This is a genomic window from Marinifilum fragile JCM 15579, from assembly GCF_001310955.1.
GTDB lineage: Bacteria > Bacteroidota > Bacteroidia > Bacteroidales > Marinifilaceae > Marinifilum > Marinifilum fragile.
On the sequence record NZ_BAZX01000004.1, the window covers coordinates 1 to 115,343 of the forward strand.

General features: G+C 36.1%; 97 protein-coding genes, 2 tRNA genes and 1 pseudogene (1 of these 100 running past the window's edge). 46 read left to right on the forward strand and 54 right to left on the reverse strand.

The features are described 5' to 3' along the window. Together JCM15579_RS20385 and JCM15579_RS04640 are read left to right on the forward strand one after the other, a co-directional pair. Positions 1 to 839 (forward strand): hypothetical protein (locus JCM15579_RS20385; RefSeq protein WP_218186055.1); only part of this gene is annotated, 839 nt, incomplete at its 5' end. Next, positions 731 to 2,293: a lamin tail domain-containing protein gene (locus JCM15579_RS04640; RefSeq protein ID WP_083464533.1), complete on the forward strand. Its 1,563-nt coding sequence runs from the start codon at positions 731 to 733 to the stop codon at positions 2,291 to 2,293. The genes JCM15579_RS20385 and JCM15579_RS04640, both read left to right, overlap by 109 nt. Before the next feature lie 202 nt (positions 2,294 to 2,495). On the opposite strand, the gene lpxK is transcribed toward JCM15579_RS04640, so the two are convergent. Then, the gene (lpxK, locus tag JCM15579_RS04645) at positions 2,496 to 3,623 is read right to left on the reverse strand and encodes a tetraacyldisaccharide 4'-kinase (protein WP_054716436.1); all 1,128 of its coding nucleotides are present in this window, start codon (positions 3,621 to 3,623) and stop codon (positions 2,496 to 2,498) included. Positions 3,624 to 3,845: 222 nt separating this feature from the next. Further along, the gene (gene sppA, locus JCM15579_RS04650) at positions 3,846 to 5,642 is read right to left on the reverse strand and encodes a signal peptide peptidase SppA (RefSeq protein ID WP_054716439.1); all 1,797 of its coding nucleotides are present in this window, start codon (positions 5,640 to 5,642) and stop codon (positions 3,846 to 3,848) included. A gap of 171 nt (positions 5,643 to 5,813) precedes the next feature. Here sppA and folK point away from each other — a divergent pair, with 171 nt between their 5' ends. Then, positions 5,814 to 6,302, forward strand: coding sequence for a 2-amino-4-hydroxy-6-hydroxymethyldihydropteridine diphosphokinase (folK, locus tag JCM15579_RS04655; RefSeq protein WP_054716441.1), 489 nt, complete (start codon positions 5,814 to 5,816; stop codon positions 6,300 to 6,302). Positions 6,303 to 6,515: 213 nt separating this feature from the next. Here the strand turns inward: folK and upp are convergent, their stop codons facing one another. The 6 genes from upp to JCM15579_RS04685 form a co-directional block, all read right to left on the reverse strand. Then, the gene (upp, locus tag JCM15579_RS04660) at positions 6,516 to 7,172 is read right to left on the reverse strand and encodes a uracil phosphoribosyltransferase (protein WP_054716445.1); all 657 of its coding nucleotides are present in this window, start codon (positions 7,170 to 7,172) and stop codon (positions 6,516 to 6,518) included. A 95-nt stretch (positions 7,173 to 7,267) separates the two neighbouring features. Then, the gene (radC, locus tag JCM15579_RS04665) at positions 7,268 to 7,963 is read right to left on the reverse strand and encodes a RadC family protein (protein WP_054716447.1); all 696 of its coding nucleotides are present in this window, start codon (positions 7,961 to 7,963) and stop codon (positions 7,268 to 7,270) included. Positions 7,964 to 8,082: 119 nt separating this feature from the next. Continuing rightward, positions 8,083 to 8,334: a 30S ribosomal protein S20 gene (gene rpsT, locus JCM15579_RS04670; RefSeq protein ID WP_054716451.1), complete on the reverse strand. Its 252-nt coding sequence runs from the start codon at positions 8,332 to 8,334 to the stop codon at positions 8,083 to 8,085. A 27-nt stretch (positions 8,335 to 8,361) separates the two neighbouring features. Further along, a tRNA-Glu gene (locus tag JCM15579_RS04675) sits at positions 8,362 to 8,435 on the reverse strand. Positions 8,436 to 8,494: 59 nt separating this feature from the next. Beyond that, a tRNA-Glu gene (locus JCM15579_RS04680) sits at positions 8,495 to 8,566 on the reverse strand. A 230-nt stretch (positions 8,567 to 8,796) separates the two neighbouring features. Next, complete coding sequence (locus JCM15579_RS04685; RefSeq protein WP_054716453.1) at positions 8,797 to 9,738, reverse strand: hydrogen peroxide-inducible genes activator; 942 nt, start codon at positions 9,736 to 9,738, stop codon at positions 8,797 to 8,799. A 484-nt stretch (positions 9,739 to 10,222) separates the two neighbouring features. Between JCM15579_RS04685 and JCM15579_RS04690 the strand changes: the two genes are divergently transcribed. Beyond that, complete coding sequence (locus tag JCM15579_RS04690) at positions 10,223 to 11,542, forward strand: acetyl-CoA hydrolase/transferase family protein (RefSeq protein ID WP_054716457.1); 1,320 nt, start codon at positions 10,223 to 10,225, stop codon at positions 11,540 to 11,542. Positions 11,543 to 11,592: 50 nt separating this feature from the next. On the opposite strand, the gene JCM15579_RS04695 is transcribed toward JCM15579_RS04690, so the two are convergent. Both JCM15579_RS04695 and JCM15579_RS04700 read right to left on the reverse strand, forming a co-directional pair. Further along, on the reverse strand, positions 11,593 to 13,899 hold the full coding sequence (locus JCM15579_RS04695; RefSeq protein ID WP_054716460.1) for a tetratricopeptide repeat-containing sensor histidine kinase: 2,307 nt from the start codon (positions 13,897 to 13,899) through the stop codon (positions 11,593 to 11,595). 80 nt (positions 13,900 to 13,979) lie between these two features. After that, complete coding sequence (locus JCM15579_RS04700; RefSeq protein ID WP_054716462.1) at positions 13,980 to 15,344, reverse strand: UDP-N-acetylmuramate--L-alanine ligase; 1,365 nt, start codon at positions 15,342 to 15,344, stop codon at positions 13,980 to 13,982. A gap of 114 nt (positions 15,345 to 15,458) precedes the next feature. On the opposite strand from JCM15579_RS04700, the gene JCM15579_RS04705 reads away from it, so the two are divergent. Continuing rightward, complete coding sequence (locus JCM15579_RS04705; protein WP_054716465.1) at positions 15,459 to 16,028, forward strand: MBL fold metallo-hydrolase; 570 nt, start codon at positions 15,459 to 15,461, stop codon at positions 16,026 to 16,028. Continuing rightward, positions 16,028 to 16,300 carry an MBL fold metallo-hydrolase gene (locus tag JCM15579_RS04710; RefSeq protein ID WP_054716468.1) on the forward strand — a complete coding sequence of 91 codons (273 nt, stop codon included), beginning with the start codon at positions 16,028 to 16,030 and terminating at the stop codon, positions 16,298 to 16,300. Before JCM15579_RS04705 ends, JCM15579_RS04710 begins: the two co-directional genes overlap by 1 nt. A gap of 27 nt (positions 16,301 to 16,327) precedes the next feature. Here JCM15579_RS04710 and JCM15579_RS04715 read toward each other — a convergent pair whose 3' ends face one another. From JCM15579_RS04715 to JCM15579_RS04750, 9 genes and pseudogenes are all read right to left on the reverse strand, one after another. Continuing rightward, complete coding sequence (locus JCM15579_RS04715) at positions 16,328 to 16,669, reverse strand: hypothetical protein (protein ID WP_054716470.1); 342 nt, start codon at positions 16,667 to 16,669, stop codon at positions 16,328 to 16,330. Between the two features lie 33 nt (positions 16,670 to 16,702). Next, complete coding sequence (locus JCM15579_RS22230) at positions 16,703 to 16,996, reverse strand: DUF2752 domain-containing protein (protein WP_054716473.1); 294 nt, start codon at positions 16,994 to 16,996, stop codon at positions 16,703 to 16,705. Positions 16,997 to 17,117: 121 nt separating this feature from the next. Then, complete coding sequence (locus JCM15579_RS04725; protein ID WP_054716476.1) at positions 17,118 to 17,594, reverse strand: hypothetical protein; 477 nt, start codon at positions 17,592 to 17,594, stop codon at positions 17,118 to 17,120. A gap of 38 nt (positions 17,595 to 17,632) precedes the next feature. Further along, positions 17,633 to 18,142, reverse strand: coding sequence for a thioredoxin family protein (locus JCM15579_RS04730; RefSeq protein WP_054716480.1), 510 nt, complete (start codon positions 18,140 to 18,142; stop codon positions 17,633 to 17,635). A 71-nt stretch (positions 18,143 to 18,213) separates the two neighbouring features. Further along, a complete protein-coding gene (locus JCM15579_RS22235; RefSeq protein ID WP_373280235.1) occupies positions 18,214 to 18,600 on the reverse strand; it encodes a cobalamin-dependent protein in 387 nt (128 codons plus the stop codon). A 186-nt stretch (positions 18,601 to 18,786) separates the two neighbouring features. After that, positions 18,787 to 20,369, reverse strand: a pseudogene (scpA, locus tag JCM15579_RS21325) (methylmalonyl-CoA mutase); the annotation flags it as partial. A 62-nt stretch (positions 20,370 to 20,431) separates the two neighbouring features. Next, positions 20,432 to 22,294 carry a methylmalonyl-CoA mutase family protein gene (locus JCM15579_RS04740; RefSeq protein ID WP_054716483.1) on the reverse strand — a complete coding sequence of 621 codons (1,863 nt, stop codon included), beginning with the start codon at positions 22,292 to 22,294 and terminating at the stop codon, positions 20,432 to 20,434. 179 nt (positions 22,295 to 22,473) lie between these two features. Continuing rightward, the gene (locus tag JCM15579_RS04745) at positions 22,474 to 23,547 is read right to left on the reverse strand and encodes an endonuclease/exonuclease/phosphatase family protein (RefSeq protein ID WP_054716486.1); all 1,074 of its coding nucleotides are present in this window, start codon (positions 23,545 to 23,547) and stop codon (positions 22,474 to 22,476) included. Between the two features lie 104 nt (positions 23,548 to 23,651). Continuing rightward, on the reverse strand, positions 23,652 to 23,993 hold the full coding sequence (locus JCM15579_RS04750; protein WP_054716490.1) for an arsenate reductase family protein: 342 nt from the start codon (positions 23,991 to 23,993) through the stop codon (positions 23,652 to 23,654). A gap of 162 nt (positions 23,994 to 24,155) precedes the next feature. Here JCM15579_RS04750 and JCM15579_RS04755 point away from each other — a divergent pair, with 162 nt between their 5' ends. Continuing rightward, the gene (locus JCM15579_RS04755; RefSeq protein WP_054716492.1) at positions 24,156 to 24,368 is read left to right on the forward strand and encodes a hypothetical protein; all 213 of its coding nucleotides are present in this window, start codon (positions 24,156 to 24,158) and stop codon (positions 24,366 to 24,368) included. 7 nt (positions 24,369 to 24,375) lie between these two features. Here JCM15579_RS04755 and JCM15579_RS04760 read toward each other — a convergent pair whose 3' ends face one another. Then, on the reverse strand, positions 24,376 to 25,041 hold the full coding sequence (locus JCM15579_RS04760) for a Crp/Fnr family transcriptional regulator (protein WP_054716495.1): 666 nt from the start codon (positions 25,039 to 25,041) through the stop codon (positions 24,376 to 24,378). Positions 25,042 to 25,139: 98 nt separating this feature from the next. Between JCM15579_RS04760 and JCM15579_RS04765 the strand changes: the two genes are divergently transcribed. Next, entirely contained in the window at positions 25,140 to 25,613 is a 474-nt protein-coding gene (locus JCM15579_RS04765) for an OsmC family protein (RefSeq protein ID WP_083464535.1), read from the forward strand. Between the two features lie 52 nt (positions 25,614 to 25,665). Here JCM15579_RS04765 and prfB read toward each other — a convergent pair. After that, positions 25,666 to 26,764, reverse strand: a protein-coding gene (gene prfB, locus JCM15579_RS04770) for a peptide chain release factor 2 (RefSeq protein WP_157471338.1) whose coding sequence is annotated in 2 segments (ribosomal slippage) — positions 25,666 to 26,700 and positions 26,702 to 26,764 — 1,098 coding nt in all. Because the reading frame shifts where the segments join, the coding sequence is not laid out codon by codon here. Between the two features lie 246 nt (positions 26,765 to 27,010). Between prfB and yidD the strand changes: the two genes are divergently transcribed. The 11 genes from yidD to JCM15579_RS04825 all read left to right on the forward strand — a co-directional run bounded on the left by yidD (position 27,011) and on the right by JCM15579_RS04825 (position 39,930). Then, positions 27,011 to 27,367: a membrane protein insertion efficiency factor YidD gene (gene yidD, locus JCM15579_RS20605; RefSeq protein WP_218186056.1), complete on the forward strand. Its 357-nt coding sequence runs from the start codon at positions 27,011 to 27,013 to the stop codon at positions 27,365 to 27,367. A gap of 70 nt (positions 27,368 to 27,437) precedes the next feature. Then, the gene (locus JCM15579_RS04780) at positions 27,438 to 27,629 is read left to right on the forward strand and encodes a hypothetical protein (protein ID WP_054716500.1); all 192 of its coding nucleotides are present in this window, start codon (positions 27,438 to 27,440) and stop codon (positions 27,627 to 27,629) included. A gap of 100 nt (positions 27,630 to 27,729) precedes the next feature. Beyond that, positions 27,730 to 28,461, forward strand: coding sequence for a protein DA1 (locus JCM15579_RS04785; RefSeq protein WP_054716503.1), 732 nt, complete (start codon positions 27,730 to 27,732; stop codon positions 28,459 to 28,461). A 13-nt stretch (positions 28,462 to 28,474) separates the two neighbouring features. Beyond that, positions 28,475 to 29,140 (forward strand): nucleotide exchange factor GrpE, encoded by a 666-nt coding sequence (locus tag JCM15579_RS04790; RefSeq protein ID WP_054716506.1) that lies wholly within the window; start codon positions 28,475 to 28,477, stop codon positions 29,138 to 29,140. Between the two features lie 2 nt (positions 29,141 to 29,142). Then, a complete protein-coding gene (locus JCM15579_RS04795; RefSeq protein WP_054716509.1) occupies positions 29,143 to 30,771 on the forward strand; it encodes an Hsp70 family protein in 1,629 nt (542 codons plus the stop codon). A gap of 81 nt (positions 30,772 to 30,852) precedes the next feature. Beyond that, a complete protein-coding gene (locus JCM15579_RS04800) occupies positions 30,853 to 33,417 on the forward strand; it encodes a zinc ribbon domain-containing protein (protein ID WP_054716512.1) in 2,565 nt (854 codons plus the stop codon). 1 nt (position 33,418) lies between these two features. Next, complete coding sequence (locus tag JCM15579_RS04805) at positions 33,419 to 34,597, forward strand: TRAFAC clade GTPase domain-containing protein (RefSeq protein ID WP_054716515.1); 1,179 nt, start codon at positions 33,419 to 33,421, stop codon at positions 34,595 to 34,597. Positions 34,598 to 34,599: 2 nt separating this feature from the next. Further along, the gene (locus tag JCM15579_RS04810; RefSeq protein WP_054716519.1) at positions 34,600 to 37,047 is read left to right on the forward strand and encodes a GAP1-N2 domain-containing protein; all 2,448 of its coding nucleotides are present in this window, start codon (positions 34,600 to 34,602) and stop codon (positions 37,045 to 37,047) included. 12 nt (positions 37,048 to 37,059) lie between these two features. After that, complete coding sequence (locus JCM15579_RS04815) at positions 37,060 to 37,266, forward strand: hypothetical protein (protein ID WP_054716522.1); 207 nt, start codon at positions 37,060 to 37,062, stop codon at positions 37,264 to 37,266. Further along, positions 37,259 to 39,064, forward strand: coding sequence for a TRAFAC clade GTPase domain-containing protein (locus JCM15579_RS04820; protein ID WP_054716525.1), 1,806 nt, complete (start codon positions 37,259 to 37,261; stop codon positions 39,062 to 39,064). Before JCM15579_RS04815 ends, JCM15579_RS04820 begins: the two co-directional genes overlap by 8 nt. 11 nt (positions 39,065 to 39,075) lie before the next feature. Next, positions 39,076 to 39,930 carry a formylglycine-generating enzyme family protein gene (locus tag JCM15579_RS04825; RefSeq protein WP_054716528.1) on the forward strand — a complete coding sequence of 285 codons (855 nt, stop codon included), beginning with the start codon at positions 39,076 to 39,078 and terminating at the stop codon, positions 39,928 to 39,930. Between the two features lie 59 nt (positions 39,931 to 39,989). Here JCM15579_RS04825 and JCM15579_RS04830 read toward each other — a convergent pair whose 3' ends face one another. After that, the gene (locus tag JCM15579_RS04830; protein ID WP_083464538.1) at positions 39,990 to 40,826 is read right to left on the reverse strand and encodes a glycerophosphodiester phosphodiesterase; all 837 of its coding nucleotides are present in this window, start codon (positions 40,824 to 40,826) and stop codon (positions 39,990 to 39,992) included. Positions 40,827 to 40,837: 11 nt separating this feature from the next. After that, a complete protein-coding gene (locus JCM15579_RS04835; RefSeq protein WP_172677362.1) occupies positions 40,838 to 44,014 on the reverse strand; it encodes an NACHT domain-containing protein in 3,177 nt (1,058 codons plus the stop codon). 1,154 nt (positions 44,015 to 45,168) lie between these two features. Between JCM15579_RS04835 and JCM15579_RS04845 the strand changes: the two genes are divergently transcribed. Both JCM15579_RS04845 and JCM15579_RS04850 read left to right on the forward strand, forming a co-directional pair. Continuing rightward, positions 45,169 to 45,471 carry a hypothetical protein gene (locus JCM15579_RS04845; RefSeq protein WP_054716537.1) on the forward strand — a complete coding sequence of 101 codons (303 nt, stop codon included), beginning with the start codon at positions 45,169 to 45,171 and terminating at the stop codon, positions 45,469 to 45,471. 195 nt (positions 45,472 to 45,666) lie between these two features. Next, positions 45,667 to 47,487 carry an ATP-binding protein gene (locus JCM15579_RS04850; protein ID WP_054716540.1) on the forward strand — a complete coding sequence of 607 codons (1,821 nt, stop codon included), beginning with the start codon at positions 45,667 to 45,669 and terminating at the stop codon, positions 47,485 to 47,487. Here the strand turns inward: JCM15579_RS04850 and JCM15579_RS04855 are convergent. Further along, a complete protein-coding gene (locus tag JCM15579_RS04855; protein WP_054716544.1) occupies positions 47,484 to 48,143 on the reverse strand; it encodes a response regulator transcription factor in 660 nt (219 codons plus the stop codon). The genes JCM15579_RS04850 and JCM15579_RS04855 overlap by 4 nt on opposite strands. A 251-nt stretch (positions 48,144 to 48,394) precedes the next feature. Between JCM15579_RS04855 and JCM15579_RS04860 the strand changes: the two genes are divergently transcribed. Then, positions 48,395 to 49,135: a LytR/AlgR family response regulator transcription factor gene (locus JCM15579_RS04860; protein ID WP_054716546.1), complete on the forward strand. Its 741-nt coding sequence runs from the start codon at positions 48,395 to 48,397 to the stop codon at positions 49,133 to 49,135. 252 nt (positions 49,136 to 49,387) lie between these two features. Here JCM15579_RS04860 and JCM15579_RS04865 read toward each other — a convergent pair whose 3' ends face one another. The 4 genes from JCM15579_RS04865 to prmC all read right to left on the reverse strand — a co-directional run bounded on the left by JCM15579_RS04865 (position 49,388) and on the right by prmC (position 52,937). Beyond that, on the reverse strand, positions 49,388 to 49,984 hold the full coding sequence (locus tag JCM15579_RS04865; RefSeq protein ID WP_054716548.1) for an LPP20 family lipoprotein: 597 nt from the start codon (positions 49,982 to 49,984) through the stop codon (positions 49,388 to 49,390). Between the two features lie 55 nt (positions 49,985 to 50,039). Beyond that, complete coding sequence (locus JCM15579_RS04870; RefSeq protein ID WP_054716551.1) at positions 50,040 to 51,449, reverse strand: LPP20 family lipoprotein; 1,410 nt, start codon at positions 51,447 to 51,449, stop codon at positions 50,040 to 50,042. 86 nt (positions 51,450 to 51,535) lie between these two features. Next, positions 51,536 to 52,024, reverse strand: a complete 489-nt coding sequence (locus JCM15579_RS04875) for a regulatory protein RecX (protein ID WP_083464542.1) — start codon at positions 52,022 to 52,024, stop codon at positions 51,536 to 51,538. A 55-nt stretch (positions 52,025 to 52,079) separates the two neighbouring features. Beyond that, positions 52,080 to 52,937 carry a peptide chain release factor N(5)-glutamine methyltransferase gene (gene prmC, locus JCM15579_RS04880; protein WP_054716554.1) on the reverse strand — a complete coding sequence of 286 codons (858 nt, stop codon included), beginning with the start codon at positions 52,935 to 52,937 and terminating at the stop codon, positions 52,080 to 52,082. Positions 52,938 to 53,113: 176 nt separating this feature from the next. Here prmC and cls point away from each other — a divergent pair, with 176 nt between their 5' ends. Beyond that, on the forward strand, positions 53,114 to 54,586 hold the full coding sequence (cls, locus tag JCM15579_RS04885; RefSeq protein ID WP_054716557.1) for a cardiolipin synthase: 1,473 nt from the start codon (positions 53,114 to 53,116) through the stop codon (positions 54,584 to 54,586). Here cls and JCM15579_RS04890 read toward each other — a convergent pair. The 4 genes from JCM15579_RS04890 to JCM15579_RS04905 all read right to left on the reverse strand — a co-directional run bounded on the left by JCM15579_RS04890 (position 54,570) and on the right by JCM15579_RS04905 (position 57,944). Further along, on the reverse strand, positions 54,570 to 55,301 hold the full coding sequence (locus JCM15579_RS04890) for a carboxypeptidase-like regulatory domain-containing protein (RefSeq protein ID WP_172677363.1): 732 nt from the start codon (positions 55,299 to 55,301) through the stop codon (positions 54,570 to 54,572). The two genes, cls and JCM15579_RS04890, sit on opposite strands and share 17 nt — an antisense overlap. Before the next feature lie 97 nt (positions 55,302 to 55,398). Next, positions 55,399 to 56,250 carry a carboxypeptidase-like regulatory domain-containing protein gene (locus JCM15579_RS04895; protein WP_054716562.1) on the reverse strand — a complete coding sequence of 284 codons (852 nt, stop codon included), beginning with the start codon at positions 56,248 to 56,250 and terminating at the stop codon, positions 55,399 to 55,401. 19 nt (positions 56,251 to 56,269) lie between these two features. Further along, on the reverse strand, positions 56,270 to 57,091 hold the full coding sequence (locus JCM15579_RS04900) for a carboxypeptidase-like regulatory domain-containing protein (protein ID WP_054716566.1): 822 nt from the start codon (positions 57,089 to 57,091) through the stop codon (positions 56,270 to 56,272). 106 nt (positions 57,092 to 57,197) lie between these two features. Then, on the reverse strand, positions 57,198 to 57,944 hold the full coding sequence (locus JCM15579_RS04905) for a uracil-DNA glycosylase (RefSeq protein ID WP_054716569.1): 747 nt from the start codon (positions 57,942 to 57,944) through the stop codon (positions 57,198 to 57,200). Positions 57,945 to 58,164: 220 nt separating this feature from the next. Between JCM15579_RS04905 and JCM15579_RS04910 the strand changes: the two genes are divergently transcribed. Next, on the forward strand, positions 58,165 to 58,983 hold the full coding sequence (locus JCM15579_RS04910; RefSeq protein WP_054716572.1) for a 2,3,4,5-tetrahydropyridine-2,6-dicarboxylate N-succinyltransferase: 819 nt from the start codon (positions 58,165 to 58,167) through the stop codon (positions 58,981 to 58,983). Between the two features lie 60 nt (positions 58,984 to 59,043). Then, positions 59,044 to 59,607: an L-threonylcarbamoyladenylate synthase gene (locus JCM15579_RS04915; protein WP_054716574.1), complete on the forward strand. Its 564-nt coding sequence runs from the start codon at positions 59,044 to 59,046 to the stop codon at positions 59,605 to 59,607. A 268-nt stretch (positions 59,608 to 59,875) separates the two neighbouring features. Here JCM15579_RS04915 and JCM15579_RS04920 read toward each other — a convergent pair whose 3' ends face one another. Beyond that, entirely contained in the window at positions 59,876 to 60,598 is a 723-nt protein-coding gene (locus JCM15579_RS04920; RefSeq protein WP_054716577.1) for a head GIN domain-containing protein, read from the reverse strand. Positions 60,599 to 60,766: 168 nt separating this feature from the next. Between JCM15579_RS04920 and JCM15579_RS04925 the strand changes: the two genes are divergently transcribed. Then, the gene (locus JCM15579_RS04925; RefSeq protein WP_054716579.1) at positions 60,767 to 61,186 is read left to right on the forward strand and encodes an acyl-CoA thioesterase; all 420 of its coding nucleotides are present in this window, start codon (positions 60,767 to 60,769) and stop codon (positions 61,184 to 61,186) included. A 62-nt stretch (positions 61,187 to 61,248) separates the two neighbouring features. On the opposite strand, the gene rimM is transcribed toward JCM15579_RS04925, so the two are convergent. After that, a complete protein-coding gene (gene rimM, locus JCM15579_RS04930) occupies positions 61,249 to 61,788 on the reverse strand; it encodes a ribosome maturation factor RimM (protein WP_172677364.1) in 540 nt (179 codons plus the stop codon). A gap of 10 nt (positions 61,789 to 61,798) precedes the next feature. After that, positions 61,799 to 62,341, reverse strand: coding sequence for a 30S ribosomal protein S16 (locus JCM15579_RS04935; RefSeq protein WP_054716584.1), 543 nt, complete (start codon positions 62,339 to 62,341; stop codon positions 61,799 to 61,801). 282 nt (positions 62,342 to 62,623) lie between these two features. Between JCM15579_RS04935 and JCM15579_RS21335 the strand changes: the two genes are divergently transcribed. The 5 genes from JCM15579_RS21335 to JCM15579_RS04955 all read left to right on the forward strand — a co-directional run bounded on the left by JCM15579_RS21335 (position 62,624) and on the right by JCM15579_RS04955 (position 69,180). Beyond that, positions 62,624 to 65,626, forward strand: coding sequence for a DNA polymerase III subunit alpha (locus tag JCM15579_RS21335; protein WP_245625830.1), 3,003 nt, complete (start codon positions 62,624 to 62,626; stop codon positions 65,624 to 65,626). Beyond that, positions 65,623 to 67,002: a helix-hairpin-helix domain-containing protein gene (locus tag JCM15579_RS21340; RefSeq protein WP_245625831.1), complete on the forward strand. Its 1,380-nt coding sequence runs from the start codon at positions 65,623 to 65,625 to the stop codon at positions 67,000 to 67,002. The genes JCM15579_RS21335 and JCM15579_RS21340 overlap by 4 nt, the downstream gene beginning before the upstream one ends. A gap of 49 nt (positions 67,003 to 67,051) precedes the next feature. Further along, positions 67,052 to 67,369, forward strand: coding sequence for a thioredoxin (gene trxA, locus JCM15579_RS04945; protein WP_054716587.1), 318 nt, complete (start codon positions 67,052 to 67,054; stop codon positions 67,367 to 67,369). Positions 67,370 to 67,435: 66 nt separating this feature from the next. Beyond that, positions 67,436 to 68,359 (forward strand): DUF58 domain-containing protein, encoded by a 924-nt coding sequence (locus tag JCM15579_RS04950; RefSeq protein WP_054716590.1) that lies wholly within the window; start codon positions 67,436 to 67,438, stop codon positions 68,357 to 68,359. Between the two features lie 101 nt (positions 68,360 to 68,460). Continuing rightward, the gene (locus tag JCM15579_RS04955) at positions 68,461 to 69,180 is read left to right on the forward strand and encodes a toxin-antitoxin system YwqK family antitoxin (RefSeq protein WP_054716593.1); all 720 of its coding nucleotides are present in this window, start codon (positions 68,461 to 68,463) and stop codon (positions 69,178 to 69,180) included. A gap of 1 nt (position 69,181) precedes the next feature. Here the strand turns inward: JCM15579_RS04955 and JCM15579_RS04960 are convergent, their stop codons facing one another. From JCM15579_RS04960 to JCM15579_RS04985, 6 genes are all read right to left on the reverse strand, one after another. Continuing rightward, positions 69,182 to 70,255, reverse strand: coding sequence for an endonuclease/exonuclease/phosphatase family protein (locus JCM15579_RS04960; protein WP_054716596.1), 1,074 nt, complete (start codon positions 70,253 to 70,255; stop codon positions 69,182 to 69,184). An 8-nt stretch (positions 70,256 to 70,263) separates the two neighbouring features. After that, positions 70,264 to 71,196 (reverse strand): rhomboid family intramembrane serine protease, encoded by a 933-nt coding sequence (locus JCM15579_RS04965; RefSeq protein ID WP_245625832.1) that lies wholly within the window; start codon positions 71,194 to 71,196, stop codon positions 70,264 to 70,266. Positions 71,197 to 71,251: 55 nt separating this feature from the next. Beyond that, positions 71,252 to 72,073: a rhomboid family intramembrane serine protease gene (locus JCM15579_RS04970; RefSeq protein ID WP_054716599.1), complete on the reverse strand. Its 822-nt coding sequence runs from the start codon at positions 72,071 to 72,073 to the stop codon at positions 71,252 to 71,254. A 125-nt stretch (positions 72,074 to 72,198) separates the two neighbouring features. After that, positions 72,199 to 74,178 (reverse strand): DNA mismatch repair endonuclease MutL, encoded by a 1,980-nt coding sequence (gene mutL / locus JCM15579_RS04975; protein ID WP_054716602.1) that lies wholly within the window; start codon positions 74,176 to 74,178, stop codon positions 72,199 to 72,201. A gap of 21 nt (positions 74,179 to 74,199) precedes the next feature. Continuing rightward, entirely contained in the window at positions 74,200 to 74,550 is a 351-nt protein-coding gene (locus JCM15579_RS04980; RefSeq protein WP_054716604.1) for a hypothetical protein, read from the reverse strand. A gap of 184 nt (positions 74,551 to 74,734) precedes the next feature. After that, complete coding sequence (locus JCM15579_RS04985; protein ID WP_054716607.1) at positions 74,735 to 75,538, reverse strand: ion transporter; 804 nt, start codon at positions 75,536 to 75,538, stop codon at positions 74,735 to 74,737. Positions 75,539 to 75,680: 142 nt separating this feature from the next. Here JCM15579_RS04985 and lpcA point away from each other — a divergent pair, with 142 nt between their 5' ends. The 5 genes from lpcA to JCM15579_RS05010 all read left to right on the forward strand — a co-directional run bounded on the left by lpcA (position 75,681) and on the right by JCM15579_RS05010 (position 80,331). After that, positions 75,681 to 76,256 carry a D-sedoheptulose 7-phosphate isomerase gene (lpcA, locus tag JCM15579_RS04990; RefSeq protein WP_054716610.1) on the forward strand — a complete coding sequence of 192 codons (576 nt, stop codon included), beginning with the start codon at positions 75,681 to 75,683 and terminating at the stop codon, positions 76,254 to 76,256. 249 nt (positions 76,257 to 76,505) lie between these two features. Then, entirely contained in the window at positions 76,506 to 78,044 is a 1,539-nt protein-coding gene (locus JCM15579_RS04995) for a YifB family Mg chelatase-like AAA ATPase (RefSeq protein WP_054716611.1), read from the forward strand. Between the two features lie 349 nt (positions 78,045 to 78,393). Beyond that, entirely contained in the window at positions 78,394 to 79,065 is a 672-nt protein-coding gene (locus tag JCM15579_RS05000) for an inorganic pyrophosphatase (protein ID WP_054716614.1), read from the forward strand. A gap of 325 nt (positions 79,066 to 79,390) precedes the next feature. Then, complete coding sequence (locus JCM15579_RS05005) at positions 79,391 to 79,912, forward strand: GNAT family N-acetyltransferase (RefSeq protein ID WP_054716617.1); 522 nt, start codon at positions 79,391 to 79,393, stop codon at positions 79,910 to 79,912. Between the two features lie 44 nt (positions 79,913 to 79,956). Continuing rightward, positions 79,957 to 80,331 carry a four helix bundle protein gene (locus JCM15579_RS05010; protein WP_054716620.1) on the forward strand — a complete coding sequence of 125 codons (375 nt, stop codon included), beginning with the start codon at positions 79,957 to 79,959 and terminating at the stop codon, positions 80,329 to 80,331. 34 nt (positions 80,332 to 80,365) lie between these two features. On the opposite strand, the gene JCM15579_RS05015 is transcribed toward JCM15579_RS05010, so the two are convergent. The 9 genes from JCM15579_RS05015 to JCM15579_RS05055 all read right to left on the reverse strand — a co-directional run bounded on the left by JCM15579_RS05015 (position 80,366) and on the right by JCM15579_RS05055 (position 97,243). Beyond that, on the reverse strand, positions 80,366 to 80,749 hold the full coding sequence (locus JCM15579_RS05015; protein WP_054716624.1) for an ABC transporter permease: 384 nt from the start codon (positions 80,747 to 80,749) through the stop codon (positions 80,366 to 80,368). Continuing rightward, a complete protein-coding gene (locus JCM15579_RS05020; protein WP_054716627.1) occupies positions 80,695 to 82,773 on the reverse strand; it encodes an ABC transporter permease in 2,079 nt (692 codons plus the stop codon). Before JCM15579_RS05020 ends, JCM15579_RS05015 begins: the two co-directional genes overlap by 55 nt. Before the next feature lie 42 nt (positions 82,774 to 82,815). Continuing rightward, the gene (locus JCM15579_RS05025; protein ID WP_054716630.1) at positions 82,816 to 85,194 is read right to left on the reverse strand and encodes an ABC transporter permease; all 2,379 of its coding nucleotides are present in this window, start codon (positions 85,192 to 85,194) and stop codon (positions 82,816 to 82,818) included. 21 nt (positions 85,195 to 85,215) lie between these two features. Further along, entirely contained in the window at positions 85,216 to 86,691 is a 1,476-nt protein-coding gene (locus tag JCM15579_RS05030; protein WP_054716634.1) for a DUF4933 domain-containing protein, read from the reverse strand. 82 nt (positions 86,692 to 86,773) lie between these two features. Beyond that, a complete protein-coding gene (locus tag JCM15579_RS05035) occupies positions 86,774 to 89,140 on the reverse strand; it encodes an ABC transporter permease (protein WP_054716637.1) in 2,367 nt (788 codons plus the stop codon). Positions 89,141 to 89,257: 117 nt separating this feature from the next. Next, on the reverse strand, positions 89,258 to 91,645 hold the full coding sequence (locus tag JCM15579_RS05040) for an ABC transporter permease (RefSeq protein WP_054716640.1): 2,388 nt from the start codon (positions 91,643 to 91,645) through the stop codon (positions 89,258 to 89,260). 17 nt (positions 91,646 to 91,662) lie between these two features. Continuing rightward, positions 91,663 to 94,011: an ABC transporter permease gene (locus JCM15579_RS05045; RefSeq protein ID WP_083464547.1), complete on the reverse strand. Its 2,349-nt coding sequence runs from the start codon at positions 94,009 to 94,011 to the stop codon at positions 91,663 to 91,665. An 83-nt stretch (positions 94,012 to 94,094) separates the two neighbouring features. After that, positions 94,095 to 96,461, reverse strand: coding sequence for an ABC transporter permease (locus JCM15579_RS05050; RefSeq protein WP_054716646.1), 2,367 nt, complete (start codon positions 96,459 to 96,461; stop codon positions 94,095 to 94,097). An 89-nt stretch (positions 96,462 to 96,550) separates the two neighbouring features. Then, positions 96,551 to 97,243 carry an ABC transporter ATP-binding protein gene (locus tag JCM15579_RS05055; RefSeq protein WP_054716649.1) on the reverse strand — a complete coding sequence of 231 codons (693 nt, stop codon included), beginning with the start codon at positions 97,241 to 97,243 and terminating at the stop codon, positions 96,551 to 96,553. Positions 97,244 to 97,510: 267 nt separating this feature from the next. On the opposite strand from JCM15579_RS05055, the gene JCM15579_RS05060 reads away from it, so the two are divergent. The 5 genes from JCM15579_RS05060 (at position 97,511) to JCM15579_RS05080 (ending at position 102,739) form a co-directional block, all read left to right on the forward strand. Then, on the forward strand, positions 97,511 to 98,872 hold the full coding sequence (locus JCM15579_RS05060) for a sigma-54-dependent transcriptional regulator (protein WP_054716652.1): 1,362 nt from the start codon (positions 97,511 to 97,513) through the stop codon (positions 98,870 to 98,872). Next, complete coding sequence (locus JCM15579_RS05065) at positions 98,862 to 100,205, forward strand: sensor histidine kinase (RefSeq protein WP_054716655.1); 1,344 nt, start codon at positions 98,862 to 98,864, stop codon at positions 100,203 to 100,205. Before JCM15579_RS05060 ends, JCM15579_RS05065 begins: the two co-directional genes overlap by 11 nt. Positions 100,206 to 100,450: 245 nt before the next feature. Beyond that, a complete protein-coding gene (gene tnpA, locus JCM15579_RS05070; protein ID WP_054716657.1) occupies positions 100,451 to 100,903 on the forward strand; it encodes an IS200/IS605 family transposase in 453 nt (150 codons plus the stop codon). Between the two features lie 483 nt (positions 100,904 to 101,386). Next, positions 101,387 to 101,746 (forward strand): nuclear transport factor 2 family protein, encoded by a 360-nt coding sequence (locus JCM15579_RS05075; RefSeq protein ID WP_054716660.1) that lies wholly within the window; start codon positions 101,387 to 101,389, stop codon positions 101,744 to 101,746. 78 nt (positions 101,747 to 101,824) lie between these two features. Further along, positions 101,825 to 102,739: a DUF6263 family protein gene (locus JCM15579_RS05080; protein ID WP_054716664.1), complete on the forward strand. Its 915-nt coding sequence runs from the start codon at positions 101,825 to 101,827 to the stop codon at positions 102,737 to 102,739. A 137-nt stretch (positions 102,740 to 102,876) separates the two neighbouring features. Here the strand turns inward: JCM15579_RS05080 and JCM15579_RS05085 are convergent, their stop codons facing one another. Both JCM15579_RS05085 and JCM15579_RS05095 read right to left on the reverse strand, forming a co-directional pair. Further along, positions 102,877 to 103,842, reverse strand: coding sequence for a zinc metalloprotease (locus JCM15579_RS05085; protein ID WP_054716667.1), 966 nt, complete (start codon positions 103,840 to 103,842; stop codon positions 102,877 to 102,879). A gap of 940 nt (positions 103,843 to 104,782) precedes the next feature. Then, positions 104,783 to 105,508, reverse strand: a complete 726-nt coding sequence (locus JCM15579_RS05095) for a hypothetical protein (protein ID WP_172677365.1) — start codon at positions 105,506 to 105,508, stop codon at positions 104,783 to 104,785. A gap of 963 nt (positions 105,509 to 106,471) precedes the next feature. On the opposite strand from JCM15579_RS05095, the gene JCM15579_RS05105 reads away from it, so the two are divergent. Genes JCM15579_RS05105 through JCM15579_RS05120 form a run of 4 tightly spaced genes read left to right on the forward strand, consistent with a single transcriptional unit; the run spans position 106,472 to position 110,845 of the window. Then, complete coding sequence (locus JCM15579_RS05105; RefSeq protein ID WP_054716681.1) at positions 106,472 to 107,242, forward strand: HNH endonuclease; 771 nt, start codon at positions 106,472 to 106,474, stop codon at positions 107,240 to 107,242. Positions 107,243 to 107,247: 5 nt separating this feature from the next. Then, entirely contained in the window at positions 107,248 to 108,441 is a 1,194-nt protein-coding gene (locus JCM15579_RS05110; RefSeq protein ID WP_054716684.1) for an SIR2 family protein, read from the forward strand. Beyond that, the gene (locus JCM15579_RS05115; RefSeq protein ID WP_054716687.1) at positions 108,431 to 110,227 is read left to right on the forward strand and encodes an ATP-binding protein; all 1,797 of its coding nucleotides are present in this window, start codon (positions 108,431 to 108,433) and stop codon (positions 110,225 to 110,227) included. The genes JCM15579_RS05110 and JCM15579_RS05115 overlap by 11 nt, the downstream gene beginning before the upstream one ends. A gap of 12 nt (positions 110,228 to 110,239) precedes the next feature. Further along, positions 110,240 to 110,845, forward strand: coding sequence for a DUF4062 domain-containing protein (locus tag JCM15579_RS05120; RefSeq protein ID WP_054716689.1), 606 nt, complete (start codon positions 110,240 to 110,242; stop codon positions 110,843 to 110,845). A gap of 165 nt (positions 110,846 to 111,010) precedes the next feature. Here the strand turns inward: JCM15579_RS05120 and JCM15579_RS05125 are convergent, their stop codons facing one another. Together JCM15579_RS05125 and JCM15579_RS05130 are read right to left on the reverse strand one after the other, a co-directional pair. Further along, a complete protein-coding gene (locus JCM15579_RS05125) occupies positions 111,011 to 113,026 on the reverse strand; it encodes an outer membrane protein assembly factor BamD (RefSeq protein ID WP_157471340.1) in 2,016 nt (671 codons plus the stop codon). Positions 113,027 to 113,036: 10 nt separating this feature from the next. Next, positions 113,037 to 114,428, reverse strand: coding sequence for an OmpA family protein (locus JCM15579_RS05130; protein WP_054716695.1), 1,392 nt, complete (start codon positions 114,426 to 114,428; stop codon positions 113,037 to 113,039). A gap of 413 nt (positions 114,429 to 114,841) precedes the next feature. Here JCM15579_RS05130 and JCM15579_RS05135 point away from each other — a divergent pair, with 413 nt between their 5' ends. Beyond that, positions 114,842 to 115,343 carry the 5' portion of a hypothetical protein gene (locus JCM15579_RS05135; protein WP_157471341.1) on the forward strand. Its footprint extends 56 nt past the window's final position, so the window shows 502 of its 558 coding nt (coding positions 1-502); it begins with the start codon at positions 114,842 to 114,844; its stop codon lies off the right edge, out of view.

A 115,343-nucleotide genomic window follows, 5' to 3' on the forward strand; every position in this document is an offset into this window, starting at 1 on the left:
AATTTGGCAGTAAGGAATTGTTATTTTCTTCAGATACAATTTATGCAAATTCTTATTTGATTCTTTGTTCCAATACAGCGATTGAAGCATTTTCTGAATATGGAAATACTTTAGGCTTATCAAATTTCTCAGGCTTATCCAATTCAGGAAACAGTTTAAAACTGTTGTCTGCTAATGGAGAAATAATCGAGGAGATTGTCTATTCTGATACTTGGTATCAATCAGAAGAGAAAAGTAATGGTGGTTGGAGTTTAGAGCGAATTGATCCGGCGAATACTTGCAGCAGTCAAAGCAATTGGTCAGCTTCAGTAAATGAAAAAGGGGGAACTCCTGGTCAAGTCAATTCTATTCGTGCAGATTATGTAGATGAAGAATCACCTAAGGTAGTTTCTTTCAAATTGGAATCGGAAAATCAGTTGGCTTTGGAATTTGGTGAAGTAATTGATGAAGCAACCTTGCTGAATCCTGAGAATTACAATATTCAATCCAATGCTCTAAAAGAGGTTACTCCCATTTCTACTCAAGGAGTGGAGTTGCAGTTTGAAAATTCTTTTACAGATGCAGAGCAAATGCAGTTGTATATATCAGGTATAGCTGACGAATGTGATAATGTGCTTGATACCATATTGGATTTTGTCTATCACGAAATACATGAACATGATGTTGTTATCAATGAAATCATGCAGATGAAAGCCCAACACAAGGATTACCAGAGTATGAGTATATCGAATTGTACAATACCAAAGGTTATAAAATTTCAGTTGGAGGATGGAAGTTGCAAATTGGAAGTAAAGAATTGTTATTTTCTTCAGATACAATTTATGCAAATTCTTATTTGATTCTTTGTTCTAACACAGCGATTGAAGCATTTTCTGAATATGGAAATGCTATTGGTTTATCAAACTTTACTGGTTTAACTAATTCAGGAAACAGTTTAAAACTGTTGTCAGCTAATGGAGAAACAATCGATGAGATTGCCTATTCTGATAATTGGTATCAATCGGATGAAAAAAGTAATGGAGGATGGAGTTTAGAGCGAATTGACCCAATGAATTTTACTTGGCAAGAACCCAATTGGAAGGCATCAAATGCTACAAATGGAGGAACCCCAGGAAAACTAAATTCTGTATTTGCAGAGAATAAAGATCAGGTTCTTCCCCAGATTGAGGACATAGAAGTTGTGAATACAAATACAGTGCGAGTAATTTATTCAGAGCCTATGCAAGTATCATCAGTGCTTCAAAAATCAAATTATAAATTGGTACGAGGGGATAATCTTATACAAGAGATACGTAAACTTGAAGAAGCTGAAACGATCATTGAAATTGTATTTAAGGAACATTTGCTCGAGAATGCAAAATTTAAATTAGAGATTTCTCAAAATGTAACAGATTTGGCAGGTAATCCACTCAAAAATAATCTAGTGGAATTTTGGATACCTACTCAAGTTCATCAGGGAGATATTGTAATCAATGAGATCTTATTTGATCCATTATCAGGAGGTTCAGACTATGTAGAGTTGTACAATCAGACTCGAAATGTTTATGATTTATCTCAACTGTATATCGGTAAAAAAGATGAGAATTATTTGCTAACAGATAGTGTAAAGTTAGCTAAGAAACAGATTCTCTTGCATCCTGAATCGTATTGTTTATTTACGGCTGATTCATGCAATATTGCAGAAAATTATTACACATCAAATACTTCTGTTTTCCATCAAGTGGATTTACCAAATTATCCTGATAAAAGTGGAAGGGTTGTTTTGTACACAAAAGGTGAGCTTATTGATGATCTGGAGTACCGTGATGATATGCATTTTGAACTATTGGCAAGTAAAGAAGGTGTTGCATTAGAGCGTGTAAACCCTGAGGAAGAAACCAATTTGAATTCTAATTGGCAGTCGGCAGCACAAAACATAGGTTTTGGGACTCCTGGAATGAAAAACTCTGTTTATAGGGATATTGAGGAATCTGTAGAGGAAGTTAGTTTGTCTTCAAAAATATTTTCTCCTGATAATGATGGAATTGATGATCGCTTATACATCAATTTTAATTTAAAAGATGATGGATTCGTAGCTAATATTAGAATATACAATTCCCTAGGAAAGGAAATCAGGAAACTGGCCAGTAATTTGTATTTGGGAACTGACGATAGCGTGTATTGGGATGGGTTGAATTCGAAAAGAGAAAGGTTACCTATAGGAATATACCTTGTTTATATTGAAATGTTTAATCCTGATGGGCGAATGAAAACCTATAAAAAGACTTGTGTAATTGGTGGGAAATTGAAGTGAAATATCTTAATTATATTAATTAATAAAAAAAGAAACTCAACACTTGATTATTTATGTTTGATTTTGTAACTTGATGAAGCATAGAGCATTTATAACGAATGAATTTATTTTGGCTCACGTCAAAGTGCTTTTGCAATAGCTGTTAATTAATGTAGTGGTTAATAAATGGTAGAGTAAAGGGGAACGCATTAATTCCCCTTTTTTATATTGAATCAGTTTCGATATTGTGCAGATTGCTTGATCGCTTATTTTTCTTAACGTAGTTTAAAATCTGATTGTCAAATTTCGACTTGTCTTCATTTAAAAACTTAATGCATAAAGGAACAAAGAACAGGTGTTTTTTTATGCTTTCTTGCTTGATTTCCATATCAAAAATACGAGTAGCATCCTTTTCTGTGGTAATAATGATTTTATTATCGCCAGGTAGCTCATTAAACTTCTTCTCGATAGTTTGAATATCCTTCTGATTAAACGCATGATGATCTGGAAAATGCAATTCTTCAATTGTATTCGAGAAACCATCTAAATATTCTCTCAAAGGTTTTGGGTTTGCAATGCCTGTTATCAAAAGGATTGAAAAGCTTTCCTTGTTCCAATCTTCATCCCCAATTTTTACTGCATCTTTGCTAAATACCGGTTGAAGATTACCATAATCTAAGCATGTGAAATATAATGTTTGGTAAGGTAATATTTTCAGCTCTTTCACAATGATTCTTCTCTCAATTGGAGTCATGTTGGCAGGAGTCTTACTCACAATAATGATATTTGCTCTGGATCTTTCTTCTGCACTTTCTCTCAAACGCCCATATGGCATTATAAAATCTCGAGTAATTGGTCTGTTGTAATCAATTAAAAGAATGGATAAGCCTGGTTTTATATACCTGTGCTGGTAGGCATCATCCAGTAGAATCGCACTTAAATCATTGCCATGTTCACTTTTAAGCAGATTTTTAACCCCATTTACCCTTTTGCTGTCAACCGAAACTAGTATGTCAGGAAATTTGCGTTTGATTTGCATAGGCTCGTCACCAATCAAGTTTGCAGTGGAGTTTTCATTAGAAAGGATAAAGCCTTTACTTTTTCTTTTGTAACCACGACTTAGGGTAGCAAGCTTGTAATCATCTTTTAGAAGAGTGATAAGGTATTCGATATGAGGGGTTTTTCCAGTTCCTCCAACGGTGATGTTACCAACCGAAATGATTGGGATTTTGAATTCGGTACTGGTAAGAATATTTATATCGAAAAGCATATTGCGCATGGCCACAATCAATCCGTAAAGTAAACTAAAAGGGAGTAGTAAAACTTTTAAAAAACGGGTTAGTGCTTTCATCGATTATAGTTTTAATCAGGTGTATAGAATAGATATCGTTCGAGATAGACTTGTAATCGTAACAATTAATTCCATATTAAATTTACAGAAATATTTGTTAGTATTTAAAACGAATTAAATATGACAATAATTTTTAATTTAGTTGATAAAAATATGGTGATTCCTGAAATAAAAAAAATCCTCAAATTTTGAGGATTTTTTATGTGAATGAGTTTGTGAAATTTAGTTCAATTCTATTTCGTATGGCAATCGAGCCTGAATACCACCTAAATCCATAATACTTTGAGCCTGATTGTAGTATCTGTAGGTATCACCTAATTCAAATTTTAAGAATCTGGTTTTGGCTTCGCCAGTAATATCATTTATTAATTCTTGAATTGGATCTTTTTGCTTCGGAAGAGAAACAATTCTATAATCATCTTTTAAGCCTGCTTTTTCTTTTGCAATCTCAATAGCGGTTTCTAAACCTCCTAAAACATCAACTAAACCATTTTCTTTGGCATCCACAGCACTCCAAACTCTTCCTTGTGCCACTTCATGAATCTCTTCTTTCGATCGGTTTCTTCCATTTGCAACTCTAGTTAGGAATGTGTCATATCCTTCGTTAATGATATCCTGAAGGATTTCTTTTTCAGTGTTTGTGAACTTTCTTGAGGAAACAGGAACCACCATTAATGGATAACCTCCACCAAAGGCAGAATGTTTGTTGGTTCCGTAAGAATCAGTTGTGAAGCCAATTTTATTTTTAATCAATTCTTCACCAGAGAAGAACAAGCCGTAAATACCAATTGATCCGGTAATGGTATTTTTATCAGCTACAATAGTATCTGCAGGGCAGGCAATATAGTAACCTCCTGATGCAGCCACATTACCCATTGAAGCAATAACTGTTTTTTCTTGCGAAGCCAACTCAACTTCTCTCCAAATAATATCAGAAACCAAAGCACTACCTCCCGGCGAATTTACGCGCAATACGATGGCTTTAACGGTTGAATCTCTTCTAGCTTTGCGAATGGTGTTAGCCAATTCAGGACCTATTGCTGTTTCGCTTTGCTCATTTCCAATGGCACCTGTAGCATAAACTACGGCAATTTTATTTTTTGAGAATTTGGCATCAGCATCTGGAGATTTTGCGTAATCAGACACACTAACCATACGAAGTTTTTTGTCTTCTTTAATATCAGTAAGCTTTCTAAGGATAGCATTCATTTCATCCTGGTAAATCACTCCATCAATTAAATTGTATTTTTTAGCATCAGCTGCCTTTTTAATGGCAAATGCATCAATTAGTTCATTTAATTTGTCAACCGAAATGCCTCTTTCTTCTGAAATTCCTATTAAAATTTGATTCCAAATATCACCAACATAAGCCATGGTTTGTTCGCGGCTTTCGTCACTCATATCATCTCTGAAAAACTGTTCTGTAGCCGATTTGTATTTGCCAACTCTTATGACCTGAGCTTCTACACCGATGTTTTTTAAGAATTTTTTGTAAAAGGTTCTTTCACCACCCATACCAAGAAGCATTATCATGGCTTCAGGATTTAAATAAATGCTATCCGAGACAGAGGTTAGGTAGTAGGCTTTTTGTGAATAACCAAAATTGTTGTAGCTCACAATAAATTTACCGCTTTCTTTAAACTCTTTAAGCTTATTTCTGATTTCTTCGATAGAGGCAATACCACCAAAGTTTGCAGAAACATCGCTAACATTTAAATAAATACCTTTTATTTTTTCATCGGTTTTAGCCTTCTCAATACTTTCTAAAATGGTGGTTAAACCAATGCTTGAGCTACCAGTTCCTGGTAAACCCAATTCATCAAAAGGATTATCCGCGCCTCGATCAGCAAGGGATTTATTTAGTTTAATTTCCAGAACACTTTTGTTTTTAACGGTTACTGCTTTATCAGCACTTGAAGCGATACCAGCAATAATCATGATGCCCAAAAACAAAAGAAGAAATCCACCTACAATAACACCTAATATGGAGGCAAATGTAAATTTAAAGAAGCTTTTCATATTGATTTTCTTTTAATTGATTATCTAATTGAAAGATGCAGATTTATGTAAATCGGCATTGTAACAAATATATCTAATTAAACTGACAGAAGTTTGAAATGCGGATTATTTTCGATGTATATTTTGTTTCGAAAGATTTCTTTGTTTCTTTTACCGATCAAATTATAACAGATGGCAAAGGTATATTTCTTAATAGGAGGAAATTTAGGTGATAGAGAGTTAATTCTTAAAAGCACAGTTGAAGCTTTGGGGAATGATGTTGGAAAAGTTCTGAATGTTTCAGCCATATATGAAACAGAACCATGGGGATTCGAACATGAGCAAAGTTTTCTGAACCAAGTGGTGATAGTCGAAAGCAACTTGTTGCCTGAGGCAGTTCTTAATCAAACTCAGGAAATTGAGAAAAAGCTTGGTCGCATTCGAAAGAAAAATCGCTACAGCGAGAGAACTATTGATGTTGATATTTTGTTCTACGATGATTTAATTATCGATACCGAAAGGTTAGAAGTGCCACATCCTAGAATGGGAGAGAGAATGTTTGCTTTGGCTCCTTTATCAGAAATTGCACCTGATTTTATTCATCCGGTAACAGGTAAGAGCATCTTGGATATGAAAAATTCTTGTCCCGATACATCGGAGGTTACGCGATTTAAGATATAAGGATATTGTGGTATGCATGTAAGGTTGCTTTGCTGTCAGTTTGCCAAACTGTAGCAAGAATTTTTAAGCGGATTAGTATTTAATCAGAAATTATTTGTCGTCTAAGTCATCGGCAAATCAATCCTTGGATAGAATAAGCACTAACATTTAAGAGTTTCGCAAAAAAAAGGACTGTCATTAAAACAGTCCTTGAGATATTATCAAAAATATTGATTATCCTAATTTAGCACCAAAAGCCAAATCACCAGCATCGCCACAACCAGGAACGATATACGACTTGGTATTTAGTTCAGCATCAACAACACCATTCCAAATGGTAGTGTTTTCTGAAGGTAAATTGTTCTTAATAAGATTAACACCTTCTTGGCTTGCAATTACAGATACAATGTGTACGTGTTTTGGAGTACCTTTTGTTAGCATTGCTTTGTATGCCAACTCCATTGATGATCCTGTTGCCAACATTGGATCGGCAAGAATAACCACCTTGCCATCGATAGAAGGAGATGAAATGTACTCGAAATTAATTTTGAATTTTCCATCTTCGGTATGCTTGCGATATGCAGAAATAAAAGCATTTTCTGATCTATCAAAATAGTTTAATAAACCATTGTGCAAAGGAAGACCTGCTCTTAATATCGAAGCTACAACAACTTCATCCTTTGGAAGAGAAGCAATTGCAGTACCAAGTGGAGTTTCCACTGATTGATCTGCAAAATCTAAAGTTTTACTGATTTCGTATGCGAATATCTCACCAACTCTTTCAAGGTTTCTTCTAAAGCGAAGAGGATCGTTTTGAATGTTAACGTCTCGGATTTCAGCTATAAATCGGTTAAAAAGGGAGTTGTTTTCTCCTAAAGTGTGGATCACCATGTTTTATTATTTAAAAATTAGCTGAGCGCAAATATAGCCATATTTCAATAATATTAAGGAAGGAAATGAAGGAAAAATTCGTAATCTAATTCATTCTAAATTAGTGCGTCATCGGCAAAACTATAATAATCGTTTTCGCCAATTATTATATGATCTAATATTTCTATATTCATCAGTTTAGCAGCATCTTTCGATTTTTTTGTAATGTCTTTGTCTGCTGCTGATGGAGCCAAATTTCCTGATGGATGATTGTGACAAAGAATAAGATTAACCGCCTCAAGTTGTAGAGCCTCTTTTAACACCAACCTGATGTCGAAAACAGTGCCTGTAATTCCTCCTGAAGAAACGTTTTTGATTTCGATAACTTTGTTGGCTCTATTCATGAATAAAACCCAAAATTCTTCATGTCCTAAATTCTCTACAAAAGGGAATAGAATTTCGAAAGCATCGCGACTGCAAGTAACTTTTTCTTTCTGTTTACTCTGAAAAGCTTTTTGTCTGCGACCAATTTCCAATGCTGAAATAATACCAATGGCTTTTGCTTCTCCAATTCCTTTAATTTTCATCAAATCATGAATTGATTTTTTAGCAAGGACGTTGAGGTCATTATTGCAATGGGAGAGTATCGTTTTGGAAAGTTCGACAGCGGACTGATTGCGATTGCCACTGCCAATAATAATTGCTAAAAGTTCTGCGGTAGATAAACTTTTAACTCCCTTGTACATTAATTTTTCTCTGGGGCGATCTTCAAGAGCCCAGTCTTTAATGCTTAGTTTATTATATTCATCCATAGTTTGTTGTGTAAATATTTAACTAAAGTTATAAATTTACATAAACAAAACCAATATGGAATATGTGCATACACAAAAAGGGTTCTCATTGAGAACCTTTATAACAGAGTTATAGTGTCTTACAGCTTGTTAACGTGTGAAGCTAATTTAGATTTCAAGTTAGCAGCTTTGTTCTTATGAATTACATTAATCTTAGCAAGTTTATCCAACATTGCAGTTACTTTAGGAAGTAATTCATTAGCAGCTTCCTTATCTGAAGTAGCACGTAACTTTCTTACAGCATTTCTGGCAGTCTTCGCATAATACTTATTGTGTACTCTTTTCTTTTCAGACTGTCTGATTCTTTTAATTGCAGATTGATGATTTGCCATCTCTTAAAGTTATCTAAATTATTATCTTGGTAGTCCGTACGGAATCGAACCCGTGTTACCAGAATGAAAATCTGGCGTCCTAACCCCTAGACGAACGGACCATTGGTTTATTAATGCGCAGCAAAGATAAATTAAAATCGAATTACTGCAAAATTTTTAGTAGTCCGTACGGGAATCGAACCCGTGTTACCAGAATGAAAATCTGGCGTCCTAACCCCTAGACGAACGGACCATCTAATTTTTCAGAGCTGCAAAGGTAATTTATTTTTTTAAAACTGCAAACACTTTGCGAAAAAACTCTTTTTTATTGCTTCAGAAATGTTGAAGAGTTAGCCTCTTATTTTTTTCTTTTGCGCTGCAAAGAAAGAGATAATTCTTTATTCCTGCAAAACTTTTTTTGAAAAAACTTACACTTTTTTTCGGTAAAGAAACTAACTGCTTCGTTATAAGCTTAAAATAAATTTAGCGCCATTCAACAATTGTTCCTCTATCACTACTTAAAAAGTTATTTGGGATTATATTTTTGATTTGATCAGCCAATAAATCCAACAATTTATTTTTTGTGTAATGACGAGAATATACCAAACTAACCTCCCTTAAAGGATGAATGTTTGTGAATTTTTTTACCTGTGCCATCTTTTCTTCAGGCAAATATTGAGTTGCTAATTCAGGTATCAGGGTAAAACCTCCTTCACGATCCACAATTTTCATTAAAGTTTCAAGAGAATTACTTTCAAATTCGAATGGCAATTCCTGATGTTGCAAATCGTGCATCTCACAAAGATTGATTACCTGGTTTCTGAAACAGTGTCCATCACTAAGCATCCAAATTTCTGGAGTAGCAATATCTTTTACCTCAACAATAGGTTGTTTTAGTAGTGGATGATCCTTGTGTGCGTAAATCATCATTTCTTCATAGAAAAGATGTCTTTCTCGAATTTTATCATCCTTTGCAGGCGTAACAAAAATACCCACATCAATTTTATCTTTTTTAAGGCTTTTTACAATTTCTTCAGAAACCATTTCTTCCACCTCAACTTTAATAGCAGGATATTTTCTGATATAATCACCAATAAACATTGGAAGAAGAAAAGGAGCTAATGTTGGGATAATCCCAATTTTCAAATTTCCCTCTATGGTGTTCTTATGATCTTTAATGATCTCATCAACTTTTTTAGTTTCGCTAAGAATGATTCTTGCTTGTTCAATAATATCAAGGCCAACGTCGGTTGGAATAATTGGTTGTTTGCTTCTGTCAAATATGGTAACATCCAAATACTCCTCCAGTTTTTTGATCTGCATACTTAAGGTTGGCTGAGTAATAAAACATTTTTCGGCAGCTGTTGCAAAGTGACGATAAGTATCAACAGCCACGATATATTCGAGTTGAGTGATCGTGATCATTAGTTTGTTGCTTTTTAAATTCTTTCAAATATAAACATTATCTATAACACTATAAACAATATTGATTTGCTTGATGTGTAATTGCTTCGTATATTTGATATAGAAAACAAGGAAAACTATTTTTCACAAGTACTTACAACAAAAATAGTATACCTTATTAATAGGGTTAGTAAAAATAATAGTTTGATAGTTTTTGTTATTTAAGTTTTATTAGATGTTTGGGTTTTGCAGCCGGGAGTTTGGGTCTCCCGGCTTCTTTATTTTATATAGCTCTGTTTTTAACTGCCTGCGATTGACAGATTGTATAAGTGATTTTTTAAAATCAATTTTCTTTCAATCTAAAACACAAAGTCTTAATTATGAATTGATAGTGAAGATATGTTTTGTAGCACTCATGCTAAATAGCAGAAATTGCACTTAAAAAATATACTACTTTAGTCGGCGAATTAGAAATTTATAAACATCAATATAAAACCGATTAGAGATGCATAAAGAGATTAAAATAGTTTCTTTTGAAGAAGCAGCAAAGGTAATTAAATCTGGAGATAGAGTGCACTTGCACTCAGTAGCGTTGACACCTCATAAATTCATTAACGCAATGTGTGATCGCGGTCGTAATGGTGAAATTTACGATGTAACCATTCAGCATATTCACACAGAAGGACCAGCTCCTTATGCTGATCCTGAATTTGAAGGAATTTTTAATCTTGAATCATTGTTTGTGGGAGCTAATGTAAGAAAGCAAACTCAAGCTGGTTATGCAGATTATATTCCTGTATTTTTAGGAGAAACTCAGCAATTGATTCGTGAGGGTATTTTAAATGTAAATGTTGCAGTTGTACAGGTAAGTACTCCTGATAAGCATGGTTTTGTATCTTTAGGTACTTCTGTTGAGGCTAGTAAAGCAGCTGTTGAAGAAGCTGATACTGTTGTTGCAATTATCAACCCTAATGTACCTCGTGCTTTTGGGGATGCAATGATGCCGTTATCAAACTTTGATATTTTCTGTGAAGACAACTCTCCACTTATCGAGCACCACAATGCTCCTTTATCAGAAATGGATATTGCAATTGGTAAAAATGTTGCAGAATTGATTCCTGATGGAGCTTGTTTGCAAATGGGTATTGGTGGTATTCCAAATGCTGTTTTGGCACAGTTAGGAAATCACAAGGACCTTGGTGTTCACACTGAGATGTTTGCTGATGGTCTTCTTCCATTGGTAGAAAGCGGTGTTGTTAACGGTAGAAACAAGAAGTTAGATCCAGGTAAGATTGTTGCAGGTTTCTTAATGGGAACAAAAGAACTTTACGATTTCGTTGATGATAACCCGGGAGTTTTGATGATGGATGTTGCTTATACCAATGGTGTTGGTATTATCAAGCAAAACCCAAAAGTATGTGCGATCAACTCAGCACTATCTATTGATATTACTGGTCAGGTTTGTGCGGACTCAATCGGAACAAAACACTATTCAGGTGTAGGTGGTCAGATTGACTTTACTCGTGGTGCAGCTGCTTCAGAAGGTGGTGTGCCTATTATTGCAATGCCTTCTGTTACTGGTAAAGGTATCTCTAAAATTACACCAACCTTATTAACAGGATCAGGTGTTGTAACTACTCGTAACAACATGAGATGGTTTGTAACTGAGCATGGAGCTGTGAACTTGTTTGGTAAGTCACTTCAACAAAGAGCTAAAGCAATCATCTCTGTTGCTCATCCAAACTTTAGAGAAGAACTTGATAAGGCTGCATTCGAAAGATTCGGAAGTCACTATCACTTTGTAAATAAAATTACTGCTAAATAATTAGAAGCAGAAAGTAATATAAAAAGGCATCCATTTGGGTGCCTTTTGTTTTATGCCTTTGTTTTGGGTATTGACTCCATAATTTTTTCAGACTTAGGAATTGTGATATAAAAACTACTTCCTTTTCCTTCCTCACTTTCGGCCCAGATTTTACCTCCATTTTTTTCTACGTACTCTTTACAGAGCAATAGGCCAATACCAGCTCCTTTTTCTTGAGCAGTGCCAAGCGCAAGGTAATTATTATCTAGTCTGAATATTTTATTAAGGTTCGATTTGCTCATTCCAACTCCTTCGTCGGATATTTCCAGCTCCACACGATATTTTTTTTCTCGTGCTGAGAGAGTGATTTTTCCTTCAGAATAGGAAAATTTAATGGCATTTGAAATTAGATTTTTAAAAACTTCTGACATGGCAGCAGAGTCGGCATAAACCATTGAGGTGTTGTCCATATTAAAAATGAATTTCAAATTCTTCTCAATAATTGGACCCGATAGTTTTTGAAGAACTCCATTAATTGATTCTCGAATGTTGAAATATTTTGGAGAAAATGTAGCTTTACCAGCCTGCGATGCAGACCACAGTAAAATATTTTCTACCAAATCATTGGTGTGATCAGATAAATCACGAATTCCAATGGCTAAGGACTTTTGGTATTCGATATCATTCTCATTAAAGCTTTCGATGAGTTTTGTACTGATATTTTTCAGATCAATAAATGGATCACGCAAATCAGTCGATATAATATTAAAAATCTTATCCTTGGTTAGATTCAAATCACGCAAAATAATATCCGATTCTTTCAAACGTGAATTAATTTCTTCTAACTCTTGGTTTTTCTCGGTAAGGGTAGCAGTAGTTTCTTTTCTTAATTTGATATTTTTATTGGTAATATAGCCAATAATTCCTGCAAAAATAATCAGGACAATAAAAAGGTAAATCAAAATGGCTTGCATTCTGTTATATTCCTTCAGACCCTTAATTTCTTCTTTGTTTTTAGAGATTTCGTATTTCGCCTCAAATTCACTGATTCTATCCTTGTCGTATTGATCTACAATGCTGTCATACTGGGTGTTTGAATAATTGCGATAATACTCTAGTGCTTTTTTGTAGTTGCCTTTATTCGAATAATACTCGAAAAGATTTTCAGAAGTTGTCTTTTGTAAGTTTCTGTCCTTAGAATAATTGGCATTTTCGTAGGCAGATTCTAAATACTGCAAAGCATCATCGCTCTTGTAGTAATCCATTAAAATTTCGCCTATGCTGTTCGATGAATATGCAATTCCTTTAGCATTTCCTAATTTCTCATGTAGGTTGAGCGCAATTTTATGGTATTCCTGACTTTTATCGAAATTGTTATAGCTGCTGTATAAATTTCCAATTAATGAATATACATTAGCTTGTTCTTTCAGATCACCTATTTCATTGTAAATTTTAAGCGATTCATTATAGTGTTTTAACGAAAAATCAAGTTCATTTAAATCTTTGTAAACTGTTCCTATGTTTTTTAATGTGGCTGCAGTATAACGCTTATTGCCAAGGTCTCTTCTGATTTTTAGAGCGCGGTTGTAAAAGTTAAGCGATTCATTAAAATTGTTCAGTCTCCAGTAAATGCCACCAATGTCATTCAAAGTATAGGCAATAAGAGATTTGTCGCCAAGTTCCTCACGAAGGGTTAGAGCCTTTTTGTAATAATCCAATGCCTTGTTGTACTTGTTTAAGTTTTTATAGACATTACCAAGATTATTCAGTGATGAGGAAATATCCGATTTATCGCCAAGTTTGGATCTGATTTCCAAAGATTTTAAATAATACTCCAATGCGTTGGCATAGTCTTTATCGAGCCAATACACACTACCAATATTGTTTAAGGTATACGCAACTTCCTTTTCTGATCCTTCCTTCTGCCGAATTTTTAGTGATTGATTAAAATATTCAAGAGCTTCCTTGTGTTTGTTTAAAATTTTATGAATCTCACCAATATTATTGTATGAAGCTGATACGGCCAACTCATCGGATATGCTCTTGCGAATTTCCAATGCCTGCAAATGACAATCTAAAGCCCTTCTGAAATTATTAACTTTTCGATACAGATTTCCTAGATCATATAAAGCCGTTGCGTGATTTGCAGGAACATCTGAGGATAAAACAACAACTTCTTTTAGATAATCAATGCTTTTATCAATATTTACATCCAAATAGAGCTTTGATAACTCTCTCAACAATGCAATTCGTAGCTCACCTTCCGCTTTTGGCAATAATTCTTCAGCTTTCTGGATTTGATTTTGAGCATGTAAATTCACAAAAACAAATGAAAGTAAAACTGAAAATAGAATGATTAACCTGTGTAAAGCAGACATGGTATTAAAGCTATTTAATCTGATTTATACTAAAAGTAGTATTATTTTACTGACAGGCAAAACAATATAGATGTATTGATTCAGCTTTTGTTGACAATTTTTTCCGCAAGTGTAGATAAGTTAACTCCTGAAAAATTTCCAGAGCTCATTAAAAGAACATTTGTGTTCTTGAAATCTTGTTCTAATAAATCACTAATAACCAAATCTGAATCGGTGTAAACAGTTACATTATTACCTCCAAAAGATTCCGCTACCTGGTCCTTTGAAATAGGCTCAAGCTTTTTGTGGTCAACAGTTTTGGGATTGAAATACACAATTGCTTTATCAGCCAAACTCATGGTGTTTTTATAGTGTGGTAAAAATTCTTTTTTCAAACTACTAAACGTGTGTAATTCCATACAAGCAATCAATTTACGATTGGTAAATTGTTTTTTTACAGCCTCGGTAGTAGCCTTTAATTTTGATGGAGAGTGCGCAAAATCTTGAAAAACTGTGCATGAATTATTTTCGGCAAGTTTTTGTAATCGCTTGGCAGCTCCCGAAAAGTTTTGAATTGAATTGTAAAACTGTTCGTTACTTAGTCCAGCTTTTTTACAAATGAGATAGGCTCCCATAAGGTTTTGAAGGTTGTGTTCTCCAAAAATTTCCAAAGGAACATCCCCGTTTTTCGTTTGAAGAATACTGCGGTTATCAACCACTTTAAATGGATGTGAATTGTAAGGAATGTATTCGATACTTTCTCTTTTCTTTTCGACAATTTTAGCAATGTGCTCATCACCATCAAAGTAGATTAAAGAACCATTTTCTTGAATCATTTGTGTGAAAATTTCGAATTGCTCTACATAATTTTCGAAAGTTGGAAATACATTAATGTGATCCCAGGCGATTCCTGTTAGTAGTGCAATGTCAGGATGATACAAATGAAATTTTGGTCTGCGATCGATAGGAGAGGAAAGGTATTCATCACCTTCAAAAATAGCAATTTTAGCATCTTTGCTTAATTTAACCATGGTTTCAAATCCTTCAATTTGGGCACCTACCATGTAATCAAAGTCGATATTGTTATCTTTTAATACATGCATTACCATTGAGGTGGTGGTGGTTTTTCCATGGCTTCCACCAATTACAATTCTGGTTTTATCTTTGGTTTGTTCGTAAATGTATTCAGGATAAGAATAAATTTTTAAACCAAGTTCTTGAGCTTTTAATAATTCTGGATTGTTAATTCTTGCATGCATACCTAGAATTATCGCATCAATATCAGTAGTAAGTTTTTCAGGAAACCAACCCCATTCTTTTGGCAGAATTCCATATTTCTCCAATCTTGATTTTGAGGGGTCAAAAATTTCATCATCTGAACCTGTGATTTCAAATCCTTTCTTATGTAGTGCGATTGCTAAATTGTGCATGGCGCTTCCGCCAATTGCTATAAAGTGAACTTTCATTGATAATCTTTTATAAAATTGTATTTTTGAACCGCAATAAGTACGAGTACTTTAACTGTGGTTTAAGCTTTTCTTTTGCGAAAATTAAAGATACTAGAATAAAACAATATTATCATGGAAATATACAATATAGAAACAGGAAATTTTATGTGCGATGGAGGAGCAATGTTTAGTGTTGTTCCTAAAGTAATGTGGAGTAGAAAATATCCTTCGAACGAAGATAATTATTGTAATTGTGCCATGAGAAGCATGCTTGTTGTTGATGGTGAAAGAAAGATATTGATTGATAACGGGACAGGAGATAAGCAAAGTGAAGAGTTCTTCAAGCATCAACATCTAAATGGAGATGCCAATATGCTGGATTCTTTAAAAAGTGAAGGATTTTTACCGGATGATATTACAGATGTTGTATTTACCCATTTGCATTTCGATCATTGTGGTGGAGCCGTAAAATGGAATACAGATAAAAGCGATTATGAATTGGTTTTTAAAAATGCTCAGCATTGGGTTAGCAAGCAGCATTGGGAGAATTATTTGAACCCTAATATTCGTGAGAGCGATGCATTTTTTGATGAAAATATAATGCCAATAAAAGAAGCAGGTAAGTTGAATTTGGTAGAACAGGAGGGTGAGTTGTTTCCAAATTTTAAAGTGAAAATTTTTGAAGGACACACACCGGATTAATGATTCCAGTTATCAATTTTAATGGTCAGGAAGTTGTTTTTGCTGGAGACTTTATTCCTACAGCAGCGAATGTTCCTGTAAAGTGGCTGGCGAGTTATGATCTAAATCCAACAGCATCATTAGCTGAAAAACAAGAGTTTCTTGCTGAAGCAGTTGAGAATAATGCAATATTATTTTTGCAACATGATATTACTACGGAGTGTTGTAGTTTAATAAAAACAGAGAGAGGTGTTAAGGTTGATAAATGTTTCTCTCTTGCAGATATAAAATAAATTTATGCTATAAAATTAAAGCTTGCATCATGATGCAAGCTTTAATTCTGTATTGTAGTCTTTATAAAGACTTAATGCACTTTCAATATTATTAATTCTTTGAAATACTGTTTTCTTTGATCCGAAATCAGTATAATTAGAATCTAGATAATTAATATAGTACTCAACCAATCTAAGTTGAGTAGAGAGACTTGAGCTCGCAAATTTCTTTTTTAGATCAATGTGCTTTATTCCATTTTGATCTAACAATTGCTCTACAGTTGCACCAGCCTTAACTATTCTTTTTGATAGGTTATTTTCGTTCTGAACATGTAAGACCATAACACCTGTTAGTAGAGTCAAGCATAAACTAACTAGTAAAAATGACATATCGCAAAAAGTTTAATAAATATTAATCTATATTCAATTTACGATAAAATTTTTAAATAGTTCAAGAGTAAAGAAAATTAAAGGTCTGAAAACCAACAAAAAGAATAATATGGACAAAATGATATCAGCTAAAATATAGATGTTAATCCATGAAAATGATTTTTTCATCAATAGAAATGTTAATAATCTAAAAATCAACTGAAAAGTAAAAAATAAAAAGATTTGGATACTGTATGGGTTAAGATCTCTTGCTGATTTAACATCACCTTGAGTAAGAGCCGAAAAGCTACGAGATAGGCCGGATGAAGGACTATCTTTACCTGTCACCTGGGAAAAAACAGATGGGATTGGATGATTTATTTTGGGATGTGAGTAAATGGCGGAATAAATAAATATTCCGGCTATTATTGATGCAAAAATGAGGTTAATTATTTGATAGCTACTTAGGCTATTCTTGTTTTTTATTGGTTTCAATTTCTACCTTAATTTTCATTTCAAGGCTATCCACCTCATTGGTGATTGAGTCGATATTAATTTCCTCAAGCTGTTGTTCCAATTCATCTAAAGCTTCTTGTAAGTCTGGATTATTAACAGATTCCTCAATTACTTCTTCAATCACCTCTTCAACAAATCCTTCAATTTCATCCTCGTTCATACTGGCAACTCCAACAATAAAGAACAGCCAAATTGATGCTACCAAAACACCCAGAACAGAAATAACTAGAGCTCCAATATTTATACCTCTTGCACCATTATCTCTATTGGCCTGACTCAATCCTATTATACTTAGAATTATGGCAATAATCCCTGGTACAAAGGCTATAAAACCGATGCAAGGAATGAATCCAATAAAAAGAGTTAAAATGCCCAGAACCAAAGCAATGATTCCCAATGTTTGTCCAGAGTTAGAGCGTACTTGTTCCATTTTAGATTGATGATAGTTATTAATATATTGCTAATATACTAATTTTTAGAAAGGATTTTTAAAAGGTCTTTTTCAAGACTTTGATTGGGTGTTTCAATGATTCTACCAATTTCTTCATTGTTTCGATAGACTATTGCCGTTGGCACTCTGCTAACTTTATTTGCCTTTGCATTATAGTCAGGCGATTCTTTCTTTGTATCTAAGGCATTCATGTTTAGATTTTCAAATGGGAATCTAATTTCATCAAGAATTTTTATAAATCGAGGTACTTCGCGATGTGAATCATGACACCATGATCCCAGAATCAAATCTATTCTTACATTTTTGAATGATAGTTTTCTAAGCTTTTTAATGATTCCGTTTTTAGCTTTGTATTTCTTGTATTCCGGTCCATACCAATCCCTACAGATATCTAACTCAAAAGCTTCCAGTGTAACTTTACCATACAAAACATGTTTCTTTAGGCGAGTATCTTCTATGGTTTTATTTTGAGCAGATAAAGTCAAATTGAATAGAATAAAAAGGAAAAACAAGAGCGATTTATTCATGATGCTGATATTTGGATAAAAAAAAGACAGGAAGTAAAACTCCCTGTCTATAAATATAGTGATAATCTTAATTAGTCTTTGTATTGCTCGATCAAGATTTCCAACATTTGGATCGCACATTTAGAAACTTTTGTTCCAGGACCAAATACACCTGCAACACCTGCTTCATAAAGGAAATCGTAGTCCTGAGCTGGGATTACACCACCTGCAGTAACCATGATATCTTCACGTCCTAATTTCTTCAATTCCTCGATAATTGCAGGAACCAAAGTTTTGTGACCAGCAGCCAATGAAGATACACCAACCATGTGTACATCATTTTCTACAGCTTGCTTAGCAGATTCTTCTGGAGTCTGGAATAATGGTCCCATATCCACATCGAATCCCATATCAGCGAAACCAGTAGCAACTACTTTACCACCACGGTCGTGACCATCCTGACCCATTTTTGCAATCATGATACGTGGACGACGTCCAGTTTGCTCTGCAAATTTATCTGCCAATTCTTTCGCTTTTGCGAAGTCAGCATCTTCTTTCGATTCTGATGAATATACTCCTGACACGGTTCTAATTACAGCTTTATATCTACCACAAATTTTCTCACATGCATCTGAAATCTCACCTAATGAAGCACGAACTTGTGCAGCTTTAACAGCAAGATCCAATAAGTTACCTTCACCACCGTTAGCACAAGCAGTAATGGCTTCAAGAGCAGCCTGTACCTCTTCTTCATTACGGTTTGCACGAAGTTTAGCCAAACGCTCAATCTGAGCAGTACGTACAGCAGTGTTGTCAACTTCAAGAATATCCAATGGATCTTCTTTTTCCAAACGATACTTGTTAGTACCAACGATAGTTTGAGTACCAGCATCAATTTTAGCTTGAGTACGAGCAGCAGCTTCCTCGATACGAAGTTTTGGAATACCAGACTCGATAGCTTTAGCCATACCACCTAGTTTCTCAACCTCTTCGATGTGAGCCCAAGCTTTGTCTACCAACTCCTGAGTTAATGATTCTACGTAGTAAGAACCTGCCCATGGATCAACTGCTTTACAGATAGTTGATTCATCCTGGATATAGATCTGAGTATTACGTGCAATACGTGCAGAGAAGTCAGTTGGTAACGCAATCGCTTCATCAATGCATTGGTGTGAAGAGACTGAGTGTGACCCAATGCAGCAGCCATAGCTTCGATACAAGTACGACCAACATTGTTGAATGGATCCTGCTCAGTTAATGACCAACCTGAAGTCTGTGAGTGAGTACGCAAAGCCATAGACTTAGGGTTCTTAGGATTGAATTGTTTTACAATCTTCGCCCAAAGTAAACGACCAGCTCTCATCTTAGCAATCTCCATGAATTGGTTCATACCAATAGCCCAGAAGAATGACAAACGAGGAGCAAATGCGTCAACGTCCATACCAGCAGCAACACCTTTTTTCAAATATTCTAAACCATCAGCAAGAGTGTAAGCCAACTCGATATCTGCAGTTGCACCTGCTTCTTGCATGTGGTAACCAGAGATAGAAATTGAGTTAAATTTAGGCATCTTCTGTGAAGTATATTCAAAGATATCTGCAATAATTTTCATTGAGAACTCTGGTGGGTAGATGTAAGTGTTACGCACCATGAATTCTTTCAAGATATCATTCTGAATAGTACCTGAAAGTTCTTCTAATTTAGCTCCTTGCTCCAAACCTGCTACAATGTAGAAAGCCAAAACAGGAAGTACAGCACCGTTCATTGTCATCGATACAGACATCTTGTTCAATGGAATCTGATCGAAAAGGATTTCCATATCCAAGATAGAGTCGATAGCAACACCAGCCTTACCTACATCACCAATTACACGTGGGTGATCTGAATCGTATCCACGGTGAGTAGCCAAGTCGAATGCTACAGAAAGACCTTTCTGACCAGCAGCAAGGTTACGACGATAGAATGCATTTGATTCTTCAGCAGTAGAGAAACCTGCGTACTGACGAACTGTCCATGGACGCAAAGGATACATAGCTGAATATGGTCCGCGAAGGAAAGGAGGTAAACCAGAAACATAATTTAGGTGTTCCATGCCTTCTAAATCTTCCTTGTTAAAAGCTGTTTTAACAGGAATTTGCTCAGGTGTCATCCAAGATTTTTCAATGCCATTTTCTTTTTCCCATTCCTGAGAATTCTTGGCAGCTCTTTGAGATGACTTGATATCTATATTTTTAAAATTTGGTTTCATTTGTTCTGTTTTTTTCCTGTAAAGACGCAGTATGCTACGTCTTTACCGTGCAACTACTTTAATTAAATTCCAAGCTCAGCTTGATATGCTTTCAAGGTTTCAAGTACATTCGACTTCACGTTGATGAAGTTTTCAACACCTTTTGCTTTTAATTCTTCAGCACAAGCAGGAGCACCAGCTACAACAACAATAGCTTTTCCTTTTAATGCTTCAAACACTTCAGGAGCAATAGTTTCGTACTCTTCGTCAGATGAACAAACAACAACGATTTTTGCGTTCTTTTCAGTTACGAATTTTACTCCTTCTTCAACATTAGTGAATCCGTTGTGATCTTCAACGTCGAATCCTGCACAAGCAAAGAAGTTACAAGCGAACTGAGCACGAGCTTTACGCATGTTCAGGTTACCAATTGGGAACATCATTACTTTAGGACGACCATTTTCTTTTGCGTAAACATCAGTTTTGTAACGCATAGCTTCGAATGCCTGAGCACCACGGTATGGTTTCAATGTTTCGCATTCAGCATTTTCGTCAGCTTTGTTTTCTGGTGCGAAAAGTTCTGCTGACAATTCTTTTTCTGCAACTTCACCGAAGTTAGGGAACTGGTTAGTTCCTAGGAAGTTTTCTTTACGAGTTGCAACAGCCATATCTCTTTTCTGAGCAGTAGCTTTGATTGTTTCCTGAATGAAACCAGCTTTGAAAGCTGCCAGGTAACCACCTTTTTCTTGAACTTCAAGGAATAGTTTCCAAGCTTCTTCGCTGATAGATTCAGTAAGAGATTCAATATAGTATGATCCTGCAGCAGGGTCAGCAATTTTTCCGAAGTGTGATTCTTCTTTCAACAATAACTGCTGGTTACGTGCAATACGCTCTGAGAATTCAGTTGTATTTTCGTAAACAGAGTTGAAAGGCTTAACTGTGTATGAATCCAAACCACCAAGAACAGAAGACATAGCCTCAGTTTGAGTACGAAGCATATTTACGTATGGATCGTAAATTGTCTTGTTCCAATCAGAAGTTTCTCCGTGGATGAACATTTTACACATTTCTTCAGAAGCACCAAATTCTTTCAAGATGTAAGCCCAAAGCATACGACCTGCTCTTAGCTTAGCAATCTCCATGAAATATTTAGAGCTAGTTGCGAAGTTGAAACGGATTTTTGGAGCAATTTCTTCAATTGACAAACCAGCTTCCATTAACTTGCTTATATATTCAGCACCGGCAGCTAAACTGAAACCTAATTCTTCAACGATAGATGATCCCGAGTTGTTGAATAATCTACCGCCAACAGCAACAACTTTAAAGTTTGGAAGTTCTTTTGCAGCTTCAACCGCTTCTTTCAAGTAGTTGTATGAGTTTTCTTCTGAAGTACAGAATTTACCACAAGTACTGTAACCACCTAAAATGTCGATAGCAACACCACCTTGAACTTTGTCAAGAGCAATTCCTTTTTCAGTTGCAATTGCCTGTAAGTTTTTAATTAATTCTACAGAACCGTGAGTTTTTTCGAAGTTTACTTCAACACAATCCATGTAAACACCTTCTAACAAAGTAGCTAATTCATCTTTGCTAAGGCTTTTCCAATTTAAAACGAAACCTAATGAGTCGATACCTTTATTAAGAACGTCAAGAGCTTTTGCGTTTGCAGCCTTCACATCTTCAACGATGATATCCTGACGGATAAACCAATTGTTGTTGTCTTTCTTGTTTCCGCGCACATATGGAAAATCACCAGGATAAGTGTTCATGTACATCTTATCTTCCATGTTTTCCAGTCTGTAGAAAGGCTGAACATTGAATCCTTCATTTGTTCTCCAAATTAACTTTTTATCGAAGTCAGCGCCTTTAAGGTCTTTAGTGATTTTGTCGATCCACTCTTGTGTAGATTGTGGAGCAAACTCACTAAATAGTTTATTATCTGCCATAACTGTAACTGTTTAAAAATTAGGGTCTAAAAATAAGCCCTTTTTATCACTTTGAAAAAGTTTAAAAAATGTTTTGCATCATACTTTTACAACAGGAAATTAATTAGGAATTACCAATTACGAATTACGATTTTATCTTTAAGTACATGTTTTCAGTGTTGATAAACAGATGTATAGGTTTAGTTTTTCTCGTAATTTGTAATTCTCAATTCGTAATTGACTATCACTGGTGCATGATCAGAGATTTGCATCCACTCTTGTAAAGTTTTTCCGCTTTTATCGATGAACTTACCGTTTGTAAACAGATAGTCCAATTTTCGATTCCAGAATCCATTCTTGTCAGTGGTATGCGTAAAATGATCTTTGTTATTATTTTGATATTCATCCAAAGGGATGGCTGCCTGGTAGTTTTCATAGAAAGGCATCATCCATTCCGTTTCGGCTGAATAATTGTCTGCTTCAAATTCTTCATCGGTACAAACCGAATCATCAAACTTGCTGGTTTGTTTTGTATAAGGCGGAAGAGAATTAAAATCACCTCCTAGTATTAATTGATCTCCCTTTAATGAGATTGCATCAGCGTAAGCTTTAATAATATCCAATTGTTTTTTCTTGGTATCGTCCTTTGCATAGGCCGATGCATGCGTGTTCAGTATATGAAGTTTTTTTCCTTCATGTTCCAATTGAACATCCAGAATGTTTCTTTTTAAATAAAAATATCGAACAATGAAATTCTGCGATTGAATTAAAGGCAGGGCAATTCTCTTCGCATCCGTAAATTTCCATTTCGATAAAATTGCATTGCCGGAATCCATCTTGCCAATACCATCACTCGGAATTTTAGAAGCTTTCCATTGTGATGCATAAGCTGCATAATTTAAATCAGTATTATCAAGCAGATATTGAACTTGATCAACAAAGGCACTTCTTTTGGCATTAATATCAGCTTCTTGTATTAATAATATATCCGGGTTGATCTCTCGGATTTTTTGAGACAAAGCATTTAGATGATTTAAAACCTCGGATTTTTCCATAATGACGCGATCGCCATGACAATCGAAAAAGAAATCGATACGACCTCCACCAAATTTAATGTTCCAGGTCATTACTTTAAGCGTATCCGGAAAGAAAAAATCTTTGATTTCGGTACTTTGATACAGAGAAACTTCAGGTCCGATCTTTGTGTTAAAAGGATCGCAGGCTGCTGAAATTACCGAAAGCATGATCAGGTAATATTTTCTAAACATCTTCATTTTCCTCAATTGATTTAATAACTGAAAACAGGCAATAAAGCTACTGTTGAATTTTGTTGCACAACTCAATTAGGTAATTAAGAAAGATTTAAATTTATAAGAGATTATAAAATCTCGTCAGTGTTTTCGACAGGATCAGCAAATACAGCTTTACAATCCTTTACGATTATCGGGCGTTGGATTAGCTTAGGGTATTCAATCAATATTTTGATCCACTCTTCACGATTAAAGTTTTTCCCTTTAAAATCGCTTTTATATATTTTTTCCTGAGTTCGAATGATTTCTTGGGGCTCTTTGTTCATTCTCATCAGCAAATCAGCAAGTTCTGCTTCGGTAAATTCTTCTTTTAAATACAATCTGATTTCAGGGTCTAAACCTTTCTCCTGAAGGTATTTTAATCCAGCACGGCTTTTGGCACATCTTGGATTGTGATAGATCTTTAACATTGTGTTGTTGTGTATCTTTGGTTTTGTGAATACAAATATACGGCTTTCGAGAATATTAGTGGATATACTTAATGATAAAATTCGGAAGTGTTAATTGTCATGTAATTGACGAAACTTTTGGAAAATCTTTATTAGGTTTGAGCTAATAATAATTTAAAAAAAATGAAGAACTTTTTGAATAAAAGAAAATTTGAAATTATTGGCGGATTGATTGGTTTGCTTGGAGGCTATCTGTACTGGAGATACGTTGGTTGTGTATCGGGAACTTGCCCGATAAAGGCCAATTGGTACACCATGCTTCCTTATGGCGGATTATTTGGTATCCTGCTGGGTGGAATTGTAAAGCCAAAAGAGAAAAGTAAATCGGAGCAATAAAGAGCTGTCAACCATATTTGGCAATTTCTTCCAAACGCGAGGCGTCAATAATTGTAATGGATTTACCATTACTATCGATTAAACCTTCTTTCCTAAAATCGGCAAGGTTTTTCAAAACACTCTCTTTGGAGAAGCCTATGATTCTGGCCATCTCTTGCCTAGTTAAAGGAATCTCAAATGAATTGCTATCAAAGTTTTTCTGAAATTCACTGATAAGAAAAGCAAGTGCGCCTGCAGAATTTTTCTCTTTTAATTTCATCTGCCAGTTGAGAAAACCTTCATTAACCCATGATATATATTGAATAAATGCCATTGAAAGCGTACTGTTTGCTTTCAAAAGTTTGGTAAAAGTTTCTTTGTCTAATAGTTCTATGGAACAGTTGGTTAATGCACGTGCTGAAAACCGATATTGAGCAGTGGAAAAAACACAATTGATTCCAATAAATTCACCATCAAAAAGTAAGTTTAAAATTTGGCGATGCGGAGCTTCATTCAATGACAATTCTACAATGCCTGATTTTAAGAAATAGATGTTATTAACAGGAGTTCCCTTCTTAATAATCAGTTCTCCGGCTTCGAAATTAAGACTGTTGCTTTTTGAATACAGTTCTTCATTTTCATCACTTGATAGAATGGAAAGGCATCTTTTTCCCGAATCGTGAATTTGCTCCATGTTAATTTGTTTACGCAGGTGTAAAATTACACCCTCTGATATATTTAAGTACACAGGGCTGAAGTCACCATCCTGTATCTTCCTAATTACTTTTGTAAATGTACAATTTAAATCAGAAAAGTATGGAGCAGATGGAAATTCAGAAAATTGATTTTCTTATTGAATCAAAGACAAAATCTAATTCAAGATCAGAAATTAGCGTAAGAAATTTTAAAGTGATGGTTGATGAACCTTCACCTTTAGGAGGCACCGATCTGGCTCCTAATCCGGTGGAATATATTCTTTGTGGATTAAGTGGGTGTATTCATATATTGGCCTTTAAAGTTGCCAATGAAATGGATATTGAACTTAAAGATTTGGATATTGAGATAAAAGGAGAATTAAATCCAGAGAAGTTATTTGGTATGCCAACCAAGGATAGGGCTGGCTATCAAAATATAGAAATTGTGCTGAAACCCGTATTTGAAGCTACTGAAGAGCAAAAAGAAAAATGGTTGGAAATAATGCAAGAGAGAAGTCCGGTGTTGGATAATCTTTTGAATCCTACACCAGTTTCGATTACACTAGTATAGGCTTTTGATTATCAAATAAAAAGGACGTAATAGAATTACGTCCTTTCTGTATTTAGTTTTTTTCTTCTCCCGCAAATTCCATCAGGAATGCTTTAATGAATCCATCTAAATCACCATCCATTACAGCTTGAACGTTTGATGATTCATGTCCGGTTCTTACATCTTTAACCAATTTGTAGGGTTGCATTACGTAAGAACGAATTTGGGATCCCCATTCAATTTTCATCTTAGCACCTTCAATCTTATCGATTTCTTCCTGTCGTTTCCTCAATTCCAATTCGTACAACTGAGATTTTAACAAACGAAGTGCATTCTCACGGTTTCCAAGTTGAGATCTACTTTCGGTATTTTCAATGATAATTCCAGTAGGAGCATGTCGCAGTCGAACACCGGTTTCAACTTTGTTAACATTCTGTCCTCCAGCACCACCAGATCGGAAAGTATCCCAGGAAATATCCGCAGGGTTAATTTCAATCTCTATACTGTCATCAATTGCCGGATATACATATACCGAAGCAAAAGAAGTCATGCGTTTGTTGGCTGCATTAAAAGGAGATAATCGAACCAAACGGTGTACACCATTTTCTGATTTCAGGTATCCGTATGCAAAATCACCCTCGAATTCTAAAGTTGCCGATTTAATTCCTGCCTCGTCACCTTCCTGGTATTCCAGTTGTTTGACTTTGTACCCATGCGATTCTCCATAACGAAGATACATTCTGTGTAGCATGTTTGCCCAGTCGCAACTTTCGGTTCCACCTGCTCCGGCATTAATTTTAAGAATTGCACCCAGTTTATCTTCTTCCTTTCGAAGCATATTTTTCAATTCCAGAGCTTCGATAAGATTTTGCGTTGATGAAAATTGCTCATCTACCTCTTCTGGTGAAGCTTCTCCTTCTTTGGCAAAATCAAAAAGAACGGCCAAATCATCATATGATTCTTTTACTTCATCGTAGGACTCTACCCATGATTTAAGGCTACGAACCTTTTTCATTTGAACCTCTGCTTCCTTTGGATTATCCCAAAATCCAGGAGCCTGAGTCCTCATTTCTTCCTCTTGTATCTGAATTAGTTTGGCATCAATGTCAAAGATACCTCCTCAACGCTTCCGTGCGTTCCGCTAAACTCTTTAGCTGGTCTGTTGTGATCATGTATGGTACATTAATTATTAAGCTGTAAAGATAGTGAACCGAGAGCAATTAACAATGAGCTGATTTTTGCCGTGGTACAGTTGGAATTTAAATAAGATAGAATGATTATTCGCCTTGGATTCTTTAGGTCAATTGTTTAATAATTAAACAAATCGATTCGGGAAATAGCCATGTTTAAGCACTGATTAATCCTCACGTTTTTCTTTAATTTATAATTATTGTTCTGATAAAATTAAAAGCAAATAGATGAGAGAAACAAACAAGTTTGAAAATGGTGGGGATAAATTCGAATTGATATCAGACCAGTTAAATTCTGCAATTATTCAACGTCATTTTACAAAGCACACCCAAAGAGATATTGAAATTCACTCTTTACCTATTCCAGTTAAACCGCTTTGGTTGAATCTTGTTGTCAGGATGTTAAGGATGTATCAGAAATATTTATCTCCAAAGTTGGGAAACAAATGTGTTTTTGATCCAAGTTGTTCAAGATATTCAGAAATGGCTTTTCGCAAATATGGTTTCAGAAAAGGGATTTTGTTAACCGTTAACAGATTAAAACGCTGCCGACCCGAAAATGGCGGAGTTGATGAGTTGGTATAGCTTTCGGCGTATAGAAAGGTATGCAAAACCCAAATAAATACAATTATTAAAAACCTTAAAAGTTAAAAAAATGGAGTACAAAATTGAAGACATTGGAGCACGATTCTCTGGTAAAGCTATTAATGCACTGGAACAAAGATTTACAGCACATGCAAAAGATGGTTATAAATTTCATTCAGTGATACATATCGAGAAAAGTGGGTGTTTGGGAACAAATTACGGAGCATCCATTACCTATCTGGCTGTATATGTGAAAGAATAATGCAAAGGGATGTCGTTCTTTCCAGGTTCGGCATCCATTAAAGGGTTTAATAACAACTTAATTGAGGGTAGTGTTTTACTGATTACTTAAATGTATACCAATGAATTGTAGTCTTTGCAATAATGTTATAAATGGGAAATACTATGCAGATTATTGGAACAATAAAGTATGTGCTTACCATATTGAAGAGGGACATGCCACGCATTGTAGTTCTTGTGGGGCAATAACCGCTAAAGAATACCAACTGGAGGATGGACGGGTTTTGTGTAAAATCTGCAATCGAAATTCGGTAACTCACCTTTCACAAATCAGAGGTTTAATTCGTAGAGTGAAGAAATCTTTGGTTGATGTTGGCTTTGATAATTTTCAAATAGATGATATTAATATTTCATTATTAACAGCAGAGGAGCTGGCTATAAAAAGAAACACAAACAGACCTGATACTAATAATAAGGGACTAACATTATCAAATGTTTCAAATTCGATAGGTGGACTGTTATTGAGAAATAAACAAAAATGTACACATAATATTTTTATTCTTCACCGTTTGACAAAAGTTGAATTTGCCGGAGTGTTAGCTCATGAATTTCTTCATGCCTGGCAAATAAAAAATTCTATCAGTCTTGAAGCACCAAAATGTGAAGGACTTTGCAATATGGGCTCCTTTTTATTGTTCTCAACACTTTCCAGCTCACTGAGTTCATATTACATAAAAAATTTGTTTGATAATCCTGATCCTGTTTATGGTGGTGGATTTAGATACGTACATGCTCTTTATGAGGAAGTTGGATGGGAAGGTGTAATTAACAAAGCATTAAAGAATAACTTATAAATAGATAAATGTTATGGATGAAATGAATGAAAGCATACATGAAGAGTTGAAGGAGGAATCGTTACCTGTTGATATTGAAGAAAGTAATCAGGATGAAATTGTTCAGTTAGAGCAAGAGAATGTAAAATCTGAAGAGATTCAGATTGAGGACACTTCAGATGCACAGGAAGAAGGAAAAGATGAAGTTCTTGAAAAAATTGAATCTATCGAATTACAGCAAGTTAAATTATTGGATGAGTTTAAACTGCGCTTGTCGATGGATCAGCACAAGAATGAGATTATAGACAGGTTACATTCTGAATTGCAACAGCATAAAGAAGGGTTTGTTGAAAAAATACAAAAGCCAATATTTATGGCATTGATAAGTTTTATTGATGATTTAAGAAAAACTACAGAAAGATTACAAGCACAAAATATTGATAAAGAAGCAGTATTAAGGGAGTATAAAAAAACGGGAGATTTTATGGAGGATCTGCTATTCAATTTTGGAATAGAAGCATATGTCTCGGAAGTTGGGTCGGATTTTAATCCAAAAGAACAAAAATGTGTTTTAAAAACGCCAATAAATATTCAGGATAAGCATAGAACAATTGTAAACACTATTTCGCCAGGGTATAAATGGGATGAAAAAGTTATAAAGCTTGAAAGTATTGAATTAAACATTTTTAAAGAAGAATAGATATGGAAGAGATAAAGAAAATTTTTGGAATTGATTTGGGAACAACTTATTCGTGTATTTCATATGTTGATGAAAACGGCAAGGCGGTTCCGATTACTAATATTGAGGGTGATAGAATTACTCCGTCAGTAGTTTACTATGAGGAAGAGGATTCGATTATTGTTGGAAAAGAAGCTAAAAATATGTTAGCTGCGGAACCTGACAAAGTTGCTGTTTTTATTAAAAGAGAAATGGGCAAAGATGATTTCTTGTTTAATGGAGACAATCCACAAAAAATATCAGCACACATTTTAAGAAAAATTGTTCAAGATGCAAGTGAAGCCCTATATACAGAAATTAATGATGTAGTGATAACTTGTCCGGCATATTTTGGGGACAGAGAAAAGAAAGCAACTAAAGCAGCAGGTGAAATTGCAGGATTGAATGTTATTTCGGTTTTAAATGAACCTACTGCTGCAGCAATTTCTTATGGAGTAAATGTTGATGATGACCAGATTATTTTAGTGTATGATTTAGGAGGTGGAACTTTTGATATTACAATGATTGAAGTTAAGGAAAAAGAAATCAAAGTAATTGCATCAGGAGGTAATCACCAATTGGGAGGAATGGATTGGGATAACGCCCTAATGGAATATTGCGCAGGTGAATTTGAAAACTTAACAGGAGTAAGTGATATTCTGCAAAATAATGAGACCAAAGGAGATCTTCAGGTAAAAGTGGAAGAGGCAAAGAAGAGTCTTACAGGCAGAAAAAAGGCAAAGATCAGAGTTATACATGAAGGGATAGCAGAGGTAATTGAAGTAACTCAGGAACAATTTGAGGAAATTACCGAATCCTTACTAAACCAGACCATTTCGTTAACACATGAAATGATGAATGAAGCCAAAGAAAAAGGAGCGAAGTATAGTTCATTTGATAAAATCCTACTGGTTGGAGGTTCATCAAAAATGCCACAAATTAAAAGAAAAGTGGATGCCGAATTTGGAATTGAATCCAGATTATTCGAACCGGATGAAGCAGTTGCAAAAGGAGCAGCTCTATACGCAAACAATCAGGCTTTAAAAGCAGCAGTAATTAAAGAGTTAATAGAATTAGGTGTTAATAACGAAGATATTGCCACCGATTCCCGGGAAAGACAAGAGGCTATTACAAACGTAGCTGTAAAATCTGGTATTTCTGTTGAAGAAATAACCAATAGTGTGGAAACAAAAATTATAAATACCACAAGTAAAAGCTATGGTACCCAATATGGTGAAGAGCCTAATTTAATGGTAAAACAGTTGATTTTAAAAAATACAGACCTTCCTGTATCTGCAAAAGAAACCTTTGTTACATCAGTCGATGCCCAAACAGGGGTAGCCAATGATATTTATGAAAGTGATTTCTCTGATGTAGATATACCTGAAAAAAATGCGATAAAGCTGGATGGACAGAATTTGATTTTTGACAAACCTTATCCACAGGGAACTCCTATTGAAGTTGAATTTCTTTTAAATGAAGATGGAATGTTAGATGTAAAAGCCTATGGTGGAGGCAGTACTTTAAATTTCCAACTTAAAGTGATGGGAGTTATGTCTCGTGAGGAGATTGAAGCTGCTAAAATAGATGTTTTGTCTAAAACGGTTAGTTAATGATCTAAATAATAGCCTCTGAAATATATAGCTAATGTATTTCGGAGGCTTATTCTATGGAATTGTAAACAGATAGAAGTGATGAAGGAGAAAAATATCATACAAATATTAGATAACAAAGATCGAAGGGCTGTATTAAAATTATTTGACAAGATTAAGGATACGGCTAATTATGAACGTTTTGAAATTTATAGTGAACAAGAAGTTTCTAATTTTTTTGAATTACTTTCTGTCGATAAAACCGCAGATAACAGAGCTGTAGAACAGGTTATTGAGAAAAAAATGGATTGGGCCCGGAAAATGGCAAATCATGCTACTGATTTTGCGGGCAATTTACAAAAACTACTTTCCCTTGGACAAAAAATATTAGTCCACCACAGAGAAGAATACATTACTTTAATAGATTTTCAAACTTATATTGCTTCAGTTGATTATCTGGAACAACAGTTGGAAATACTTATTGATAAACAATCTGTAAATGAGAAAAAATTTAATCGTATAATTCTTCAGGTAACGAGTAACAAAAATTATCCATTCCCTGATAAATGGAACCTGTTTAGGACTCAAAAGGACATTGTTTTAGGATTGGCTTTAGGGTATTTAGATCAGAAGAATATCACGATTGTTCAAGATAATTTAACCTGTCATAATTGTGAAGCTGTAAATCCAGGAACAAGTAATATCTGTAGCAAATGCGGAGCATACATAAACTGTCCGGGCTGTAATGCGCCAATTAAAAAGGGAGCAAAAAATTGTAATGGCTGTGGAGTAGAAATATCAGAAATTGGAAGTTATGTGTCTCAATTAGAGGATATTGAAAAGAGTGTTGCGAAAAATAAAATTCAGCAGGCTGAAGAAGTTTTGTTGAAACTTGCCGGGATATGGGGCAAAAATGAACGTGTTAACACAGCCCAAAAAAAGATTAAGGAACTTAAAAGTCACTTATCGGAACAAGAGAAAGTCATAGAACAATTGATTCTGAAGAATCGTTTTTTGGAGGCACAAAACTTACTTTCCAAAATAAATGTAAAAGCTTCGCCTGCATTAGAGCAAAAGGAACGATTGATTCAGCAGAAACTGTTAAGCGCCAAGACCTTTGTTGATGCAGCAAACAGTCAGACGGCCACAGAAAAGAAAATAGAAGCATACTGTTCTGCCCTGCAGGTGGTAAGTGATTACCGGGATGCTTTGAATGGCTTAAAAGCAAACCCTCCTAAAGCGCCAGCCAGTTTGCAAGTTGTGGTAAAGGGAAGAACGGTATTGCTAAACTGGAGTAAATTTGCTTCGAGCAATGTAAGCTATATCCTGATAAGAAAGGTAAATGGAAGGCCTTCGGGACCAACAGACGGGGAAATTATTGCAGAGACAAAATCCAATCAGTTTGATGATGCCAATACAGTTGCAGGAGTAAGCTATTATTATGCTGTATACAGCAAATGTGTTGATATTTTCTCGGAAAGTGCAGCCCAGTCGGCTCCGGTTCTAACACTTGAAGAAATTGCTCAACATCAGATATCTTTTGATGTAAAGAAAACAAATATTCACTTTACATGTAAATTTCCGACAAATGCCAAAGGTGTTGAGCTTTACAGAGATAATCGACTTCTTACAGCACTTACCAGCGAAAACTACAATGATTCCAACTTAACAACAGATAAACAATACTCTTATAGGTTTGTAGCTGTTTTTGAGGATTGTTTGGGTAAAAAATACAGGACTAACGGCTTATCTATCAGCCTGAAACCAACAGCTCCGCCAAAGGCAATTTCGAATTTTGAATGTAAGCTCGAAAATAAAAATGTTAGTCTGAGCTGGCGTCGTCCCGAGAAAGGTGAGGTATACATCCTTCAATCAAACAAAGCGGTAGGTTTGGATTCTGGCATGACAGTGTCAATCGAAAAATTGAAAAATCTGGGACATCCAATTACATTGCTTTCCCAATCTTCGGCCAGAGAAAGCTTAACAAATTCGGGAACAGTCTATTTTTCCATTTGGACCATTTTTGGTCAGTCGGCAATATTCGGGAAAGAAATTGAAGTGTCGAATATCGATCCGGTTGACAATGCAAAAGCAATACTTTCGATGGGGAAATTGTTTGTGGAATGGGATTGGCCACAGGGCATCGAAACTAGCTTGCTTAGCTATTCAAACAAATCTTTCGACCATCCCAAAGCTGCCCAAATTCGAATTACCAAAGAAAACTACGATAGAGAGGGTGCCTATGTAATCAGAAATGTCAGGGATGGAGACTATTACTTTTCCATTCGGACTTGTTACACCCGAAACACGAGGGAATTACTTTCGGAAAGCAAGCGGGTATTTTTCAGTAATTCCAAACCTATCGATCTTGAATACTTTGTGAAGTACAGAAAATTATTTGGAAAAAAACTCGAATTAAAAATTCTGAGCAAGGAAAATAAGGTCTTGCCAGGTTTGGTTTTGGTTGCAAAGGAGGGTGGTGTTCCAATAAAAAAAGAAGATGGAATAGAAATATTGGAATTAACAGGTGTGCGCACCAATTCAAGCCATAAAATAAGTTTGGATGAAATTACCATCGATCGTTATGTGCGACTTTTTGTGAAGGAAAGTGCTGTGTCGAATCTTCGAATTTTAACTCCTCCCAAGGAAAAACTTAAGTTGTTTTAGCATGAGAAATAAAAAATTTATATGTCCATATTGCTTCACCGAATCGAAGTTGAAAGAAATAGAGTTTAGGTGTCAAAATCCATCATGTATTACCGAACCTGATGAAAAATACTCTGAATTTAGAGGGATTAGACCTGCTCTTAGGATGAGGCATATCATAAAAACCAATTCAACAAAGAAAAAGCTAAAGTGTGATCAATGTAATGAGGATTCTACCGATAGAATTTGTCCACATTGTCATACTTCACTGCCCTATACAATTGGTGAATTCGAGGATTTTACATTTGCAGTAATAGGAGCAAAGGCTTCGGGGAAAAGCCATTATATCGCAGTTTTAATTAATGAACTGAAAAAGAATATAGGAAGGTTGTTTAAAACTGATTTGCAAGCAGTAGATGATGAAACTGTAACAAAGTATAAAACCAGTTTTTACAATTATATTTTCGAGAAGCAGGAAACCATACCCGAAACCAAATCGGCACGATCAAACAGAGATGTGAAAACGCCTATGGTTTATAATTTGAAGATCAGGGGAAATTCATTATTCAAAAAAGACAAAATTAAGGATGTTGTTACCATTTCATTTTTCGATACCGCAGGTGAAGATCTGGATAGTAAAAACAATATGTCGACGACGAATAAATACATTTATCACTCCAAAGGAATAATTTTATTGATTGATCCTTTGCAGGTTGGCGAGATTAGAAATGAGGTAAAATCGAAAGAAATAAAGTTACCCGAACAATTTACAGAACCTGCCGAAATTATAACAAGGGTGGCAGGTATTATTAGGGAAAATAACAGCATACCAATGAATAAGAAAATTGATATTCCCATAGCTGTTGCCTTCACAAAAATTGATGTTTTGCCTGAAGTAATTGATACTTCCAGCTATAATCTTTTTACCCCTTCGGGACATAAAGGCTTTTTCGATAAAAAAGATGCTGATTCAATACACACTGACATTGAACTATTGCTGAACGGATGGAATGGTATTGAGCTTTTAAATAATCTGCAATCGGATTTTAACCATTATGGATTTTTTGGGCTGACTGCATTGGGTTCCAATCCGGGAAACCCGGGTACTGAAATTGGAAAAATCCCAAAGTTAAGACCACACCGTGTTGCCGATCCATTTTTATGGTTGCTAAAGGAACACAGACTCATTAAAACGAAATAGATATGGAAATTTTACAAGCATATTATACTTCATGTAAGTACGGACAATCAGGCTCTGGATTTCAGTTTTATTCCTATTCGGAAGGTTTAAGTAGTGATGAATTAGACGAAATAGCAAGTTTTGTAGACTATGTGGCGCCTACGAATCTCCCTACGAATCCTTCCCCTGAAGAAATAGAGCGTGACTTTCCTGTTGCTTTTTCCTATTTCAGGCTCGCTTCAGGTCGTGTAGGAGTAGTTCAGTCTGTTGCGCTAAATCACGATTATACAGGGAGACCAGGTAATTTTTTTGCACATGTTTTGATTCTTAAGGATGGTGAGTTTCCATTTTTGCCAATAAAGCTTTACAAGTCGGAAAGTTTAAGGAGAAACTTAAGTCAGCAGGAATGGGCTATCGAAGAAATTCCTCCTAAGTTACCTGTTTTAAATGTGAGTGATTTAGAACTGAACGATCAAATTACAAACAGTCACAATATCAGCCAGTTTTTGCAAGTTGGAAATAGAGCTAAACAGTTATCAAAAATGATTGATGCTTATTTACAACAGCAGAGGTACAGTAAAAAAATGGTTATTGTCGATTCGAATACACCTGAGTGGATTGCAGCCATAACAGCCTCTTTCCCTAGGCACATAAGCAAAAAGCAAAGCTTTTCTACTTACAATATTAACCCTACTCCTCTTAATGTTCAGATTACAAGTACCAGCTACGATGGCAGCTATTTTGATTTTAGAGACCATCAGGTGTTCGAGCATCAATACTATATATTTAATATCAATGAGGATCTGATTAGTCCTGTAGAGAGTGAATCTTCATTCGCAAAAGTTACCGCTGAAAATCTAAAGAATTCACCACAGCTGGTGAGCGAATTTTCAGATTTCATTTCCAAATTCGAAATATCCGATTTTGCCAGGGAAATTGAGATCATTTCAGCTCTGTATTTCTTCTCGGTACGATTTTTAATGAATAATTGGAGCTTAGTGGTCTCTTATGTAGGATCACATGCAAATCGGGAATACAAAGCTTCATTCATTAAAAATAATCTCGAACTGATCGGGAAAGTTATTATGAATTCCAAACCCGATGAGGTAAATGAAATTTTGCAGGTATTGGATGCAAATATCCCTCCCGGATCAGCAGATGTAAATGTGTATTTCGATCTTTATCGATATGTATATCTTTCTAGTATCGAAAGTTCCAAAGACTTGTCTGAAATACTGCAATTGAACGAAAAACTACTACAATTTTTAAGCAAGCTGAATGGCTTGAATTTGAGAAACCTGTTTTTAAGCAAGGAACACATCGAAAACCTGTTTGCTTTTGGCAGTCCGGCTCGTACCTTAAATTGGGTGATTGCCCTCGGCATGTCGTTCCAATACTGCAAAACCAATAAGGTGCACATTAATGAATTGTTCACTCATGAACCGCTAATTGATTGTTTGGGGTTTTTGTCGGGCAACAACTCAAATATCAATACCGAATGGATAGACTTGTTACTATTGGCGGTGAAGGATGAGCTCGCTACATTAATTGATTATTTGTATGCCAATAAGTGTGAGAACCTGGCTCTTAAATTCTCAAAAGTTTACATCAGCAAATCATCGAAAGATGATGTTAATGCTTTTATGAAACATTTGAGTGTGAAGTATGAAAATCAGAAATTGTACCATAACTCCCTGGAATCGTATTTTGCATTTTTAAAAGCGAATCATTTGTCGTCTCAGGCAATTCTTCAGGAAATTCAGAAATTCACTAAAGATCCAAAAGTTCACGAAGCAGCAATGAGCTACTTTAAAATGCTCGATTCTGAACCAAATGCAGATTTGCTGATTCAGATTTACAGTTATCCTTTCGAAATCGACCCAAAATATAAGTTGGAGACTCTTAAACTATTCGATAAGAATTTGCTTACAAAGCCGGTAACGATCGAACAGTGCAGTTTCGTGAAAAAATTGGCTGATAGAAACGGCTATGCCAGCATAAATGTTCTTGCAATGGGAATAGATGTTCAACAGAAAGTTGTTGGTATTGAGTATGTTTCCGGGTTGTGGACAGAGTACTCTAAAACTCTGGATAAGGAAAAAGCCAAAAACTTTCTGAATTGGATTTTTACCGACCTGCTTGCTTTGATTTCATCGAAGGAGGATGCCGGAGATTTTCTGGAAATTTTTAAAAATCAGATGGACTTGTTTAATGTCAGACTGAAAGAGGAGAAATATTCCAGACAGCTTTGTATTCTGCTCGAATATGTTCTTGGTAACGAACATCTTTTAATGTTTACCAACGAAGAAAGTATTGTGGCTTGTTTGAAAGCTTTCAGTAAATCAGAATTTAAGCGTTTCGAATTGGAAATGAGCAATATAAAAGATTCTTCGCTTGCTGTTCAGGATATTTTTAAGAAAGCAAACAGGCACGGATTTATAGGAAAACTAAAGGATTTATTCATCAATTAAAATTAAATAAGTATGAGCGATTCGGATGGAGGATGTATTGGGATTTTGGTATATCTGGCAATTATTGGATTTATAATATACCTAATTGTTATTATTGCTTATTATGTGGCAGTTATTTCAGCATCAATAGGCGGAGTGTATGGTGGTGTAGTTGCAATTACAAACTATGTTAAGGCACTTAGAATGAATGTTAAAAGAGAAAGGGCGTATCATGTTTAAAAGAAGTAAGCAGCCGGCAATAAAAAGTTATTTCTTTGGAAAAGGCTATAGAGATTTAGCCAATACAATAGCCGATGCCTGGAGGTTAAATTTAGAAAAAGCTCAAGATTATTTTGCAGAAGGAGGCTACTCCTTCGAGTTTGGTTTGGGTGCTTTTAAGAGTATTTACTATTGGGCTGCAGGTATTTGTGTTGTGGTATTCGGTACATCCTTATTTTTAGTTCTGAGTGTGATTCATATTACCATATTGTTTCTGTTTTTCTTATTGGTATACCTGATGTTTTCGCTGGTATGGGCAATAGATGCTTTTTATCGCTTTAAAGAGAAGATATTTGCGGCCTGTCCGAATCAGGGATGTTATCAGAAACACAAACTGCCGGTTTATCATTGTCCAAATTGTAATGTAGGACACGATAGATTGTGGCCCAATTCATATGGTATTTTTAAGAGAACATGCGAATGTGGACATAAAATTCCTACTTCCTTTATCAACGGAAGGAATAAATTGTATGCTACATGTCCATCGTGTAAGAACCCTATTCCAACGAAAGAGGGAAGACCAATTATTATTCCGATTGTTGGAGCAAGAAATGCAGGTAAAACCACTTATATGCATTCATTGGTGAATCAGATTGAATTGTATGCCAAAATGAAAAATTACAAGTTTAGCATCGAGAAATCATCTGAAGTAATTCATAAAAATGAGATCAGTAAATTAAACAGAGGTGAAAAACTGCAGCCAACACAAAAAGGAACTTTGGTGGCCTTTAATTTTAACCTGATAAAAGGAAAAAGAAAGTATTCTTTTTATATCTACGATGCTGCCGGCGAGACCTATCAGAAATCAACCGATGTGGAAAGGCACATGTTTTACAACTATTTTAATGCACTGATTTTCATTATAGATCCTTTCTCGTTTACCATTATGAGAGAGAATTATGCCGAAATGATTCGAAAGAGCAATCAGATTAATGCCAACGAAATTGTTGATATTGACGATACCTATGATATTTTGGTTACAAGTTTGGAAAAAAGCTTTGGTGTAGGCGTTAAAGATAAAGTTGCAAAGGAAACAGCTTTTGTAATTTCGAAGGCCGATTTGGTTGAAGATGAATTAAAACTTGGCAGTGAGCCAATAAATACCAATGTGAAAGAATTCATTAATTCCAATAGCGAAACCGATCTGATTGGTAACATTGCAAGTAAGTTTTCGAAGGTTCGTTATTTTAGTGTTATCTCCAAAGGGAAAGATTCAGAGAGAGTTGAAAGTCCATTTATGTGGATTTTTAAACGGGAATTGATGAAACGCAGAATGAGACGGCTTGTTTTCAATTCTATTCTGTTGTTATTTCTTGGAGCATGTGGATTTGGAGTTTACAGTGCGAGAAATCACATCGCCGTAGCAGCATATTATGTCGTTGATGGATTTAAGTCGATTAATTTCAGTATACCTAAGAGCAAAAAAACACCTCAGGTTCAGCCGGTAAAAGTGAAACAGTACATTAGTATCGCAACACTTAATGTTCGCGAAAGAGCAAATTCATCAGCAAGAGTACTTGGAAAGTTCTATAAAAATGATGTAGTTAGTGTATATCTGTTTATTGGAAACTGGGCAAAAGTCGACTACAAAGGGAAAAAAGCATTTGTGTTCGCAAAATACATTAAACCATACGACTCATCAGCTCAGGTGAATAAAAAGCAGGTTGTTGGCAAGAAGACCGACAATTTGAAAAATCGTGTTACAACAAAAACAGCTGCTCCTCCTGTAAAGAAAAAGATTCTTGACAAGCCAAATTAGATGTATCCTTAATGAATAATAATCAGACGGTTTGGATTGATGGGAAAAAGCAAGTGTCAAACGAAATTCTGAAATTATCTGAAGGTAGACATGTGATAACAACATGGCAGCAAGGACATAAAACCCAGAATAAAACTATTCGTTTAAAAGCGGGAGAGGTTAGAAAGTGGAATTCACCAAGTCTTCCTGTTCTGAATTCTTTTAACGAACAGGTAAATGGATTGGAAATTAAGATGAAAGCTGTTGAAGGTGGAATTTTTACAATGGGCGATGGCAAAAGAACAAACCGACCAAGACATTTGGTTGCTATCGATGGATTTTATGTGTCCGAACAATACATTACCTACAAGTGGTTTCTGGAGTTTCTGAATGATGCCAAAGTATCTTATTTCGATGTGATTTCGACAAGTGGCAATAAGCAATACATACGATTCGACGATTCGATTGCACCCATTAAATATGCCTACGGAAAATATTCTCTGAAAAATGAATCACTTGCCGATAAACCTGTACAGAATGTTAGCTGGTATGGCGCAACGGCTTTTTGTAAGTGGCTAGGCGAAAAGTCGGGTAAGAAATACCGATTGATTACCGAGGCCGAATGGGAGTTTGCAGCAGGTGGAAACGATATTGCTCAAAGATATATTAAAGGTGAAGGATTTAAATTGCAAAGAGAATGGTGTCTGGATACCTATCTGAGTAATTTTTATCAGGAATCTCAGTACAATGAATTGGCGCTAAATCCTTGTAATACAAAAAATAAGAAGGATAAGGTAATTCGGGGAAGAAGAGGTTCCGATTTCAGAAGTCGTAGTTACAATTTAAGTAATAACAGGGCAGCAACATTCAGGGTAGTGTGGAATTAGGTGTGTGTAGCTTTACTATTAATATCAATGCACATTCTGCCAGACAGTATGTGCATTTTTCAATTCTTATTTGTAATAATACCATCCACACCAATGTATTCCATTCGGTTGACAACAGAAGGAGAATCGCAGGTCCATGCATTTACCTTTTTGTTGAGTTGATGCAATTTTTGAACAATGCCTTCCGACAGAAAAAAGCAGTTGATGTTGTAGGATGTAATGTAATCCTTAGGCTTGAACAGGTGCGGTATTGTACCGAAAGCAATGTTCAGCGATGGAATGACAAATACTTCCAGCTTATGAAGTTCAAGACTTGGTGCCAGTTGATGAACCTTCTCCAAAACATCCTCGTGAAAGCTTTGAACAATGCACCAGTTTTCTGCTTTGTATTGCTGAATGCAGTCCACAACTTTTTTTTCGATTCCCGGGTAGTAGGAGCTTTTATTTTTGATTTCGATGATCAATTTTGCTTGCCCATTTACACAATTCAAAACCTCTTGTAGCAATGGCACTGTTTCACCTTTAAATTCTGAAGAATACCATGCGCCTGCATCCAAACTTTGAATGTATTGCCAATCCAGGTTTTTAATTCTTCCCTTGCCATCGGTAGTTCGGTTTACCTTATTGTCATGCATTACACATATCTTGCCATCTTTACTGAGGTGAACATCGATTTCTATCATATTTGCACGATCGTTTAGCGCTTGTTTCACCGCAGCCAGTGTGTTTTCTGGCGCATTGGCAGAGGCTCCACGATGTGCGATGACCGATAGGGTGGAATGAGTCATAGTCTTCGAAAAAGTAGTGATTTTAATGTAATGAAATCCTCCATACAAAATGGGGATGCATAACATTAGCAGTAGTATTTTCTTGTATTTTCTTTTTTTAGTTGTCATGATTTCTGTTTTTAAAATTCGATGCCAAAAAGTTTATCAAACACATGGGTCGATAGTTTCTTGAACCATCCTTTGTAATTTTCCACCTCGGTTCCATATTGCATAATTTGCTTGAACGAGGCGCTAATTTTCGGATCGTTTTGCAAAGACCAAATGATAAAATTACCAAACTTATGGGTTAATAAATCGCCAATGTTCTCATAGGATTGATTGTAGTTGATCAACTCTTCGCGAAACTTGTCAATTTCCGGGAAGGAAGAATTTCTCAAGTTGTTGTAAATGAAGAAATCTACTTCCTTGTGATGGTAGCTTTTAATGGTACCCAGGGTTTTACACAAAAAGGTTCTGATATCGTCCTGGTAATTGGCACGATCCACTTGTATGGCATCCAAATCTCTTATTGTGGATTCGTGCTGTATCTTATTCATCGTATATTCGAACAATTGAAGCGCACTTTTGTGGTAACCAAAATCGGTAACCAAAACCGCAATATTTTCGATACAGCAGTACAGCAATTCCTTGTCCATTTTCTGCATGGCTTCGTCAATCAGCTGGTAGAAAATCGGCATCGGATACTCATCTTCCTCTCGTTTATTCCCATCGCCATATTGCACGCAATAGGCTGCACCATACCAATTGAGTGTATATTGCTTGTAAGGCTTGTTGTTGTTGGCTTCGTAATTGTTGTGAGCGAAATACACGCCTTTACATCTTGCAGTCCAATTGTAGGTAAGTGTTGAAAACAATCGCATGGCTTCCTGATCGGGATTTTCGATTGCAATAAGATATCGGAACAATACGTATAAGGTAGACATCTGCATGTAATCCACACACGGATGTGCAACATCGGCCTCGTTTACCTGCTGCACGATATACTCTATGCGTTTCCAATCCTGGAAGGCTTGCATGATCAGGACTCTTTCCAGCATAAAGAAGCTGTAAGCATCACCCGAATACATGGCTTCCATTACCAAAGGGTGAAGATCGGTAAAATCATCCTTGTCGTTGGTCAAGTAATCCAGCAGTTGGTTGTAGCCTTGGTGCGACCATTCTCCATTCTTGCTTCCAACAGGTATTTTATCCCAGAAATGCTGGTATTCAATCCCATTGTTCACATATTCCGACTGAACGGTTGCCAGTTTTCGCAAGGTAAACTTCTTCAAAACCGGGAATACAATACTAAATTCAGTTAGGATTTTGATCCATTGATTGATAATCTTAAAAGTGAATTCGTAATCTTTGCTAAGATCTACATTCTTTTTGCTCGAAAGATCTTCCACAATTAAAAGAGTACTGATTCGAATGGCAGGTTCGAACACATGTTTCTTCAATGAATCGTTCCAGAAATTAAAAATGACATTTGATTTGGTCATTTTACCTGCAAGATGATCCAGAATTTCGAATCCAAGGTTTTTATCCAGCTTGGTTATGTAATAAACATACAAACTCACAATATCTCTTACCCTTGAAACCGGGTTGGCCATGGCATGCAGCAAAGATGAAACCGGATGTTTGTCTTTGGGATACAATTGATTTTGGTAGATATCCGATTTAAAGATTTCATAAATGGCGTAAATCGCAATCTTTTTCACCTGTATGGTGGGCGATAAATCGTTCAATATCTGGTTTCGCTCTTGCAAGCGTTGTTCATATTTTGTGGATTGGCTGTTGGTTTTTTTTTTGCTGTAGTCTTCCAACAATTTTTCCAACTTGTCAAGGCGTTTTCCTTTTTCGTTTGAATCTTCGCTATTGTGCGATAACATTTGTTCCAGCAAGCTCCATAGTTGATGGTAATCTTCCTGCAAAATCACCGAAAGGGCATCTATAACCAATTGTTGTACCTCGTAATTGTTATCGTAAGCCAGGCTTAATATGGTTTTAGGATCGTTGTTTTTGTCCAAATAATCCTGAAGCAGTGCAGAGCGCAAGGCATTGCGAACTACCGCGTAATTTTTACCTGTATGCAGGGCTGTTTTATACGATTCGGGAGGAATGGGCAATGCTGGATGAACCAATTTTATATTTTCTTGTTCCTTAAAAATGCGGGCAAACAAATATTCCTGATAACGTTCGTAAACAAATCGAATTTCATTGATACTATTTTTCTCCTCAATTTTCAGAATTCCCTTTTCAATCAAGGCTTCAAAAGGAAGACTGAACTCAAAATCATCATTGTAAAAAATGCTTTTGCTTAACTTGTGCAAAGGGTAATCTTCATCGTCATATGCCGAAATCAATTGTTCAACATGAATGGAATCACCATCTGATTTCCAAAGGTATTTGGCAATTTTATTGAGCAGTACGTATTCGCGTTTGTTTTTACCGGTTGGCGTAATTCCTTTCTCCTTTAACAGATTTTCAAATAGATGATTGGAATGAAACAAACGAATGTCCTTTGGCAATGCTTGCTTTTGAAAAACCAGTGACGACATTTTTAGGATCAGCGGATCGGTTAAACGATTCCTGATCAAATTGAAATCGGAATGAAAGAGTTCCTCGCTGCTGGTTTTGAGTTGATATTTTTGCTGATACTTTTGGTAAGTACACTTTAATTCCGATTCGCTCAAGTGCTGAATGGTGGTGTGCTCCTCTTTTCTTTGATTGGAATAGTACAAATCATGTTTAATGCTCGATGCTTCCAGTTCAATCAGTTCTTTCCAGGTATAGGAACGACAACTGATTACAATTTTTAGGTCGGGTAAATTGTGTTTGATGAAATACTTGTCGATTACGGTCAACAACTCAATGGGACCTTTCTGATTTTTCAGCGAAGCTTTATCGAAATAATCTACACACTCGTTAATCGCATCGAAAAAGAGGTGAATTTTCTTTTCTTGTTGCTGAGCCAGAATTTGCAAATTGGTCAAGAGTGTTTCCAGTTTGAGTTCGCCAAATGCAGTTTGAAAATACTCTTCCACACCAATGTTTGAGAAAATTTTACTGTTGATACAGATTACACATTCGTCCTTCTTTAGCAATTCTGAAGCCCAGTGGCAAATTTGATTGGTTTTTCCACTTCCGGCATTGCCCAATAGAACAAATGCATTTGATGCTGAATCAATAAACTGATCAAATGAATTGCTAACCAGACTGCGATCGGTAAAAACTTCGGCATCATACTTTTCTTTCGACATTTCTGCCAAAAAACCGTAGGCTGATTTTTCGATTCCTCCAGGTAGTCGTCCCACCTTTTTCTGCTTTGCAAAAGTGATATGCCCTCCTTTTTTCTCTCTTCGATAATGGCGTATTCCTTTTGCAAATCCAACATCAAAAGCCCTACTGCAAAATTGATGGTGTAATCGCGAAACTCGGTGGTACAGTTTCCGGTTATTAAACTTTTGACTTGCTTAAAATCATCTGCATCCAAATCAAAACTTTTCAGGATTTCCTTGTCCGATAAAATTTTAATTTCCTTTAAAAACTGATCCGTAATCATCCGGCATCCTTTCAACGTGTTTATGGCATCGAGCAGTATTTTTTCTTGTATAAACTCGTGAAGCTCCTTTTGTAAGCGCAGTAATTCATTTTGTTTTCCTTTTTCTTTCCAAGCATTTGTATTTTCATCGATAATGCTTTTTAGCTCTTGGCTTTGAGCGATCAGAAACTGATGCTTTTGCTCATTAGTATTCAGGCTTGTATAATCACTTAATATGCTCAGGCAATCTTTGGCACAGAATGTTGTTTGTGTGTTTTCACTTGCAATTACTTCGTCCATCTGTCTTTGCCAATTGATCATGGAACCGTTCAAAATGGCTTGGATATATTGTAAGAGTGTTTGGTTTACATGATTCTTTATTTTGGAAGCCGTTTTTAACTTCTCCTTGTATTTGTGGTTCAGAAATTCTTTACGGATTAGGGTTCTGATTTCGCATCCGTTTGCTTTTACTTCTGCCTCGGCAAAGTATCGAATGGTAGGGGTTTCTGTTACAAGCATATCGTTTGGTTTTCAGTAGATAGAAAAAACAATTGACACCTTAGACTTCGAATTTTAAGCTAAAATCAAAGCGGTACGATGTAATTGATTTCACCATCATTTTTTTTTGGAAATGGAAGTTTCCAATCATTTCCAAAATTAAGATTTGGGTTCTGCCTAGTTTTGTTCATAGAAATTTCAACCGAATGTTTATTTCGTTCGAACTTGGTTAGCTACCAAAGATAATAAACATTCTTAAAGAGTGAACATAAGCAATTCGAAAATTGCTATGAAAGGACGATTTCTCGTTTTGCAAGCTGTTCACTCATCCTTTCAAACCCTTTTTAACAGGACACCATAGGGTGTTCAAATTAAACGCTCACCATATCGTAATGGGCGAGCCATGTCAAAAATTTAAAACAAAACACAATGAAAACAAATACATTTTTTTATATGCTTTTAATCGCTCTATTCGCTTTAACTTTTGTTAGCTGTGATAAAAATGATGAATTGACTAATATTGATGAAATGTCAAAATTGGATAATGATTCGATTTCAGAAATAGATGTTTATAGATCTGAGATTGATGATGAAACCATTCCTGATTCTACAGGATTAAAGATTTTTAATAAAAAATATGATTTCGACTCAATAGGAAATGAAGTAATCAAGATACAATACCGATCTGAGACTGATGACGAGGTAATTCCAGATACAACTGGACTTTCATAAGAAGAAGCTAATTTAGCTTATGAAAGCTATTTTAAATATTTTTTGTAAATATTGTTAGCAATAACAATTTCTTATTAATTAAGAGTGAATATCTAAAATATGTTTATTTTTAAGAAGTCGTTCCAAATTTGGAACGACTTCTTTCTTAATCAACAAAAAATACTAGGTGTATGCCTAAGAATTAATCATATACACATGTTGCGATATATTCTATATTCAGTTATTTTTTTTATTTTTTCCATTGATGTCGCATTTTCAAAAGAAGAAGCTCAAACATCTCCTAGGCAGAAAGTTGTTGAACTGATTAAGAAAGGATTAAGTGAGTGGTCTAAGCGTGATTTTGAAAGTGCGGAAAAATTTTTAGTGAATGCACAAGTACAAGCTTTAGAAATAAGAGATACACAGTTATATATCACAAGTACTAATAATCTGGGTATTTTATTTAATACTAAGGAAGAATATTTTAAATCCAGAGAATGTTATCAAGTAGTTCTTGATTTTGTTTCCGAAGAAAATGTGTCCAAATCTCGTTTTTTGGCACTTTTAAACATGGGGATTAGTTTCAGAAAAAGTGGAGACTATGAACATGCAATATTGTACTTAATCAAAACTTTAGAGTATGCCAAGAATTTTCCCTCAGGCAAAGAATTAGCCTCTTGTTATAATGAGATTGGTACGGTAAAATTACAACAGAAGTTATTTGATGAAGCTTTAGAATTCTTTCAGAAATCTTTACAGATTAGAGAGAGGATAGGACATAAAAAAGGGGTTGCTGGATCTCTGAATAATATTGGAGATACTTATAAAAAAATGGGGCAAATAAGAAAAGCCTTGGACTTTTATCAACGGTCACTTTTAATTAAAGAGAATCTAGGGAATAAAAAACTGATTGCTACTACATGTAATAACATTGGACTGTTGTATATAAAGCTTGAAGATTATGAATTGGCTAAAAATAATCTAAGGCGATCGATGAGCTTAAAAGAGGAAATGAAAGATAAATTAGGAATCGTTAATACTTGCATCTCTTTTGGTCAGCTTTTTAGGATTCAGAAAAATTACACAGAATCGGAAAAATATTTGCTGCGTGGGAATCGTATAGTCGAAGAAGTGGGTAGTTTGCATCTCAAAAAAGAAATTTATAAAGAATTAAAAGAACTATATCTGACCAAAAAGGAATTTGGTAAAATGACGACTTATTATGATCGTTATGTTGAAGTGAAAGACAGTATTTTCAATGTGGAGAGCATGAAGAGTATTAACGAATTGGAAACCCGTTACCAAACCCGCGAAAAGGAGCAGCAGATAGAAGTTTTGAACATAGAGAAGGAAGCCAAGGCAAATGAAAGTTTTTACATGAAAATTGTACTTGGGGTGTTTCTGTTTTCTCTTTTACCTATTGGTTTCTTTGCAAAACAACGCCAAAAAACAAAAATTTTAAAGGAGAAAGTGGCAGCCTCGAATAATGAGTCTACCCGATTGGGAATGGAACTGCACGACTCAATAGCAGGAGATTTAAGCCATTTGTGCAGAAGTATGGAAAAGGTAAATGGCGACGATACTTTTGTAAAGCAACTTCGAAAAATAAGCGATCAGGTGCGTGGGGTTTCTCATCAGTTGAATATGAATGCCATTGCCAACCAAAATTTCCGTGATGCCTTGTCCGACTCCTTGTATTTAAACCATTTTCCTCAGAATATTGATTTGCAGATTCATTTGCCTGTAGGATTTGAATTGGAAGACTTCGAGAAAAAAATCAACCTGATACGAATTGTGCAGGAATTGGTAAACAACAGCTTAAAACATGCACAGGCTTCGAGTATTGTAATTAAATTCAGAAAGGAGAGCAAAAGCATCCAATTCGAATATGCCGATGATGGGATAGGAGCAGATTTAAATAAAATCCGTAAAGGAAATGGCTGGTTTAACGTACAGGAGCGGGCAGAACTTCTATCGGGTAAAATTGATATACAAACTTCGCCGGGCAATGGACTTTATTTTAAATTGGTGGTTTAATTCTTGATTACTCTATCATGAAAATGTTTTAAACCATCCTTGCTGCGTACATTCAGTTTACGATAAATATTACTCAGATGTTTCTTTAAGGTGTTGAGCTGAATCCCCAGTTTGTGTGCCAAATGATCGTTGTTGCTTGTGCTATCTTCCGAAATTAACTTAAGCGCTTTCTTTTCTGTTTTGGTTAGCGATTTCAGCATTTCGTAATCGGTATTGTAATATTTATTATCCTGCTCTTCTATGGCTTTTTTGTGTTTTAGGAATGATGAGGATTCAAAGAAAACATCAGGATGTAGATTCATTACCGCATCAATTGCTGATACAATTTCATCTTCGCCGACATCCTTGTTCAAATAGGAATTGAAACCAGCGCTACGAATATCTTTTAAAATCTGATTAAGATTGTGACTGGTATAGGCAATGCATTTTAATTCTTTTCTGATTTTTTTTAGCTCTTTTATAAATGCAATCCCATCTTCTTTGTTGTTGTACTCCAAATCAACCAACATTAAATGGATTTCACGATTTTGAATATAGGCTTTGGCTTTTGATGGATAAGTAAAGCTTTCGATATTTGCATCGGGATACATTTCGGTTAAAAGTTCGGCACTTGCTTTTTTTAGTAAATGATGATCTTCGATAACGACAATATTCATATCAGAAGGTAATGGCTTAGTGATTATAATTCTTGAAAGTATAAATTATTTACTACGCATTACTCTTTTATATTGATCTTTTTATGAAAAGATCAAATCTGTATTTCAATCATTGAAAGCTATGGTTGGATACACAAAAATTGACCTTAGATAATTTCATTAGGCCAAAATCTACTACTTCGGGTTATTTTTTTTGCATGAGCAATTGCGGAATTTTGTTTCAATAGAAAATCAAACTAAAAATCCCGACCATGAATGTTTATTTAATCGTAGATCATTGCAAAAAGGAAATTGCAGATTTAAAATCGAAACTAAGTAAAATTGAACTGGAGTGCAAGGTTTATCATTCTACTACAGTTGAAGATGCTTTATTGCTTTACGTATTGCACAAGCCACAATTGGTGTTTTTAGAGATAAATCTGAAAAACGAAAATGGCTTTGAGTTAATTCATGGATTGTTGGAATTGGGAGAGCGCCCAAACTTTGCCATTACAACTAAAAACGAAAATTTTGCCATCAAAGCAATCCGATCTTCGGCAGTTGATTATTTGCTAAAGCCAATTGCCATTGAAGATTTGCAATTCTGCTTGAATCGTGTTCAGACCATGGAATACGAAGAAATGGAAAAACAGCGAATGACCGAATTGTTTCTGAAATTGAAAATTCAGAAAAGGGTTACCATTAAAAATCGTGTGGGTTTTGAGGTAATAAAACCAGAGGAAATTCTGTTTTGTAAGGCCGATAGAAATTACACGGATATCAAGTTGGTTGATGGTACAAGCTTAACTACTTCCACAACCTTAGGAAGTGTAGTGCAACAACTCACCAGTAAGGTATTTTTCAGAATTGGTCGTTCGGCAGTAATTAACCTGGACTACTTAAAGTCTGTGAATAGAAAAGATAAACAATGTTTACTGTCCTGTAATAATGAAGTTTATAAACTTCCTATGTCTCCCAATCGGGTTCAGGAATTATCAAGAGTGTTGAATTGACTAATTCATACCGATAGGTATTTAATACCATATATAAAAAACAGAGAGCTATTTTAAGCTCTCGAATAGTTTAAGTATAATGTCGAGATATAATTTGTTAGGCATTAGAAGTGAAGCGTACTAATGGCTTATACAAATTAATAATCGGTATAAAATAGAATCACAGGTGAATATCACCATCCTACTACTACAAAAAAAAAACAGCGCATGAATGATTCTATGCGCTGTTTTAAATTTATACCTTGAAAGGTTTTAGAAACCTCTTTGCTGAGCTTGTAATTTTTGCATTTCTTCTTCGAAAGTTTTCTTGAACTTTTCGTAATCGTAATCAACTTTCAATTTGTCGTCTTGTGATAATTTTTGGTTGATTGCCTCTTCCAAATCTTTAGCACTCATTTCAAGAGCGATATAAGTTTTGTATTTGTTTTGAGCAGTTCTGGTTTGCTTTTCGCAGATCACCTTAATGTTGTTCAATTGTTGGTTGATCACTTCGCGAGTTAAGCCTTCAAAACGTTCTTCAACTTGTTCAACATTGTTCAATTCTGTTGAGTTTACGTAGTTGTCGATTGTTCCTTGAACAGTAGATTGAATTAAAGTTGCCAATTCGGCGCGAGCATTGGTTCCAGCTTTTTTCTTCGCAACCATTTGATCTAAACTCTCGCCAATTGCAGAAGCTCTAAAGTGGTTTTTGTCGCTTTGGTAATCAGGACCGGTACAATAAACTTCGATAAGCTCTTCGCCCTGAGATTTGGTAGAAACTGCTTTTTCAGCAGATCCACATGAACTTAATCCGGCAGCTAATAAAACTCCTAAACCAAGGAATAATGATTGTAATTTTCTTGTTTTCATCTTTTCTTGTTTTGAGGTAATTAATTACTAATTACCAATTATTCATTACTAATTTTTATAAGTCCAGTTGATTTAATTTTGGAATAATAGTGTTGTGAATTTCTTCAACAGCTTGTTCATACGCTTCCTTCACTGCATAATCATAGCTGATCGGTTTCATTCCTTTCACTTCATATATCGCATCATTGAATATCTCCATGCCACTGTTGACATCAGTAAGTGAGAAGAAACAATCAAGATATACGATATATACTTTGTAGTTTCTACCTTCCTTTATTTCTCCTTTGGTTACATTGGTATTGATATCGAGAAAGACTTTGGCCTTTTCTTTATCATTGGTAAAAGAGAAGAAATTCTCCGATAGCTCTTTCTTTACGTTATTTTTTAAAATCTCACGATTTGAATCCTTACCAAAAATCTTTTCGCTAAAATTCAAATAAGCCTTTAAGCGCTCAACATTGATAATGATTTTGCTTTTTGGCGCCGATTCTGGCGTAAAGAACAATTTGTTTAGCTGATAATTTTCCGATTCTTCGTTCAGAATAGTGCTTAGATCCAATCCAACTTCTATTTCCTGTAATTTCATTTTCGAAGTTACTTTTGAAAGTTTCGAAGCTGCATAACCAAACTCGTCGGTGCTAACTTTGTTGTTTAGAACACCTTCTCCTTTCGAGAAATCAATAGCCAAAGGAAGGTTAGGAATTAAACTGTTTCCACTTTCTCCCAACCATTCAGCCTTCACCAAAATCGGTTCTTTTTGCGATGTTGAAATTTCAATTTTGATTGCTTTTCTATCGGGAGTTAATAGAGTTCTTTTAAAAATGTTCTGAATGGAGTTATAGATATCGGTACCCAGGTTAATTCTTCCTTTAAAAGTCATTACCGACAAGTCTTCATCTAAATGCTTTTTGATGGCATCAAGAGCTTTGGCATAGTAATTTAAAGCCTGGAAGATATCGAGATTTTCTTCGCTAATTTTCCCTTGTTCAAAGAAGTTTTGAGCCAATTTTTTGGCTTTGTTCAATTTTAATCGCTTTTGTAATTCGTATTGCGATTTCGATAAACGATAGTAAACCCAATATTCGTTTCCTTTTTTGTTATCCCATGATCCAACAATTTCATAGCCTTCCAACTCTTCCATTAAGGAAGTTTGAATTTCCGATTGAAAATTCTCGCGAAAAGCGGTTTCATCTTCGAATTGTTGAAGAACCGAGTTTGCTGAAATGTTCACTGATATTTCGGAACACAAATCATGTAAAGCCTGATTTTTGGCTAGTTGGATGTAATTGGTTTTTGAATCATCTTTTTTCACAACCGAAATTCCTACATAATAATCAGGAGTAATAGGCCTCTCTTTAACCCACTTTGGAGCTCTTCTTTTTGCCATACCTTGTTGTGCCGAACAACCAATAAGCAAGAATATTATCAATGTAAAACTGAGAGTCGTGCGTAAAGTTTTTATCATTTGTATAGGTTTAGTGTATGATTCGATAGCAAAATTAAAGATAAACATTCCTTAACAATAAGCTTGCCAAAGCTAAATTTAAAGTTTTATTTTATTTCTGACAGGAGGTCATCAATAAGATTTAAAGACAATTGCGACTCAAATCCCCGGCTTTGAGCAAAGCGATACAATTTTGTCTTCAACTGATACGGATCATCATTTTTTAAGCTTCGCAGTTTGGATTGTAAAAGCCCCTGGAGGTTTTCTTTATATTCTGGATCATTAATTTGTTCCAGGGCTTCGTTTATGATTCTTTCCGGAATTTGTTTGTGCTTTAAATGGTAGGATATCTTTATTCTTCCCCATTTGTTGAAGCGATACTTATCGCGCACATAAAAGTTCGTAAATCTACTTTCATCAATAAACTTGTCTTCGATTAATGATGTTATTATTTCATCCTGATCATCCGCAGAAATGTTCCAATCTTGTAGTTTTTTTCGAATATCGCTGCAGCATTTCTCTTGTTTGCTGCAAATGAATTGTACTTTAGAAAGAGCAGCGGCTGGGCTAATTTGGGTGGGCTTTTTTTTATACATTGATTTTTGAATGATTTGTAGAGAAGTAGCATTGCTACTTCTCTACATTATAAAATTATTTTATCGCCGACATCATTCGGTCTTTACCATTAATGTCTTTTCTAACTTGTACGTTGGAAAAACCTTTTTGCTCCATCAATTCTGACATTTCTTTTCCCAAACTTTCGTTGATTTCAAAGTACAGTTTTCCTCCCTCTTTCAGATATTCCTGAGCCAATTCTGCAATTCTTTGGTAAAAAATTAAAGGATCATGATCGCTCACAAAAAGCGCTGTATGCGGTTCAAAATCCAATACATTTTTCTCCATTTTTTCTTTTTCAGTATTGGTTACATACGGCGGATTACTTACGATGATATCCAATTGCTCCCATTCATAAGCTTCCCAATTTAAAATGTCCCTTTCTTCAAATCTAACTTGAACTGAATTTAGTTTTGCATTTTCTTTGGCAGTTTTAATTGCGCCAGACGATATGTCAACACTTGTTACATCTGCATTTAAAAGATGCTTGGCCAGGCAAATGGGAATACATCCACTGCCGGTTCCAATATCCAATACATGCAAGTTTGCATCTTTATTTTCATTTATGATGGCATGAACCAACTCTTCCGTTTCTGGTCTTGGAATTAATGTGTGCTGATTTACTTTGAATTTCAGCTCATAAAAATCAGCTTCGCCTAAAACATATTGAATTGGTTTGTTCTCTTTTAAATCTGCAATGTATTCTTTGATCTTCTCGAATTGTTCGTCCTGAATAGCCTCGGTTTTATTCAGTTGTATTTGAGTGCGTGAATAATTCAGAAGTTCTTCAAGCAGTATGTATGCAATGCTTTCACTTTCTCGCGAACTATAAATGCTTTCAAGTTCTTTTTTTATGTAATTTATTGTAGATTGTATGTTGTTTAATTGGCTCATCGGTTCTGAATGATTTTACTTTGAATTGCTGAGTTATACAGATTATATATCGGCATTTCAATTTAATATTTCATTGTTTCGCTTGATGCTCACAATGAAATTTAAATGGTTTTATATTTAGGCATTGTAAAGCGAATTTAGAAACAAAGATACAAATCTTCTATTTTCATAGATTTATGTTACTATCAATTAATTGGTCGGATTTTTGGATACAGTTGTTTGGTGCACTGAGTATTCTTTATGCTCTAACCATTATTGCTACCATTATAATTGTTCTTCTTGAAAATAGAAGTCCTTTAAAAACCATATCCTGGATTTTGGTTTTGATTTTCCTTCCGATTTTTGGTTTTGTAGTTTACCTGGTTTTTGGACAAAGTTTTCGCAAGCGAAAAATGTTCAGCATGAAAGGATTGGGCGATTTAAAATGGCTTCAGGTAATGAGCCAGGATCAGAAACTTCGTTTGAATAAAAGCCGTTTCTTGAAGGATGAGCGCATCCATGAGAAGAAAAATATCATGACCTTGCTGCTGAATAATTCCAAAGCTTTGTTGAGTGGTTACAACAAGGTGAATGTCTTGAATGATGGCAAGGAAACTTTTACAGAGATTTTTAAGTCCTTGCGTAAGGCAAAAGATCACATTCATTTGGAATATTACATTATTGAAGATGGTGAGTTGGCTTCGGAATTGCTGGAGATATTGGTAGAAAAAGCAAGAGATGGAGTAGAGGTGCGAGTGATTTACGATGATGTTGGCAGTTGGAAATTAAGCAAACACTATGTTGAAACTTTAAAGGAAGCGGGAGTTAAAGTTCAGGCATTTTTACCCGTTCGTTTTCCAATATTAACCAGTAGGGTAAACTACCGCAATCACCGAAAAATTATTGTGATTGATGGAACTACTGCTTTTGTTGGAGGTTTGAATTTTGCGGATCGTTATCTGCATGGCATTCCTGAAATTGGCATTTGGCGAGATACTCACCTCAAGGTAAAAGGTGAAGGGGCTTCAAGTTTACAAATTGTGTTTTTAATCGATTGGTATTTTGTGCGTCAGGAAGTGTTGATTAACGAAAAGTACCTGCCCAATAAAAAGGCCAAGGAGAAGTGTTTGCTACAAATTACAGCTTCAGGTGCCGATTCCGATTGGGCGAGTATTATGCAGGCTTATTTTTCGGCAATTACTTCGGCAAAACGAAATGTTTACATTTCATCACCTTATTTTATGCCCAACAGTAGCATTTTGATGGCTTTAAAAACATCAGCCATGAGTGGTGTTGATGTTCGGGTTTTGATTCCAAATAAATCAGATTCTTTCATGACTTATTGGGGAACTTTATCCTACATCGAAGAATTGCTTGAAGCTGGAGTGAGAATTTATTTTTACAAAACAGGTTTCAATCATAGCAAAATCATGACCGTTGATGGAATTCTGTCAACGGTGGGAACTGCAAACATGGACGTGAGAAGTTTTGAACAGAATTTTGAAGTAAATGCTTTGGTTTACGATGAAAAAGTAACTTTGAAATTGCGAGAACGATTTTTAGAAGATTTGCAGCAAAGCGAAGAGGTCGTACTTGAGAAATGGATTCAGCGATCGAAAATGCAAAAAATGAAGGAATCCATTACTCGTTTGTTTACTCCTTTGCTTTAGTGTACTCTTTATACAGATCCAGAATTTGTTTCATGACATCGTAATCGCTCGAATTTTCGGTTACGTGAATTTTCTTTCCACAAAACTCCATAAATGCCACCAGTTCATCACCTTCTAATCCAGTTGCATTCGATACAATTTCAGCATTATATTTTGCGCTAATCTTTTTGTTTTTGCTTTCCGATTTAATGATTTTGCTGATTTTTTTCTTTGTTTTTTCTTTTTTACTCAACTTGTTGTGCAGAAAATCCGTTGGCCTGAAAATGGCATCAACCACTCCCATTTTTTTATCTACTTTAGGTCGATATTGAGCAGGAACAGGATCAGGTTTTTTGGTATTGTATGGAGCCAATTGTTTTCCAATGTCCTTATTAATTGGATTTTTCTCTTTCACTTTGGCTTTTACAAACTCATCTTTAAACTCGTCCCAGGTTCCCAAAGCATAAATATCAACTTCTTTAAGCATATAGGATATATCTTGCAATTTTATTCGAAAGAATGGTGGAAAATCAGGGTTTAAAATAACGGGAACAGGCCATTCCTTCATTTCATAACCTAAAGCACTAATCACTAATGTATCTTGGTCTTGAATCTGCAAATGAAAAACTCCCGTACTGTCACATATGACTCCTTTTCTCGATCGTTTAATGGTTACTGTGGCATTAGAAATTGCTTCATTGGTTTTCGAAGAATATATTAAACCTGATATACTCACAATTGAATCTTGTAGAAAAGATTGAGCATTGCCGTGAAAAGCATGTGCAGAGAGAAAAAGGATGATTATGAATTTTAAAAAGATCTTCATGTTGAGATTATGGTCGCAGGTGATTTGGTATTTTGTTTGTCTTTTTAAGTTCTAATAAGCTAGAATTTGCCTTTTCAGGATCTAGTTTATATTCTTTGTAAAGTTCTAAAATTTTTGTTTGTATATCCAATTCACTGTCTTGGTAAGTAAAATCCGAATTCTTGCATATGAAAGCATAAAGTTGTTCCAATGTTTTTCCGGATTCGCCAGTTAAATTAGAAACAATTTCCCTGTTAAACTTTTCTTCAAGCATTTGCTGGTGTAGGTAGTTTATCTCATTCGAGAATACAGGTTGAGGTTTCTTTTTCTTTTTAAATAATTTACTGCCAAGACCAATTAAACCAGCAACTACATTGGGTGGAGTTCTTGCCTGTTCCTTTAGCTTAATCTCAAACATTTGTGCTTCGCTGAGCTTAAAGCCTTCTCCTTTCTTTTTTTTGGGTGGAAGTTTTTTCTTCACGAATTCTTCCTTAAAATCATCATAAGTTCCGAGTGCATATACATTTACTTCTTTTAAGGGAACTGCCTGATCTTTTAAATAAATTTTGAAAAAAGGTGGAAAATTAGGATCTGTTATGGCGGGAACAGGCCATTGTATCATTTCAAAACCCATAGAACTAATTACCAAAGTATCTTTCGGCAGAATTTGCAAATGAAAAACTCCAGAACTGTCGCTAATAACACCTCTTCTTGTTCGCTTTATGGTAATAATTGCATCCTCAATGGGTTCTTTGCTTTTATCTGTCAGAATCAAGCCAGAGATACTAATTGTGGAATCTTGAGCGTATTCTTGCGCTAAAGTATTTAGTGATATTAGAGTAAAGCAAATAAAAATAAGAGATTTAGGGATTGGTTTCATCATTAGTGGGTTGGGGTACTCAAGGTCTTAGATGGTTCTCGATTGTACCAAGAGTATCTGTAAAGCTTAGGTTGTTTTGAAAATCAGTATCTTCCTGAAGAAATTTCTTATGCAATTCTTTTATTCTTCTTACAATGTACATATCGCTACTTTGATAAGAAAAGCTGGTTCTGGAGTTGATGTATTTCATCAGAATATCCAGACGATTGCCATTTTCTTTTGTGATTTCGGCTACTAAATTGCGGTTGAATTTTTCAGACAAAAGAGTAGTGTGAATTTCTTCCAGCTTGGTAGGAATTTTCATGCCTTTGAATTTCTTTTTCCTGTTACCGAAACCCAAACTGATACCAGCACCTTGTCTCCTCATGGCTCTTCCGGCGTATTCGTCCATGGTGAAATCTCCAAAATTTATGGCCAAAGAAGCATCAGGATCTGCTGGTACTTTTGCTTTTACAAATTGCTCTTTGAAGTCATTCCAGCTGCCAAAAGAGTGCACCTGCACTTCTTGTAACATGTAGCTTTCTTGGTCCATAATAATTTCCTGGAATAGCTCTTTTTCAACACCAGGAGTTTGAACATCTACCAATTGAGCTTTAAATCCCATTGCAGTAACTTTCAATTTCTGATCGGGATTTACTCGTATTCTAAAAAAGCCTAAGCTATCACAAATAACTCCCCAATAGGTGTCGTCCAAATTTACGTGAGCGAATGAAATTCCTTCCTTTGTTTCAGAGTTAATTACCTTACCTGAAACAACAAAGGTTTGGTCTTTATGGTCCTGCGAAAACGAATTGCTAATGGTTAAAAGCAGTAAAAATATGGTGCTAATTGTAGTTTTCAAGATTTTTAGATTAAATAATGAATGATAAATATAGCTCACTCATTTATCTTAAAACCCGATTGTTACATTTTTTAACACACTTTAACCGAATTTAAGCGCTTCGACTTTAGTTAACCCCTAACCAATTTACTTTGTTTTTTGTTTCGTTAAATGGATTTACTTTGCCAAATAAAATGTCATTATCTCTTTGATAACACATCATTGGGTGCGAGGTCTCTATTTTATTCTCAATTTGAATGTCAGCAACAATTTTTTGAGCATTGTTTCCCCAAAGGAACCAAACTGCATCTTTGTTCTGGTCGGCAATATGACCCAATAATTTTTGAGTGAATTTTGACCAAATTTTGGTGTGAGAATTTGGATTGCCAATTTCACAGGTAAATGCTGTATTTAATAGAAGTACATTTTCTTTTTCCCACCAGTAACGGAACAATTGGTTTGGAGGCAGTACCTTAAAATCACCTTCCATTGGCAAACGATCTCCCTCATTTAATTTTTTTAAGATTTCAGAATACTTCAACTCCTCGGCAGTATAAGCCTTGTAAATGCTTCTAAGAATATTTTTTAAGGATACATTCCTAAATTTATCGAACCACGAATTCAATCCATTTACTTCAAACGATCGACCCGTTGCAACACCTTCTTGCGGATAAGGATCTTGTCCTAAAATTACCACAGGAATAGCATGTAAATCCATCTCCAAAAACCTTAAAACCAATTCTTTTTTTGGCGTAGCACTTTCTATTTGAATGGATGATTCGATGCTTTTAATCAAATCAATAATTTCATTGGTAAGAAAAGAATTCCACGATTCGTGAATGTTTAAACTGGATAGGAAGATTGAATTTTGCATGTTCTGATAATTTGTTTGCCCAAAAGTAAAAAATGGATTGGTAAATTACGAATAAGAAATTGCGAATTACGAAAGAAGAATTACCAATATCAGCTTCAAAATACCTTATTAACTCATTCACTCATTTGTACTTTCATTTTTTTGCATTTTCACTTTTTCACTATTCTACTTTTAATTAGTTTTGTGAGCATTAACCAAAATTTTAGAAGTAAATAAGAATATGTACGAAAATCTTAAAGAAAGCATTGAGTCTGCCTGGGAGGATAGATCTTTATTGAGCTCGCCTGAAGTGCAGAAAAATATAGAAGAAGTAATTGAACTTCTTGATAAAGGAAAATTACGTACTGCAGAACCAATTGAAGGTGGTTGGCAGGTAAACGAGTGGGTTAAAAAGGCAGTAATTCTTTATTTCCCAATTCGTAAAATGGAAACCATAGAGGTGGGTCCATTCGAATTCCACGATAAAATGGCATTGAAAACCAACTATGCTGATTTGGGAGTTCGTGTTGTACCTCATGCGGTTTCTCGTTACGGGGCTTTCCTTGCAAAAGATGTGGTAATGATGCCATCATATGTAAACATTGGCGCATACGTTGATGAGGGAACCATGGTTGATACTTGGGCAACTGTTGGATCTTGTGCTCAAATTGGAAAACATGTTCATTTGAGTGGAGGTGTTGGTATTGGAGGTGTATTGGAACCAATTCAAGCTTCCCCGGTAATTGTGGAGGACAATTGTTTTATCGGATCTCGTTGTATCGTAGTAGAAGGTGTACATCTTGAAAAAGAAGTTGTTCTTGGCGCTAACGTGGTACTTACAAAATCGACTAAAATTATTGATGTAACCGGAGAAGAACCAGTAGAATATACAGGTTTTGTGCCAGCTAGATCAGTTGTGATTCCAGGTACCAGAACCAAAAAATTCCCTGCAGGAGAATATCAAGTCCCTTGTGCACTTATTATTGGTAAGCGTAAACCATCAACCGACTTGAAAACATCTTTGAATGATGCACTGCGTGAATATAACGTTGCAGTATAAAAAATTGCTGACCATATGTAAAGACGTAGCATTGCTACGTCTCTACCATATACGAATAATATGAATAACGACATTAACAAAGCACTAGAGGTTTTAAAATCAGGAGGAGTAATTCTTTATCCTACCGATACCATTTGGGGAATTGGCTGTGATGCTACAAATGCAGATGCAGTAAAAAGGGTTTATGAAATTAAACAACGTGAAGATTGTAAGGCAATGTTGGTGTTAATGGAAAATCCTAACAGACTGAATTCTTACGTTGATGAGGTGCCTGAAATTGCCTGGGAATTGATTGAGGCGAACGACAAACCAATGACCTTGATTTATCCAGGAGCAAAGAATTTGGCGCCAAACTTAATTAACTCTGACGGAACCATTGGTATTCGTATTACAAATGAGGAGTTTACTCAAAATCTGATTCAAAGATTTAAGAAACCAATTGTATCAACTTCGGCCAATATTAGTGGAGATCCATCACCTGCGAATTTTTCTGAAATCAATGAAGAATTGAAAGAATTGGTTGATTATGTGGTGGAGTACCGACAAGATGATTTTGAAAAAGCGAGTGCTTCAAGCATTATCAAAATTGGAGTAGGAGGGGAGATTCAAATCCTAAGGAAATAGGAAATATAATATAAAACTCTCAGATCTTACAGTTTCTGAGAGGTTTTATATTATATCTTTTTACAAAATAACATTGTCTTTAGCAAGGGGAACAATACCTCTTAGCTGGAGAACGCTTCCTTTATGCAAGAGCACCATGCCGCAACGGATAATCACCTTGCCTTTGTAGAAGAGAACGCTGCCGCTACGCATGAGAACGTTGCCTTTATTGGTGAGAATGCTGTCTTTGCCTATCGGAACGCTTCCATTATACGTGGGAACACAACAATTATTCCCTAACAGATTTAATAGAACCCGATCCTGCTGATTTACTATCAACATATTCAGGATTGCCTCGGTAATAAATATCTCCACTACCAGCTACGCGAGCATTTATTTTTTCCGATGCGTAAACCTTACAATCTCCAGAACCCGAAATTCTTACGTCAACTGATTTAGCTTCAAAATATTCAGCTTCAACATCACCCGATCCGCTAATATGAATTTCCAATTCGTCTTGACATTCTCCTTTTAAACGGATATCACCTGAACCTGAAATGTGACACTCTACATTATCAGCCTTCAACTTATCGATAATAATGTTTCCACTTCCGCTGATTGCGTAGTTAACGCTACCTGATTGAATAGGAGTTTTAGCAATAATATTTCCTGATCCTGAAATTCTAAGGTCTTCTACATTTGGAGTTGAAATATAAACTTCAACTTTTTTGAAAGAACGATTGTTCCAATTCCAGCCTTTGTTCTTTTTACGCTTTATCTTTAAAGTTGATCCTTCAACTTCAGTAATAATTTCATCCAAATCATCGGCGTAACCATTAATTTTCACAGATGTTTTTTCGTTTTGACTCACATAAACTTTGGCAGCAATAGAAAGACTGATTGATTCAAAGGAAGCCACTTTTCGATCTTCGGTTTTTTGAGCAAAAGCAATTGTACTGCTTAATACCAAGGCGAAAATTGCAATAAGGGAAGTAATACGTTTTGATTTCATATGTTATGGTTTTAGGTAAATAATCATTTCGTACTTTATAAAGGACGAACAAGTCCATGAAAAGTTGCACCCATGTATAATTTTTGTAGGGACGTGGCATTGTTGCCTCTCTCCTCATTTTATAGATATTCATTCAATATTTCTTAAATTCGCCAAAAAATTTTTACAATGGAATTTAAGCACATCAAGAAAATACAAATTCGTTTTGGGGATATCGATTTAATGGGACATGTTAATAATGGAGTACAGTTGAGTTATTTGGATTTGGCCAGAATGGATTATTTTCAGCAAATTTATGGACAGGTGATCGATTGGAATGATTCAGCTCTTATTGTTGCACATCTCGAAATTGATTACTTATCATCAATTACTTTGCACGATAAAATTGAAGTGCATACCAGAATTCACAAACTTGGCAATAAAAGTGTTCGACTTTATCAGAATATTGTTGATTCTGTAACTGGCGAAATCAAAACTAAAACTTCACAGGTTATGGTTGGGTACAGCCAAAAATTGGGAGAAAGTATTTCTGTACCGGAAACTTTAAAAATCAGAATTCGCGAGTACGAAAACGAAATAGTAGGATAACAGTAGACAATGATCAGTCAACAGTTATCAGTACTAAGGCACTCGAAATATTTTAATCTGTATTAATCAAGGTAAAGGTCAAGCAAACCATCAGGCGTTTCCATGCAAATGGTTTTGTTTTCTTCATCAAGGTCGATAAAGTTTTCGTCGGCAAAAGGAATCATCACTTCCTCACCATTAATCTCTATTACCATTACAATATTGCCCGCAAAATCCTGAATGTCTACAATCTCACCAAGTTCACCTCTTTCTTCATCCTCATAGGTGAAACCAATTAAAACATTAGGATCCAATTCGTCTTGTTCGACAATATAGTCTGGTACATCTTTCATTGGAACATAGATATCGCAAGCAATAAACCTTTTGGCTTTTTCTTCGGTTGACATATCCTCCAATAAAATTCTTACGCTCGAATGATTTCTCGAGCTAATTCCATTATTTGAAATAAAAAAAGGAACCAATCCCCCATCGATATCGACGAGGATTGACTCCAATTTATTTCTTTCAAGAAGATCACCGTTTGTTTTGGCAACCAATTCACCTTTAACTCCATGAGTTTTAGTAAAGGTTCCAGCTAAATAACAATCTTCTTTTCTAAGCATGCAATTCAAATTAAGCTTCAGTTTCTTCAGCTCCTTCTTCATTTGCAGCTTCAGCATCGTCACCAGCTTCTTCAGCTTTAGCAGCAGCTTCAGCTTCAGCAGCTTTCTTAGCGATAGCTTCTGCTCTGTCAGCGCTAATTTTAGCTTCTGCTTCCAAACGTGCAGCTTTAGCTTCCTCAGCAGCTTTAGAAAGACCATCTTTCTTAGCGTTGATTTTAGCGTCTTTTTCTTGCTTCCAAGCTTGGAATTTTTCTTCAGCAGTTGCTTCATCAAAAGCACCTTTCTTAACACCTTCTAACAAGTGTTTTTTCATCATTACACCTTCGTAAGATAAAATTGCTCTTGCAGTGTCGGTAGGCTGAGCACCATTACCAAGCCAAGTTAAGGCTTTGTCAAAATTTAGGTCAATTGTAGCAGGATTGGTGTTTGGATTGTATGATCCAATACGCTCAATGTACTTACCATCACGTGGTGCTCTGCTATCTGCTACCACGATGTGGTAGAATGCACGTCTTTTACGACCGTGTCTTGCTAGTCTAATTTTTACTGGCATAACTCTTTTTAAATAAGATTAATAATTTGCCTACATTATAGTTGTGGTATACATACCACGATTTATAAGCGCGACAAAGATACAACTTATTTTCTGAATAGAAATAACTTCTCTTTAAATAATTTAATGGCTGAAAATCATGCTGGTAGAACGATCATTTATTTAGTCTAGATTGTTGACTTACATTTACTAATTTTACTTTACTGAATCACTTTATTATTCCTTATCTTCGCATTTCGGCTCCATCTGTGAGCTTAAAAAAATAAAATTCCTGATACTGAGATGTTTTTAATATTTGATACCGAAACCACAGGCTTACCAAAAAAATGGAAAGCACCCTTAGATGATTTTGACAACTGGCCAAGAATGGTTCAGCTTGCCTGGCAATGTCATGATATGGAAGGGAATTTCCTTTTTGCCAAAAATCATGTAATTACTCCTGATGGATATACTATTCCTGATGATGTGGTTGCAGTACATGGTATCTCTACAGAACTCGCTCACGAAAAAGGAATTCCTCTTCAAGATGCCCTTCTTGATTTTATGGAGGATGTCAGAAATTCTACATTTATCATTGGGCACAATGTTTCTTTTGATATCAACATTGTGGGTTGCGAGCTGCTTCGCTGCGAAATGGAAGAGCAGGATCTTGTGAAAGCTCCAATGATTGACACCATGACCGGTAGTAAGGAGTTTTGTGATTTAAAAAGACGAGGACAACTTAAAAATCCTACGCTTACCGAACTGCATACCAAATTATTTGGAGTTCCATTTGCTGAAGCACACAATGCGGCAGCCGACGTTGAGGCAACTTCCCGTTGTTTTCTTGAACTGTTAAGAGTTGATGGATTAAGTCAGGAAATTCATAGAATGTCTCCTGGGCAGATTCAGGCCTTTAAAATCAATAATCCGAATACCATTGAATTGGTTGGAATAGAGTATGAATCTTTCAAGGTAAATACTGCTTTCGATGAAATATCAATTGAGAAGGAAGATCGCAAGAGAAGAGAAGCAGCAAAAAATATTACAACGCAACAACCTTTCGTTCATTTGCATGTTCACTCGCAATATTCCATACTCGATGGAGCCGCAAAAACAGCAGCAATTGCAGCCAAAGCAAAAGAAGATGGAATGCCTGCTGTTGCTTTAACCGATCATGGTAGCATGTTTGGAATTAAGGAATTTCATGTAGCATGTAGCAAAGCTGGAGTAAAACCAATCATTGGAGTGGAGGCTTATGTTGCTAAACGTGGGCATTTGATGAAGGAAAATAAAATCGATGCATCTGGGAATCACCTTATTTTGCTGGCCAAAAACTATAAAGGTTACCAAAGTCTACTAAAGTTAACCTCTATTGCACATACCGACGGAATGTACTACAAACCGCGTATCGATAAAGATTTGCTTGAGGAGTATAGCGAGGGCTTGATTGTAAGCAGTGCTTGTCTTGGAGGAGAAGTTTCCCAGCATATCATGGCAGGGAGTATCGATAAGGCAAAAGAAGCAATACTTTGGTACAAAGATGTATTTGGAGAAGATTATTACCTGGAAATCCAACGCCACCCAAATGACGATCCTCGATTGAAAGGAGATGTCTGGGAAAATCAGGTAAGAGTAAATAAAGTAATTCGTGAGTTAGCAGCAGAATTGGGCGTTAAAGTCATTGCAACCAATGATTCTCATTTTGTGAATGCAGAAGACGCAGCAGCTCATGATGTTTTGGTTTGTTTGAGTACAGGGCGTGATTACGATGATCCAACACGTATGCGTTATACCAAACAGGAGTGGTTCAAAACCACCGAAGAGATGAATGAGCTCTTTGCCGATGTACCCGAAGCACTTGCCAATACCTTGGAAATAGCAGAAAAAGTAGAAGCTTATGAATTGAATGCAAATCCAATTATGCCTCCTTTTAATATTCCCGAGGAGTTTGGGACTTTTGAGGAATATAAGGAAAAATACGATGAGGCTGCTTTAATCGAGGAGTTTGAAGAAGAGCGATACGAGAAATTAGGAGGCTACGATAAAGTGCTACAGATAAAACTTGAAGCTGATTATTTGCAATATCTTGCATTCGAAGGAGCTAAAAAACGCTATGGAGAAGAGTTGGAAGAGAGTATTGTTGAGCGATTGGAGTTTGAGCTGAACACCATTAAAACCATGGGTTTCCCTGGATATTTCTTGATTACACAGGATTTCATCAACTGGGCAAAAGACAATGGCGTAATTGTAGGTCCAGGTCGTGGTTCGGCTGCAGGTTCTGCTGTTGCGTATTGTATCTCCATTACCGATGTGGATCCAATTAAATATGACTTGCTGTTTGAGCGTTTTCTGAATCCTGATCGTATCTCCATGCCCGATGTAGATATCGACTTTGATGACGATGGACGTCAGCAAGTATTAGACTATGTTACCGATAAATACGGACATGATAAAGTAGCGCACATTTGTACTTTTGGGACAATGGCTACCAAGAGTTCCATTAAGGATGTGGCGCGTGTTCTTCGTTTGGATTTGGCTGAAGCCAATCGCCTTGCCAAATTAGTTCCTGAAGCACCAAAAATGAGTTTTAAGAAGGCTTATGAGGAAGAGCCTGCGCTTTTGGAAGAAAAAGATTCGCCAAATCCATTGATTGCAAGAACCATTAAGTTTGCAGAGGCATTGGAAGGTTCGGTAAGACAGACTGGTGTGCATGCCTGTGGGGTTTTAATTGGAAAAAATCCGCTTGACGAGCATTTGCCGGTAATGCCAACCAAAGGCGAGGAACTGTTAACCACCCAATACGATGGACGTTTTGTGGAGGATATCGGTTTGCTTAAAATGGACTTCTTGGGTTTGAAAACCCTATCCATTATTAAGGAGGTTCTTTCCAATGTAAAACTTTCCAAAGGAATTGATGTTGATATCAACAATGTTGATCTCGAAAACGAAAAGACCTTTCAGTTATTCAGCCGCGGAGAAACAACTGCCATATTCCAGTTTGAATCCCCTGGAATGAAGAAGCATTTGCGAGCGCTTAAGCCAAACCGTTTTGAAGATTTGGTTGCCATGAATGCCTTGTATCGTCCGGGACCAATGGAATACATCCCTTCTTTTATCCGAAGAAAAAATGGAGAAGAGGAGATTGAATATGATCATCCAATCATGGAGGATTACCTGAAAGATACCTATGGGATTACAGTCTACCAGGAGCAGGTGATGCTCCAGTCGAGAGCATTGGGGCAATTTACTCGTGGCATGTCCGATTCCTTGCGTAAAGCGATGGGGAAAAAGATCATTGCATGATGGATAAACTGAAGGTTGAGTTCATCAATGGATGTCATGATAATCCAAAATTCATGGAAGGTGTTGGTGGAGATAATACCAAAGCCGACAAGCTAATTGAAAAAATCTGGTCGGACTGGGAAGCATTTGCCAAGTATGCGTTTAACAAATCTCACTCGGTTTGTTATGCTTATATTGCTTATCAAACAGGTTTCCTTAAAGCTCATTATCCAGCTGAATTTATGGCAGCTGTTCTGAGTCGTAACTTATCCGATATCACGAAAGTGACCATTTTTATGGATGAGTGTAAGCGTATGGGATTGCCGGTTCTTGGACCAGATGTGAATGAATCTTATTCAACATTTACCGTAAATAAGAATGGTGAGATTCGTTTTGGTATGGCTGGTATTAAGGGAGTTGGAGAGCAGGCTGTACATGATATTATTGAAGAACGTAAGAATGGACCGTTCAAGGACATTTTCGATTTTGTAGAGCGTGTAAATTTAAGATCAGTAAATAAACGAACACTTGAAAATCTTGCCATGTCGGGAGGATTTGACAGTTTTGGATTAAAACGAAGTCAATATTTCCAAATAGATGAAACTGATGTTACCTTTATGGAACATTTGGTGAAGTATGGTAATAAACTTCAGGCCGAAAAGATAAATAATCAGCAAACTCTGTTTGGCGGAGTAGAGGATTATGTAGTTACTCCTCCCAAAGCACCGGAATGTGCAGAGTGGGGAAAACTTGAACGTTTAAATAAAGAGAAAGAATTAATTGGGATTTATTTGTCTGCGCATCCTTTGGATGATTTCAAGACAACCATTAATAACTTCTGTAATGCTAGCTTATCGGAGTTGTCATCTGAATTCGAAAGCTTTGCCAACAAGGATGTTAATATTGCGGGAATGATTACGGCAATTAGAAGGGGAACAACCAAAAATGGAAACCCTTTTGCCATTGTTGGAATAGAAGATTTTTCAGATTCTTATGAGTTGGCATTCTTTGGTAAAGATTTCATTGAGTTTGGTAATTATTTTGTTGAAGGTCTTTCCATTTATATTAGTGGAAGGGTTCAAACACGATCTTGGCCTAAAGATTCTACAGAGTTAGAATTTAAGGTGAAAAATATTATGATGCTTTCTGAGGTTCTGGAAAAGAAAGCTAAGGAGTTTACATTAGAAATCCCTATATCGGCATTGACTGATGAGTTGGTTACAGAGATTGTGAACTGCATTGATGAGAACAAGGGAAATATGAAACTTAACTTTGAGATTTTTGATAAAGGAAAGAAAGCATTAAAGATGTTTTCGAGGAGTTACAGAGTTGAGTTAACCAATGAATTAATAGAATATTTTGAAAATAATTCGGAAATTAAATTCAAAATTAACTAAATTGCACTAGTTTTAAATAAAATACATAAACGCTAAAAAATAGATTACCATGACAATTGAAGTAAACGATTCTAATTTTGAAGAAGTTGTTTTGAAATCAGATAAGCCAGTATTGGTGGACTTTTGGGCAGAATGGTGTGGTCCATGTAGAATGGTTGGTCCAATTGTAGACGAATTGGCAACTGATTACGATGGAAAAATCGTAGTAACCAAATTGGATGTTGACAGCAGCCCTGCAACTTCAGCTAAATTTGGAATCCGTAATATTCCTACTGTTCTTTTCTTTAAAGGAGGAGAAGTTGTTGATAAGCAAGTTGGAGCAGTTCCAAAATCAAGCTTGGCAGAAAAAATTGATGCTCTATTGTAATAGGAGTATAAAAATATGTAGGGCATAGAGGTTGATCTATGCCCTTTTTTTATTTGAAAAATTAAAATGGTAAAGCAATTATCCGACCTGATACAGTTCGAACAATTCGATAATTTGGAATTACTTGCACATCAAATTGTGGAGGGATTTCTTATTGGTTTGCATCGTAGTCCGTACCATGGCTTTTCGGTTGAATTTGCCGAGCATCGTTTGTACAACAAAGGAGAATCTACCAAGCATATCGATTGGAAGCTGTATGCCCGTAGTGACAAAATGTTTGTTAAACAATTCGAAGAGGAAACCAATCTCAGGGCCTATATTGTTATGGACACATCCTCATCCATGTTGTTTCCTTACAAAACCAAGCATCAAACCAAATTGGGGTATTCGGTTTTATGTGCTGCAGCCTTAATTCACTTGTTGCGTAAGCAACGCGATGCTGTGGGGCTTTGTACATTTTCGGATAAGATAGATCTTTTAACTCCATCTAAGCTATCTCTTACTCATGCTCAATTATTGTATTCTCACTTGCACAAGATTTACAATACCGAAGAGATAGGCAAGGAAAGAGAAACCAAAATTGCCGATACTTTGCATCGTTTGGCAGAAAGTTTACACAAGCGCTCGCTGGTGATTGTTTTTTCTGATTTTACGGGAGCAGAATCACCAAAAGAAATCATGGAGTCTTTGCAACATTTGCGATTCAACAAGCATGAGGTAATCCTATTTGCAGTTCGGGATCATGAATTGGAATTGAATTTCAACTTTGAGAATCGTCCAAGTCAATTTGTTGATTTGGAAACCGGTGAAAGCTTAAAACTAAACCCAACTGATATTAAAGAAATGTATCAAAAAGAGCAGCAAAAGTTTTTTACCGAATTGGAATTGCTGTGTAGTCAGTTTTCTATTGATTTAATTGAGGCCGACATTCGAAAGGAGTTTAGCAATGTACTGCAATCGTATCTTTTGAAGAGAAAGAAGTTTATGTAGCTTATTTATTACCGAATAATTTTTAAGTTTTCAATGTTTAATATATTTTTATTGGGAATAACTCATATCATTTTTGGATAGCACTAATTAAGAGTCTCCTGATGAAATATAAATTTGTATTCCTTTTTGCTTTAGTTCTGTTTGCCTGCAAGCAAAAAACTGATCGTAGTTCGACTAAAGATCAGAATTTTGTGGAAAATGGTGTGGTGAAGAAGTACGATGAGCAAAATAGATTGTCAGCCGAGATTACCTACCAAAATGGAGTGCGTAATGGAGTTACCAGGTATTACTATTCTTCTGGTGTGTTAAGCGATGAAATTATGTATGTTGATGATGAAAAGAGTGGTGTTGCAAAAAAATATCACAAAAATGGAAACATCTACAGCTTAACACCATACATCAACGATAAAAAAGATGGGATTCAGAAAAAGTATTATGCCAATGGTAAAATTTGGGCGGAAACACCTTATATGAGAGGTCAGCCAGGAATTGGACTAAAGGAGTATAAGCGTGATGGTAGTTTGCGTGAGAAATATCCAGAAATTGAAGTTCAAATACTAGTGAAATCAGATCGCATTATACTAAAGTTATTTCTAAGTAATTATTCGAAAAATGTGGTGTTCTACATTACAGAATTAATGAAGAACCAATACATTCCACCTGCGGCCAAGCCAATTTACGCAAAAGGAGGATTGGCTCGCTATGAATTCATGTTGGATTCGCAATCAAGTTTGGATACAACTCTGAATATTGTTGCTAAATATCAAACCAAAGATTATAATATTCACGTTTCTACACGCGAATTGGTTCTTAAGAACTAGCTTATTTTTCTACAAAATTAAGCTCTGTAATTATTGGAAAGTGATCGGAATACTTTTTTTTGATTCGCTCGTAATTGTGACATACCGTTTTATTATCATGTAGGACAAAATCAATTCTAAAAGAAGGAAAATCTCCAGAATAGGTTGTTCCAATTCCTAATCCTTTTTCCCGAAAACAGTCAATTAATCCATCTTTGATTTTGTGGTAGGTATAAGATTGGGCTGTATCATTAAAATCTCCACAAACAATTGTTGGATGATGAGATTTAGCTACATGTCCTCTGATGATTTCAGCTTGTTTGGCTCTGCGAATAAATGCATGTCGCAATCGGAATGAAATGTCTTTAATTTCGTTTAATTCCTCTTCGTCAGCCTTAAATTCTTTCTTGTTGATGAAAGCATAATTTCTTCCTCCCAATCGGTTCGATTCCAGATGAAGATTATATACTCTTACTATTTTACCATTCTTTTTGATATCAGCATAAATGGCATTGCACCAATTGCCTTTTTCGAATTTAATTTCTCCTTTTTGCACAATTGGATACTTGGAAAATATGGCAACTCCATTGGTCTTTTTGCTCAAAAACAAATATTTACAAGCTGTGGCTTTTTTCAGGTTATAAAGGCTTAGTAATCCATTTCGTGTATTGTAATATTCCTGAAAGCAATAGACATCTGCTTTATTTTGCTTTAAAAGTTCCACCATTTTGTTTGGTGTTTTCTTGTCTTTACTCCACTCATATTTATCGAAAGCTCTTACATTATATGTCATCAGTTTAATGGATGGCGACTCGCTTTTGTTCTTATTCGGTCTGTTGATTTGAACAAAATCTTGTAAGTGGCCATATCCTATTAATATTACAATTAATGGAATTAAGAAGCTCCATCGTCTTCTTAGCATCCAGTACACCGAAAAAATCACATTTGCCAAAAGCAAATAAGGATATGCTAAACCCCAAAATGCTGGCAACCAAAATTCTTCGGGACTTATATGTGGAGCAATGTAAGAAATGAGTAATGAGCCTGAAAAAATCAGACTAAAGGCAACCAGAGCTTTATGGAGGAAATTTTTCAATGTAGACTTTACTTTTGATTGCTTGATTTAAATAGAATTTCCTTCTCCTCTTTACTTAAGCTGTCGTATCCCGATTTGGCAATCTTGTCCAAGATTTGATTCAATTCTTCCTGATTTACTTTCTTCGATTTGTTGTATTCTTCATCAGACATGTTGCGAGTGTTTTTATAACTTACCTTCATTTTCTTTTTGCGCTTGAATAAACCAAAAAATGAATTCATTATGGAGTTAAATCCACTTGAAATATCTTTTCCTTTTCGCAATTGCGATATAAAAAGCCAACCGTAAAAAGCTCCTCCAAAATGGGCAATATGCCCGCCTATATTCACACTTTCCGATAGGTAAAGCAAATCCATGACTATAAAGAACAGTGCGATGAATTTTATTTTTACAGGTCCAATAAATATCAAGTGAATAATATGATTTGGCGCATAAACAACAACAGCAAACACAACTGCCATAACCGATGCTGATGCACCTAAAGCATAGGCAATAAACTTAGCATCATGCAGTGCTGGGAAAATATTGTAGGAGAAAAGATAAATGGCTGCTCCTGTTAATCCACCAATTAAATAAACGCTTAATAACTTTTTCTGATCGAGATAGGTTAAGAAAATCTTGCCAAACCAGAAAAACCATAGCATATTCATTAGGATATGCATGAATTCGGTATGCAGAAACATATAGGTGAATACCGACCATGGTTGTCTGATTAATGTTTCAGGATAAGCAGGAACCATCAATTGACGAACAATGATATCATCAATATTAGAGCCTGTTAGCATACTAACGATCTGCAAAAGTTTTATAGCAAGAAATAATCCCAGGTTAACGTAAATTAACTTGGTAAGATTGCTTCCTTGTTTGAAGGAACTTTTAATTCCCTCCCAAATGTTTTGATTGGAATAGCTCTGATATGGATTGTTAAAGTTCATGTTCATAATCAAGCTTTATTATCGATATAAACTTCCTACCTAAATTTTTATTGTATGTAATTTAATAAAAGCGATTCGAATTCTTTTGCCAATACTTTATTAGAATAAAGCCGAATATCATACCTCCCAAATGGGCAAAGTGAGCGACATTATCACCTGCTTGATTTTGAACGCCGAGGAACAATTCTAAAACTCCGTAACCAATTACAAAATATTTGGCTTTAATTGGAATTGGTGGAAAAATTAACATTAATTCAGTATTTGGAAAGAGCATACCAAAGGCCAAAAGAATTCCAAAAACCGCACCTGAAGCTCCAACTGTAGGAGTATTTATGCTGCCTTCCAACATTCTATTTGCAAGAGCAATGGCTTGATTTGTGGTATTTGCATCGTTTGGATATTCTGCCCATTGATTGATGAAATCATAAACCCAAGGTTTAACAGGACCAACATGTTCGCGAACAAATTGAGAAAGCAAATCAGGAGTTGGCGTATTAATAAAAGCATCCAAGGCATTTTTCATCGACATGTAATCGAACCAATTTACCAAAGTATGGATTAATGCCGCACCAATCCCTGTAACCATATAATACAATAAAAATCTTTTTGATCCCCACACACTTTCCAAAACACGGCCGAACATGAAAAGAGCGAACATGTTAAAAAATAAGTGACCAATTCCACCATGCATAAACATGTGAGTAATGAATTGGTGGGGTCTGAAGAATTCAGACTTGAAGAAATGCAATGCCAATAGGCGATCAATATCAAAACCAAATTTGCTTCCAATAACCATAGTTCCCAGAAGCATGATAACATTTATAATCAAAAGATTTTTAACCACCGGAGGTAAATTCAACAGTGGAGGTCTGTATTGTGTCATTTGATATGCTTTTAAAATTCATTTGAAGTCTAACAATAGTCAGACCAATTTAAAATTACAGGCTTCGGCCCATAATTGCAAGACAGTTTGTCAGGCTAAAAGCCTTGTTTGTAGAATTTATTCTATTATTTAAAGCGATTTTCCAATTCTTGAGTTTCCAAAACCGAAATTACTGGCTTTCCATCAGGTGTATAGTTGGGAAGATTGCAAGCAAAAAGCTGATCAATAATCGAACTCATTTCCTCGTTGGTAAGTGATTTCCCATAGTTTACTGCCGATGCTTTTGCTAATGATTTTGCCAAATTCTCTCTTACTTTTAGTTTTACATCGAGTTGATTGGTTTTATAGTTTGCCAACAGATTTTCCAATAATTCTTTTGGATCACAATTCTGAATATCAGCAGGAGTTCCATTGATCACGAAAGTTTTCTTTCCAAATTCTCTAATGTCAAACCCCAAAGCTTTTACATCTTCTAAAATCACTTGTAAAAGAGTGTAATCAGAGGCATTTAACTCAATGGTTTGTGGAAACAAAGTTTGTTGTGCAATTCCCTGTTGATTCTCCAAAGAACTCATGAACTTTTCAAATAAAATTCTCTCATGTGCCTTTCTCTGATCGATGATCATTAAGCCGGATCGGATAGGTGTAAGGATATATTTGTTTTTCAGCTGGAAAAAGTTCTTAGACTTTTGAGGTTGATCTACAGCTTGAAGCTTAGGTTGTTGAGGCATTGGTTTTTCTGGAGCCTGGAAATAGTCAGGAATATTTTCCCTGTCGATTACCGGCTGCTTTTCAACAACTTCTTTTTTAGGAGTTTGATCTTCGTACAATTTTTCCCAATCGCCTGGAACTTGCTTTTTAGGAGCTCTGCTTGCAGAAGTATCGGGACTTTTGGCTTTAAATTCCTGGAAAAAAGGATTTGACTCGATTGAACTTGCCGATTGTTCGAAAGGATTATAGCTCTTTTCAGAATCAAAAGGATTGTAGTTCGATTCAGCTTCAAATGGATTAAACTCAGGATTAACCTTAATCATTGGTGCTTCCACCTCAGTATTGTCGTCAGCAACAGGAATCTCTAAACTTGTGTCTTCATCAAAATCGATAGAAGGAACAATATTGAATTTTCCCAATGCCTCACGAATTGAAGCCTGAATGATTTGATATATGGCTCTTTCATCCTCAAACTTAATTTCCGTTTTGGTAGGATGAATGTTGATATCGATAATCTTAGGATCTACATCGAAAAAGATAAAATACGGAGGAATGGTTTCCGGAGGCAAAATTTTGTCGTATGCCTGAATAACAGCCTTGTAAAAATAAGGATGTCGCATGAAACGATTGTTCACGAAAAAGAACTGTTCTCCAGTATTTTTCTTTGCATTTTTAGGTTTACCGATAAATCCGGTAAGGTTCACAATACTAGTATCTGTATTAATGCTGATTAATCGGGAATTCATACTTTTCCCAAAAACATTAATAATTCGTTGACGAATATGTGATGCAGGAAGATTGTAAATCTCGCTTTCGTTGTGAATTAATGTAAATGCAATATCAGGATGAGATAAAACGATCCTGTGAAATTCTGTAATAATATTTCGAAGCTCGGTAGAATTTGCTTTCAGGAATTTACGACGAGCAGGAACATTAAAAAACAGGTTTTTTACGATAAAGTTACTGCCATCACTACAAGCTGATGCTTCTTGCGAAACCAATTCGGAACCATCAATTACAATATGAGTACCCAGCTCATCTTCGGTTCGTTTGGTTTTTAATTCAACATTGGCAATTGCGGCAATGGAAGCCAGAGCTTCTCCACGAAATCCCATGGTACGAATACCAAACAAATCACCAGCTTTGCGTATTTTCGAGGTTGCATGTCGTTCAAATGCCAATCGAGCATCCGTAACCGACATACCGCACCCATTATCAATAACCTGAATCAGGGTTTTACCTGCGTCTTTTAGATTTATTTTTATGGAACCAGCACCGGCATCTATCGCATTCTCAACAAGTTCTTTTACCACCGAAGCCGGTCTTTGTACTACCTCACCCGCTGCAATTTGGTTGGCAACGCTGTCAGGTAGTATCTGTATCAAATCTGACATATATAAGTTTGAAATTTGATGTTAGCGATTAGATTTTAAACTCTTCATAGCACCAATAATCTTTTCAATCAATTCATCCCAACCAAAAACGTATACATAGGCTGCAACTGCAAGAATCACAAAGATGATGATTAATCGAAAATTTGATTTTTGTCTGGTACCTCTTGCATCGGAATATTTATGGCGCAACTCACTTTTCATTCTCCCTTTTATATTGGGAATGTACTGTCCATTTTCATCCTTAATTCCAAGTTCCGACTTAATTCTTCTTTCACGCTCTTCTCTTTCCTCCTTGGCAGGATCCCAATAACGAGGCTGTAAATTAAATCTCTTATGTTGAGGTCTTTTAAAGAAACCGCTAGTAAATCCCATAATAAGTTGTTTTATACCTTGTTGCTAATAAGTGGTATAGGTGATTGTTATTCTTCTCCCAACAAAATAAGCATCCTTATTCTTGTCGTTAAATGAGACCTACAAATATACCTATAAAATCTGAATTTGCTTCGATAATTCACATGGATACATACGTTAAAAAATGCAAAAAGGCGTCTCTAAACTAATTCAGTTTTGAGCCACATTCACTGCAATATTTTGCATCATGGTTATGCCCTTCCGACAAACATTCAGGGCAAACCTGGGTCGAGGTTTTCTGGGTATTGTGCTTGGTTAATTCTGCAGTTACGATTCCTGTGGGAACAGCAATAATTGCGTAACCAATAATCATTACCATACTGGCCAATAACTGTCCCAGAGAAGTACTTGGCGAGATATCACCATAGCCAACTGTGGTTAATGTTACCACTGCCCAGTAAATGCCTCGGGGAATACTGGTAAAACCATGTTCGGCTCCCTCTACCAAATACATTATAGTACCAATGATAATGACCAGTGTTAATACACCAAATAGGAACACTGATATTTTATAGCGACTTTCTCTTAAAGCACGAATGATAACAGCACTTTCTTTCAAATATCGATTTAGTTTTAAAATTCTGAAAATCCGAAGTAGTCGAAGAGCTCTAATTACCATTAAACCTTGTGTGCCGGCAAAGAAGAGGGCCAAGTAACTTGGCAGTACCGCTAATAGATCAATGACTCCATAAAAGCTAAAAATATATTTTCGAGAATGTCTTACAATCCAGACTCTGAGAATGTACTCCAAACTAAAAATAGCCGTAATAACCCATTCTGTAATTTTTAAAAAATCATGATACTTGTTTTCTATGGAAGGAACGCTCTCCAGCATTACAAGCAGAATACTTAGCAGAATAATGATGAGTAATGCAAGATCAAAAAACTTTCCTGCTTTGGTATCGGCCTCAAAAATTATTTCGTAAAGTTTCTGTTTTATTGTTATCATGTATTGAACTATTGGATTTAATAGTAAACTTAGAAATAAAACTTGAAAAGTCCATTTAGAATTGATCGAACAGAGATTAATTTATAATCCATTATTCTTAATTATTCGTTGCGTTTCGTATTTTTGGTAAAAATTTAAAAACATGATCATAAACGATATAAAGCAAAGTTTTCTTGACGCTCAAGCCGTTTTAAATGAGTTTTTGGCAAACGAAGAGAACTTTAAAGCCATTGAAAAAGCAGGTGAAGCCATGGCTGAATCAATTAAAAATGGAGGAAAAGTAATTTCTTGTGGAAATGGTGGATCAATGTGCGATGCCATGCATTTTGCTGAAGAATTAACTGGTCGATTTCGAGATGATCGTCCGGGAATGGCGGCTGTTGCAATCTCTGATCCTAGCCATATTACCTGTGTTGGTAACGATTATGGTTTCGACTACATTTTTTCCAGATATGTTGAAGGTATGGGACAAAAAGGGGATGTTTTTCTTGGAATTAGCACATCAGGAAATTCCGCTAACGTGATTAATGCGATTAAATCTGCCAAAGAAAAAGGGATGACTGTAGTTGGATTAACAGGAAAAACAGGAGGCCAAATGGCAGAAATGTGTGATGTAGAAATTAGAGTTCCCTGGAAAGCATACTCTGATAGAGTGCAGGAAATTCACATCAAAGTAATCCATTGCTTGATTCAGTACATTGAAGCAAAAATGAAGTAAGAGTAAAATCATAAAATATTTAAAGCTGTAACAGATTTCTGTTGCAGCTTTTTTATTTATACAGTTCATCGTCGAACCAGTAATTTTAGTTGGATAACTTAGTAGCGGAGACACCTATTTGACTTCTCAATTGGAAAAATATTCATTTTCAAGCCTATTTGTAGTATTGTAATTGGAATTATGTTTTGATGAGTTGTGGATTATTGTTATATTCATAAAGTCATTCTTTTTATATAATATTATCAAACTATGCTTGTTAAGACTTATGGAAGTGCCGTATACGGTATTCATGCCACCACAATTACCATTGAAGTAAATGTTTTTCCTGGCGTACGCTTTTCCCTTGTAGGATTGCCCGATAATGCAGTGAAGGAAAGTCAGCAGCGAATCGACTCCGCTTTGCGCGAGGTAGGCTACAAAATTCCAGGGAAAAAAATCATCATCAATATGGCTCCTGCCGATATTCGAAAAGAAGGATCGGCTTACGATTTACCCCTTGCCATTGGAATTTTAACGGCAACCGAGCAGATTGCCTGCGACAAGTTGGAAAAGTTTGTGATTATGGGGGAATTATCGCTCGATGGCAGTTTGGTACCCATAAAAGGAGTTTTACCCATGGCGATTCAGGCAAGAGAGGAAGGATTCGAAGGTTTGATTCTCCCCAAAGCAAATGCCCGGGAAGCAGCCGTTGTGAACAAGTTGAAAATTTATGGCGCCGATAACATTAGCGAAGTGATTGGATTTTTAAAAGGAGATCTAGAAATTCAACCTACCCAGGTAGATACAAGAGCGGAGTTTTACGCCCACCTGAATAAGTTTCCTCACGATTTTGCCGATGTTAAAGGGCAGGAGAATGTGAAAAGAGCTTTGGAGATTGCTGCAGCCGGAGGCCACAATATCATCATGATTGGCCCACCGGGCGCAGGAAAAACCATGCTGGCAAAACGAATTCCAGGCATTCTGCCACCGCTTAGTTTGCAGGAAGCTTTGGAAACAACCAAGATACATTCCGTAGCAGGAACTTTAGAGAAGGACAGCTCCTTAATGACACAGCGTCCGTTTCGGGCTCCGCACCACACAATCTCGGATGTTGCGCTCGTCGGTGGTGGAACTTATCCGCAACCCGGAGAAATAAGTTTATCGCACAATGGGGTGTTGTTTTTAGATGAGTTGCCCGAGTTCAAGCGAACCGTTTTGGAGGTAATGCGTCAACCTTTAGAGGACAGAACCATTACCATATCCCGAGCCAAGTTCACGGTAGATTACCCGGCAAGTACCATGTTGATTTCCTCCATGAATCCATGCCCTTGTGGATATTACAATCATCCGGAGAAAGATTGTTTGTGTGCTCCGGGAATGGTACAAAAATACCTGAGTAAAATTAGTGGTCCGCTTTTGGACAGAATAGACATTCATATCGAAGTGGTTCCGGTTACTTTCGACAAGATATCGGATACTCAATTATCGGAAAAAAGTGAAGTAATAAGAGCAAGGGTAGAGCAAGCCCGACAAATTCAGGAAGAACGATTTAAAGAAGAGGAAGGTATGCACTGCAATGCTCAAATGAGTTCCAAACTGTTGCGCAAATATTGCCAGCCCGATGAGGCAGGAAACCAACTGCTAAAAACCGCCATGGAGAAAGTGGGCCTTTCGGCTCGTGCCTACGATAGAATCCTGAAAGTTTCGAGAACCATAGCCGATTTGGCGGGCTCGAAAAATATAGAAAGCGACCATTTGGCTGAAGCCATTCAGTATAGAAGTTTGGATCGCGATGGCTGGGGTGGGTGATGACAATTGGCAATTAACAATTAACAATTAACAATGATCAATTAGTAATGAATAATGAGGGTCTCACTTGTTGTGAGGCTCTCAATGATTCGCATTAGAAAATTCGCTTAGCATCCTCACGATGCTAAGCGAGGACATTTCTAAATACTTGGTTCCAGAAAATTAAAAGATTCTGAAGTACTTTGACACAAATGGCAACCAACTTTTGACGGAAAACACTCAAATTTCATGATTTAACAGAAAAGAAAAAGACTTCTGGGTAGATTTTTACATGGTTTTACTACATTTGTTTATACCAAATGAATAAAGTTCGTTGTGCCAAAACGAAACTTACAAAGAAACACTTACTATGGGAAACAAATTAAATGATCCGATTGCAAGATTAATGGGCTTGCGATACAAGTCGCATCCATGGCATGGATTGGATATCGGAGATAATGCACCAGAATCGGTAATGGCATTTATCGAGATGGTTCCAACAGATACAGTTAAATACGAGGTAGATAAGGTAAGCGGATATCTTAAAATTGATCGTCCGCAGAAGTACTCAAATGTAATTCCTGCCTTATACGGATTTTTACCACAAACCTATTGTGGTGATTCTGTTGGAGAATATTGTAGCGAACAGTCGGGCAAACCAAATATAAAAGGTGATGCTGATCCATTGGATATTTGTATTCTTACTGAAAAGTCGATTTCTCACGGTGATATTATCGCAGAGGTTCGTCCGATTGGTGGATTTAGAATGATTGATGGCAACGAGGCGGATGATAAAATTATCGCAGTTTTGATTAACGATGCCACTTACGGCCAGTTTACTGATATCAAGTGCATGCCTGATGTAATTGTTGACCGTTTGAAACACTACTTCTTAACCTATAAGGATATGCCAGGATTGGATCGTCAGGCTGAGATTACACATACTTATGGTGTTGAAGAAGCACATGAGGTAATCAGTAGATCGATGAACGATTACAAAACCAGATTCGAGAATTTGGAGGATATTTTGAAACACGTTTGAGCAATTAATAATGAGTAATTATTAATTAATAATATTGAAGCGATGGTTCGTAAGAGCTGTCGCTTTTTTATTTTTAAACGCTTATTTTCCGGTAGCTTTGTGAATTCGCAGATCATACACTGCATCTTTGTGTTCAGTTTCCCTTGTGTTGGATTATAATAAGATATTCTTTAGGAATATCACTTTGAGTCCTTTGTGAAAAACCTTGGAGTTCTTGGTGGTAAACCTATCGGTGTTTCTAAATTAGAATCATTATAGAGAAAAACTTGCACAACTCGCAGAATTGTACGAGATTAAATATTCAATCAAATTTTAAAATGAAAAAATGAATATTATACTTGAAACCGACCGACTTTACCTACGCGAAATACTTCCTGAAGATGATGAAAAAATGTTTGAAATGGATTCCGATCCTGAGGTTTATAAGTTCTTGGGAAGAAAACCGATTAGAGACATCAACCAAAGTAGAAAGATGATTGAAAATATCATTCACCAATACAAAGAAAATGGCATTGGTCGTTGGGCAATTATCGATAAAGAAACGCACGAATTTATGGGCTGGACAGGTTTTAAACTCGAAAAAGAAGAGTTGAACGGATACAGCAATTATTACGATTTGCGTTTTCGTTTACTGCGCAAATATTGGGGCAAAGGCTACATTACCGAAGCAAGCAGGGCAGCCATTGAATATGCTTTCGAAAAGCTGGATATCAAAGAAATCTGCAGCATGACTTTGGTAAGCAACAAAAAATCACAAAAAGTACTTGATAAGCTAGGATTGAAATTGGTAGATAAATTCATGTATCAAGGCGAAGAGATTACCTGGTACAAACGCACTAGACAATGAACAAATAACAATTAGCAATGATCAATGTATAATTAAGAATTAGAATGACTCAAAAGAAGTATCAGAATATTATTGTTGAGAAATCGTATCAATTTGCAATTAGAATAGTTAAGCTTTGTCAGTATCTCAATAAAGAGAAAAAGGAATTTGTGCTTTCCAAACAGTTACTTCGAAGTGGTACTTCTATAGGAGCCAATGTTGAAGAGGCAATTGGCGGGATTTCGAAAAAAGATTTTACTGCTAAAATGTCTATTGCCTATAAAGAAGCCAGAGAAACCAATTATTGGATTAGATTACTTAAGGATACAGATTATATAGATGAAAAACTTTTCAAATCATTGAATAAAGATAATCAGGAGCTATTAAAGATACTGTATTCCATCATTAATAGCTCCAGACTTGTAAGTTCAACCAATTGATAATTCTTAATTAATCATTGTTAATTGAATAGGTTTATTCATAGCGAAGCGATTCCACCGGATTTCTTTTTGCTGCTCTCCACGATTGCCATGATACTGTTAGTAAGGCAATTCCCACGGTAATGATTCCTGCTAAAACAAAGATCCACCAGCTAATATTTGTTTTGTAAGCAAAGTTATTCAGCCATTTGTTCAAGATATAATAGGTAATGGGGCAGGCAATAACAAAAGCAAATGCAACCCATTTTATAAACTCACCATTCAACATACTTAAGATTTCTTTTGTCTTAGCTCCGTTAACTTTGCGTATCCCTATTTCTTTAATTCGCTTGTTAATGATTAAAATGGTTAAGCCAAATAGTCCTAAAGATGATATGATAATGCTATAATGGCCGAGTAGGTTATAATTAAACTCCATCTTTCTTCGTTTTGATATCTTGCGTTTAACTGTTCATTCCAGAATTTGTAATCCAGTTCCTTGTTAGGAGCAACTTTATCCCAAGTGTTTTTTATAAACTGAATGGTCTCAGCCTTCTTATCTGCTTTGTATTTTAGGAAAGCAAATTTACTTCTCTTGCCGAAATCGGCTCTTAAAATTAACGCAAGAGGTTTAATTGTCTCTTTGGTAGAATCGAAATGAAAATCGTTAATGACTCCTATAATTCTATGTTGTTGTCCATCTATGGAGATGGTTTCATTTACGATTTCACCTTCCGGATTGATGAAAGACGCTAGTTTTTGATTTACTATCACCGATTCAAAATTCGGAAGTTCAGGTTTAAAGTTTTTCCCTTGTATAATTTTAAGATTTAATGTTGAGATATAGTTGTGATCCACATATAACAATCGAGCTTCAACATTTTCTTCATTAGAATTTTGAACATATCCCATTGATCTGCCACTCACATAATTTCGATCTGAAAAAGAATGAGATGTTATTCCAGGATATGCAGATATGTAATCACTTAGGGTTCGCTTTTCTTTTTCACTCAAATGATATACTCTAAGGTTAATTACATTATCAGAAGAAAATCCCAATTTTTTGTTTTTCATGAACTGTGTTTGTTTTATTATTCCAATGCTTAATGCAATAAGAATAATGGACAAAGTGTATTGCAGCATGACAAAAGATTGAAATGGGCCAATTTTTTTATTTTGAGTATCCCCTTTGGAGATTATTTGTTGTTTGTATTTTTTCTGTAGTTTAACTACTTGAATTAGACTAGTGATTAAAGTAATTAGAAGAATTGTTGTTACTAAAAACAAAAGGAAACCAGGTATGTTAATAAGTTCAAGATAGACCTCGTTTTTAGTTAATATTTTCATTACAGGCAATAACTCATAAGTTAAAAGTATACCCAGTACAAATGCGATAAGAGTAAGTATAATATTCTCGAAAAAGAATTGAGCAAATATATGCTTTGGCTTAGCTCCCAAAGTCATTCTAATGCTAATGTTGCTCACATTTCTTAAGGTTTGCCCCAAAGTGAGCATTATGAAATTACTACAGGCAACAAATAGTATAAAGAAGCCTACAACAGATAAAATGTACAAACTATTTTTATTGTTGGTTTTTTCGTAATCATTCTTCTTATCGTTTAAGTATATTTTTTTTAGAGGTAATGAAAAAGGAACAAAGCAATCACTGGTTTCAGCAAGGTATTTTTTTGATTGATATAGTTTGATCGCTTCTTGATAAAAATCTACCACTGTTTTGCTTACCAATTCTTCAGCTATTTTGGCATTTTCGGTTCTGTCTATTTTATAAAATACTGATGATTTCCCGAAGAAAGTATTTGACCATGGAAGTTTATCGTTGGCATATTTATAAGGTATCAAACCACTAAACTGAATACTCGAATTTTTTGGAGGATCCTCCATGATTCCTGAAATAACAAACGACTGATTTTCAATTTTTGGAAATTGAACCTGTAATCCAATTAATGAATCAATACGGCACGAATGAATTGCTTGAAATTTATTTGCCAGGCTTTGGGTAATCACAATCTCATTCGGATTTTGGAACAATCGATCACGATCTCCCAGAAGTAATTTGAATGTAAAAATCTTAAAAAAATCTGGTTCGGTAAGGTAAATGTTTTCTTCTAAATTGTGATTTTGAAATATGATAGTAGGTCCGTGTGACCCTCTAATTGCGGTGCACTTATCTACTTGAGGAATTTTTTCTTTTATAATTTTTGATAATTGGTAATCGAGTAGTGCATCATCTTCTTTAATTCCATTTTCAAAGGTAAGCGTATAGTTAAGTTTGAAAATTTTATTTCCCTCTACATGAAAATTATTGTAATGAAATTCTTGCGTTAAATACAAGTATATTAGGAGAAGACAGGTAGATGCAACAGTAAAACCTACTATCGAAATAATAGAATTTAATTTGTTCTTTAGAATATTTCGAAATGCATAATGTATGTTACTTTTCATATTTGAGGGATTTTAAAATAATTAATTAATAGTGAGTTTCCGTTACTCATATCTCAAACTTTCCACGGGATTTCTCTTCGCTGCTCTCCACGATTGCCAAGTAACGGTTAGTATTGCAATGCCAATGGCAATGATTCCTGATAATGCAAAAATCCACCAGTTTAATTCTGTTTTGTAGGCGAAATTCTGAAGCCAGATGTTCATCACATACCAGGCAATCGGACATGCCAAAATAAAAGCAAGAATTACCCATTTTAGGAATTTGAAATTAAGCATTTGTATGATTTCGTAGGTTTTGGCCCCATTGGCTTTTCTGATTCCAATTTCCTTGGTTTTCTGTCGCACTACAAAGCCAACAATACCAAGCATGCCAAGTATACTAATGATAATGCTAAGAATGGTAAATGCTTTGGTTGTATTTTTCAAGTGGTTCTCATTGCGGTATTCAGCTTTCAATAAATCATCGAAAAATTGAAAAGAAAATTCTCTTCCTTCACGATGCTTTTTGTAAGTGTCGCGAATAAAGGCTATACTTTCTTTACGCTTGTGATTGGAAATCCTGATGTTCATTGTCATGATATTTTCAGGAGAATTCATTAGCACCAAAGGTTCAATTTTGTGGTGCAATGATTTGAAATGAAAATCCTTAACTACACCAACAATTTCGTTGTTTCCAATTCGTTGACCAATTGGATTGTCAAAGCCCAATAGTTTTTCGGCACTTTCATTTATGACTACAGGAAATGAAAAAGTGTGATCATCCGATTTTTTTTTCATTTCTTCCCAATAAGCAGAATAGTTCATATTTAAGAACTCACCTTTTGTGAGTTTCAGTTCGTAATTTTTTGCAAATTCATCGTCAACATGAAGAATAACTGCCTGAATACTATCTTTTGCTCCTTTGTTGTCGATAACAAAACTTGAGCGAAAACCTCCATACATTGGAGCATAAGTACTTGCCGATGCTGAGAGTATGTTCGGGTTTTGCAAAAGTTCATTTTTGAAGGAATTGCTATCGTACCATAAGCCTGTAGGAACAACCAGCATGTTGCTGTGGTTGATTCCCAAATCTTTGGTCGTTATGAAATGAAATTGCTTCATAAACACTCCTGAAACTGATATGGAAAAAATGGCAATCGTAAATTGGATAACAATGAGCAAATTCATCAGCCCAATATTTCCACCATTGTAGTTTTTCGTTTTTAATATCTGAACAGGATTCAATTTCGACAGGTAAATGGAAGGATACAAACCTGCAGCTATTGCTGTAAATACAATTAGCATGCACAAGTAAGTAAGCAGTTGCATCGATAGATTGATTTGCAATTGCTGTCCTGTTAGAAGATTGAATTTTGGCAGTAATAAAAATGCCAAACCAATTGCGAAAAATGCAGCCACAAAAGTCTGCAGGAAAGAATTCATCATGAACTGTAACAGCAAGCTGTGTCGTTTTGCACCATTTACTTTTTGAATTCCAATTTCTTTGGCTTGTTCAGAATAACTTACCGTAGACAGAATGGTAAAGTTTAAAATCACCATGATAAGGATTAGCAAAGCCAGGCCCGAAAAAATCACGACATATTTATAATTGCTGATATTATTATCAAGCATGTTGGTTCGGTAATCAGAATGAAGATGAATTTCGGATATAGGCTGAAACAATAGCTTGTCTGTTTTATTGGAATATCTGCTAACATGATTGCTGATTCGATTCAGAAACAAATTGTCGATTTCAGCATTGGCTGAAAGCTTGATATAGGTTCTAATCCAATAGGAATCTTTCCATGAATTTGTTGTATGATACATACTTAGATTGTCTTCAGACAATAAGTATCCAAAATCAATATGCGTATTTCTTGGAATTTTTAAAACTGCACTAACCGTGTAAATGTTTTCACCGTATTTATCACTTACTATTTTTTTGCCCAAAGCCGAAGAGTTGCCAAAAAGTTTGCGTGCAACCTCTTCGGAAAGCACAATGTTTGATTTATGTTTGAATGCATTTTCGGCATTCCCTTCCAGAAATTTAAAGCCATCAAAGATTTTAAAGAAATCAGTATTGGTGTAGAATTTTCTCGCTTCAATCTTTTTTCCATTCTCGAACTGCAATGGGGAATCTTCTGATGATCCATACAAATATGTGGCAGCCTCAATTTGTGGGTAATCCTTTTTAATGGTCTCTGCAATTGGTTGGTATGAAGCCGCCGACTTAATAATATCCTCGCCTTGTTTCGATAGTGTTAAAACCCGATAAATTCTGTTGTAATCAGAATGAAATTTCTCAAAAGTACTTTGATCGTAAACCCATAAATAAATTAGCAATGAAGCTAAAATTCCTATGGTAAAACCTGTGAAGTTAATAATGCTTAAAACAGGTTTTTTTAGAATTAATTGGAGTATGATTTTGAAGCTATATTTCATGTAGATGGTTGTTAATCGAACTTATTTAACCAGCATTAGCACTTGGTCGGTATCTGAGCAGTTTTTTGCCAGCTGTATCAGCTTTTCTTTGTTGGCAGCAGGAGCTGTTGAATTTTTAAATTCATCAGAAGCAACTTTCTCCTTGATATCCTTTCCAAGTAGCGAAACCATTATATTTCCCTCTCTATTTATCATGTAGGAACTAGGCCAAACAGAAAAGCCACCATCAATGTCGTTTTCGAGTATGGGGTTGTCGTAATTGTAAGGATCTGATTTTACAAAGTGTAATTGTTTATTTTTCTTGGAGTAAAGTGCATAAAGCAGTTTAATGCTCTTTCTTTTAATTGCGTTCGGACAATAATTATCATCCATGATTAGGCCAATAAAAATATAATTGTTACCGTCTGCCCATTGGTTTGGTACAATTTTACCTTTAAGATCAAACTTAGGATGGCTGGCATCTTGTTTGCTAACTTTATGCTGCCCCAGCTTGATAACATATACAGGTCTTAGAATGTTGGGAGGAATCACTTTAAAAATGGTATCGTTATAATCCGATCTGAAATAATAATTCCCAGCTTTTTCATATTGAGTTCCATAATCAAAACCTCGAATAAGACGTGGTTTAAAATTTACCAAACGCTCAAATTTGGTAAATTCAGCTAAAGTGTCTCCTTGGGTATTGAAAATTTCCAACATGTTGCCCTTTCTGCTTCTTCTTGAAAAATAAGTGTTACGGTCAGGACTGAAAACACCTATTTGCTCGTAATTATATTGAGGAGTGAATGAAGACATACCGTTTGGATAAGGAGCTTTGAATGGTTTGTTTTGTCCTCTGTTTAAGTCAACCAAAACTTTACCAGCACCTGAAACAGCTAATGGATTTTCAGGGTTGAACTGATACTGCGCGTTGATTAAATCTTTGGAGCAATCTACCTCCATAATATAGTTTTGACCAGTATTAGTATTTTTGTAGTTGTAATACAATTGATCTCCTCTTGACCAAACATTAGGACTTCCACCTATATTGGAAAATTCGGAATAATAAATTAGAACCTGATTTTGATCCTCTTTGTATTTTACTCCGCTTAGTTGGTTTTTTATAATTGTATTTTTAAACTCCCCTTTTTTTGTAAACAGATGTATGCCATAAAGATTAGAGGCTACAATGTTTTTATCTGTCATGTAGTATTTGTAATTGATCTTATTTGCGATACTAGAGTCTGGCAGATTTTGCATTTTAATGTATTCAATACTTTGGGCCACATCAGATAGTTTGAACTCTTTAATGCTATCTAATCTATTTTCAATATCAATTGCTATTGGTGGTTGAGATGTATCTGTTTTTCTAATGGATTCGAAGCGAAAACCTTTCGGCAACTTTGCCAAAGAGTCGGCTAATTCTTGCTCTTTTTTTAGACGCAGTTCTTCTTTCTGAGCTAAGATTTCTTCTTCACTTAAAATTTTTTGAGTTAAATCTTTTTCATCCAGCTTCATGCTTTTGTTTTTACACGAAAAACAAATAACTAACAAAATTGATAGTAAGAGGTTAAGTTTCATAATATATAATCGTTTGGTTTTATTCATAACGTAAACTTTCCACAGGATTTCTCTTTGCTGCTCTCCACGACTGCCATGAAACGGTAAGCAGGGCAATTCCCATGGCAATGATCCCTGCCAGAACAAAAATCCACCAGCTAAGCTCTGTTTTATAGGCAAAGTTTTGCAGCCATTGGTTCATGGCAAACCACGAAATGGGACAAGCTATTATAAAGGCGAATAGAACCCATTTAATAAAACTGAAGTTTATCATCCTGATTATTTCATGGGTTTTGGCTCCATTGGCTTTGCGAATTCCAATTTCTTTTCGTTTTAAAGAAATAGAGTTGAGTACCATTCCTAATAATCCCATAATGGATAAAGCAATGGCAAGTATTGAGAAAGCACTTATTATTGTTACTTGTTGTTCTTCTTTCTTATAAAAATTATCAATTTGATCCTGTAAAGTGTAGATGTTAATGATTTTAGATGGTTCGATTTCTTTAAAAAAAGAACTTAACTTTTTTTGTACTTGTTGCAGACTGGTTTTATTGGTTTTAACTGCTAACAGATATAGCTTTTGGGGATCTTGTTGCAGAATTACCATCGGTCGGATTTTAGCATGAAAGGAGTGAGCATTAAAATCCTTAACAATTCCTCTCACCATAAATCCATTGAATAGGGATCCTACTTTGATGTTATATTCTTTTGCAGCGGTTTCATTAAAAATCATTTCTCTTCGACTTTCATGAAAATTACCCAAGCCTTTCCCTTCTTTTATTTCGATATCCAGAAGATCCAACATACCTGTCCCCATAATTAATCCATCGAATCGGATGATATCATTTTCGTACTGTAGTTTTACAGGCAGAAAATCCTTGAAAGGAGGAATGAAAGAAGATCCGGCAACTTTTAGTACTCCAGGGATTTTTTTCACTTCATTTTCAATCATATGGAATTTACTGCTCAATTCATCGGAGTTGAGTTCACAAATGATTACATTATCGGTGTTGATGTTATTTGATCCTGATTGAGCAAAATTCAATTGTTTTTTAATTGCTAAAATTCCAACAACTAGGATTATAAATATGCTGAAATGGACAATGAGAAATGAGTTACTCCATTGCTTTTTGCCTATGCGTTTAATTAGTTTTCCTTTGATCAATTCAACCGACGAAATTTTAGAAATGCGATACCCCAATAATACTCCGGCAATACTTCCTGTAATAACCAGTACTGCTATAAGGGAAATGTAGCTTTGCCATATTGAAAGTACCTCAACGTTAATATTTCGATTTAAAGTTTGGTTGATAAAAGGGATACCAAACATCATAACGACAGAGGCAGGAATTAAACTAAATATTGCCAGAAGGTTCGATTCAACCAATATTTGTTTAAAAATATTATTTTTTGATGCCCCCATGGCTTTCTGCACACCAAGATCTTTTAATCGCAATTCAATTTTTGCCTTGGTAAGGAAAATATAATTTACAATTGCAATGGTTAAAATTAATATCGAAATAACCAGAAAATAGATTAGTTCACTTGGGTTCCCTGTGCGTGTATAAAAATTTCCATCTAGATTGTTTGAGTACAGATATATATCAGAAATAGCTTGCAACTTATAATCTAGTTCCTTCTTTTTGTCGTGGCTGGTTCTGTTCTTATAAACCTGCAATTTTTGTTCTATGTCCTTTGGATTAATACCGTCACTTAAACGGATATAGGTATGTAAATCAAAATGATTCCAGTCTTTAAAATTATTATCATCTGAAGTGTAATGTCCCAGTTGTTTTCTGCTTTTGTTCAGTGATTTACTTAACAAGTCGATGTGGCCAATGAAATTCGGTTGCAGACTTGAATAAGTAGAGATTTTGTGATAAACCCCACATACATTTAAATCATAAAACTCCTTATCAAATTTAATTTTTAATGTCTGGTTAATAGGATTTTCCTTGCCAAAGTACTTTGTAGCAATTGACGAGGAAATACAAATTTCATCCTTCGATAAGGATGCCTTCCCTTTTAGAATTTGAATTCCTAAAAACTTATAAATGCTGCTATCTGCACAAGCCAAATTCTTCTCTTCAAAAAGTTTATTTTGATTGTCTTTTAATTGAAATTGATTGAGCTGATGAATTCTAAAGAAACTCTTTATTGCAGGGATTTCCTCTTCAATGGTATTTCCTAATTCATATGTTGTTCTGCAGTCGTTGCCACGAAGAATTCTATAAATATTTTCTTTATGCGGAATAGATCGATCAAAAGAGTTTTCGTGTATGAATAGTAAAAGCAATAAGAAAACACAACCCAGACCTATACCTAAGCCTAGAATGCTTATTAAGGATTGTATTTTATTTTTTAGAATACTACGAACCGAAATTTTAAGAAGTATTGGTAATTTCATCTGTTTATTTTTACATGTTTTTTGCCAGATGGAACTTACCATGAGTAAATAATCATTCTCGTGTGTGAGTTAATAATTATTTACTCATGGACGTTTCATTTAAGGATATGTTTTTGTTTATTCGTATCTCAAGCTCTCTACCGGATTTCTCCTCGCTGCCTTCCAGGATTGCCATGTAACGGTTAACAATGCAATACCCATCACCATGACTCCCGACAAGGCAAATACCCACCAACTCATTTTGGTTTTATAGGCAAAGTTTTCAAGCCATTTATTCATGGCATAGCATGCAATAGGACATGCCAAAACAAAGGCAATAATTACCCACTTTAGGAAATCCTTGTTTAGCATTCTGATGATTTCATAAGTTTTAGCTCCATTGGTTTTTCTAATCCCTATTTCTTTGGTACGCTGTTCCGATGAAAAATAGGAAAGGGCACTAATGCCAATGATTCCAATTACAACAGCAAGAATTGAAAAGCTCAGTAAGATTTTTCGAAGGATATTTTCCGATTTGTATTGCTGTGTAATTTTATCATTCATAAAAAAATACTCCATCTTCTGATCTGGATAATGCTTATCCCACTCCGATTGGATGTAATCCATAGCCGGCCTGATATCTCCAGAAGCAATTTTTATATGAGTAAATCTGGCATTACTTGGAGATTCGTTTATATAAAAAATGTAATCCCCAATTTGTTGATGTGCTGAATTGTAGTTGAAATCGTCAACTACCCCGATGATATCTACTCTTCTTTGATCTGCTTCCAATGGCTGGCCCGATCGAAAAGAATTTAGATTTTCTATATTGTTGTGTTTCTCCATTAGTCTATCATACAGATGCTTATTAATGATAAACCCTTCAATGGTATCTTTAGATCTGTTGATATAATCATGGAGGAGAGGAATATTCATGGTTTGTAAAAAATCCAGATTTGAGAATGACACCTCAGCTGTTCCTTCAATTCCAAATCCTTCAAGAGCAAATGTCTGTGTTGGATATCCAAAATATTGTCTTGTAAAACCAACAAATTCTATTTGGGAGTTCTTTCTCAATTCGTTGGCAAAAACATTTGGGTCTTTTCTAAAATCCTTTTGCCGGAGAACAACAATATTCTCTTTGGTAAAACCCAGAGGTTTATCCAAAATGAAGTTAATCTGTTTGTTTACAAAAATTGTGGAGGATATTAGAACCATTACAATTAAAATCTGAAAAATCATTAATGGTTGCAAAAGCTTCTTTCCTGTTAACGGAAGTAGCCCTTTTATGATTTCACTAATTGAATTTCTTTTCAGAATAAAGAATCGTACAAACAATGTCGAGAGTGTTCCACTGCAAAATAAAATGATGAATATGGCCCAATAAATGATTGGTTCGTTAAAAAAAATATCAAACTGAATTTCGTAATACTGGCTGATAATAGGTTTTATCAACTCTATTGCAAATAAGGAAATAAAAATAGCAACTGAACTAAGTAGCAATACTTCAATTAGTATTTGGTACAACAAATGTTTTTTATGAGCTCCAATGGAGGATTTCAAACCAAACTCTTTTGCTCTTTTGAAAAGATTGACCGTGATTAAGCTGATGAAATTAACCAGTGATACAAACAAAATCACAAAAGCAACAATTGTGAACAAGTAGATGTTTATTTTGGTATTGCTTTCTTTAAGTTCGAACCTATGATTCGATTTTAAATGAATATCCGTAAGTTTCTCTAATTGGAACTTGTAATCCTTTGGCCCTCTGGTTTGCCTGAAACTACTCTTGTTAAAATCATTCAATATTTTATCGGCGATAAAGTTTGGAGAGGTTCCTTTTTTAAGCTTGAGATAATTGTATACCCATTGTATTTTTCTTGTGCTTAAAACCTTAAAACGTTCTTCCAGGTTTCCTTTTTGAGAGAGAAGTATCTCGCAATTGAAATGTGTTTTTATTGGTGTGTTTTTGAATATTCCTGCAATTTCAAATTTTCCTGAACCATCTCTAGCTCGCAAACTTTCGGTTTCAATGGTTTGACCAATTGGGTTCTCATTCTTAAAATACTTTTGGGCAAATCTTTCTGATACAAATGTGACATCTGGATTTGATATTTCAGATAAATCTCCAACTATACTTTCAATACCAAACATGTGAATAAAATTGGTATCTACTGATAGAACATCATTTTGTGAAATGGTATTTTGGTCGTGTATTGTAATGTTTTCAAGTTTAGCGTGTGAAAATTGGCATGCATTTTCAACTTCAGGAAAGTTTAAGGAGGTTTGTTTAATAAACCCTAAACTTCTGGCCCAAGAATCATCAATGTGTGATGGAGTTGAGATTACTCTGTAAATTTCCTGATGATCATTGATGTGTTTGTCGTAGCTTTTTTCATTTTGAACATGAACAAACAGCACAAAAAATGATGCCAGCCCTACACTTAGACCCAATATGTTTGTCACAGAAAAGGTCTTGCTATGAAGAAGACGTAATACCGATAATTTTAAATGATACCAAAGCATACTGCTAATTTTTAGAATTATTCATATCGTAAACTTTCCACAGGATTTCTCTTTGCTGCCCTCCACGATTGCCACGAAATAGTTAACAGGGCAATTCCCAAAGCAATGATTCCTGCCAAAGCAAAAATCCACCAGCTGAGTTCTGTTCTGTAGGCAAAGTTTTGTAACCACTTGTTCATGAAGTAATATGAAATTGGAGAGGCAATCAGGAAAGCAATTAACACCCAAACAGAAAAGTCTTTGTTTAGCATTTGCATGATTTCAAAGGTTTTGGCTCCATTTGCTTTTCTAATGCCAATTTCTTTTGTTTTTGATTCTGAAATAAACAAGCTCGTTGAGAAGAGTCCAAAGCAGAGAATTGTTATCGCAACAACAAAAGCCAATAAGCACATTCTGAATAGTAGAATCTCTTTCTTGTAAATTTCCGAGAGTTTAAATTTCTTATGCAACAGGTTCACATCTGTTTGTAAAGATTGCTTATGGCAGAAGGATTTAAAATCATCAATAAAATTAGGGTAGAAAGCATGGTTTACATTGATCAAAACAGAGGACTGATGGTAAGGCATATTGCCCAGCACAAGAGGTTGAATTGGTTCATAAAATGAAGAATGATATACATTTTTAAATACACCAACGATTTGACCGATCATCATATCTTTACTGTCGTAAATAATGGTACTCAAAGGATCTTTTTTATTTAATTTTTTTGCGAAACTTTCGTTTACAATGACTTCGGTGATTGATTTGCTGCGTTCTTTTTCCTTACCAGATCGTACAGCTGTTTTATTGATGTTTCGTCCTCTTACTAATTCGATGTTGAAAGTATTTAGGTAATTATGATTGGCGAGTCGAACAATAGCATCAATTTTATTATTGTCTTCTTTTATAAGGAAAGTAGCCTTGCCTGGTTTGTCACCATAAATTCCTTGGCCAATAGCTATTGAATTTACATAGTGTTTGTTCTCAAATTCATTTATCAAGAGGTCTATTTTAGGCTCAGGAACCAATGTAATTAGCGTGTTCTCCAAGTCATATCCCAAATTCGTATTCTTTATAAAATTGATTTGCTTCGATACTGTACTCAAAACGATGAAGATGAATATGAAAACAGCAATTTGAATGATACTTAGTAGCTTTCTTACATGCTGCTTATTGGTTTTGATAGCAGATAAAAATGTTGGTTTCACAAATACATATTGTAGATAAGAAAGAGAGATTACCAAGAATAGTATGACAAATGGAAGAATGAAGAGCTTGGGATTACTATTAATTTTTGTGTGCAAAAAAACTGAAATGTATTCATTTAGAGAATAAAATAAACCAAATGCAAAAACAAGGCATAGAAGAAATACGAGTGTGCTGTCAAGTATAAATAGTTTTCTGATTCCTTGATTTGATAATCCAAAACACCTCATTGTTACGTATGAATTAGCGTGCTTAATGTGTAAGCCAGTGCTTATTGTGAAGTAATTAAATAGGATCAGAAATAGGATTAAAAAAGTAATTCCAGAAAGTGTTTTTAAGATGGTAGAATTTCCTTTTTTAAGAGCATAAGTGATGTGGTCTGAATGAAGGTATATTCGATCGAAACCTTGCAATTCCCATTGGTAATTGGAACAGTAATCAGACATGCCATATTCACTTAATTTGTCTGTAAGCCATGTGGCGATTTGTCCTTCAATATGCGAAACCATATTGGGGTAGGGAAGTTCAATATAGTTTTCGTAGGTGTAATACCATTCATTGTATTTGGCTTTGTTATCAGCAAAAGCAAGGTTTGTTACAATATCTCCTTCAAAAGTAAGATTCGATGGAAGATCACTCATAATCCCGGTAATAAGCAGTTCATTGGATTGATTTTGAAAAGGTTCTGAATAGGATAAAATCTTACCAATGGGGTTGGTGGATTTAAAATGCTTCTTCGCAAATGATTTACTGATTATCGCACTGTTTGATACTTTTCTGAAAGTTTCAATATCACCAGTAAGGATTGGGAAATCAAATAATTGAAAGAAATCGGGATCTGCATTAATTACTTTAGAAGTAAACACATTACCATCAACATTTACATTGTAAATTGATTGTGTTACTCTTGTGGCTCGTGTTATATATGGACTAATTTCACTTAAAAATTTGCCCAGAGATCCTATTGTTTCCGAATTGTAATGTTCCTTTCCTTCAGAAGCAAAATTAATCCTGTAAATATTCTGTGTTTTATTGCTGTACTTATTATAGGAAAGCTCTTGATAAATGTATTGACCTATGAATAAAATAGCTGCCAAGGCAATGGTTGTGCTGGTAATAATAATGGCATTATGCCATGCATTATTAATCAACTTTTTATATATGAATTTTAAGTTATTCAAGATGTTACGCTTTTGTTATTAGTGTATGTTTTTTTCAAGCCTCATAACCAATGAATCTATAATATCAAGAGTGCGATAGTTACCTACTCATATCTTAAACTTTCCACTGGATTTCTCTTTGCTGCCCTCCACGATTGCCACGAGACAGTTAGCAAGGCAATGCCCAAGGCAATAATTCCTGCCAGTGCAAATACCCACCAGCTGAGTTCAGTTTTATAAGCAAAACCACTAAGCCATGTGTGCAAAGCATACCAAGCAATAGGGCAGGCAATTATACATGCAATAAACACCCACTTTACCAAATCGGTATTCAGCATTTTAACAATCTCGAAAGTTTTGGCACCATTGGTTTTTCGTATTCCAATCTCTTTGGTGTGAGTTTCAACAATAAAATAGGTCAAGCTGATTAATCCCAGGCAGGATAGGAGTATGGAAATTATGGTGGCATAATTTAGAATGCGCTGAAATTGTTTTTCCTTCTTGTACAAAGCTTCCCAGCTTGCATCAAGGTATTTTATTTCCAGTGGGAAATTAGGAGAAATATTTTCCCAAACCTTGTTGATGGAACGAATACACCTATTGGTACTGGCAACACTGCTGGTGTTGATTTTGAAATAAATGTACTCATCGGTTTCTCCACAACTTCTAAAAGCAATTGGCCTAATAGCTGAATGCATGGATTCGTGGTTAAAATCTTCTACTTCGGCAATTACTTTTCCAACTTTGCCATTGTATCGAATTGTTGCATCTTCTGGTTTTTCGATATTGAATTGTTTAAAGGCCGTAGCATTAAAGATCCAGTCTGCATTTTCCTCTGAATAACGATTAAACTGTTTGCCCTGAATCAATTTGATTCCAAAAAAATCGAAGAAATTTGGGCTTACGAAAAGATTGGCAAAACCAATTTCCTGTTTTTCTCCTTTGTTGATCATGCTAAGTCCCCAATTTGATTGATTGTAACCTAACGGACCAGATGTATAAGTATAATCGGAAATTTCAGGGATTCTTTTAATTTCAGAATTAAAGGCATTACTACTTTTCTCTATTTGCGGATTGGTGGCAGCATAAAGAATTTGTTCTTTATCAAAACCAGGATCCAACTCACTCATGTAATTGTTTTGTTTGTTGATTAAGAGGATACCGCACAGTAAAATGATTGTAATGCTAAATTGGAAAATCAGCAAAGCATTTCTCAGATGGTTTTGTGAGCGGCTATTTACAGTGTTTTTTAATAATGCCGTAGTTTGGGTCCTGCTAAATCTTATTCCGGGAATAATTCCGGTTAGTACAAAAGTAAAAGCAAGCAGCGCAATAAATATTATCAGGTTTGATCCTGAAAAAATCTCAGCCAAAGTAAATTCCGAATTGGTAATCTGATTTAATCCGATCAGTAAGAAATTACTCAATACAATTACCAGTATACATGTAATGCATAGGACCAAAGCGGATTCAGCAGCGATTAACTCAACTACTTTGGCCTTTTTACTTCCCATTACTTTAAGGATGCCAATATTTTTAAGGCGCTTAATTTTTTGTGCAGTAACTAGGTTTATGTAATTGATACATGCAAGCAGAAGAATTAAAAATCCTATGATTTGTATAATGTTTAAGGTAAGTTGATTGCCATGTTTTAAAATCTCAATTTCGGGTAAATCATTATAAGCTTCGGTAAACGGTTTAATCTCAAACTTGGTATCTTCTTTGTATCCTTCCGGGATGTTGTCGGTTGAGATATTGGCAAGTTTCCGATTGATAACTCCAGCATCAATATTAGATGGTATTTTTGCAAAAGCACTGTAGTTTTGAGTACCCCAATATTCTTCGCTGCTTTTAAACCAATGAATTTTATAATTGGTGTCAAGCGATAGTACTGCATCAAATTCCCATGAGCAATGATGAGAAAGATCTTGAATAACTGCTCCTACCTCAACAATTACATTTTGCAAGTTGGTGGCATTGTATAGCAACTCTTTCCCTATAGGATTTTCGTCGCCAAATATCTTTTTAGCCACCGATTGAGTCAATACAATTTTATCGGCTGTATTTAAAGCTTTTTTAGGATTACCATAAACCGCTTTAAACTGAAAAACCTTAAAGAAACATGAATCTGCAATTAGCAGATTTTGTAACTTATAATCTGTATTCTCCTTTTTCAGAAAATCTTGTGGCGACCAGGTATACCTTGCAAATGTTATAGCTTCTATTTCCGGAACTTCAGACCTAACATGTCTAACCATAGCGCTAGAAATATCAGGATCTTTTTGGTTTAAAAGCGTGTAGGTATATTCGATATCCGCAATCTCCTGATCCATATTTTTCTCCTTGTTTACATAGGCGAAAACAAGCAGACTAATTGTAATTCCTATAACCAAACCACTAATGTTAATCGATGATACCAGCTTATTCTTTAATAAGTTTTTGAATGATATTTTAATGTTGTAGAAATTCATAAATCAGTTTAGAAATGTTAATGGCTTAGACAATAAGCTTTAATAGATCAGATGTGTCAATTGTTAAGACAGTAGCGGTATTTCAAGATTTAAAATACCTGCTCCGCTACCAAACTTTCTTCAGTTACAACTTTACCATCAAATAGGTTGATAATTCGGTGAGCATATCCTGCATCTTTCATGGAGTGAGTCACCATGATAATGGTAGTTCCTTCGCGGTTTAATTCGGTAAGCAGTTCCATAACTTCCTGACCGTTTTTTGAATCCAGATTACCAGTAGGCTCATCGGCAAGAATTAACCCTGGGTTGGAAACTACCGCACGAGCAATAGCAACACGTTGTTGCTGACCACCTGATAATTGTTGAGGGTAATGTTTTGCACGATGGCTCATGTTCATTCGGTCAAGCACCTTGCTTACCATTTCTTTGCGCTTTTTGGAGCTGATGCGCTGATAAACCAAAGGCATTTCAACATTTTCGAAAACATTTAATTCATCAATCAAGTTGAACGACTGAAATACGAAACCAATATTTCCTTTGCGCAAATCGGTGCGCTGTCCCTCTTTCAAATTAGCAACTTCGGTCTTGTTAAAATTGTATTCACCTCCCGATGGATTATCCAATAAACCCAGGATGTTTAAAAGTGTAGATTTACCGCAACCCGAAGGTCCCATAATGGCTACAAATTCTCCTTCTCTAATGTTTAGGTTTACATCGTTTAAGGCTAAAGTTTCAATTTCATCTGTTCTGAAAACTTTCGATAAATTTTTAATAGAAATCATATTCATTGTTTTTAAATAATACACATGTAAAATTATGGCTTACCATTGCGAACTTTGTGCCGTAATTTGTAAGTGTCTAAATACAAGTGTGGAAAGAAGAATTTAGCTTTGGAGTGTGTAAAATTTTTAGACAGTGTATGTCTAATATTTTGAAAAGCTGATTAATTTAGAGGAGCAAAGCTTATTTTAAACAACAAGACAGAAAGACGCATTACTCTCCCGGTAGTTATCGGGACAAACATAAACTCATCCCTCATTCGCCCAAATATGAAAAAATCAAATATTCTTATTGTTGACGACAACCGAAGCGTATTAAGTGCATTGGATCTGTTGTTATCGCCATACTGTGCCAAACTGAAATGTTTATCCTCGCCCAAAACCTTATTTACTGAGCTTCAAATTGAAGATTACGATGTTGTTTTGCTGGACATGAACTTTACCACTGGTATCAATAATGGCAACGAAGGCATCTATTGGTTAAACCAGATCCTGGAGCAATATCCAGGCGTGAGTGTTGTGATGATTACCGCCTATGGGGATGTTGAATTGGCGGTAAAAGCAGTTCGTACTGGAGCTACCGATTTTGTTCTGAAGCCCTGGGACAATGAAAAAATGATTGCTACCGTTGATACCGCCTGTAAGCTAAGTCAGTCGAAACGAGAACTAAAAAAGATGCAGCTGAAAGAGAAGCAGTTCATCGAGGAGATCAACGGATCGAACAAAGATTTAATTGGTTCATCGGCTACCTGGGAACGTGCCATGAAAATGGTTCGAAAAGTAGCAGATACCAATGCCAATGTTCTGATCACTGGTGAAAATGGAACAGGGAAGGAGTTAATTGCAAGAGAAATTCACCGACTTTCGAAACGTTCGAACAAAGTAATGGTGAGTGTGGACATGGGAGCGGTTGCAGAATCCCTGTTCGAAAGTGAATTGTTTGGACATAAAAAAGGCGCCTTTACCGATGCACATTCCGATAGAATGGGGAAAATAGAAGCTGCCAATAAGGGAACACTCTTTCTCGACGAAATCGGAAACCTTACCATGCCCATGCAGGCCAAATTGTTGTCGGTGCTCCAGAACAGGGTGCTTACCAGGGTGGGTGACAATTCCCAAACTAAGCTTGATTTACGCCTGATATGTGCCACCAATGGAAACCTGCAACAAATGGTATCCGATGGCAATTTTAGGGAGGATCTTCTGTATAGAATCAATACCATACACATCGAAGTACCACCTTTGCGCGACCGAAAAGATGATATCCCGGAACTGGCAGAATTCTTTGTGAACAAGTATGCCGATAAGTATGGGAAAAATTTAAAAATAAGCAGTCAGGCCATTGCCAAGTTAAGAGATTACCCTTGGCCGGGAAATGTTAGAGAGTTACAGCATTCGGTCGAGAAAGCGGTAATTCTTTCAGATTCTCAGCAATTAACGGCAAACGATTTTGTATTCAAGAACGACGATATGAACAATGTATCAAACTTTGGCGGAACCCTGGAAGATATGGAGGCACAGTTGATTGCTTCGGCCATAGAAAAACATGCTGGAAATCTTTCTGCCGTATCAACACAGTTGGGCATTTCTCGTCAAACACTCTACAATAAAATCAAGAAATATGGGCTATAAGAATTACAACCTGGCACTTTGGATTAGAATGCTAATTCTTTTGGCTACTGCCATTTCATGCGGTTATGCCATTGCCACAACATCCTATTTGTCCCTTTCATTTTTTGGTTTGATGATGTTTGTTGAAGTTTGGGAGCTCATTCGATTCTTAAACAAAACGCACAAACAGATCGATTTTTTTATCAAGGCCATAAAGAACGAGGATACAACACTTCGCTTTCCCGAAAAATCAGGCAATAGCATTATTAACGAATTGCACCATAGTTTAAACGAGCTGAATGGCATTTTGCAGCAAGTACAAACCAAATCGAGAATCAGGGAAAAGTACTTTGGCGAAATCTTACAGAACATATCCACCGGAGTGATCGTGTTATCTGAAAATACGCACATTACCGATGTAAATTCAGCCGCACTCGAATTGTTGGGATTGCCTGCACTTACACACATCAGTCAGCTCAATAGAATCGATACCCGATTCACCAATTCACTGCTCGAAATCTCGAACAAGCAAAAGCGGGTTTTGGAACTGTCTACCCCTAAGGAAAGGGTCCAGATCAATACGGCCTGTTCGGTAATCCGAATCCATAAGGAAGACATTAAGCTCATCACCCTGCAAGACATTCGTGGAGAATTGGAACGAAAAGAGGTAGATGCCTGGATCAAACTGATACGAGTACTGAGTCACGAAATCATGAATTCCCTGGCTCCGGTTACTTCCATTGCACAATCGCTCAAGCGAATTTGGGAAGAGAAATCAGAAATGATTGTAGATGAAAACCTGGCAACCGAAGTAGGGAAAACCGTTAATGGCTTGGGTGTGATTACCGAAATGAGCGAGGCTTTGATCCATTTTGTGAAATCGTACCGCATGTTGTCCAAGCCACCAAAGCCAATGCTGGGGAGTGTAAATTCCATTGAGTTTTTCGATCGACTAAGCATTCTGCTTTCACCAATTAAGGAGGAGTTTGCCGGCGAATTGCAGATTCAAACTCCAACACGATCCTTCGATTTTGTGGCCGACGAACAGATGATTGTTCAGGTGATTATCAATTTGGTGAAGAATGCCAAGGAAGCCTTTAATGGAGAAGCTGAGCATGGAAAGATCAGTGTGAATTGCAACAAGAAAGGACCCATTTGCGAGATCAATGTAATTGACAACGGCCCGGGAATTCCTGCCGAAATTGCCGACGAGATTTTTATTCCATTCTTCACCACCAAGACCAATGGCAGCGGTGTTGGCCTAAGCCATTCCCGACAAATTATTCGCGCCCATGGTGGTTCTTTGTATTGCACCTCCAAACCAAATCAAACCGTGTTTAAATTGAGGTGGTAATTGTATAATCCGTAGGGCCACGCCATGGCGTGGCCTAAAAACATATATCAATCCAACAATTCATTCATCTTGGAATAGGACACGAGATCCTGTTGTATCCTTAACCCTTTGCCTTGGGTTTCATCCCGAGTATAAAATATAAATGAAAATCTACTGAAAGGGTAATCGCAATAGCATAGGGCAGCGCCCTATGAATATGAAATGTAATTGAAACAAAGCCCTGAAAGGGCGTAAGCATAACAATTATGGGACAATCATTATCAAAGGTTTATGTACACATCACATTCAGTACTAAAAACCGTCAACCCATTATCGATACCGAAATCGAAAACCCTCTCTACGAATACATAGGGGGAATTTGCAAAGGTTTAGAATGTAATCCAGTTCGTATTGGCGGATACAGCGATCATGTTCATATTTTTTGCATCTTATCTAAGAAAATCACCCAAATGAAATTGTTAGAGGAATTGAAAAAGCAGTCATCTATATGGGTAAAATCCAAAGGATTGAAATATCATGATTTCTATTGGCAAGATGGATATGGCATTTTCTCCGTTAATCCATCGGAAGTTGAGTTGGTGGTGAATTATATAGATGGTCAGAAAGAGCATCATTCAAAGAAATCATTTAAGGATGAATTGAGGGCGTTTCTTAAAAAATACAATGTTGATTTTGATGAGAGATACATTTGGAATTAGGCTCACGCCCTTTCAGGGCTAAATGCATTGGAATTGACACACCCGATGGGCGTTGCCCATCGCTATTGATCTGGCCCCTACAGGGCAATTTCAAAATTGTGACTCATTCTTTATACATGAAAATAATCTACCCTGAAAGAGTAAAAGCAATAGCATAGGGCATCGCCCTATAAAAATATGAAATTAAAGGTAAGCCTAACAAAATATCTATAATAGAACACAATGCAATGTTGATGAGAGGTACATTTGGAATTAGGCTCACGCCCTTTCAGGGCTAAATGCATTGGGATTGACACCCCGATGGGCGTTGCCCATCGCTATTGATCTGGCCCTTTCAGGGCAATTTCAAAATTGTAGCTCATTATCGATGTAAGAAAATATTTTACCCTGAAAGGGTAATCGCAATAGCATAGGGCAGCGCCCTATGAATATGGAATGTAATTGAAATAAAGCCCTGAATGGGCGCAAGCAAACAAACAAATCATGACACCAAAACAAATCATACAAGAATGGGTAGAGGCCTTTAACCAAGGCGATGCTGAACAGATTGCAGAATTTTACCATCAGGATGCCATTAACCATCAGGTAGCCAATCAACCCATACAGGGCAAGGAGGCCATCCGTAAAATGTTTGCCGAAGAACTGGCTGCTGCCGAAATGACCTGCATTGTAGAAAACATCTTCGAAGATGGTGATTGGGCCATACTCGAATGGAAAGATCCGCTGGGACTTCGAGGTTGTGGATTCTTTCAGATACTCGATGGCAAAATCATGTTTCAACGCGGCTATTGGGACAAGCTTTCCTTCCTAAGAATGCACAATATGCCCATTCCCCAAAAATAAAGCGGGTATTATCACCCAGAAGTGGAGAAATGAATGTACTTTTAAACAATAATTAAATTATATACCAAAATCAATTCAATGAAGAAACTACTAACACTTGCTCTTATTCTTAGTGCGACACTTTGTGTACAAGCCAAAAAATACAAACTGGCTTTAAATCTGGAAGTAGGGAAGGAATACATTCAGAAGTCGAATGCAAAAATGACCATTACCCAGAACTTTAATGGCATGCCAATCGAAATTGGTATGAATATTAAGGGGGATTATGTCTTTAAGGTGATTGGTGCCGAAAACGATCAGTACGATATGGAGGTGAAGTACAGGACCGTAGAGATGGAAATGGAAAGTGCACAGGGAAAAAGCTCATTTAGCTCCAACAAAGCCAGCGAGCAGGATATCATGTCAACCATGCTATCGCGAATGATTGATAAGCCCTTCAAAATGATCATGGGCCAAAACGGAAAAGTAATCGAGATCACAGGAATCGATAATCTTTTTGGTGGTATGTTCGAGGGATTCGATATCACCCAACAACAGAAAGACCAGATATTGGCTCAGCTAAAACAATCCTATGGAGAAAAGGCTTTTAAAGGAAGTTTTGAGCAGATCACTGCCATTTACCCTAAGGGAAAAGTAAAATTGGGCAAGAAATGGACCACCGAAACCAATATCGAGGCAGGAATGTCGGTTCACGTAACTACCAATTTCGAACTGAAGGCAGCCAATACCGAGTACTTCCTGCTTCATGGAGAAGGCGATTTGTCTAGCAATCCTAATTCCCCATTTGTGAAGCAAAATGGTATGGACATGAAGATTTTGTTAGACGGTAATTTGACTTCGGACATTAAAATTGATCGAAAAACCGGTTGGATTATAGATGCTACCATTGTTCAGAACCTGAGTGGAAACACAGAGCTGAAAGCTGGCGAACAAATGCCTGAAGGCATGAGCATCCCAATGACCGTAAAGTCAAAATCAGTAATCACAGACTAAAGGAATTCGGCTTGATGCCGATGGTGTAAAATCAAATACCCCAAATCATTGCGATTTGGGGTTACAATTAAAACTAACACTAACACTAACACTAACACTAACACTTATAAACCTAACACACCGAAAGTGGAGTTGTATTAATTATGAGGCCATTCTCCCCAAATGCTACAATGTCCTCCAATATCGGCTCCTTGCAGTTCGGTAAATGGCTCAAAATACAAAGCATTCATAACTGCTCGAGGCGATGCCTTAAATGTGCCATCCTTTTTAATCGATAAGTTTCCAAAATGAGCCTGACTTAGTCCATGTCCCAGCTCATGAAGAGCAATGGTTTCAACATCTATATTGGTGCCATCAACATTCCATAACCAGAATGGGTCGTAGTAAATTTCGCGGAAGGCCACATCATACTTCCCATTGCCATCAATATCCGTAGGGCCATTTGCATCAGTAAAAATAAAGGTGAAAGTTACACCCAACACACCAGGCGTAAAAGCAATATCTCTCCAACCTGCATGTTGCACATCTGCTAAGATTGCTAAGGATCCACCAAAGCCATATAATGCAGCTATAACTCCTATGTCAATGCCATAATCAGGATTTCTGGTAAAGTTAATATTGGAACATTTTAAAGCATCCCATGTATCGCTTGCGCGTACAATTGCAGCATCGGTTTCTGCCGCAGTAACATTACCAAAAGGAGGGACCGCGTCAATGGTTTGATCAATGGCATAGGTGATGTCGTTGAAATTAGGACCGCTCCATTCTCTTCTTTCATCATTGGGAACAAAATCGGCATCCAGCTGTTTATTTCCTACATGCTTGGCAAGTACAATTTTACCCACTTCATTGCTGCCATTCGCAGTAATGTATTCGGCCATCAAAACTCTATATTCCTTGCCTTCCATTGAAAGAATTTCATTCATTTCATCCAGAACATCAGAGCTTAAAGCTAAATCTTGAGCCGCTGATTTAACTCCAGTATCTCCCATATAAGCTTCCATTGGAGATGGAGCTTCCAATTCCTGGGGTGTTAATACCTCTTCGTGCTGACATGCGATTACTCCTAGCATACAGAGTAAGGCGAAAATTAATTTTTTCATAACTGATTTCGGTTTATGTTAATAATGACATTTTTGAATTCACAAAAAGTTACTCATATCAGGGGAGGAAGTCAATTATTTAGAACCGACCGCCAGGTGGGTCATAACTGTTTAATAAAGTTTAATTTGGAAGATTTCTATTTACAAATAAGATTTGCTTTAGATAAGCAGGAGTTTTTTGTCTGTGCAAATCATTCATATGCAAGTCGATATAAGGAACCTGTCGTTTATCTTAATGGACAAGTGTTGCGATGAGGTGCAGCAATGTTTGTGTATGTACAGGTATAAAAAAGGGGAAGGTGTTTATCAGTATATACCTCTTTCAGAAGATACTGCTTAAAATAAAATTCGGAGGTAATAACTGCTTGCCTAGTGTCAATGGCAGGGTATACCTGAACGATTGCCCAAAAGCCTGTTTCATTGAAATTATGTGATGGGCATGGGCTATTTAATAGGGGAGAAAGAATGGAAATTGGTTGATTTCACCGAGAAAAATAAAGAAAAAATGCGTTTAAAATTTGTTAACTCCCATTTCATCTTTCTCCTTTGGGTTGGCGCATGGCATTTGCTCTGGCCCTTTCAGGGCAATGTTGCTTCCTTTTAAAACAGGGGAGAATAAAATAGCCTGAAAGGCTAAGAGCATTAGCATAGGGCAACGCCCTATGAATATAAAATGCAATAATAACCAAGCCCTGAAGGGGCGTCAGCATAAATAGGTATATCGGAATTAGGCTCACGCCCCTTCAGGGCTACATGTATTGGGATTGGCTCATCCGATGGGCTTTGCCCATCGCTATTGATTTCGCCCTTTCAGGGCAATCTTGGCTTCCTTTTAAAACAGGGAGGATAATAAAAATCCCCAAGGCCTTTGGTCTTGGGGACACCAGATGCTAAATAATTGCCATTAAATGCATCCTGGCTAATCAGAGATAAGTGGAAGCTATTCTTCCGTTTCGTTTACAATTTCTTCGTTCACTTCCGTGCCTTCTTCCTCTTCCTTGTTGGCTTTCGGACTGGCTGCCGGAAACTTGAACCACTTCAATAAATCCTCGTCCTCTTCGTACATAATGCGTGCGGCCTTAAAATAGATGGCCAGCTTTTCGTACAAAGCATTCAAAGCAATGGTACGCTCTTCGGTAGCGCGATTACGTTTCAGGATGCAATCCGATTGCTCATCCATAAAGCCTTTTAGCTTATCGCGATGTGCCAGAATCGCAGAAAAAGTTTCCTCGGTCCAGCCCTTTGCGCTTAGCTCTGGTTTGTACTTGTTGGCAATCATGTTGAAATCGGTTAGGAAAAGATACATCAACTTGCCATTTCTTCGCGCAGTGTCGTAGTCGTTAAAACCAAACTGATTCCATACCTTTTTATCGTTCGGGAATGCCATTTCGATATCGAACTTGCATCTTTGGAAAAATTTACCCGATGCTGCCAATTCCGTATTCACATTCTCGGTGGCTTTGGCCTGAATGTCGATATAGGTATTGTCAGAAGGAATGTTACTGGCTGTTTCGAACAAAGTGTTCAGTTCAGCTAGTGTTTCTGCCGTGAAATGAGGCGTGAAAGCCATGAATTCATCATGCTTGTCGCGGATGATGTTAATACTCTGGCTCGAGAAAATAATAAAATTGGCATCTCCGCCATTGTAAGATCTGGTTTGTCCCATGTTCATAAGTTTTATATTTTGGGTTTACAATATGGAAATTAAAAGTCTTCTTTGAATTATGCAATAAATTAGAGGATAAAAAATATGATAACAAACATCGATTTCTCTGGAAGGCTTGTAAATAGTAGTTGTTTGAGAGTTATTGTTTTTATTTATAAAACATTAATATTTTATTAATAAAAACTATGAAAAACAGGATGAAAGACCTGTAAGTGTTGATTATACGGGCTATTTAGGCTTTTAAAGGAAGGAGAATGGCTTTGTAAAGGCTGAGCCAAAGCAGAGGTGAAGCTCCTTTGTGGCGAAACTGAAATTCCTGGGGATGGAAAGAGCATATTAAAGCATAGAGCATACAATTCTGAGACTGTTCGGTACCATACTGTTAATAGAGATTTGAGCTTAAAGAATGAATGCCACAAGCCAGATGCAAAAGGTCAAAAGCCAAAGACTTGTTGTGCTTAGCCAAACTCTTGTCGGCCTAAGCCAATGGCATTCCGAGCTTAGCTAATCATTTGTTGGCCTTAGCCAGAGACAATCCGCCCTTAGCCAAGCTCTTGTCGTGCTTAGCCAAGCTCTTGTCGCCCTAAGCCAATCTCATGTCGCCCTAAGCCAAAGGCTTGTCGTCCTTAGCCAATGTCTTGTCGCCCTTAGCCAAAGGCTTGTCGTCGCTCGGTTGAAGCATTCCACCGCCGACAAACAACTGGGAAGCAGCGGAATAGGACAAAGGAGCAACAACAAGAGACAGACTAGCAAGCACAAGGCTTAAAATGGAAGGGGAAAGGGGTAAAGGTATGGAGACAAACATAAAAAGAGTATCGGATATTTTTATTTATCTGATTACGAACAATGGGTGAGGGCAGGAAAAAGATTAATGCCTGATAACAAGAATGTAATTACGAATGTTAAATCATTGGTATAATTTTATTACTTTTGACATAACCCGAACCACAATGACTATTACTTATGCGTAACCCGAACTGGAGTGAGGAAGAACTCATTCTCGCTTTTAACCTCTATTGTAAGATTCCCTTTGGGAAGATACACAAGAACAATCCTCAGATTATTCGATTGGCAGAATTGATTGGAAGAACACCAAGTGCGGTTGGTTTGAAACTTTCGAACCTGGCGAGTTTTGATCCTCAATTACAAGCTCGTGGAATTAAAGGAATGAAGAATGCAGGGAAGAAGGATCGAATGATTTTTGAGAAATTCCAGAACGACAGGGAAGGTCTAATTTACCAAAGTGAAAAGATACTGGCCGAACGTGAAGGGCTAAGCCTGGAAAATAAATATGAAGCGGAATTACCAGAGGCCAATAGTTTGGTAGGAGAAACGAAAGAACGATATGTAAAAACGCGGGTAAACCAAAACTTTTTCCGACAAATGATTCTCACCAACTACCACAGCAAATGTGCGGTAACAGGAATAGACTTGCCACAGCTATTAATAGCCAGCCACATTTTGCCATGGGCACAAAACAAAGCCGAACGCCTGAACCCCGAAAATGGCATTTGCCTTTCGGCACTCTACGACAAGGCTTTCGACCAACACCTAATTAGTTTCGATGAAGATTACAGACTCATCCTCTCGACAAACCTGAAAGAACACTGCACCAAAACATACTATCAAACCCATTTCGGAAAACTGGAAGGACAGGAAATGATCTTGCCCGATAAGTGGTTGCCGAAGAGGGAGTTTTTGGAGTGGCATAGGGAAGAACTATTACAAATTTAAATAGTATGGCTAAAGAACTGATTTATTTAACAGGCAATAAGAAGATTGCTGTTGAGAAAAACGATAATGAAATTATCAATGTATTTGTCAACGATTCAAAATACAAGAAAGATGATCTTGAAACAAGAAGTTTAGATCAAATAGCTAGTGATTTAAAGCGTAAGGCATATAATGATTTTTTATCTAAACGATTTGAAAATGTAATAATTCTTACTGGGGCAGGATCATCATTTGAATGCGGTGGCCCCTTGATGAGTACATTGTGGGACGAAACAGAGAAAAAAATTAATAATAAAGCTTCTAATGGGCAGAAGCCTAAATTTGATCAATTACTTGAGAAGCTAAAGTTTAAATCAAAAAGTAAGAATTTAGAGACTTTACTTTCTAAAGCAAAAATTGCTAAGGATTACATTGAAAACAATGAGGACATTAATGGTTTTATCTCTGAAACTGAAGAAATAATAAAAAAGAGATGTGATCTGAAGTTAAAAGAGACTGTTACGCATACTACTTTTTTGAAGAAGTTAGTTAAAAGGAAGAGTACTGATCCTAGAGTTAAAGTTTTTACGCTTAATTACGATACCCTTTTTGAACAAGCTGCTCAAAAATTAGGAATAACTGTAATTGATGGTTTCTCTTTTGCAACTCCTAGGTTATTTAATGGCAACAATTTCGACTATGATATTGTGCATAGAGAAAAGAGCAGGTTAAAAGATGAGGACAATTTTATTCAAAATGTAATACATCTTTACAAACCGCATGGATCATTAAATTGGGAATCCAAAGAAGGGCAAGTTTATCAGGTTGAAAACCCAGATGAACCATTAATGATCTACCCTCACAGTGGGAAATACGAGAGTTCGTATGAGCAACCTTTTTTTGAAATGATGTCACGTTTTCAACAAGCTATACGAACACCAAATACACTACTAATATCAATTGGTTTTAGTTTTGGGGATAAGCATATTGTTACTGCTATTCAGGAAGCTTTAAATCACAATACAGGATTTCAATTGATGGTTGTGAATAAGGGAGTAGAAGGCAATGATAAGTTATTAATTGAAGCCGCCAACATTTACGAGGATATAGTATTGGTTGATGAGCTGTTTGAGGATTTCGCTATTCACTACCCAGAACTAAAATCATACAATAGTAACGAAGCTAGAAAAATTGAAATCTTTATCCCAAATGAAAAATAACGGTCCTTTTTCCCCAGATTACTTTCTAGGATATATCAATCAGGTAACTCCCTATTTTATTAAGGTGCATTTTCCATCATCAACTTTAATGAAAACCTATTTTCATGAAGGGATTGAATTAAGTGGAGGCACGATTGGAAACTATGTCGTTATTGAAGGACATTCATTTGGCTTTCTAGGGAAGATTATTGATATCGAGCTTCCGGAAAAAGAAAGAATGGAGTTGAATGAAAGCTCATTTAATACAAATGATTTCCATCCAACAGGGAGAATAGAAATCTTGTTGGCATTTGATCTTTTTAATCCTGAAAAAGTTAATAAAGGTCTTAATAAGCTACCTAATATAGGTAGTAAAGTTTATATCTGTAGACCCGACTTTATTTCTAAGTATTTTAAAAGATTTGGAGTGAAAACAGAGCAGAAGGAACCACCACTTATTGATTTGGGTAAATTGACATACGACAATATAACTCCTGTAACAGTTTCGCAACAGGCGATTTTTGGAAGACATTGTGCTATTGTAGGGACTACTGGTGGAGGAAAGAGTTTCACAGTAAGTAAACTTGTACAAGAGGCAGTTCAAAACAAGAGCAAAGTAATTTTGATTGACTCGACTGGAGAATATAAAGGACTCGATACTTTAGAGAGTGCCTCAGAAGTATTGGATATCACAGTTAATTCACATTTTGGATATTCCAGATTAACAATTGAGGATTTATTCGTACTGTTTAGGCCATCTGGTCAAGTTCAACAACCTATTCTATTAGAGGCTATAAAATCGTTAAAGATCGCAAGCTGTCTTGGCAAGGATGAGGAACAAAAATTTATTAAAGATGAAGTGGGCAAAAAAACTTATCAAATAGCATTGAAAGGTGAGAATAAAGCTAATGTAGTTATAAGTAATGGTACATACTTAAAAGAAAATCAGAAAAATATACCTTATAAAACATTGTACCGAAAATACGTCAAGGAGATTGAAAACAATAATACCTCAAACTTTGATATTTCAAAGTTACCCGTTCAAATAATGAATGAGTGTGTATACGATAATGGGGAATCATGGGGAAGTAGAGATCAAAGAAATTTTGGAAACTGTACAAGTTTGATAATGCGAATTAGCAACTTGATAAATGATGAAAATTTTCAATCGATATTTGGTTTTAGGGAAATAGAAAAATCACAAGAACTAACAGAATCAATAGATAACTTCATCTCGGATAATGATAGAAGCCTATTACGAATTAGTTTTGAAAATGTGCCATTTGATTTTCAGGGAAGAGAAATCTTAGCTAATGCAATAGGAAAATACTTACTGCATAAGTCAAGAAAAGGAGAATTTAAAACTTCTCCTCATATTCTATTTATAGATGAAGCTCATCAATATTTGAATAAGAAGGTTAAAGATGAGTATTTCGAATCAACTAAGCTTGATTCTTTTGATTTGATTGCAAAAGAAGCTCGTAAATATGGATTGTTTCTGTGTTTGGCTACCCAAATGCCAAGAGATATTCCTGTTGGAACCTTGAGCCAGATTGGAACTTTTATAGTACATCGTTTAATTAATCCTTACGATAAGGAATCTATCGAAAACGCATGTTCAAGTGCCAATAAAAATGCACTATCATTTCTTCCAATTCTTGGTGAAGGAGAAGCCGTTATGATGGGAGTTGACTTTCCTATGCCGGTAATGTTAAAAGTGAATTTACCTAAGGTGAAGCCTGATTCGGGAACACCTCAGTTTCAATATCAAGAAGATAAAAAAGAAAAAGAATTTGAAAAAGTATAAGAGAAATAATTAATGGAAAGATTACCAAAAGCATTTATAAGTTGCAGTGTTAGAGATAATGATGCCTCTTTTGTAGAAATGATCGAAAGAGTTGTAAGAAGTTTTAAATTCATACCTGACTTTACAGTTGGACGATATACAAATTCACCCGAATCTGTAACTGAAACTATGAGGAAGGGAATTGAAAAAGCTGATTGTTTGATTGCAATAATAACACCACGATATAAGCAGATTGATATTAATAATCCCCAAAGATCGTTTGAAGGTCCAAGTGAAATGATTCATGCTGAGATTGCGGCAGCAAATCAGTTGAAGAAGCCTATTATTGCATTTGTAAAAGAGGGAACTGATCCAGGTGGTTATTTGCCAGCTCTTACCCAATATTTTGTTATCAAGAAAAATCATGGATATCAAGATATTATAAAAATGTTAACAGTTCGATCTATGTTCCAAAATACAAGAAGAATTTTGAAACAAAAATGGGCAAATGAAGAATCCTTATTAAGAAATGAAAGTTGGGGGGATTTATTTAAAGGAATTGGTGTTGCTGCTACAATTATTGGAGGAATAAGTTTATTATTTTCAGGTTCAGATAAAACAGATGAAAATAAAAGTTAAAGAGTTTTTAAAAGCCCCAAACGGGGGCTTTTCTACACCTACAAAAAACAAAGGGCAAGCCCAAAGCTTGCCCTTCCCTATAAAATCGAAGACCTTTAAATGGTATTGACTGTTAATTTTCTGCGTAAATCAGCGAATAGATTTGCGAATATCTGCGAGAAAAATTTAAAAGCTCAATTTAAACACAATCAAATCCGCTTTATCTCCCAATCGGCTGGCGCTAATGGCTACAATATTGACATCGCACACTGTAATGTCGTTTAGTTTCACGCCTTGTGGCAGGCTGAATTCTTTTTCGGTTTTTATGGTGCCTGCATCATCCATCTGAACCAGCTTAATTTTCTTATCGTAGGTACCTGCAATCACAAAACTATTATCGGCCAAAGCCACAAGATGCTCGGGCATGCCTTCGCCTGTAAGGTTTAGAGGCGATACCCAAAGCTTTTTGCCAGAGCTGTCGTAAGCTGCTGCAAAGGCTCCATCAGGCGTTGATCCTGCAAAGAGAACTTGCTTTTTGGCGTTCATCCCAATGGCAGTGGCCTGCTGATTCTCGGGCAATAGAATGTCCCATTTTAAATAACCTGCTTCATCTATGGCAAAAATCCAGTTTCCGGCTGCAGCAAAAGCAGTGTTCGAAGCATCATCGCCAGCCAAAGCATACACTTTGCCCTTGTTGGTATACTTGCGCGACCATAGTTTTTTACCATTGGCATTTAGCTTCACCAAGGCAGGCGTGAACAAGGAGCCTTCGGGGTTTTGGGTATAACCGGCAATTAGAATTTGATTGTCGGGGTACACTACAAAATCGAGAGCCTCAGCCATGCTCACTTTCTGGTTGAATACATTTTGTCCGTTGGCAGCTAGCTTGTAAATCCATGCCTGACCTGGCACACTATCCACAATGGCATTGGTAATGCCTGCCACATAAATTTCGTTCTGGGCATTGATGCTCACCTTGTTTACCAGGTCGTCGAAAGGATTTCCCAAAATCTTATTCCAGAGCATTTCTCCATTGGCATCCAGACCTAAAATCCAGGAGTCGTACATTTCTCCTTCGGCTTTAGGTGTGGCCGAAACCACCACAAGTTCTCCATTGGGGCGTGTAGCAATTCCACCGCCAAAATCCTTAAACTCCTGATTGTCGAAACCTTTTACAAAGAGGTAATTTTCCTCTGGAAAGTCCTTCAGAATCTCATCGCCCAATATGTTGGCTTTGAGATTAAAAATATCGATGTACTGTTCTCCTTCGGGGTATAAAGACACAAATTGGTTGTAAGCCTCCAGGCTTTTTACACTTTTGGCCCATTCGAAAAGCAATTGCTTCTTTAAAACTTTGGCCGCAGATATTTTGGACGAATTGGGAAACTCAGCGATATAATTGTCGATGGCCTCCAAGGTCTTTGTAGCGGCTGCCTCTTTAAAGGCCATGTCTGCCATGCTTCTCTTCACCTCAATTACTTGTCGTGCCTTTGGATAATTGCTCACAAAATAGCGCAAGTCGTTTAGGGTGCCTTTACGGATCGCAATTTTATAGGCCAAATCATTTCGCAAATTGGTTGCGATATTCACTTGAGCCGATTCAGGATAATCATTTAAGAATTGATTGTAGGCATCTACCGTGTTTTGCTTCTCGGCCTCACGAAATTTAATGTAGCTTAGAATGTGGGCCACATTGGTGGTGTATTTCGAATCGGGAAATTCTTTCAGGAACCTCTTGGCATGATCTGCATTGTTCTCCTCCCTCACGAATTTAATCAACTTGTCTTCGAGGTGCAGATACTCCCAATCCATGTTTTTATCGATGGGATGGTTCTTGCGCTTTTTGTCTTGTTTGGTAAACAATTCATTTAGTATCTCTTTATCGTCACCCGTAAACTGAGCTTGTGCTTCATAGGCTTTCTGAAAATATTTCAAGGCATTAAAGTAATCTTTGCCTGAATATTCATCGACAGCATAAAGGGCAGCCAGACCCAAATTTGCCATTGCCGATTCGGGCTCTTTTGCCAATACTTTCTCAAAACTTTCTTTGGCCTTGGCAAGCTCAGAATCGATATCGGCTTTTGCCCGGGCTTCCATGCCTTTGAATAACGAATTGTTGTAGATCCTTTTGGGATTTTGTGCCATGCCAAGCATCGAGATCAGCAGGAACAGGATGAGTATATTTAATTTTTTGGTGTTCATGTGTAGGGGCTTATTTCTTTAATACTAAAAATTCAACACGGCGATTCTTCGAGCGTCCGTCATCGCTTTGGTTGGTGTCAATGGGTCTTGAATCTCCGTAGCCAACCGCTTTCATTCTGCTGGCAGCTATTCCTTTGCCAACAAGGTAGTTCACTACCGATTCGGCACGTCGCTGACTTAAACCCTTATTCAATTCATCAGATCCCTTGCTATCGGTATGTCCGCTGATCTGAATCTGGCTCACCATTCCTTCGTTTAAGAAATTGGCCACTTTGTCGAGTTCCTCAAAGGAAGTAGGCAAGAGTGTACTTTTGTTGAATTCAAAGAAGATATTGTCGAGAATCAGGGCAGCCCCTTCTTCAATTTGTTTGAGCTCTTCGGTAAACAAATCTTCAGGCAATTCAGGCTCAACGAAAGTAATGCTTCCTTGCGAGTGGCAATTGTTTTGGTCACTTACCTGGTAAGTATAGGTGCCCGCTTCCAGATTGGTCAATTTTGTGCTGTTTTTGATTCCATTGCTCCAATCGATGTTGTAAGGAGGCTGTCCGCCTGATATTCCCAAACTAATCACACCATCGTTTATGATTTTAATGATTTGGCCCGTAACCGGATTTTTACCTCCTGTATAAGAGGAATCGATCACCACCGTTTCTAATCCTTTGGGAACACATGCGCAGGAGGTGCAATCCACCAGGGGACGAATCTCAAAATCGTCGAAAAAGTAGTAAGCGTAGGATTTGCCTTTTTTATTTTTGGTATCACGACCTGTAACCACATAGTTGGTGTTGTCGTAATTCTTAAAGTTTCCTACGATAAAGTACTCCTCGTAACCTTGGGCAGTATATACCATACAGAACTGGGCCCATTCTTCAGTATTATCTAGAAATAAGCCTTCTTTATTGCTTAGGTGAGCTCTAAAATCTAAAAAGCTTGAATTGCCGTTGGCTGTTTGGGTTTCAGAAAAATGGATGCCCAACTGATCAACGGCAAACTTACTGCCCGATGCCAATTTGTACCAAAATGAAACGCAATATTTCTGACCGGCAATCATAGGATAACTTAAAGTCCCTTGAAAATACTCCCTGAAATTGCGATTGCTGCCACTTAGAATGGCTCCCATGTAGCCTTTGCCGGTTCTGGCTTTGCTGTAGCCTGCAAAATTATCGGGTACGCCTACTTCTCCATTACTACACTCGTTAAAATAATCAGGAGTGGTAAATGATGGATAGGTCCAATGCGGAATCAACTTATGTGTTTTATCCATAAAAGTGTAGCTTTGAGGGCATTCTTCATACTCTTCAAAACTAGGGTTGAGCACCATATTCTCTTCCTGGGCATAGGATACAAAGCCCGTAAAAATAGCACTCAACACGATGAGATACTTTCGGTAAATGTTCTTCATTATAAGTAAAGTTATAGTTTAGTGATTACCTCCAATAAAATGATATTACAGGAGATTAGTCAATGAGGAGAACAGGAGAAAAAGGATTGTTTTCTAAGGAATTAAAACGATAATAATACTCCCAAATTCCTCCGATCATTTCAAATGTATTAACAAAACATATTCTATACAAGATTATTAATTATTTTTCTCTGTACCTTCTAAAACCCCTCGGCTAAAGCACAGGGTACGAGAAAAAGGGGTGAAGGTTTTGTTTGTTACCTTTTATGTTGCGAAACATTCTGTAAAGTCTGCAAAGAGTCGTTTTATCCTGAACCTGTTTTTTTAACTTTAAGGCTCACACACAAAAAACAACAAACAAAATGAAGAAACACAGTATTTTGATGCTCGCACTTTTGGTGAGCGGATTTTTTATGAGTTGCAGCGAAAGTCATGATGAGGAAGAGGTACCTGAGTTGAAAAATCACATTGAGGTGGGCGAGAACTTTTACGAGGACATCCACATGATGCTGGCCTATACCAAAGACCAAAGCAAACTGGGAGCAACATCCTACCCTTTGCGAATCTACTTGTACGAGGGAGATATTGCCTACAGCGACGTTGAAGGATTAATAGAGAATGCCTTTGCCAACATTCGCCTCGATTTGCAGGTAAGCCAAAATGGAAAAATAGATGCCGGCACCTACACCTGGGATATGGAGGGGAGCACAGCCTTAAGCATCCGCGATGCCCAGCATCTGACCAATCAGGTGGGCACGCAAATTATTACGAACACAGGAATTTCGAATGTACTCTATAACAAATTTGAGGGGAACGGAATCCGCGAACCAGAGCTAAGCATCAAGATTCTGGACGAAAACCTATACGAGTTTCACCTGAAAGCCTCCGATATGACAGGCCAGGAGGTATCGGCCT

Bases quoted from the DNA above. Each gene is read 5' to 3' on its own strand.
- JCM15579_RS04780 (WP_054716500.1), top strand. From the start codon at position 27,438: ATGGAGTACAAAATTGAAGACATTGGAGCACGATTCTCTGGTAAAGCT.
- JCM15579_RS04715 (WP_054716470.1), bottom strand. From the start codon at position 16,669: ATGTCATTTTTACTAGTTAGTTTATGCTTGACTCTACTAACAGGTGTT.
- JCM15579_RS05105 (WP_054716681.1), top strand. From the start codon at position 106,472: ATGCGTAACCCGAACTGGAGTGAGGAAGAACTCATTCTCGCTTTTAAC.
- JCM15579_RS05000 (WP_054716614.1), top strand. From the start codon at position 78,394: ATGGGAAACAAATTAAATGATCCGATTGCAAGATTAATGGGCTTGCGA.
- JCM15579_RS04985 (WP_054716607.1), bottom strand. From the start codon at position 75,538: ATGATAACAATAAAACAGAAACTTTACGAAATAATTTTTGAGGCCGAT.
- JCM15579_RS04705 (WP_054716465.1), top strand. From the start codon at position 15,459: ATGGAAATATACAATATAGAAACAGGAAATTTTATGTGCGATGGAGGA.
- JCM15579_RS04740 (WP_054716483.1), bottom strand. From the start codon at position 22,294: ATGGCAGATAATAAACTATTTAGTGAGTTTGCTCCACAATCTACACAA.
- yidD (WP_218186056.1), top strand. From the start codon at position 27,011: ATGAGAGAAACAAACAAGTTTGAAAATGGTGGGGATAAATTCGAATTG.
- JCM15579_RS05075 (WP_054716660.1), top strand. From the start codon at position 101,387: ATGACACCAAAACAAATCATACAAGAATGGGTAGAGGCCTTTAACCAA.
- JCM15579_RS05025 (WP_054716630.1), bottom strand. From the start codon at position 85,194: ATGAAATATAGCTTCAAAATCATACTCCAATTAATTCTAAAAAAACCT.
- JCM15579_RS04815 (WP_054716522.1), top strand. From the start codon at position 37,060: ATGAGCGATTCGGATGGAGGATGTATTGGGATTTTGGTATATCTGGCA.
- prmC (WP_054716554.1), bottom strand. From the start codon at position 52,937: ATGAGCCAATTAAACAACATACAATCTACAATAAATTACATAAAAAAA.
- JCM15579_RS04710 (WP_054716468.1), top strand. From the start codon at position 16,028: ATGATTCCAGTTATCAATTTTAATGGTCAGGAAGTTGTTTTTGCTGGA.
- JCM15579_RS04910 (WP_054716572.1), top strand. From the start codon at position 58,165: ATGTACGAAAATCTTAAAGAAAGCATTGAGTCTGCCTGGGAGGATAGA.
- JCM15579_RS05015 (WP_054716624.1), bottom strand. From the start codon at position 80,749: ATGGAGTTTAATTATAACCTACTCGGCCATTATAGCATTATCATATCA.
- JCM15579_RS05095 (WP_172677365.1), bottom strand. From the start codon at position 105,508: ATGGGACAAACCAGATCTTACAATGGCGGAGATGCCAATTTTATTATT.
- JCM15579_RS05110 (WP_054716684.1), top strand. From the start codon at position 107,248: ATGGCTAAAGAACTGATTTATTTAACAGGCAATAAGAAGATTGCTGTT.
- rpsT (WP_054716451.1), bottom strand. From the start codon at position 8,334: ATGGCAAATCATCAATCTGCAATTAAAAGAATCAGACAGTCTGAAAAG.
- JCM15579_RS05050 (WP_054716646.1), bottom strand. From the start codon at position 96,461: ATGAATTTCTACAACATTAAAATATCATTCAAAAACTTATTAAAGAAT.
- JCM15579_RS04755 (WP_054716492.1), top strand. From the start codon at position 24,156: ATGAAGAACTTTTTGAATAAAAGAAAATTTGAAATTATTGGCGGATTG.
- JCM15579_RS04700 (WP_054716462.1), bottom strand. From the start codon at position 15,344: ATGAAAGTTCACTTTATAGCAATTGGCGGAAGCGCCATGCACAATTTA.
- sppA (WP_054716439.1), bottom strand. From the start codon at position 5,642: ATGAAAAGCTTCTTTAAATTTACATTTGCCTCCATATTAGGTGTTATT.
- lpxK (WP_054716436.1), bottom strand. From the start codon at position 3,623: ATGAAAGCACTAACCCGTTTTTTAAAAGTTTTACTACTCCCTTTTAGT.
- JCM15579_RS04920 (WP_054716577.1), bottom strand. From the start codon at position 60,598: ATGAAATCAAAACGTATTACTTCCCTTATTGCAATTTTCGCCTTGGTA.
- JCM15579_RS05040 (WP_054716640.1), bottom strand. From the start codon at position 91,645: ATGCTTTGGTATCATTTAAAATTATCGGTATTACGTCTTCTTCATAGC.
- JCM15579_RS21335 (WP_245625830.1), top strand. From the start codon at position 62,624: ATGTTTTTAATATTTGATACCGAAACCACAGGCTTACCAAAAAAATGG.
- JCM15579_RS05120 (WP_054716689.1), top strand. From the start codon at position 110,240: ATGGAAAGATTACCAAAAGCATTTATAAGTTGCAGTGTTAGAGATAAT.
- upp (WP_054716445.1), bottom strand. From the start codon at position 7,172: ATGGTGATCCACACTTTAGGAGAAAACAACTCCCTTTTTAACCGATTT.
- JCM15579_RS04870 (WP_054716551.1), bottom strand. From the start codon at position 51,449: ATGATAAAAACTTTACGCACGACTCTCAGTTTTACATTGATAATATTC.
- JCM15579_RS22235 (WP_373280235.1), bottom strand. From the start codon at position 18,600: ATGATTGCAAAAATGGGTCAGGATGGTCACGACCGTGGTGGTAAAGTA.
- JCM15579_RS04690 (WP_054716457.1), top strand. From the start codon at position 10,223: ATGCATAAAGAGATTAAAATAGTTTCTTTTGAAGAAGCAGCAAAGGTA.
- JCM15579_RS04825 (WP_054716528.1), top strand. From the start codon at position 39,076: ATGAATAATAATCAGACGGTTTGGATTGATGGGAAAAAGCAAGTGTCA.
- JCM15579_RS04935 (WP_054716584.1), bottom strand. From the start codon at position 62,341: ATGCCAGTAAAAATTAGACTAGCAAGACACGGTCGTAAAAGACGTGCA.
- JCM15579_RS05005 (WP_054716617.1), top strand. From the start codon at position 79,391: ATGAATATTATACTTGAAACCGACCGACTTTACCTACGCGAAATACTT.
- rimM (WP_172677364.1), bottom strand. From the start codon at position 61,788: ATGCTTAGAAAAGAAGATTGTTATTTAGCTGGAACCTTTACTAAAACT.
- tnpA (WP_054716657.1), top strand. From the start codon at position 100,451: ATGGGACAATCATTATCAAAGGTTTATGTACACATCACATTCAGTACT.
- cls (WP_054716557.1), top strand. From the start codon at position 53,114: ATGTTACTATCAATTAATTGGTCGGATTTTTGGATACAGTTGTTTGGT.
- JCM15579_RS04875 (WP_083464542.1), bottom strand. From the start codon at position 52,024: ATGTATAAAAAAAAGCCCACCCAAATTAGCCCAGCCGCTGCTCTTTCT.
- JCM15579_RS04805 (WP_054716515.1), top strand. From the start codon at position 33,419: ATGAGAAATAAAAAATTTATATGTCCATATTGCTTCACCGAATCGAAG.
- JCM15579_RS04925 (WP_054716579.1), top strand. From the start codon at position 60,767: ATGGAATTTAAGCACATCAAGAAAATACAAATTCGTTTTGGGGATATC.
- JCM15579_RS21340 (WP_245625831.1), top strand. From the start codon at position 65,623: ATGATGGATAAACTGAAGGTTGAGTTCATCAATGGATGTCATGATAAT.
- JCM15579_RS04695 (WP_054716460.1), bottom strand. From the start codon at position 13,899: ATGTCTGCTTTACACAGGTTAATCATTCTATTTTCAGTTTTACTTTCA.
- JCM15579_RS04765 (WP_083464535.1), top strand. From the start codon at position 25,140: ATGTACAATTTAAATCAGAAAAGTATGGAGCAGATGGAAATTCAGAAA.
- JCM15579_RS04785 (WP_054716503.1), top strand. From the start codon at position 27,730: ATGAATTGTAGTCTTTGCAATAATGTTATAAATGGGAAATACTATGCA.
- trxA (WP_054716587.1), top strand. From the start codon at position 67,052: ATGACAATTGAAGTAAACGATTCTAATTTTGAAGAAGTTGTTTTGAAA.
- JCM15579_RS04725 (WP_054716476.1), bottom strand. From the start codon at position 17,594: ATGGAACAAGTACGCTCTAACTCTGGACAAACATTGGGAATCATTGCT.
- JCM15579_RS04995 (WP_054716611.1), top strand. From the start codon at position 76,506: ATGCTTGTTAAGACTTATGGAAGTGCCGTATACGGTATTCATGCCACC.
- radC (WP_054716447.1), bottom strand. From the start codon at position 7,963: ATGGATGAATATAATAAACTAAGCATTAAAGACTGGGCTCTTGAAGAT.
- JCM15579_RS05020 (WP_054716627.1), bottom strand. From the start codon at position 82,773: ATGAAAAGTAACATACATTATGCATTTCGAAATATTCTAAAGAACAAA.
- JCM15579_RS05065 (WP_054716655.1), top strand. From the start codon at position 98,862: ATGGGCTATAAGAATTACAACCTGGCACTTTGGATTAGAATGCTAATT.
- JCM15579_RS04855 (WP_054716544.1), bottom strand. From the start codon at position 48,143: ATGAATATTGTCGTTATCGAAGATCATCATTTACTAAAAAAAGCAAGT.
- JCM15579_RS04980 (WP_054716604.1), bottom strand. From the start codon at position 74,550: ATGGGATTTACTAGCGGTTTCTTTAAAAGACCTCAACATAAGAGATTT.
- JCM15579_RS04845 (WP_054716537.1), top strand. From the start codon at position 45,169: ATGAAAACAAATACATTTTTTTATATGCTTTTAATCGCTCTATTCGCT.
- JCM15579_RS04800 (WP_054716512.1), top strand. From the start codon at position 30,853: ATGAAGGAGAAAAATATCATACAAATATTAGATAACAAAGATCGAAGG.
- mutL (WP_054716602.1), bottom strand. From the start codon at position 74,178: ATGTCAGATTTGATACAGATACTACCTGACAGCGTTGCCAACCAAATT.
- JCM15579_RS04810 (WP_054716519.1), top strand. From the start codon at position 34,600: ATGGAAATTTTACAAGCATATTATACTTCATGTAAGTACGGACAATCA.
- JCM15579_RS05035 (WP_054716637.1), bottom strand. From the start codon at position 89,140: ATGAAATTACCAATACTTCTTAAAATTTCGGTTCGTAGTATTCTAAAA.
- JCM15579_RS04795 (WP_054716509.1), top strand. From the start codon at position 29,143: ATGGAAGAGATAAAGAAAATTTTTGGAATTGATTTGGGAACAACTTAT.
- JCM15579_RS04750 (WP_054716490.1), bottom strand. From the start codon at position 23,993: ATGTTAAAGATCTATCACAATCCAAGATGTGCCAAAAGCCGTGCTGGA.
- JCM15579_RS04790 (WP_054716506.1), top strand. From the start codon at position 28,475: ATGGATGAAATGAATGAAAGCATACATGAAGAGTTGAAGGAGGAATCG.
- JCM15579_RS05080 (WP_054716664.1), top strand. From the start codon at position 101,825: ATGAAGAAACTACTAACACTTGCTCTTATTCTTAGTGCGACACTTTGT.
- JCM15579_RS04760 (WP_054716495.1), bottom strand. From the start codon at position 25,041: ATGGAGCAAATTCACGATTCGGGAAAAAGATGCCTTTCCATTCTATCA.
- JCM15579_RS04965 (WP_245625832.1), bottom strand. From the start codon at position 71,196: ATGAACATGAACTTTAACAATCCATATCAGAGCTATTCCAATCAAAAC.
- JCM15579_RS05060 (WP_054716652.1), top strand. From the start codon at position 97,511: ATGAAAAAATCAAATATTCTTATTGTTGACGACAACCGAAGCGTATTA.
- JCM15579_RS05085 (WP_054716667.1), bottom strand. From the start codon at position 103,842: ATGAAAAAATTAATTTTCGCCTTACTCTGTATGCTAGGAGTAATCGCA.
- JCM15579_RS05055 (WP_054716649.1), bottom strand. From the start codon at position 97,243: ATGATTTCTATTAAAAATTTATCGAAAGTTTTCAGAACAGATGAAATT.
- JCM15579_RS04850 (WP_054716540.1), top strand. From the start codon at position 45,667: ATGTTGCGATATATTCTATATTCAGTTATTTTTTTTATTTTTTCCATT.
- JCM15579_RS05130 (WP_054716695.1), bottom strand. From the start codon at position 114,428: ATGAAGAACATTTACCGAAAGTATCTCATCGTGTTGAGTGCTATTTTT.
- JCM15579_RS04905 (WP_054716569.1), bottom strand. From the start codon at position 57,944: ATGCAAAATTCAATCTTCCTATCCAGTTTAAACATTCACGAATCGTGG.
- JCM15579_RS04895 (WP_054716562.1), bottom strand. From the start codon at position 56,250: ATGAAACCAATCCCTAAATCTCTTATTTTTATTTGCTTTACTCTAATA.
- JCM15579_RS04730 (WP_054716480.1), bottom strand. From the start codon at position 18,142: ATGAATAAATCGCTCTTGTTTTTCCTTTTTATTCTATTCAATTTGACT.
- lpcA (WP_054716610.1), top strand. From the start codon at position 75,681: ATGATCATAAACGATATAAAGCAAAGTTTTCTTGACGCTCAAGCCGTT.
- JCM15579_RS04860 (WP_054716546.1), top strand. From the start codon at position 48,395: ATGAATGTTTATTTAATCGTAGATCATTGCAAAAAGGAAATTGCAGAT.
- JCM15579_RS04745 (WP_054716486.1), bottom strand. From the start codon at position 23,547: ATGAAGATGTTTAGAAAATATTACCTGATCATGCTTTCGGTAATTTCA.
- JCM15579_RS04970 (WP_054716599.1), bottom strand. From the start codon at position 72,073: ATGACACAATACAGACCTCCACTGTTGAATTTACCTCCGGTGGTTAAA.
- JCM15579_RS04915 (WP_054716574.1), top strand. From the start codon at position 59,044: ATGAATAACGACATTAACAAAGCACTAGAGGTTTTAAAATCAGGAGGA.
- JCM15579_RS04820 (WP_054716525.1), top strand. From the start codon at position 37,259: ATGTTTAAAAGAAGTAAGCAGCCGGCAATAAAAAGTTATTTCTTTGGA.
- JCM15579_RS04685 (WP_054716453.1), bottom strand. From the start codon at position 9,738: ATGATCACGATCACTCAACTCGAATATATCGTGGCTGTTGATACTTAT.
- JCM15579_RS05115 (WP_054716687.1), top strand. From the start codon at position 108,431: ATGAAAAATAACGGTCCTTTTTCCCCAGATTACTTTCTAGGATATATC.
- JCM15579_RS04950 (WP_054716590.1), top strand. From the start codon at position 67,436: ATGGTAAAGCAATTATCCGACCTGATACAGTTCGAACAATTCGATAAT.
- JCM15579_RS04955 (WP_054716593.1), top strand. From the start codon at position 68,461: ATGAAATATAAATTTGTATTCCTTTTTGCTTTAGTTCTGTTTGCCTGC.
- folK (WP_054716441.1), top strand. From the start codon at position 5,814: ATGGCAAAGGTATATTTCTTAATAGGAGGAAATTTAGGTGATAGAGAG.
- JCM15579_RS05010 (WP_054716620.1), top strand. From the start codon at position 79,957: ATGACTCAAAAGAAGTATCAGAATATTATTGTTGAGAAATCGTATCAA.
- JCM15579_RS05030 (WP_054716634.1), bottom strand. From the start codon at position 86,691: ATGAAGCTGGATGAAAAAGATTTAACTCAAAAAATTTTAAGTGAAGAA.
- JCM15579_RS04865 (WP_054716548.1), bottom strand. From the start codon at position 49,984: ATGAAAACAAGAAAATTACAATCATTATTCCTTGGTTTAGGAGTTTTA.
- JCM15579_RS04830 (WP_083464538.1), bottom strand. From the start codon at position 40,826: ATGACAACTAAAAAAAGAAAATACAAGAAAATACTACTGCTAATGTTA.
- JCM15579_RS05125 (WP_157471340.1), bottom strand. From the start codon at position 113,026: ATGAACACCAAAAAATTAAATATACTCATCCTGTTCCTGCTGATCTCG.